This window comes from Rhizobium sp. BK251 (assembly GCF_004345245.1).
GTDB lineage: Bacteria > Pseudomonadota > Alphaproteobacteria > Rhizobiales > Rhizobiaceae > Rhizobium.
The window spans coordinates 1-113121 of record NZ_SLUQ01000012.1; the positions used below are offsets into that span (position 1 = coordinate 1).

The window sequence follows — 113121 nt, forward strand, 5'->3', positions numbered from 1 at the left end:
TCCGGCACCGAAATCAAGATCAACGGCGAAGACCTGCTGATCATGAAGGAAAGCGACGTCTTGGGCATTATCGAAGCTCAGGCCGAGCAGAAGCGCGCCGCGTAATCACGCATTACCGCCCATCAGTCAAAAAGCTGCCTATTGAAGGAGTGAACAAATGGCTGCGAAAGAAGTCAAATTCCACACCGATGCCCGTGAACGCATGCTGCGTGGGGTCGATGTCCTTGCCAACGCCGTGAAGGTCACGCTCGGCCCGAAGGGCCGCAACGTCGTGATCGACAAGTCCTACGGCGCGCCGCGCATTACCAAGGACGGGGTATCGGTTGCCAAGGAAATCGAGCTGGAAGACAAGTTCGAGAACATGGGCGCCCAGATGCTGCGCGAAGTGGCATCGAAAACCAACGATCTCGCCGGCGACGGCACCACCACTGCAACTGTCCTCGCTCAGGCAATCGTCAAGGAGGGGGCCAAGGCCGTCGCCTCCGGCATGAACCCAATGGACCTGAAACGCGGTATCGATATTGCCGTCGACGCGGTCGTCAAGGAACTGAAGACCAACGCCCGCAAGATCACCAGCAATTCCGAGATCGCCCAAGTGGGCACTGTGTCTGCCAACGGCGACGAGGAGATCGGCAAGTATCTCGCCGAGGCGATGGAAAAGGTTGGCAATGAAGGCGTCATCACCGTCGAGGAAGCCAAGACCGCCGAGACCGAGCTCGAAGTTGTCGAAGGCATGCAATTCGACCGCGGCTATCTCTCGCCCTACTTTGTCACCAACCAGGACAAAATGCGCGTCGAGTTCGAGGACCCCTATATCCTCATTCACGAGAAAAAGCTGTCGAACCTTCAATCCTTGCTGCCGGTGCTCGAAGCCGTCGTGCAGTCCTCCAAGCCGTTGCTCATCATCTCCGAAGACGTCGAAGGTGAAGCGCTTGCCACACTCGTCGTCAACAAGCTGCGCGGCGGTTTGAAGATTGCTGCCGTGAAGGCTCCCGGCTTCGGCGACCGCCGCAAGGCGATGCTGGAAGATATCGCCATCCTGACGGGCGGTACCGTCATCTCCGAAGATCTCGGCATCAAGCTTGAGAATGTCACGCTCAACATGCTCGGCCGCGCCAAGAAGGTGGCAATCGAGAAGGAAAACACCACGATCATCGATGGCGTCGGTTCAAAGTCTGAAATTGACGGCCGCGTCGCCCAGATCCGCGCGCAGATCGAAGAGACCACCTCCGACTACGACCGCGAGAAACTGCAAGAGCGTCTTGCCAAGCTCGCCGGTGGCGTTGCCGTTATCCGTGTCGGCGGCTCGACGGAAGTTGAAGTCAAGGAAAAGAAGGATCGCGTTGACGACGCGCTACATGCAACGCGTGCCGCCGTCGAGGAAGGCATCCTGCCGGGCGGTGGCGTCGCCCTGCTTCGGGCCGTAAACGCTCTCGACAATCTCCAGACGGCCAACCAGGACCAGAAGGTCGGCATCGAGATCGTCCGGCGCGCGATCGAAGCACCCGTTCGCCAGATTGCCGAGAATGCTGGCGCCGAAGGCTCCGTCATCGTCGGCAAGCTCCGCGAGAAAACCGACTTCTCCTTCGGCTGGAATGCGCAGACAGGCGAGTATGGCGATCTCTACGCGCAAGGCGTCATCGACCCTGCGAAGGTCGTGCGCACGGCTCTCCAGGATGCCGCTTCGGTAGCCGGCCTGCTCGTCACCACGGAAGCCATGATCGCCGAGAAGCCCAAGAAAGACGCCGCACCTGCCCTGCCCGCCGGCGCCGGCATGGACTTCTAAGCGGTAACCGTTGGGGCTCGCCCGTCGCCGCGGGCGAGCCTTCGACAAGGAGGTGAAAGGATGGTCCATGCAATAACAAAGCCTTCGTTAACTCCCTTCGACAGCCGTGATCTTGCCGTCTGTCAGAGGGTTTTCGATGATATCCGGTCGGGCGCCGGAATTACCAAGGAGTCCGAGGAAGCGGAGCGAATGGCGGCCATAACAGTGGAATTATACAGGCAAGGTGTTCGCGAGCCGAGCCATCTCAGAACAATGGTCGAAGCCGCGCGAGGTCTCTTCGGGCGTCAGGAAATTCCACCGAGCTCAGCCAAGCAACAATGAACGTCAACTTGGCGTCATATGGGGTCAAGCTATGAGAAAGGAACGCTTCGAAAATTCAACACCAGTGAACGCGGCAGCAGCAATCAGCGTCGCCCATCTGCTGCATCCGGGCAAACATTTTGGTCATCCCCGCGACGTCCTTGCGGCCGACGAAATCGGCAGGGACGAAAAACGCGCCATTCTTGCGTCGTGGGCATCCGACATCTTCGCCATCGAATCCGTTCCGGCTCTTCGCCTTTATCCCGGCACGGACAAGGCCGTCTCCTATGACGAGATCATCGAGGCGCTGAAGACGTTGGACCGGTCTGATATGCTGCCTGGAAAGCAGGACGCATCTCGTAATCAAGACAATCAGAGGTGCCGTCGTCGCCGAGTTCAATCACATCGGTTTGGCGGCCTTGGTCTGTGCAGCTATCGGAAAGGAGCCCGTCGCCGACAACCATTCGAGATATAGACGACTTTGCACCTGCCGCGTGCCTCTTTGAGGACGCGAACATGATTTTTACCGTCGACTCTTTGCTCAATAGAGGAGGTTTTGCCGATGAAGATCGCTCAGATCGCACCACTTGCCGAAAGTGTTCCGCCCAAGCTCTATGGTGGAACCGAGCGCATTGTTTCCTATCTCACTGACGCACTCGTCGCCCAAGGTCACGACGTCACACTTTTTGCCAGCGGAGATTCGATCACCGCGGCGAAGCTCGTGTCGTCCTCAGATGTGGCGCTCCGTCTTAATCCTGCCGTCAAAGATCACCTGCCGCATCAGGTTGTGATGCTGGAGGAAATTCGCCGGCGGGCGCACGAATTCGATGTGCTGCACTTCCACATCGATCTATTACATTTCCCGCTGATCCGCGAGTTTGCCGACCGGACGGTGACGACGCTGCACGGCCGCCTTGACCTGCCGGACCTCAAGCCCTTCTACTCGGCTTTTCCCGATATCCCGCTGGTGTCGATCTCGAATGATCAGCGCCGCCCAATGCCGCCGGTCAACTGGTCAGGGACGGTCTATCATGGCCTGCCTCGCGAGCTGCTGCCATTCAGGGAAAAGCCGAAGGGCAACTACCTCGCGTTCCTCGGGCGAATATCGCCGGAGAAACGGCCTGACCGGGCAATCGAAATCGCGGCGAAAGTTGGCATGCCCTTAAAGATGGCCGCAAAGATCGACAATGCGGACAAGGCCTATTGGGAAACGGTGATCGAGCCGATGGTGAGACGCCATCCGAACGTCGAATTCATCGGCGAGATCAACGAGCGTCAGAAGGCCGACTTCCTCGGCAACGCCGGCGCCCTGCTTTTCCCGATCGACTGGCCCGAGCCGTTCGGACTGGTCATGATTGAAGCCATGGCCTGTGGCACACCTGTCATCGCGTTCGGATGCGGGTCCGTGCCGGAGGTCATTGACAACGGTGTCTCCGGAATCCTCGTCGATAGCGTGGCCGACGCGGCCGAGAACGTCGAATGGGCACTCAAGATGGATCGAAAGAAAGTTCGCGCGGCCTTCGAGAAGCGCTTTAGCGCCGAGCGGATGGCACGGGACTATCTGGACATCTACCGCAATCTTCCGGGCGTGCGTACCAAGGCCGCCCCGTTGCGCCGTGCCAACGGCCAGGACCTTGATCTGCAGATCGTGGCATAAGCCGGAGGCCATCAGCATGTCGATCGCTTCTGTACACGACGGTTCCGCGCCTAAAGGCGGCCACGCACCGATGGCGCAATTTTTCATCCCGGCGACCGCGTCGCTGCAGGAGCGGCGGCCACGCACCCTGAAGCACGGCGACACGTTCGCCGTCTTCGACCACAATGGTGACGCACTCTCCGGGCCTGGCAGCCCGGAAGGCATTTTCCATCGGGACACGCGTTACCTCTCCCATCTCCATCTGACGATCAATGGCAAGCGCCCGATGCTTCTGTCGTCAACGCTGCGCGACGACAATGCCACCTTAACCTGCGACTTGACCAATCCCGACCTCTTTGATGGGAAGGGGAAGCTCACCCTTGAGCATGATCTCATCCATATGCGCAGGACACGCTTCCTGTGGAATGCTGGATGTTACGAGCGCCTGGCCGTAAAGAACTACGACGAGCGACGACAGCAAGTGCGCATCGAAATTTCGTTCAGGGCGGACTTTGCCGATCTGTTCGAGGTTCGCGGAACCGTCAGAGCGAAGAAAGGTCAGGAGCTTCCGGCCGTGTTGGAAGAGGATCGCGTCTTCCTCTCCTATATCGGCCTCGACGATCAGAAGCGCATCACGCAGTTGTCCTTCGATCCGCGCCCAAACCAAATTGAGATCGGCCATGTCATTTATGATCTTGATCTGGCGCCACATGAAACGCGGTCGCTGTTCATCCAGATAGGCTGCAACCAAGCCAGAGACGAGCGCCCCGGCTACCAGTCGTTCTTTCTGGGCCTGCGGGATGCCCGCCGTGCTTTGCGTTCTTCTTCCTCCCGTGCCGCATCGATCATCACGTCAAACGAGATATTCAATGAAGTAGCACGTCGCAGCATCTCTGACCTCACCATGCTGATGACCGACAAGCCCGAAGGTCCCTATCCTTATGCCGGCATTCCCTGGTTCAGCACCGTTTTTGGCCGCGACGCACTGATCACCGCGCTCGAAACGCTGTGGCTCGATCCGCACATTGCCCGCGGCGTACTTGGCCATCTTGCCGCAAACCAGGCGACAGAAGTTGATCCGGCAGCAGACGCCGAGCCCGGCAAAATTCTGCATGAAGTACGGTATGGCGAGATGGCTGAACTGGGTGAAGTGCCGTTCCGCCGTTATTACGGCAGCATCGATTCCACGCCATTGTTCGTCCTGCTGGCAGGCGCGTATCTAAAGCGATCAGGCGATCTTGCCACAATCAATCGCCTTCTGCCGAATATCGAGGCAGCGCTCACCTGGATCGATGAACACGGCGATCGCGACGGTGATGGCTTTGTCGAATACGGGCGGCTGACGCAAGAAGGATTGATCAATCAGGCCTGGAAAGACAGCCACGACTCCGTGTTCCATGCTGACGGCACGCTCGCCAAAGGCCCGATCGCCATTGCCGAGGTTCAGGCCTATGTTTATGGCGCCTGGCAGGCAGCTGCCGAGATCTTCCGCCGGCTCGGCAGACCTGAACGCGCGGCAAAGTTCCTGGCACGGGCCGAAGGCCTGCGTCGTGCCTTCGATACGAGCTTCTTCGACGAGGAGCTTGGCACCTTTGTGCTTGCGCTCGATGGGGACAAGCGGCCTTGCAGGGTTCGCTCTTCGAATGCCGGTCATGCCCTGTTCACCGGTATCGCCTACCCAGAGCGAGCCGTCCAAGTTGCCAGGACACTGATGAGCGCCTCGTCCTTCTGCGGTTGGGGCATCCGCACCATCGCGTCTACCGAGGCACGCTACAATCCGATGAGCTATCATAATGGCTCGGTCTGGCCGCATGATAATGCAATGATCGCCAGCGGTCTTGCCCGCTATGGCTACCGGGCTGAAGCGGCACGTATTTTTGAAGGGCTCTTTGCCTCGTCGACATATATTGACCTGCGCCGCCTTCCCGAACTGTTCTGCGGCTTTCCGCGCCAGCGGGCTCAGGGACCGACCTTTTATCCAGTTGCTTGCTCTCCGCAGGCATGGGCGGCAGCAGCACCGCTCCTTCTTCTGCAATCCTGCCTCGGCCTCGACTTCGAACCGAATGCTCAGATCATCAGCTTCACCGAGCCGCAATTGCCCTCTTTCATGGATGAAGTGATCCTGCGACACCTGCAGGTCGCAAACGGCTGGGCCGACATTGCCTTACGCCGCTCGGGACGCAGCGTCGTCGTAGACACCCTCGGTCGACGGGGCGAGGTTCGCGTATTGACCACCGCTTAGGCAAGCCGCTTCCAGACAGGCGTCTTGCCTAGTCCAGTTCGTCGTTGTCTGAGACCAGCAGGTCAATCAACAAGGCGATTTTGCCCGTGGGTGGCGGCCGTCGTTCATTCATCAACGCTTCGTCATTGTTGACCCATGCGAAAGCTTCCGCCAGTTCAGCCTGACTGGCACCAGTGGCCACGACATCAGCTATCAAAGTTTCGTCGACAGGTCCGAGGATGTCGATGACGTCTTCGGAGGTCATTGTCATGCCGATTTCTCCTTTTGTATCACCACACGAATCTGGTGGCCCAAACAAAAAAATCAAATTTTTTACACCAGGCAATTCCACAGCTCTTGAAACCGCAAGCCACTGAATTATATTGATATTGTTCGATCGCCCAATGGGGATCGACAGGTCCAGGAGGCGCCATTGTGCTCTTGGCGCCTCCTTGTATCCATGTTGCTTACAAGGAGGATATGGTTATGAGGACAAACCTCGATTTTTCTCCCCTGTTCCGGTCGAGCATCGGCTTCGACCGAATGCTGAACGCGCTCGAGGCTGCAAGCCGCATCGAGACGATCGACAACTGGCCGCCTTACGACATCGTCAAGACCGGTGAGGATGAGTACCGCATTGCCATGGCAGTGGCGGGCTTCACGCAGGACGAACTGACGATCACGCAAGAGCAGAACATGCTCTTCGTATCGGGTCAGAAGGCGAATGCCGACGATGTGCAGTATCTGCATCGCGGCATCGCCGGCCGCTCGTTCCAGCGCCGGTTCGAACTTGCCGACCACGTCAAGGTCGTCGGCGCCGGTCTCGTCAACGGTCTGCTGACCATCGATCTCAAGCGCGAAATCCCTGAAGCGATGAAGCCGCGCCAGATCGCGATTTCGACCGACACGGCTATGCCGCAGGCCGAGATCAAGCAGATCGAAGCAGAGAAGCACGCGGCTTAAGCTCCAGCAACAGCATAGTCGGGAAAGACGGCGCCGGGTATATCGTCCGGCGCCACCAGAGAAGCTTTGCCAATCGAACCAACGGAAAGGAGAAAACCATGAGTGTTCGTGATCTGATTCCCTGGGGCCGAAACAATGGCAACCAGGCCCCGACTGTCCTGCGCGACGACGACCGGGATCCCTTCCTGTCGCTGCATCGCGAGGTGAACCGCCTGTTCGACGACGTCTTCCGCGGCTTCGGCTCCGGCCTGCCGGCCTTCGGAAGCGCTTCTGCCTTCGGCGCCGGCTGGCCGAACGTCGAGATCGCCGATACCGACAAGGAGATCAAGGTGACCGCCGAGGTGCCCGGCCTTGAAGAAAAGGACATCGAAGTCCTGCTCAACGACGGCGTGCTGACGCTGAGAGGTGAGAAGCGCTCCGAGAACGAAGACAAGGATCGTCAGTTCTCCGAGCGCTACTACGGCCGTTTCGAGCGCCGCATCCCGCTCGGCGTCGAGGTCGATGAAGACAAGGTCGCTGCCAGCTTCAGGAACGGCGTTTTGACCGTGACCCTGCCGAAGACCGAGAAGGCGCAGACGCAGGTCAAGCGGATCGCCATCAAGAGCTAACCGAACCAGCCTGCCCGGCGGCCGGCCTTGTTGGGGGCCGCCGGCATCCTTCGCCAATAGGGAGGGATAAAATGATGGAGATTATTAGAGAGACACACACCAAACCAAGCAAAAGCCTCGCTTCCGTTAGCCAGGCCTCCAATGATAACCGGCGGAAGCGTCTCGCTTTCGGCCGCTCCGTGTTTCCCGAAGACGTCGTCGCCCGCATCTTCAGACCATCACACTCGGTGATGACATCGGGCAAAGCACGAATGAACGGCTGGCTGCTTGTCTTCGAGCGCCGCAGCGCGCCGTTCATTGAGCCTTTGATGGGCTATACGGGCACCACGGATACGCTGACGCAGGTGGAGCTGGAGTTTCCAACGCTGCGATCCGCCATCCGCTATGCCGAGCGGCAAGGCCTGACCTATGTCGTGCAGGGTCCGGCAAGCAAAGCTGCGGCCCTGACAAAGAAAGGAATTCGTCGCCGATTGAACCGGCCATCTCACGCCTTCTCCGATGCGACATTGGAGCGGCTCGGCCTCGCCGCGCTTCAGGAGAGCTACGGTCAGGCAATGGTCGAGGCGGCGGAACGGCACGATGCTTCCGGTCCCGCCACATGGTCATCGCCCATAGATGTCATCCGTGATCCGACGCTGTCTCTCGAAGCAAAGCGCTCGATCCTGATGAACTGGGCATGGACCGAATATCTGATCGACCAGGCGACCAACGAAGGCATGCCGGTGAACAATCGTCCGTCCCGCCTTAATGAGGTCGAGCAGGCGCTGCTTGCGCTCGAAGGAGACGTTGAGCGCAGGCAGGACCGTACCACTGCCGATCGGAAAGCTGCATGAGGTGCACCCATGGACCCGCATGTCGTTTTCGGTTGCCAGGAGATTGTGCCGAACAGGTTTACGCTGACGATGGCCGCAGCTGCCCGTGCCCGTGCCCTCAACCGCGGTGCGGGACCGAGGCTTGATCTGCCGCATGCCAGTGTAAGCGATCTTGCGCTGCATGAGATCGCCCGTGGCGCGTTCAGCCACGACGAGCTCGCGCCGTTCTTGCCCGAATTGGCAGCAACAACGCTTCCTCCGGCTCCTAATCCAACCACAACCGAGCTTCGCGGCGACGGCGCGGCAAGCGCCGCCGCCGCACCCGCCTTCTGTCCGCAGGAGACGGTTCAATGATGATGCAACCAACCGATGAGGAGAAATGAACGATGCTGAAGTCCCTGTCTTCCAACAACCGGACCGCTTTCGATATCGTCAATATCGTTGCCGGTCTTGGTCTTCTTGTCTCACCGTGGCTAATTGGCTTCGCCGCTGAAACCTATGCCGCCTGGAATGCCTGGCTCGTCGGCGCGGCCATCGCCGTGATCGCCGCTGTGGCTCTCTATGCCTTCTATGAGGCGGAGGAATGGGTCAACCTAGTGCTCGGCATTTGGGCGGTAGCTGCTCCATGGGTTCTCGGCTTCGCGGGCGTGACGGCTGCGATGTGGGTCCATGTTGTTGCCGGTCTTGTCGTCGCGGTGCTTGCCGCCGGCAACATCTGGTTCGGCCATAACCGCCCGCTCTCGACCGCCTGATCCTATGGAGGCGGGTCCGGATCTTCGGACCCGCCTCTTTTTCGAGTCCTTCATGCGTCATGCCCGGAGGGATACCAATCATTTCAATTCATGGAGCAACCGATGTTCGATCTCACCCCGAGGCTTCGCACGATTGCCATTTCCGCAGCCGTCGCCGCCGGAGCCATTTTCTTCACCACAAGCCCATTGCCTGCGCAAATGACAGGACAGGCTTCTTCGTCCACCGGCCTGCCGACGCTGGCGCCGATGCTGGAACAGGTCACACCCGCCGTCGTCAATATCGCGGTCGTCTCCCGAGCGCCGGCGCAAGACAACCCGCTCTATAGCGATCCCAACTTCCGAAGGTTCTTCAATCTGCCGGAGCAACAGCAGCAGGCTCGGATGAGCGCCGGCTCCGGTGTCATCGTCGACGCCAACAAAGGATATGTGCTGACCAACCATCACGTCGTCGACGGCGGATCAAAAATCTCGGTCACGCTGAAGGATGGCCGACAGCTCCCGGCAAAACTGATTGGCAGCGACAAGGAGACCGACATTGCCCTGCTCCAGATCAATGCCAAAAACCTGACAGCCATTCAGATCGGGGATTCCGATGCCCTTAAGGTCGGGGACTATGTCGTCGCCATCGGCAATCCCTTCGGACTTGGTCAGACGGTTACCTCTGGCATCGTCAGCGCACTCGGTCGCAGCGGGCTCAATATCGAAGGCTATGAGGACTTCATCCAGACCGATGCCTCGATAAACCCCGGCAATTCCGGTGGGGCGCTCGTGACGCTCGACGGCAAGCTGATCGGGATCAACACTGCGATCCTCAGCCCGGCCGGCGCCAATGTCGGCATCGGCTTCGCAGTCCCGAGCGACATGGTGCTATCGGTGATGAACCAACTGGCGACCCAAGGCGAGGTGCGCCGCGGCAGACTCGGCATCGGCATCCAGGACCTGACGCCCGACGTGGCCGAGGCACTCAAGCTCGGTGAGCTGCGGGGCGCACTGATTGGCAGCGTCGAACCTGGCTCAGCGGCCGCGCGGGCCGGATTGAGGACCGGCGACGTGGTTACCGCGATCGACAATCGCCCCGTCCACAGTGCAACCGATCTCAGGAACCGGATCGGCCTCACCCCGATCGGAACCAGGATCAATGTGACGGTAAAGCGCGGTGATGGCGAGCGGGTGATCGCCGTCACGATCACATCGGAAGACCGGTCGTCCGCCGACCTCTCCGGCACGCCCCTCGATGGCGCCAAAATGCGGGAAGCATCTGCCGAAGAGGCTCGCCAGGCCGGTGCCCCCGGCGTTGTGATCGAGGGTCTCGGCTCAGGTAGCATGGCGGCCCGCAGCGGACTGCAGGCCGGTGACATAATCGTGGCGGCCAATCGCTCGCCGGTCTCTTCCGTCGCGGATTTGCGTAAGGCGCTTGCCGACAAACCGGCAATCCTCGCGCTTGAACTGATCCGAGATGGCGATCCTCTCCTTCTCGTCGTCCGATAGCGGAGCGATGATTAAACGGTCCCGCTCACTTGCGAAGTGGGACCCAATCGACCTTTCGTCTTGCCCTCCAACAGGAAACCGGGCCGCCGCCTATATGAGAGGAGAATTGATCGCAGTGTATGTTACCTGTGACAGGAGATATGCATGAGCCGAGATCCATATGAGCTTCTGGGCGTGAAACGGGATGCGCCGCAAAAGGAAATCCAGAGTGCATTCCGCAAGCTGGCCAAGAAGCTGCATCCCGACTTGAACCCCGGCGATAAAAATGCCGAGGCCAGGTTCAAGGAGATTTCCGCGGCCTACGAGCTTTTGAGCGATGAGCAGAAGCGGGCCCGCTTCGACCGTGGCGAGATCGATATGACGGGGGCCGAACAGGCGCCCCGCAACTTCTATCGCGACTATGCCTCGGCCAGCGGTCCCGGTGAGCCCTACCACAATAGCGGCGGGTTTGCCGATTTTGGCGATTCGGACGATATTTTCGCGAGCTTCTTCTCGCGCCGCGCCGGCCCTGGCGGCGGGTCCCCGTTCCGCGCTCCCGGACGTGACCGCCATTTCTCGATGGAGATCGATTTTCTCGATGCGATGAAGGGTACCAAAACCCAGGTTAAGCTACCCGAGGGTCCGGCTATCGAAGTGCAGGTTCCCCCCGGGACACGTGATGGCCAAACGCTGCGGCTGCGGGGCAAAGGCGAACCCGGGTTCGGGGGCGGTGCCGCCGGCGACGCGCTGATCGTTATCACGGTGCGGCCTCACCGCTTTTTCACGCGCGACGGTGACGACATCCGCCTCGAACTTCCGGTTACGCTCAGCGAGGCCGTGCTTGGCGGCAAGGTGCGCGTGCCCACTCCCTCCGGCCCAATCGACCTAGCCCTCCCCCCCAATTCCAGCAGCGGCAAGGTCTTGCGTATCAAGGGCAAGGGTGTGCCGCGCGGAAATGGCAGCGCCGGTGACGTCTATGTGACTGTGAAGGTCGTGTTGCCCGACCGTCCGGACGAAGATCTGACCAGCTTCATCAAACGCTGGGCTTCTGGAACGACACAAAATCCGAGAAAGGGCATGGAGGGCTGACCATGGACGATCATGAATTCTGTCTTCGCCTCAAAATCGAAGTAACCGAGCTCGAACTGTGGATCCGGGAAGGTTGGCTGGCGCCGCAGATCGCCGAGCACCAACGCCGCTTCCGGGATGCAGATCTAGCTCGCGCCCGGCTGATCCTAGATCTGACGCACGGCATGGGCGTCAACGAAGCCGGAGTTGATATTGTCATGGATCTTGTCGACCAGCTTCAGGGCATGCGCGGCGCGATGCGCGACATCGTAACGGTCGTCAGCGGAGAGGATGTTGCAGTCCAACAACGTTTGGTAGCAGCTCTGGACAAGCTCCACACCATTTGGCGAATGTGAGAGGATTCGCGGCAGGTAAGAAAACAATCTCGTGGCGGATGTTCCTATGACGACATCATTGAGGCGCTGGAGACGTTGGACAAGAACGATGAGCGCGAGGACGAGGTTCGTCCGCCGCGATGAGAGCGAGCCTGCTGTAAAGCCGTAACACTCCCTTTAGGCAGGTCTGCGGCTTCACCACAACCAGCCTGTCATTGATGTTTCGAGAAACCTAAATATAACGAGCAGGCATCTTTCAACGACGATGATGCGCGCGCTCCGGCCCGGATCACGCTAACAGTTTTGAAAGATGAGTTATGCCGAAACGAAAAGCGCCAGCGGTTGTCAGCACAGGCATCACAGGATTGAACGAAATCCTGCGTGGTGGTCTACCAGCGTCCAATCTCTATATGCTGCAAGGCGCTCCGGGCTCCGGTAAGACGACAGCCGCGCTGCAGTTCCTTCGCGCCGGGGTGGAAGTAGGAGAGAGTTGCATCTACGTGACACTGTCGCAGACGGCGGCAGAGCTTGAAGCCATTGCTGTTTCACACGGCTGGACACTCGATGGCATTCGGGTCGAAGAACTGTCGACATCCGGTTCGGTCAGCGAAGCCGATGACCAGAGCATATTTCTGACCGCAGACCTCAGGCTCGACGAGACGCGAAAGGCGATCGAGGCAGCGATCGAAGAACACAAGCCGCGGCGCCTTGTTTACGACTCCCTCCTCGAAATCCGCCTGATCACCGGTGACTCCCCAAGGTTTCGTCGCGAACTGATCGGTTTCAAGTCCTTTCTTGCCAAGCGCAACGTCGTCGCACTTCTTCTTGACACCCAGACAACCGGCTATGACCGCAGTGGCGAGGAAGTAGAGGGGCTTGCTCATGGGGTCATCCGTTTCGACAAGTCACTGGAGGAGTACGGCGCTGTGCGGCGTCGTGTGGAAGTTTCCAAGATGCGCGGTGTCCCCGTTGCCGATGGTTATCACGACATGGTAATCCGGGAAGGTGAAGGGGTCATCGTTTTTCCTCGTATTATGCCCAACACTGCATCTGAGGCCACCAAGCCGGAACTGATCAAATCAGGTGTTGCAGCGCTCGACGACATGTTTGGCGGCGGCCAGGAGGCTGGAACTACGACGCTGGTCATCGGACAGTCGGGCACTGGCAAGTCGACTATGTCGTCACTCTATGCGACCGCTGCACTCGACCGCGGCGAGAACGTTGCGCTGTTCTTGTTCGAAGAGAGGCTGGAAACGTTCTTCCGCCGGTCGGAAGGCCTGGGAATGCAGCTTCGGCAGTTTCATAAGGATGGAAAGCTCATCCTGCGGGATTTCAATCCGAACGAAATCTCACCGGGTGAATTTGGTCAAATCGTCCAGGACGCGGTGACGCAAAACAAAGTCCGCGTCGTCGTCATCGATAGCCTGACCGGCTATCTGAACTCGCTACCGCATCGGGAAAAGGCGGTCCGCGACATCCAATCCCTTCTCAAATTCCTGGCTCGTTCGGGCGTGCTGACGATACTGATTGTCGCTCAGCACGGCCTGATCGGTCAGAATGTCGGCATCGACGTAGATGTCAGCTTTCTGGGCGACACCGTGCTCCTGCTGCGGATCATGGAGCATGAGGGTCGGCTGCGCCGCAACATCACCGTTGTCAAAAAGCGCCACGGTCCACATGACCTCAACATCCAGGAACTGCTGATCGAGAGCGGCAGCGTCAGCGTCGTTTCCTATAACCCTCTTCCTGACCCGAAATGAATGAAACACCTAGTGAACTGGATTGGGTGCTCATAATTGCCCCGTTTCGCAAGGACGCCGAGTACATCGCGGCTTCCTTGGAGGTGCAGAACGTCGCGGTCCGGCACGGTCAGGCTGGCGAGGATTTGGCTGAAAATCTGGCGCTTTCGCCCGGCGTCATCCTCATCACCCATGAGGCGCTAAGCCCACCCGTCGTCGCAACCATTGGCGATCATCTCGCCGGCCAGCCTGACTGGTCCGAAGTGCCAATCGTGGTCCTGCTTGAGCGCGCGGCTCCCATTGCACAGATCCGCACTCAGCTTCAAAGCGCCTGGCCGAGCGCCCGCCTCCTGTTCTATACACGCCCAATCGCGCGACTGGAACTGGCCAATAGCATTCAGACCAACCTGCTCGTCCGATTGCGCCAGAAGCAGGTGCGCGATGCCATTGAGCGCGAAGTCGAGTTGCGGCTGGAGCTCAATCATCGCATTAAGAACATTCTTGCCAGCGTCACCTCAATCTTTCAAATGACGCGACGCGGCGCGTCTACGGTTGATGAGCTTGCGGCAGATTTCACAGGCCGGCTTCGTGCTCTTTCCGACGTCCACACCGCAGTGTTCGAAGCAGGCGGAGACGAAATCTCACTGTTATCCGTGATCGCGGTAACCGTCGCACCCTATAACGGTGAGAGCTTGACTCGGATCAATATTGCCGGCCCGGACCTTCTTGTCGGACGGATCGCCGCGACAACCATCGCCCTTTGCCTCCACGAACTGACGACGAATGCCATCAAGTACGGCGCACTGTCTCAAGGCGACGGCAGCGTCAACATTGCCTGGTCCGTTTCGGAGGAAGATCCACCCATGTTTTCAATGAACTGGATCGAATCGGGCGGCCCCAAAGTCGTTCAACCGACGCGGCAGGGCTACGGCACAAAATATGTTCGCTCGGCTCTCGCCTCGCTCTTGGGGGCAGCGCCGACGATCACGTTCGATCGCAATGGATTTCGATGCCAAGCCGCGGGTCCGCTAGCAAGACTTGTGCGGCAGTCGGCGGAAGCTGTTTGATACAGCATCCGTTATCGGAAGGGTTACACACCTTACTGAAGACATTCCCGAACCTGGCGGATCATATTCGTACGAGAGACGTTATCATACTCTTAGACCATTTCATCCGCCTGTAAATCATGAGGGATCGTAGGGGATGGGCGGCAACGGTATAACGGTCCTTGTCGTGGAGGACGAGGCTCTCGTTCGGATGGATATTGCGCTATTTCTAGAGGACGAAGGTTTCCAGGTGCTGGAAGCATCGAACGCCGACGACGCCATCAGCCTGCTCGACGCACATCCGGAGGTTCGTCTTATGTTCACCGATATCGATATGCCTGGCAGCATGGATGGCTTGAAACTAGCGGCCGCGGTTCGAGATCGATGGCCACCTGTCAAGATCATCGTGACATCGGGTCATCGCCACATGAGCGATGATACCCTTCCGTTCGTCGGCCGCTTTTTCAGTAAGCCCTATGATCCGTCACGTGTGATTCACGCGATACGCGAAATGATCTAACACGATGAGGTTCTAAGCTGAGCGAGACCGTCAAGCCAAGGATGCCGATGCTAGCAACTCTGCAAATCGCAACCGCCACCATGATGCCCGATGAGATCATTACCTTGAAGGCAAGCAAGACAAACTTACTGGGCTTTGGTCGCCGACGGCCAATCGTTTGAGGGCTCGTCGATCTGATGATCTGGGGTCTCGTCCATCCTATCACGAAGCTGGGTAGATTCTTTCTCGATCATGTAGATCACCGCGGATCTCTCGGCACCTTTAGCGACGAGATCATCGATCAACGCGTGCAGCCTCGGTTTGACTTGTTTCAAAATGTTCTGGTTGTCACTCATCACTTCCTCCCATTTTTGCTCCGTGTTGGCCGACGCTCCTCCTTGCGTCTTAGCCAAACCGCCTCCCTGCATTCGCGTCTTCCGCCAGAACCAGACTTGCGGGCGGCGACCCACTCTCGTCGCCTCCGACGATTGCGGAAATGTAAGTCAGGGCATTTTTCATCCCGTTCATCGTGTAGGGCTTTTCGATTGCACCGAGTGCGCCGGCAAACCCTTCCGGGATCTTCTTGATATTGCCGCTCACGAAGACATAGGGGATGCCCGCAGCTGCTAGTTCGCGACCCACGTCGATCCCGGTCGGGCCATCCATGAGGTGGATATCGACGAATGCGAAATCAGGCTTCGAGGTGCAGATCTGCTCATGCGCCTGGCTGCTGCTCATGGCAAGTCCTGTGACCTGATGGCCCGCCATCTCCACCTCACTTTCAAGCTCCATGGCGAGAAGCATTTCGTCTTCGACGATCATAACTTTCAATGTGTATTCTCCTGATGGTCGCCGACAAGCAGCACCACATCGACAACCGTCTTTCGTCCATCCTGTTTACGTTCGATTTCGGCGCCGAGCTGCAAAGCAGACGCCTCGATCAACATGCGTCCGAGCTCGGTGCTTTCAATATCAGGCTCAACTGGTTCGGATGTGTCCTCGACCCGGATCAGAAAATGACCGTTGAGGCGTTTGACCAGCACGTGGATGTCGCCGCCGCCGTCCATGAGGCCCCGTCGAACTGCATCGCCGACCAGCTCATTGACGATCAGCGACAAAGGCGTGGCTTTGACAGCGGGCACGAGCAGCGGCGAAAGATCTAAAGACAGACGGATGTCGTTGCGGCCAGTGGCATCGACAAGATCTGTCACCAATTCCTTTGTGAACTCTGAGATATCGAACTTCGACACGTCGTCGAGCGTGAACAGCTTTCGCTGAACTGTACTGAGGGCCTCTATTCGGTTGAGGACCGACATGAGTGTCTGCCTTTGCCGATAATCGGTGGTGATGCGTGCCTGCATTTTTACGATGGAAGCCATCGTCAGCAGGTTGTTTTTCACCCGATGGTCCACCTCGTGGACCAGCAGCGTGCGCGCCTCCAGTGCCGCCTTAAGGGTGGCGGTGTTTTTTGCCACCTCCGCCTCCGCCTGATGGCGCGCAGCCGCCAGGTCTGCTTCCCGGCTTTTGACAGTTGTGAAATCGAGCTGGGACGCAAAGAAATAGATGATTGTCCCTGCCTCGTCCCGGACGGGGCTGATGAATACCGCATTCCAAAACGTAGTGCCGTCTTTTCGGTAATTAAGAATATCGACAGCAACATCGTGGCCGGCCGCGATGCCCTCCCGAATCCTCGCGATCGTTGCTTTGTCAGTCTCTGGACCCTGCAGAAAACGGCAATTGCGCCCAATTATCTCGTCATCTCTGTAGCCCGTGAGCCTTCGGAAGGCTTCGTTGCAGAAGATGATCGGATTGTCGGACTGGTTCGGATCGGTGACGATCATTGGCATCCGGGTCGCCTTGAACGCGGCCGCAAATGGATCCTCGCTTACATGTCCGGCGACGAGACGGTCGCCGGCGTTGCGGGCATCGGTTCGATATTGATCCTTTTCTTGCATGGGGGTCCTAATCGTGTTGTCCCGCGACAAATGTCGCGGGCTAGGAATTGGTTCCGGTCATTTGTCAGGGCAAAGGAGATAGCGTCGCCTCAATCTCGCAAATCACACCGGACGGATCATAGGCGATTGTCGATTTGCCGTTCAGCTCCGCGGACAACAAGCGTTCGACGAGGCGGGACCCGAAGCCCTTGCGGGTCGGAGGGAGAACCTCCGGTCCGTCCATCTCCCTCCAAACGAGGCGAAGATCTCCGGTTTCTTCAGCGTAGCTCCAGCTGATGGCAATTCTGCCTGTCGCATTGGAGAGTGCACCATATTTGGCAGCGTTTGTGCCGAGTTCATGGAGAGCAAGCGAGAGTGACGCAACGACCTTTTGCGGCAGCAAGACCGGATCGCCAGAAACATCAAACCGCTCTGAAGGATATGGAGCGATAGCCTGCTCTACCACAGCCTTGAGATCGGCACTCTGCCAATGCCCCTCGGCAAGAAGGTCATGGGCATGTGCCATCGCCGAAAGGCGAGCCTCGAAAGCGGTAACCGCACCGCTGGCCTCAGCATCTTTTGCCAGGGTCTGACGGGCAATCGCCATGACCGTCGCAAAGACATTCTTCACCCGGTGGTGCAACTCGCCGATTAGCACTGCCTGAAGCCGATCCGCTTCCTTTTTCGCCGAAATATCGTGAGCGATCTTAGATGCGCCGATAATCCGGCCGGCACTGTCGTAGATTGGCGAGACGCTGAGGAGAACATCGACGAGATGACCATCTTTGTGACGGCGTCTGGTTTCGTAAGGCTCCACAGTCGATCCGGCCCTGACGCGGCTCAACAGCGTCGGTTCCTCGTCGATCCGATCAGCAGGCACAAGGATCAGTACAGACTGACCGATGATCTCGTCCGCCTTATAACCATATAGCCTCTCCGCCGAGGCGTTCCAGGACGTGATAGTCATATCGAGATCGATGCCCAGGATGGCATCATTGGAAGATGCGATGATGGACGCCAGCTGGCGCTCGACCTCCTGCCCTTTTTTGCGTTCGCTTGTATCGATCGAGACGACCGCAACCTGGCGAATCCTGCCGCTATCGTCTCGAAGCGGCGAGACGGTATTGTTCACCCAGACGAGACTGCCATCTTTTCGGACATATCGCTTTTCGAGATCGAAGCTCTCGCCGGTCTGTGCAAGCCGCTGGTACAATCGGGTTTGTTCGGGCATGTCGTCGGCATAGGTGATGTCGCGGATGTTCTTGCCGAGCAGCTCCTGTTCCTCGTAGCCGACAATCTCGCAAAACCGCTTGTTGACGTGCAGGATCTCGCCATTGAGGCTCCCTTGGCCGATCCCGGCCGCCGACTGCGATATTACCGCCCGCAGCCGTTCTTCGCTTGCCTGGAGCGCCCGATCGGCGCGGACGCGATCCGTGGTCTCGTTGACAATGCAGAAGACGCCGCAAACCGTCCCGTTTTCATCGCGGACCGGGGAATAAGAAATGTCAAAATAGACAGTTTCCGGGTAGCCGTGCCGCTCGATATAAAATGGGCGGTCCTTGGCGGCGACCGTCTCGCCTTTGTCCAGGACTTGACGCAGGAGCGGTTCGAGGTCGTCCCATAGCTCGCTCCAGTTTTCTCGTGCCGGTCGACCGAAAGCCTTCGGGTGCCGTTGTCCGATCGACGGCGCATAGGGTGCGTTGTACAGGGCGACGAAGTCCGGCCCCCAGAACAAAACGATCTGCGCCATGGAAGGCAGCATAATGTCGATAGCGGATCTCAGGCACGGAGGCCAAACTGAAGGCGGGCCAAGCATGGACTGGTCCCAGTCTCCCCGCTCAAGCATTCGAGAAATTTCGTCTTGCTCCGAGAAAATTTCCCCCGTTTCGTTCTGCATCGGCGCCCACTCTAAATCGTTGCGACGTCGCAAACGTTCGTCCCAGTGCTCAATGTATAGCGTGGGATGGTCGCAGCAAGGTCTTTTCGCAATGAAATCAGCTTCTAATCCGACAGGCGGCTACCGATTTCAGCTCACCAAAGGAGCAGACTTGACCCTTTCTGGCTGATTTCCCATATGTGCGCCGCTAGAAGGGAACGGGTATGCGCGCATTTTTAGAAACGTCATTCGGTCCGAACCAATTGTCAGTTATCGACCAATCATTCAACGACTGGCTGGAAGCTCACCATGTGACCAAGAACAGCGCAGAGGCTGAGCTTGCCGCTGCGATCATCATAAACCTGTATCGCGAGGGACATGACACCAGGCAGGAATTGGACACTGCCATGTCCCTACATCGCGGTCTTGCCGATCTTAGCGAGTTGGCATCGCGCTCTTGAACCATATAGAACCTCCGGCCCGACAATTAGGAAACTGGTCTTAGAGAAACGTCTATGCAAGCGATAAAGACCAGCCGACGGTCTGAGCGAGGACAGCTTGCCTTTCGATTTCCTGAAGATGGATCGCCCTTTCGAACAAAGGCGTCACTGCCGGGACCAACATCAGGATGATCTTGAACTGAAAATACGAGGGACGTCAGGGCCTTAAGATGACGCGTGAGTTTGCGTCAGGCGCGGTCAAATGTGAAGGATGTCAGCAGCGTCGTGACAAAATTGCTCGCCTTTTCTTTAACGAGCACCTCAGTCCATTCGTCGGTTCCCCGCAGCCGCAGGTCCGTATAAATGCTATCGACCGCTCCCTCTTCAATGCGCTTGATGTGGTCCATAAATGCCTGCTCCCCGCCCGCATGATAAATGTCTCGAATGACCATCCGCAGGATTTCTTGGATAGCAATCTGCCAGGCCGTATTGATAGCCTGTATCTCACCCGTATTTTCTGCCATGGAGACTCCTGTGGGTGAAGGGAACGGTACATGCCATCCGGAAAGACTGGTCGCTCATACGGCAATTCCGCGTCGACCAGTCTCGAGTGTTCGATCAGTCACGTAGCTGAAGTGCGAACCTAAGCCCGTCTTGCTTTGCGATTGGCGTAGCGCCGATCGCGTTCCGCCTTTCGCGCCGCTTCATCCTCGATCACCCGCGCGATAAGGTTTTTCTCGCGTGTCTCGCGTGCTTCAGTCTCAGCTGGGGCTGCCGATGCCACGGCCTTCAGTTGCTCGGCTGCCTCGATCACCAGCCGCTGCGACTCCGCGAGCTTCTGCCGGTCGCGCTCAAGTCGCCGCTCTTCCCTGGCTGCCGCAATGGCGATGCGTTCCGCCTGTCGCGCCTGCCTAGCCGGTTCAGCGGCGATCTTTGCAGCGGAGTAGGCTCTCAGAAGAGCGGTCTTCGCTTCGGCAGCGGCTGCGCGACGGTCGGAAAGCTCATTGTTTCTCACGTTCTTCAAATGTCTGTCCTTGGATCTTATTGGAGAAAGGGTTGTCAGGCCGTATTCGCTCGTTTGGCGAGCAGAGATGCAGTCGTTGTTGCACGGTCCTGCAATTCCTTTGCGAGACGCGCTTCACGAAGGAGGACCGTCTTTTCGTCGCGCGAACAAACGAGGGAGTCGAGCTCTTCGACCGCCCTGTTGCGGGCGAAAAACTGCGATTGCAGATTGCCGAAGGCAATCTCCGCCTGCTGGCGAGATTTGCTGTGTGTTTGTGACATGGTTTTCCGGATCAGGCCGCCAGATACGGCGGCAACAAAAAAGGCCAGGCAAACTGCCTGACCTGGGTTGGTATCATGCTCTCAGCGATGCCAGTACATCCGTGGTCAAAGGAAAGCGGATACCGGGTGTTAGGCAGCCTGGAGATTGCAGGCGGACATCTTCCCCGACTTGTTGTCTCGCTCCAGTTCGAAGCCGATCTTCTGGCCTTCGACGAGTTCGCGCATGCCCGCGCGTTCGACGGCAGAGATATGGACGAACGCATCGGCGCCGCCGTTGTCAGGCTGAATGAAACCGAAGCCTTTGGTGGAATTGAACCATTTAACTGTGCCAGTGGTCATGATCAACCCTTTCATAGCAGTAGAGGAACCACAGCACTTTCGCGCCGCGGATGGTGATAGCGATTTTTGAAAGGAAGGTTCGTTCAGGGCGCGGTGCCAGTCGCGCGGTAACCAAAGCTCAGCAAGCAAATATCGATAACCGGGATATAGGCTGACCGCTGCACAATGTCAACTTTTAGTTTTTATGGCCAGCGAATTCAGCATATGGTTGCGGTCTTGGACTTTACATCCAGCCGAAAATCTCGTGGACCGTTTTGTCTACAAGGTTAAGAATAGCCGGTCCTGAACTTTGCCCGCGCCGGTATATTCCCGGTGGTCGAACTCACTCACAACGCGGAGTGGGCCGCTCAGAAGATGGATGAATGTACGCTACAACGGACGCGCGGATTGCTTCAAACCGCGACAGGGTAGCATGACACTTTGCTGTTCTGGGAGCAACAGGAGGCCCGCCGGCTCTCAATGCCAATATCTGCGTGCTCCGGGGATCACTCGACGCGATGCGTTAGGAATTGACCGCAGTGGCGTCACTCTTCCCCGGCCAGCAGACTTGGTGTCGAGCCGAAGGAACCAAACACGGCAAGATCAATCGACCAACCTCAACAAAAGGATCACGCCATCCCTTTTGCGAACCACCTGCATCACGCCATCAAGACGGTCTATCGCGACAACAAAGACTGGCTGGAGAGTAGAACAAAGCCAACTGACTTGCCCGAGTGGGGGTGCCGTCATGGCACAGGGGCAAATCAGTTAGCGATCCATAAATACCCCGACACGTTTACTTTCCAATCCCCTAGATTTTGGGAGGGCTCAGTCGATTTTGTCGCACTTTCCGACTTCGAGATAGTGGAGTCCGTTGCTGTTTACTTGGCCTTCTTCTTCGCACGTTCAGCCTAATGAGGCTGGCGAAGTCACAGTAACAACAGGCAGTGGTGGTTCCGACTTCTCAGGTCGTCACCGAGTTCGTGAGATATTCACCGCAACTACGGCGTAACCATTGGTGCAACAACAACACCGAGCGCGTGGTGGAAGTGCGCAGTCAGAGACATCATTGTCGCCTGCGCGGAGCCGAATTTCAGTTTGCTCGCGTAATAGGTCGAGACGATACTCGTTGTCTCGATGGCGTGACCCGGCATTTGGGCGCGACTGGCGAAGAACGTGCAGCGATCAGGAGCAACCGGCCGCGCTTTCTCGCTTTTAGTGAAAATTCCTAATTGAAAGCCAGACGTGCACCCCGTTACTTGGGCACGTATTCACCTATGGGGGAGAATTGGCCACTACTATGCAAAAGCCCCCGGCGTTCAGTACACCGAGGGACTTCCCTGCAAAGGCGCGGCGAGCGTTGACACATACCCACTCTGATTGAAGGAAGAGTACCGCGCCGGACACCGAACCACGGCAGACGGAGTTTGTTCCCACTTTTTTAGCTAATGCTCATGGAAACTATTTCAGCAAGCGGGGTTTGATTTCTAATCAGAAGTTGATAATTTCAACCCACGCGGTGGGGACCGAGTAGTGTGCGCCGGAAGGCAAACGCTCATTGACGGGGTTGCTTAGGAAACTAAGCGACCCCGTTTCGATACAAAGAAAAACCCCCGCGAGGGCACGCGAGGGTTTTCATGAGGGCGCTTTGAACCCTATTCGCTCCCACGAGGGCGTGCGGGATTTTTTGTGCGAACACTCCATAACTCAGGCGCTGGTCGTTTGTTCCCTTGGGCGGACAAGAGTCTCGTATCCCGATCTTGCCAATTGGGCGCTTCGAGTCCAATCGGGCTTTTCAAGCCGAAAGCATTCACAACCAGTCCGAACAACAAAAATACCGTCAGCGAAATCAGCGCGAAACGCCCGTCCTGCTCAAAATAAACGCGCATTCCCTGAGCTTCATCCTCACCACGACTGGGCAAAAGAAGTGCTGCGGTGGCGAACAGCATAAGAGTCATCAAAACAAGGAAGATGAACTCGCCGAACTCAAACGTCTGCCGGACCGTCGACAACTGATTGATCGCCCATCAATAGTGCAATTGCATGAGAAAAAGGATTGCGCTCCAGCCGAGTGGCACCCAATCGATAGCGGACGTCCTACGAATGCGGAATAGGTGACGAACCCGGTCAAGCGGCGGGTCACTGACAGACCGAGAACCATGGAGATGACTGTCGCGACGATCGGAAAGTTCATCAATCAGCCATTTTGCGCGTTAACACGCCGCGACGGTACGGCTCGACGAAATTATATCATCCCTTGCCGCTGTCCAGCACTGAACAGATCCGCACGATGGCAGGTTTCCATGCCGGGTTGTTCCAAGGCAGAAACCCTTCAGCCGGCGACTTATACGTTTCCGATCCTAGCGCAGGCGTCAGCCGGAGATGAGGCGGCATATCCTCGATGTCGGCAAGTTTGCCGTTCTGCTCCAGGAACAGCGGGAGGTTTTCTCGCCCGCTTCAATCGGCCAGCGCCCATTCGCCGCCTCTCGGCAGTAGCGCACAAGCGTGTCGTAAGCAAGGTTTCGCTACCCCTGCGGTATCAACTGCGCCAATTCGCTTCCGCCCTACCCACGACCTGGAAACCGGGATCAACCGACCAGGTCGTTGGGGTCGCTTGCGAGCGCTGCAAACGGAATAGCCTCTGCAGATGGCCCATGGACGAAAATTTATCAAATTGGCATTTCGAATGTGAACCTGGTCTCGTCCTGCGACGATCTCACCACTAAGGTGCCGCCATGTGCCTTGGCAATCTCGCTTGCTATGAAGAGGCCAAGGCCAAGCCCCTCTTTATAGCCGTGCGATTCTCCCCGAGCGAAGGGATCGAACAGCTTTGGTATGACCTCCTCCGGGATCGACGGACCACCGTTTGCGATCCATAAGCGGAACAGGCCGCTTTCCGTCGTTTCGGCGTGGAAGTGTATGGGAGTAGCCCTGTCGCCGTGCGTCAAAGCATTTCCGAGCAGGTTCGAAACCAGTTGCCCGATTTTCGAAACATCGCATTTGACCGGCCGCGTGACGTCGTAGGTCGCCACGATTTCGTGCTCGGGATTTGATGCCCGCAATTCCTGCACGACCTGATCGAGCAGCGGCCCAGGGGCCTGCTCTGGATGCAATTCCACACCGATCCCGCCCCCGAGGCGGGCGCGCGCGAAATCCAGCACGTTGTCGATGAGGCCCGACATCCTGAGCGCGCTGCCCTGCATGAGACCGATCACCTGCCGGCCCCGATCGCTCAGTGTTTCCTTACCCAGCATGCGTGCTGCCGCGGATATCGACGCCAGCGGATTTCGAAGGTCGTGGCCGAGAATGGCGATAAACTGTTCTCGCAGGATCCCGTCCGACTGCTGCTGCGCCAGGTCGTTTTCGGCGCTGTCACGCGCACTGACGAGTTGCCGTTCATACAGTCGGCGTTCTCCCGCATGCACGAACACAATGCGGGTCATGTCCGCCAGCCCCGAGCTATTTGGGGCGGAAGAGGCTGCCATGATAACCGGAACCGCGGTGCCATCGGCTCTCCTCAGATCGACTGTGACCTCGCTGATGGCCTGCTGCAGCTTCAGGAGCGGCGCGAGGTTGGTTTCATACAGGATGCGGGCGGCGATGCTGAAAATGTCGCGTAGACGTTTGCCATCGAGACCGCCCGCCGGATACCCCAGCAGAGTCGACATCCAGGCGTTTGCGCCGACGATGAACCCGCCGGTGTCGACCAGCAGGTAGCCGCACGGTGCGTCGTCGAATAGTTGCTTATAGTCCAGATCCGCTATTCGCTCTCTCATCCGGTGTTTCAGACAAAATCCATGATCGCCCTGGTGACCTGCGCCGGCGCGCTGAGGTTGGGGCAATGTCCGGTCGCGTCGAGAAGGACAAGCGTGCTGCCGGCGACGTGATCTCGAACATACGCGCCGACATGTTCGCCCGCGATGATGTCGTCCCGGCATTGCAGGATCAATGTGCGAGCCGTCACTCTTGGCAGATCCGCGCGGTTGTCGGACGTGAACGTCGCGCGTGCAAACTGGAGTGCGATTTGCGGATCGGTCCGGCAGAAGCTCTGGGTCAGCTCCTGGCCGAGTTCGGGCCGATCGGCATTGCCCATGATCGCCGGGGCCATAGCCGCCGACCAGGCGAGCGGATTATCCACGAATGACGCCAGGAGCTCATCGATGTCCGTTGCACCGAAACCGCCGACGTAATCGCCATCGTCTATGTAGCGCGGGGATGGACCGACCATGATCAGCGTCCCGAAAATCTCAGGCGCCTTGATCGAAGCCAGAACGCCGATCATCGCACTGACCGAGTGCCCGACAAATATACCGTTCCGGATGCCGAGCTCGCGGCCGAGATCGATGATGTCGGACGCATAACCGTCAAGCGAGGCGTATTTTTCCGCGTCGTAGGCGCCAAGGTCGGAACCGCCGGCTCCGACATGGTCCATGGTGGCGACCTTGAATGCCTTCTCGAAGTGGGGCGCCACAAAGCGCCACATGGCCTGGTCGCAGCCGAACCCGTGGGCAAACAGAATCGTGCGATCACCCGCACCGGACACTTTTACGTTATTTCTGATGAGGGCTGACAATGCATTTCCAAACGAGGGTTCTCGCCACCACACCTGCGGATGGAAAGGTGTTGTACCTTATTGCACTTCAAGACCGGCGTCTACTTATGGCGATGAGCTTGCCAGGCGACCTCTCGACGCAGCGATCGGGATGCGGTCGTAAAAGATCAAATCCCGTTTTGAGTCCAGCCGGGCCACTATGCTTCCCTATATTCAAAAACGCCGGTCTGAGGTTGAGTGCGGGGACATCGCCATCCGTTTCGGCCTTCGAAAGGCGCCGACACGCTGCGGCAGGGATCAAGCTTCGCCGCGAAGGCTGCTGTGCAGCGAAGCTTGATCCGACCGATTTTCCAGCAAAACTGCCAATTCCAGGTTTTGACCTGCCAGCGAGAGGTCGCCTGGCTACGGTGCTACCTCGCCCGTCCGATCGCCAATGCAAACAGTCTGGCCTGCCTTTCCGCGAAAGCGCGCGGATTGGTAGGCTTGTCCCCGTCGAGAATGCGGGCTTCGTCGAGCAGGAGCCAAGCGGCATCTTCGCGAAACGCCTGATCGTCCATCGCGGCAATGCTTTTCACAAGTTCGTTCTGCGCATTGATTTCCAGGATCGGCTTCGAAGCGGTCTGTAGCCGCCCTGCCCCCTGCAGCAGTTTCTCGAGCTGTCGATCCGGTCCATGTTCGGAGGCGACCAGGCAGACGGCACTTTCGGTCAACCGACCGGAGACCCGCACGTCGGCAACCTCCTCTTTCAAGCTAGCTCGCGCAAAATCGATGAATGCCGCAACGTCGGGAGAGGCTTCCAGGGCCTGCTCATCTGTGCTTCCCTCGCCGGTGATGTCGTTCAGATCGGCAAGACCTTGGGTGACCGACTTGAAGGACTTTCCCTCGAAATCTGGGACATTCGTCGGCCAGAAATTGTCTACGCCATCTGTAAGGAGAAGGACTTCGATACCTTTGGCTCGAAAACCTTCGAGTTGCGGCGACGATTTCAGTTGGTCCAGACTGGAGCCGCTGATGTAATAGATCGCCGACTGCCCCTCTTTCATTGACGCCAGGTAGTCGGCCAGACTGCGGGTTGTTTCACCGGATAGAGTGCTGCGGCAGCGGGCCAGCTTCAGCAACTGCGAGCGCCGCTCGAAGTCTTCATAAATTCCTTCCTTAAGGATAGCGCCAAACAGGTCCCAGAATTTTGAAAACGTCTCGGGCTCACCTTCGGCCATCTTCTCAAGCGCGGTGAGGATCCGGCTGGTTACGCCCTTCTTGATGGCGCTCAGCACCGGGCTTTCCTGAATCATCTCGCGGGAAATGTTGAGCGGCAGATCCGAGGTGTCGACGATGCCGCGCACGAACCGCAGGTAACGCGGCAGCAACTCGGCTTCGTCGGTGATGAAGACGCGCTTCACGTAGAGCTTCATCCGACCCTGTCGATCCGGATCGAACAGGTCGAAAGGTTGCGAACCGGGGATGAAGGCGAGCGTTGTGTATTCGTGGCGACCCTCGGCGCGGAAATGCACATTGGCCAGCGGCTCGTCATACTGACCGGAGACACCGCGATAAAAATCGTCGTAATCCTGCTTGGATATCTCGCTTTTCGGTTTTGTCCAAAGTGCAGCGCCGTCTGAGATCTGCGACGGTTCGGCGCCGTCTTTCTCAGTAAGGCGGATCGAAACAGGCACATGTCCGGACTGATCGCGAATAATCTTTTCGACCGTCCATTTGCCGGTATATTTCTTTGCGTTCTGCATCAGATGCAGCACGACACGCGTGCCCCTCGCTGGCGCCGCGCCAAGATCGACCGCGACGATGTCATAACTTCCCCTGCCGTCGGACGACCATTTCCAGGCTTGGTCCTGACCGGCACGGCGGGAAATCACATCGACCCGTTCGGCGACCATAAACGAGGAATAGAAGCCGACGCCGAACTGGCCGATCAATTCCGCCTTTTCGCCAGCCTTGGCAGCCTCAAGCCGCTCCATGAACGCCTTCGTGCCGGAGCGCGCGATCGTGCCGAGCGCGTCGATCATCTCGTCGCGGCTCATGCCGATGCCGTTGTCCTCGATGACGAGCGTCAACGCCTCTTCATTGAGGCTCACGAGAATTCCCGGCGGGGTCGAATCCGCCGAGAGCTGCGGCTGGGAAATCGACTCGTAACGCAGCTTTTCGCAGGCATCCGCAGCATTCGAGATCAATTCGCGGAGGAACACATCCTTGTCCGAATAAACCGAATGCACCATCATGTGCAGCAGCCGGCTGACATCGGCTTCGAATGCGTGGTGCTCAGGCTGCCGATCTTCTACTGTCGTCATCGATAATCCCCATTGCGCTGAAATTGCCGGTCAGATGGCTTTTTCACCACCGGATTTCAAGCGCCAATGACAATCCACGCTCAAGGATTTCCGGTCAGCGCATTCATCGTCTATGCAGCCGTAGCCACTGACTTGACCGCACACACGTTTTTCTGCTCGGTATGGTAATCAACTCGCTGCACACTTGGAGGCACGGAACGGGCCCAATCGCATCGAGCGTCCCGGCAAAATACTGGCGCTCGCTACAATCGATGACGAAATCGCAGGAATTGGCGGTATCACGCGGGATTTCGTCGATAGCGGTTGGTTGCGGATGAGGCGGTTTTACGCTCGGCCGGCCTACCGCAGGCGTGGCGTTGGGCGACGGATCGCCCTTTGCGTGCTTGAACATGCGAAACCATTTAATCGCCAGATCGCACTCTATGCCGATGGTACTCAGGCGGGAGCTTTCTGGCCAACCCTCGGATTTGAGCCAATGCGCAGGCAGACGACCCATGTCTTCCGTGGCCATACATAAGCCCAGGGAAAAGTTGACCTAGCAGCGTTGGAATTCGCCGGATGGTGGACAAGCGGTGAGACACGCATCAGTTTAGATTTGTGTTGGCAAAACCTTCGGGCCATACCTCTCATCCCGTCTGGTGGAAAATTCGAAATTGTCTGCAGCCTCGTCCGAGGACTTGTGCTCCTATCGCGGGCAGAAGAATACTCAATTTCTTGGTCTGAGGAGACGAAATGACGATCGAAGTCGTTCATCGAGCAGAACTTACCGTCGTCGGCATTTTGGTTGATGGGTATTGGAACGACCTACCCTCAATCGTCCCGGCGGCATGGCGTAGTCTGTTCTCGCGTGTGAGAGAGATCCCCATAGCAGAGGACCCTCCCCGCTATGTGGAGGTCAGCTTCGAACGGTCCTCAAACCTCTTCCATGAAATGGTTGCTGTCGTGGCGCCGCCTGATTCCGTTGCGCCGCATGGAATGCATCGGGTCACCATTCCGCGCAATCGGTATCTGCATGTTTCATACAACGGACCGCTCGTCGGAATTGCCGATCAGTTTCAGGCAATTTACGACCATGCCTCGCGCACGGGTATCGCAGCGACCAACGTCAAGCTCGACTTCGGGTACGACCCACAGTTCTCGCCCGGAGGGCACGAGCTTTTTGTGGGCCTCGCTGATTTTGACCCGCCGCAGATCGCCGATGGGGAACAGATTGTCCAGCTTTGAGCAGGTGCGCCGTGCCGTTGAAGAGTTCGATCGGAGAACGCCTCTGAACGGCGTGATCCGTGTCGTTCATCGCGATGAGGTTACTTTCGAACAGGCTTTCGGTTGGGCCAGTGCTCAATTGCAGGTGCCGAATACGGTCGAGACCAAGTTTCATATCGCCTCGATCACCAAGATGTTCATCGCCGCCGCCGTCATGCGGCTGATTGATGAAGGCCTCGTGAAGCTTGACGATAGCCCGGCGCGCTATCATGCAGATTTCCAGGCGCTCGATGCCGGCGTAACGATCCACCATCTGCTTTCGAATACGTCCGGCCTGGCCGACATCTACGCAGTCCCGGACCTGCGGCTCGTCGTGGAACAGATTGTGCGCGATGGCCGTCCTCTTAGTGCCTATCTTAGTTCGATGAACCAGGCATTCGTTCCGGGAGAGCGCTGGAGCTACTCCAGCACGAATTTTCTCATTTTAAGCTACGTCATCGAAGTCGTTTGCGGCCAGCCATTCGAAGCCGCCCTTCGTGACCTGCTCTTTGAGCCATTGGGAATGCGGGATACCGGAGAGGACGATCCGTTCAAGGTCAATCCGGGCAGAGCTTACGGCCACGTCAGACAAAACGGTATCGTCTATAACGCTGAAAACGACAAACTCGCACGTGTGACGGGGCCACGGGAGCTCTTCTCAACGGTGACCGATCTCACGCTTTGGAGCCACGCCCTTCTGAACGGCCAGATCTTGTCGCCCGATGCGGAGCGTCTAACCTTCAGGTCCTATGGCACGGTCGATTTCGATCCCAATCTAGGCTATGGGTATGGCTGGTTTTTGGGCAGAAACTTCCGCTTGATTGGCGGGGGCACGCCAGGCTTCCGATCCGAATTCTGGCAATTTCCCGACAAGCAACTGACTGTGATCATGCTGTGGAATGAACAGAGCATCGACTCGCATAAGCTTTTTCGAACTCTAAGGCCATTGTTGTTTGCCTAGCCTTCCGTACCAAATTTCGTAAACGGCGGATGCCCGGCGTGAACCGATTTTCTCCTCCGGCCGGACGTCGTTCCCGTGGACAGAATGCGGGCTTTGCTAGGCCTGCAAAGATTGCCGCAGGTCGAAGCTTTTGTTCTCCAATTTCTCTTCGCAGACAAGCGACAGTGCCGAAATCCCGGCCTCGCTGGCCGCGGCCAAGAGTGCTTGCCTGAATTCTTCAGGGCCGATCTCGCCTATAAGGGCATCCGCGCAAGCCTTGACGGCGATGACGTAGTCCTCGCCGTCATCGAGAGGCCAATCATGAATCAGAACGCGCGCGGCGTCCGCCAGATTGCGGATGATGGTTCGTGGCTGATTATTGCGGACGCGAAGTCCGATCGGCGCAAAGGCCGAATATCTATTCGTCGTCATGCCTTCACCCCAGAGCCTTAAGAGTGGATTCATACACGACCAAGAGCTGGTTGTATCTCACATAGTTAAAACAGCGTTAATTTGCGGAACCGTTTCGTGTTGGCAGTCGTGACCGGAAAATCCAGCTTGCGAATTTGCCGTCGTCGGTCGACGCCCTCCAGAATGGCCGATCCCTAGAGATCGAGTGCATAGCCGCTTTGCGAAACGTGCATTTGATTTCGATCGGGAGAGGCGGTAACTGACGCATCATGTTGACGGCCTGCCGTTTGTGCGGCGTTTGCTGTCGGTAGCAACACACGGGTGCTCCCTGATCAGGTCGAGCGCCCGTTGTGTTTTTGCGTCCAGGGATGAGATGCGACCGGGTGCTTGCGGACCTGAAGCTCACCTTCCAATCGATGCGTGGGCAGCGATGTTCGCATCAATCGCCGACAACACTCGCTGGGTCCTCGCTGGTTGTTGCAGAACGCGGTGTGTGCGTCATGGCGCATTCTCGCTTGTCGCGAGCATCCCCCTACGCTGGCGGATAGTCGATGAGGGATCGATGTGACGAACTCCGCAAATAATTCTCTTGAGATCCCATCGCGTTGAGGATTGCGCCGAGCGTCGCTGTCTGGGGAATCATCCAGAGAACGACCGCTGCCAGTAGGATCACGCAGGGCGAGCGGACCTGGTCCTTGTTAAAACCGAAGACCGCCGAAGCTTCGGCTCATTTACGAACGATGGTCCACCGCGAGGTTTGTTAGCCCCTCCCGTGCCAGAAGCCTCTTCGTCCCTCGCAAAGCGCATCGTGTCGACTAAGCCCAATGTCTCGCAACTGGAAATCTTCGAGTTCTCGGAGTTGCCGCCTTTGACTAGATCGGGCCGGCCAGGTGACAAAGACCAGTTGCATCCATCGTCTGCATCGAGCGTACAGCCTCCCTGGCGATGGCGCAGTATTCAGTTCGGAATCCAATTCCTGCGATGCCGCTGTCTCTACAGCCCCAATCATCGTGATAACCTCATGACCGTCATGTCGCTCTTCGATGTCCGCGACGGAAACACACACAGCAGCAATGATGTAATCGCCGATTTTGCTCGCTACAAACGACTAATTCTGGCTTATATGCGTGAGGAGAACTCACACATGACTTATCGCCGCCTTCCGCCATTGAATGCCGTTCGTGCCTTCGTTTCGGCCGCCAGACATGCGAGCTTCACCCTCGCTGCCGCCGAACTGGGCGTAACGCATGGTGCGGTCAGCCGGCAGGTCAAACAGCTTGAGCAGCATTTGGGCGTCAGCCTTTTCACCAGAGGCATTCGCCAGATCGCATTAACGACTTCCGGGCGGGAACTGTTTGCTGGCATGGCACCGGCGATGGAGAGGATCGCAACGACGGCGGAGGCAGTTGCGAGATCGGCGCCTACCGCCGGCTTGCGGATCAACGTGCGCGCAAGCTTCGCCGCACGCTGGCTGATTCCCCAATTGCCGGGTTTCATCAGGGAGTTCCCTCATATCTCACCCCAGGTGACCACGAGCGACGCGCTGCCAGAGCGGGTTGTGCGTGATAGTTTCGACGTCATAATCCGGAGGGCAACGACAGGGTGGCCGGTTGACCTGCAGCCGCAAGCTTTTTTGTCTGATCGCTCCTATCTGGTTGCGTCGCCGTCATTGCTGGATGCAAAGCCTGTTCAACTTGTAGGCGACCTATCCGCCCACATATTCCTGCACAGCGAGACGCGAGGCGACGATTGGCGCGAATGGTTACGCTTCGCCGGAGCCGCCAATCTCGTACCTGTCGGAGAGTTACGATTCGACCATCTTGACTTCGCGTTGCGAGCAGCGGCTGATGGATTGGGAGTAGCAGTTGGCCCCGCAAGCCTGGTGGCTCAGGATCTCGCGAGTGGACGCCTATGCCGGGTGCTTCCCGACATGGTCAAACCAATCGGAGCCTATCAGGTTGCGCTGGCGGACGTAGACAATGTGAGCGCTATGGCTTTCAAGCAATGGCTTCTGGACGTTTCCCAACTCTCATCTCGACGCGATCTTTGAGCTCTATGCCAAGGCTCAATGCCGTTTGAGGTCTGAAAATGGCGCTTCTGCAGTCGGCGACAGTCAGCCCAAGACGGCAGCGCCAGCCTGTGAGGCCGGCGTTTTCGAAGCAAACCCATCGAATGTCTGCATCAGCAACTGCTGGGCATCGCGTAATTCAAGCGGATTATCGGTTTTTACGAAGTACCTACGGAGCGCGAAGGTAGAGCCTGAGTATACCTTGCGAATGTCTTTAGGCTACCTGTCTGATTGCAGCAGTTTATGGCGCACTTTTCTCATCTGCCCGAACGGATCCACGATGAGGCAAATTTTGCATGGGAGCGCCGTCGAGATGCAAATCGCTCTCGAAGACACGCGCTTCACCAAATCGGTGGCAGCACGGGGGACGGGTTGAAAATCCACCAAAACAGGGGCGAGAAATTTCATTTCGCGTCGGCTCGTTGCTATCTTCCTTCTGTTGTATTTGCCGCTATGTTGCGTTCATGTGGCTTGGTGCTGGAATGGATCGTTCGACCATAGCCGTAGGAGGACTAGCGATATTTTACCTGTCAGCCGCAATGCGTCCTTCATTGCCCTCGCTCACAAATCGCCATGATCCAAACCTTGCTCATTGATGTTGAGGGCACGCTGATCGAAAATGGGGGCGCTGTCGCGGGAGCGCCGGAGGCCATCAGCAAGCTCAAGCGTACCGGAAAACAGGTAAGGTTGCTGACAAACATTAGCTCTCGAGCGCCTGAGGTTGTTGCTGATGAGCTTTGCAATCTTGGCTTCGAGGACATTACGGCACGCGACATTCGAACCTCAGCGACCGCAGCAGTACAATTTCTCCAAAGCGAGTGCGCAAGTTTCACCGATATTCTGTTGCCTAGGGGTGTGCAGCACCTGTTTGGTGATCTCAAGCTCGACCGGATCCAACCGGACTACGTCGTTGTCGGCGATGTCGGCGAAGGCTTTAGCTACCAGACGCTTAACGCTGCGCTCGGATTACTGCTGAATGGTGCCCGCCTCCTAGCGCTTCAACGCAACCTACGATGGCAGTCGCCCACTGGGCATGCTCTTGACGCCGGCGCTTACATTGCTGCTTTGGAGGCGGCGTCCGGCCAGTCCGCAATACTATCAGGCAAACCGTCTTCGGTTTTCTTCGCCGGAGCGCTTGCTGAATTTGGCGGCAAAGCCGCAACGACACTCGTCGTGGGGGACGATCAGGCAACAGATATCCAGGGCGCTTGCGCAATCGGAGCGCGCTCCGCAATGGTCCAAACGGGCAAGGGCCGCTTACCTCGTTCACATTTGCCGCAGGCTGACTTCGTAGTTGATAGCATTGCTGAAATACCTGACCTGCTTATCGCTATTGATCAAAGATTACCGTAACGGGCGATTCAAGCTCCGGGCTGAGGCGGTTGGACGTTACGTCGAGGAGGCCCCACAAACGATCTTTCCTATGCGCCTGTGGTAGCACCTCGACGTCAACTGCGCTGCGCGGTGGAGTTTGCGATTCTTGCGCAAGCTCAGGCGAAGTTTCAACGCCGCGAGAAACAACGACCGGATGCGGAGGAGTTCTAGCAAAACACTAAGGTCTTGATGAGAATCGAACCACCGCCCCGCGTGTAATTTCTCGTTCGCAACATCGATACAAGAGCAATGCTTGCATAAGTGGCCACCGCCTTGCGATGACAGTGGCCGCCGTTTCTCCTGAGGCGCAACTTCCCTCGAGGTCACCGGTCGGTCGAGAAGGATGCGTTAAACAGAAAGCTTGCAGGCGGCAAAGAAGTAACCAAACGGAAGCCGGGCTCATCGCCCGGCTTTTCCGCAGCGGTCATCCGCTCTCCGACCTTGCAATATCAGATGAAAGCCATTGATGATGTATCGCGTCTGGAGACGACTTGGGAAATACTCCCTTCTCCTCATCGTTGGAGCGCTCAGCGCGTTGATATGGGCGAATGTATCCCCGACAACCTACCACGCACTCATCGATTATTCTTTTTGGCAGTCTGCGCCGATAGGAGCGGTTGACGTCTCATCCGCAGAACCGCCGTCACACCAGCTTAGCCTTCATTTCCTGATCAATGACGTGCTCATGGCATTGGCCGGCAAGGAGGTGTGGGAGGCTGTTGCTCTCAAGGGCGGAGCGCTTCGCGGCAAGAAGGCGTTGACGCCATTGATCGCCACCGCGGGCGGTATGCTTGGTCCGGCGTTCGTCTATCTTTCAGGTGCCGCAGTCATCGGCAAGATGGCATTGCTGGCGCGTGGCTGGGCCATTCCAACGGCGACGGATATCGCATTTCCTATCTGGTCGGTCGCCTGATATTCGGTGCGCGTCATCCAGCCGTGACCTTCCTGCTTCTTCTGGCGATCGCCGACGACGCCGCGGGGCTCGCCATTCTGGCCATCTTCTACCCTCAGGGCGACCTGGCGCCGGCGTGGCTTCTTTTGTCAACGTCGGCTGCGCTTGCGGTCTATTTCCTTGCCAACCGCCTGCCCCGCATGCTTGACGCGCGGCGTTCAGGCAAAGACGCATCGACCTGGGTGCGAAACCGTCTCTCCTTCTGGCCTTATGCTGTTGCCGGCGCGATCAGCTGGTACGGCTTCCATCAGGCCGGCATTCATCCGGCACTCGGCTTGCTGCCCATCATCCCGGCCATACCGCATTCCGACATCGAGTTCGGGATTTTTGCGGAAGCGGAAGGACAACGGGCAGATTTGCTCAACGTTATCGAACATGCCCTCAAGGGTCCTGTTCAGATCGTCCTGTTTCTGTTCGGGTTGGCAAATGCGGGGGTCGAGTTTTCCGCCTTCGGAGAGGCAACCCTGTTGGTAGCGGCGGGGCTCATCATCGGCAAGCCGCTCGGGATTGCAATCTTCGGCTTTATCGCAGCCCATCTCTTGGGCCTCGGCCTGCCGGCGGGCATGGGTTTCAAGGACCTTATTGTCCTTGGCTGCGTCGCGGCAATCGGTTTCACCGTTTCCCTGTTCGTCGCAAGCGTTGCTTTTCCAGCCGGCGACATTCAGGATGCGGCAAAGATGGGAGCACTTTTTTCGTTTGCCGCGGCTTTCATTTCGGTCGCAGCAGGTCGCCTCTTTGCGATCCGAAGACGTCAATAAGCCCTGACTAAGTCATGCTCTTGATGAGATCCTAATCCTCGACCCCATTACTGCTTGGGGCTGACGAAAGCGGCAGGGCTTTGACTTCGACAAGAATAGCCAGCAGTTCAGCGCTCGAAACGTTCCAGCATCTTCTTTAACTGAGCATTCTGCAGTCGGAGCTTGTTCGCCAACTGGGTCCGGAGTGCGTTGATCTCGTGGTCCAGGTTCGTCATCTCATCAGCATCGGAGGGAACGGTTGGAGAGACTTGTGAAATGACCTCCGCAGTTTCAACCGTTTTTGCGCGAGTCCTTGGTTTGGGGACCGCAGCCTTGGAAGTCTTATCGACCTTCGCAGCAGTAACACCGACATTAGGTAAGACTGGGTCAGCGGCTGGCGCGATCCTGGCACGATCGCTTTCCACACTATCCAGAGCCTCGTCGCGGGTTTCGCCGGATTGTTCAGGCTGTGCCGGAACCGCATCGGATCGATCGACGGCCTGCGGTTGTTCGCCTGGAGGCTGATCGGCAATATGGAAGTTCTCCTCGACTGCGGTCTCGGTCGGACCAGCGATTGCCAGTGCCCCTGGCACTACCTCTTCGTTCGAGCGATCGTCTTGCTTTGGCTGGCGCCGCGGCGACACAAGTCGGGTAAGGAATTTCCAGGGAGACGCCATTCATTCGACCTTGCGTTTAACCGGCATGCCGCCTGCGGGCTGACGCTCTGGTAGCGTCAGTGACCGCTGTCACTTACCCCTCATGATAACCATGGGAATGCGGTCAGCGATTGGCCGCCAGTTGTTTCTCAATCGAGCTTCAGACGTCTACGCAGATCCGCGTTTTCCGCGCGGAGCTTTTCGGCCAGCAGCTTGCGCAGCTTCTGGTTCTCTTCTTCCAGCTGCAGGAGATCCGCCATCTCGTCACCCGCTTCTGCTACCACTGGCGACACGGAAGGTGCCGTTGGTGCGGCTGGGTTCGCCTGGACGGCCTTCGGAGCGCGTTTCACCGATGCGCTCTTTGTGGAGCTGGCGCTGTCGACTGACTTGGTCTTGCGTCCGCGATTCTGCTTTTCGGGCCCGCCGGTCGAATCGACGGCTGGTTCGGCTGCACCATTAGCCGAGGCGGCCTGCGGAGCAGCATTTTTCCCACGAGGTCTGCGCTGCTTCTTCGCTGCGGCTGGCAATTCCACAATGGCCGGCGCATCAGAATTGGTCATCGTATCGATTTCGTCGGCCATGATTGTCTCCTCTGTCACGCTTGTAGTTGTGTGCTACCCAACCGATGGTGTCAACAAGGGCATTTCCGGCGCGGCTTTTGATCGAGACGTGCCGCTATCGGACGTTTTCACCGCGTGGGTATCCGGCGCGAAGGGCATTCCGTCTTCCTCGACATCGCGGGCAAGGGACTTGAGATCCATTACCGTTGGCGCCGGCTTCGGCAGCACGGTCGGATCACTGCTCGGCACCAGCATCGCGCTCGCCGCGATCCTCGGCATGGCCGGGTATTTTGCCGGCGTCGTACAGGCGCCGATGACCGCTTTCGTCATCATCCTGGAAATGACTGGCGACCACCAGGCCGTCATCCCGATCGTGGCAGTCTCGATGATCGGCTACATGATCTCGCGCATTCTCTCCCGCGAACCGCTCTATCATGGCCTCTCGCGCGCCTTCATCGCGGCGTCGATCCGGGCACGGCGGCCTGCGGAGAAGGAACCGGAATCAACTCGAACGTGATACAGACAACCCACGGCCATGCGCGACTATCTCACTGACCGGTATTCTACTCGCCGCGAACATGACGGCTCCTAGACGATCTTCGATCTGTTCACCGGGCTCGCGGCGGACTACCACGGACGTCCGACAACTCAAATGAACGAGGACGGATCGACGTCCCTGTGCATCGTCATGAATGCACTCGACAAGCAAAGGCGGCGACAAACCTCGAAGTAGCTCTCGCAGCGCCTTCGGGAGCGACACAGATCATATGGAGGAGCACACTATGGAGGCAGTGAAGCGAAAAGGCAGTTGTTCCTGCGGCCAGCTTTCGATCAGGGCCGAGGGAGAACCCGTCAAGATCTCCGCCTGCCACTGCCGGGAATGCCAGCGACGCACGGGCAGCGCATTCGGGGTGGCGGTCTTCTTCGACAGGGAGAAGGTGGCGGCTTCCGGAGCCTCGAATAGTTATAAAAGACTGGGCGACAGCGGAAGATCGATCGAGTTCAGGTTCTGCCTGGCCTGCGGGTCGACGGTCTATTGGATGCCGGAGTTCCGGAAAGATCTCGTCGCGGTCGCATTGGGATGCCTTGAAGAGCCGTCTTCCATGGTTCCTACGCAGAGCGTATACGAGGAGAGTCGCCTGAGATGGGTGGGGTTCGACCTGCCCGGCAGAGACTGACATTCCAGCGAGTCCTTGACTGATGCCCGGCTCCGCTTGCCCAAGCAGCGCGACCGCTCGCAGTATTGTCATTTTCCTCACGTCAAAAGTTGAATTAATATCACGGCATGATATTTTCAGCCGCAGCGATAGGCCTGAAGGTCCTTGGGTTCATTACCCCTGCCTTCCTTCGCCGACCGGACGCCCCGAGGACTGACGCGCGTGAGCTCGTGGCTGTGAGCCTTCTGCTTGACGAGTGGTGCAGACGTTCGGCGGTTAACCGAAGCGATCCGACGGCTTATGCCACAATTGCAAGGATCGTCGCGCTCCGAGAGGCCGGAAAAACCATCGAAGAGGTGGGGTCCGAGATAATTTCGGAAACTGCGTCGGAGGCCGAAGACATCGAAAATGGCAAACAGATGCAAAAATTCGACCTGGTCGATAGCCGAACCGCCTCGGCCTATCCGGGGCACGTCATCGTCGTCGCGGGCGACGACGTCAGGACAACCGGCAAACTCGTAATCAAAGGCCAACCTCACCAAAGCGAAGCGGAGCCGCTCGAAACCGCAATCCACCACGCCCTGCTGGTCAGGCAGAGGGACGCGTTGCCGATTGCGGTGCAAGACGATCTGGGACTGTGGCCTTCAAGGCTCGGCCACCTTGCCCTCTGGCCCCCTAACGGCGCTTGCAGGCGGCATCGCGACACATAGGTCTGGCAGATGTGCGTCAGTAAACCGTCGCCGAGGGCAATGCGTTGATCTTGGTCGACGCCACGCCGATGAAGGTGCCGATCAGCAGCGGGGCGGTGGCAACCGCTGCGACGGAGAAAAGCGTCGCTCTGAACCAGATCTGCCGCCGCGCCAGAACCGATATCGACCATGGCGTCCCCTTCTTCGAGACAAGATCAGATAGCTTCGAGGGATAGAAAGGCAACCTCGCAGATGTTTCGGGCCTGGAATTGAGCTAGAGATGGCTCGTTCGACCGCTCAACGTCTTTCGGCGGCACTTGTCCAACGCGTTTACGACGGCGCAAAGGCTATCGGCGACGCCCTCGTCCAGTCCGTCGAGAAACCGTCCGACATAATCCGCCGGCCAGCCGGTGAAGACGTCGAACACCGTCCAGGTGCCATCCCCTTCGACCCGTACGCCGAAACGATTGGTCTCAGATGGCTGCATTCCGGGTCTGCGGTTTCCAAACACGATGTAATTTTCTCGCGACGTCACGAAATAGGCACAGTCTTTTTGCCACCATCAGGAGAATATGGTCCGCGAGTGATAAGTCGATGCCCGGTGCTTTGCACTGTCTTCGGCATCGGTGGCACTCGCGAACCGTTCTCCTGACGTGGTCCGTCATTTATATCACATCATGACATTTTGGAAGGACTAATCAATGCCTCGATCGGGACGCCGGACATCCGGCCTGGCTGACGACGTCTATGATGGCCTCGCAGGCTTCCGGCTCGCCATGCGGCGGTTCCTGTCGTTCAGCGAGGCGGCGCTTGCCGAGGCGGGGGTGACCTCCCATCAATATCAGGTTCTGCTCGTCGTCCGGACGGCGCCCGGCCGACAGATCAAGCTTCGCGATCTCGCAGGACAGATGCTGATGCACCACAACGGCGCGGTCCAGCTCGTTGACCGCATGTGTTCGGCAGGTCTGACAGAGCGGATACCCGCCGAAGACGACAAGCGAAGCGTACTGATCGGTATGACGCCGAGGGGTGAGACAGTTCTTGAAGCTCTGGCGAAGATCCATGTCGACGGTATGCTCGAGAATGAACCACTATTGGCAGAATCCCTTGCGCGACTGCGACAGGTGACCGAACTCGCCTGAACGGCGTCACCATTTTTTGATCGCAGTGTGCTTGACCTCTCATTCTCATTTTGTATCATGTCATGATATAAAAACAGAGGAGAACAGCTATGCAAAATGGCGAAAGTGGCTGGTCCGGATACCGGCCTTCCAAGACTCTCTGGAGTTGGTCGATCGTCGGCGCCTGCGCCCTGACGATGGTGCTCGGCTTCACCTGGGGCGGCTGGACGACGTCAGGCAGGGCTAAGGTCATGACCGAGATTGCCGTCCGCAACGCGAAGGCGGATCTGGTCGCGAGCATCTGCGTCCATAACTTTGTCACCGCGACCGACGCCGAGCATAATCTCAAGGCCCTGCAGGCAAAGTCTTCGTGGCAGCGCGACGACTATATCACCCAAGGCGGCTGGGCGAAGATCGACGGGATCGACGGAACCGTCACGAATGCGGCCGATACCTGCGCCGACCAGCTCCTCAAGATGAAGGAACTACCGCGATCGGGAGGAGATGCGGCAGTGACTGACAGCTAGGCATCGACCGGGCGTGATGAGATCACCTGGTTGGCGCGAGGCCCGTCCGAAATGATTTCGGACGGGCCATTTTCTTTGAAACAGCCCCTACCGTCCGGCGGCCAAGGCCTCTTGCAATGCCAACAGTATCTCCTTGGTCATGAGATGTGCTGCCATCAGGACAGCTGGAGACAACGGCCGTCCATCGCGAGCGTCGCGACAGACCTTGAGGAGGCCGACAAGCTCCACTGGGTTCTCGATGAAACCATCCAGCGCCTCTTCGACGTCCTTGGGGAACTGCGGTCCGACATTGGAGGCCAACTCGCCGTCCTCGTTCAGAACTCCTCGTTCGATCAGAATGATTTCAAGCCGGCCCACCCAGAGACCGAGTTCTGCGCGTCTGTCGATCATGTTATCGCCCCTCGTTTACGCGAAGACGCGCATCCCTTCTGGCGGCGAGCGGCGCCCGCCTTCGCGAATCGTCCTCAGGTACTCAATCACGCTACCGATCAGTTTCGGCTGGGCAGGCTTCGATATCAGACCGATGACTTTTGACAGATCGGTGACGATCATTTCCGCGTTGGCGGTAACCATGACCACCGAGACGCCGAACTCGTTCGCGAGGTACTGCGCAATCCTCGGTCCGGTGGCTCCGTCGCGAAGGTTGACGTCGACCAGGGCGATGGTCGCAAACGGGGCGAGCCGCTGAGCGCTTTCGAAACTATCGGCAATTCCCACGACCTCGTAGCCGGAGCTCGCCACCATATCCTGAACGTCCGCGGCGATCAGCGCGTCGTCCTCCACGACCAGAATCTTTTCCAAAAGCCGCTCGCCTCCCCAATCGTTCATGCTGCATTCAGGATTGACATTATGGGCGAAGGGTTAAAGAATGTCATCACATGATACAAAGGAGCGAACCAATGACCAAGAGCGCCATCCTTTCCGCCGTGTTCGCAAGCTATGTCGCAGTCATGTTCGCCATCGCATCGATCCCCGGTGAGCCTTCGTCCGAAGTGTCTCAAGCTGCGGCTATATTGACCTCGAACTGATCGTGGGATGTGCAAAACACTGGGCGGGAGGCCGCGTTGACGGTTGATCATGTCCCCTGACGTCAAACTCTTCCTGGCGGGTGTCGCTCTGTTCGTCGCCGCAATCTGGGGCGGCGCGATCTACGCCCTCTTTCAGATCTAACCGCAATTTTCATCATCACGTGATATATTCTAAAGAGCTTGGAACCGCACAGGCGCCGGGTCCATTACTCCTTTGAAGGAGTTTTTATCATGCCGCGTTCCCGACAAGAACAGAGCCCTCTCCCATCGGTGATGGAACCCAGATACGATGTTGCAAGCCTGCGGCGACGCTACGACATCGACCGACACGAAGCGGAGCGCCTTTTGCGAAGGTTTGGGAATTCGAAGCACGAACTCGACCTGCTGCTTTCGGGAAAGGGGCGAACCCCGACGCACCGGCTTCGAGAAGTCGCGACGCCCGATAACAAAGCGGCGTTTGGGATCGGTTGAGCCCTGCTTCAGTTGCAGCGAGCGACCCGCTCCAAGGCAGCCGATACTCCTGACAGCGAATAGTCGTAGCTGGTACGCGTTCCTCTCGCCGAGGTCGCCTGCAAGGTCATCTGGCTTCCGGATCGAAGCGCGTTGATGAATTCAGGTTCCCGCGCCGCGTCCGCGACCCAGGCGGTATTGTCCTTTACGAACATCTTGAACTTCTTCCCGCCAACTGAAACCTGCACCGGCGATCCGGCCCGCACTGGGTAGCCGAGGACCGCCTCTGGCTCGTTGCCGCCACCTTTTTCAGCTGGCGCGATAAGGAAATAGTTCTTTCCGTGATCGACGTCGGAGGGTCTGGATTCCTTGGGCACCGACAGCGCGTAGCACACGAGCTTTCCATCTCTTTTGAAGGAGTAGACGCCCCAGTCGCCGGTCTGGGAGACCATTCTGGGCGCAGCCTGGGCGGTGAGGGGAATCGATAAGGCGATGAGGAGACCGACAAGTTTCTTCATTATTTTCCTTTCATCAATTCAGATCAGGGTTCACGACGCACCGTGGAAGGTGAGCTGCCCGCACGCTTTCCGCGCAGGAATCTGACCTGTTCGGAGGTGACGCTCCCATTCACGACAACACCTTCCCAGATCCGGTTACCAAGCTGGCAGGTGACCAAGGATCCGTCGCTCCCGGTCGCGGAAGTCGTCGAAACCGAAACGAGGTTCTGCAGACGGTAGCGTTGGAATTCTTTTCTCGAGAGGCCCAAGCGGTCCGCAAGGACCTCATCAGTCGGCAGACGCCGGGGATTGGTTGGATCTGACACGATGACGTCAAGCTCCGGTCACAACAATATCACATCGTGATATAAATCATCGAGCGACGCCGTTTCAACCCTTTTTGGAAAAGAGAAGCCCTGTCGGTGACGACCGCGGCATATTGGTGAGCGACGGCTACACCGCATGGCGCACATTCCATGGCGCAACCCATGTCGGCGCTTGGCCCATTGCCCCGGCGGCGCGCGTGGTACTGGTGCCCGCGTGAAGCCGTTCGTAGAGGGACTTCTGGTCGATGCCCATCCGCTTGAAGATCGCTTCGAGCTTCCTAACCTCGTCCGCGTGCAGGTCACCGTCGGCCGATGCGAGTGACACGAGTTCGGAGGCGATCGCCTGGCGGGCGCTCTCGGGCACATGTGTGGACGAGTTCCTCCAGGGTAATCAAGTGTTCGGCCAATTGGCCCTCGCTAAAAATTGGCGGGCGCTGCACCTCCTTGCCGAACTGCGTGACGGTTCGGCGACACCGGTCGCCTAGCAGTCTCTGCATCCTTAAGAAAAACTCCTTGGACAGAACCGAAACTGGTGTCGAGCGGGAAACCATCAATGCCATCAACCATCTTCCAGGTCGTAAAGAAACGGCTTCACCGCCCCGGTTCTGTCGGGTTCTGCTGCTAAGGCGTTGATGATCAATTAGAGCTCGGATTTTGAAGTCACGGTTCGACGCCTAGAGCAACTCCATAGGGCCAAGTTCGAGCTCGAATGACCCTTCCTTATCCAACACGTTCCTCTGTACCTCTGCAGGCGAACGGGGTTAAACGCACGCGAACAGAGAAGTCAGCAGCGCCGTCGCAGCAAAACAACGGCGCCCGCGCATCGTCAGGGCTGCGCCTTCACCGGCAGCCGGAAGGGAGCGCCGAGCCGGTTGAAGGCGTTCATGGCCGCGATGGTGATTGTGAGATCCACCAAATCTTTAGGCCCGAAAACTGCCGAAACAGCAGCATAGGCTTCGTCGGATGCATGCGTCTCGCTGACAAGCGTCACCTCCTCGGCCCAGGCCAGCGCTGCGCAGTACACCTCTGAGAAAAGGTGCGGGACCTCTTCCCATACAGGAACCAAAGTAACTTTGTCGGCCGCCATGGTCTTCAGCAGATCGCGGGTGTGGAGGTCGATACAATGGGCGCAGCCGTTGATCTGCGATACGCGCAAGAACACCAGATGGATAAGTTCCTCAGGCAGGTTCGTGTTGTGCGTGACATAGTGATGGATGCCGAACAGGGCCTTGGCTCCAGCGGGTGCTACCTCGTACCAGTTGAGGCGCGTGGTCTCATTCATGATGGTCTCCTTGAATTGGCGCCAACAGGCGGCGCTGCTCGGTTGACGACGCGGCGATAGGAGGCGTGACATCTCCACCTGATTTTATTTTTTGCGGGCGCCATGTCACACTCGCGCGATCTGGCGCGTCCAGACGCGAGGCGGTCGGGTGCGGGAAAGTGGCATGGGGCAACACGGTGCGAACAAGACAGATAGGACTAACAAAGTCGGTGAGGCGGCGATGGCCAATGAAGCGAGCTCTTGTACGTCGCTTGGAGATGAAAGAGTCATAGAATTCGCGCGAGAGAGTAAGCGCCTGCTGCGCCTAGGCCGACGGATGCTGGGATCGATCACTGAAGCGGAAGATGTGCTGCAGGATGCGTGGTTGCGCTGGGAACGCGTTGAAGACGAAGTCCGCACCCCGACCGCCTATCTCACGCGCATCGTCACCCGGTTATGCCTGGATCGGTTGAAGTCCGCGCGAGCGCGCCGCGAAATATACGTCGGCCCATGGTTGCCGGAGCCATTGGTCGAGCCGCTTGATACGCATGAAACCGTTGCTGACGATGTAACTGTGACACTGATGTTGGCGTTGGAGCGACTTTCGCCGCTAGAACGGGCAGCCTTTCTGCTCCACGACGTGTTCGACCTAGCGCTGACCGAGGTTGCCGTCGTACTTGATCGTGAGCCGGCCGCCGTTCGGCAACTTGCTTCGCGCGCACGCAAGAATGTACAGAACGCACGATCACGGTACAGCGTGGGGCCGGAAGAGGCTGACGGAATTGCGCGTGCTTTTTTTGCTGCGTCGCGTGATGGCGATGTCACCGCACTTTCGACGTTGCTTGCGCGCGATGTCGAGATCCATAGCGACGGCGGCGGCAAGGTGCTGGCATTCCGGGAAGTCATTCGCGGCCAGGAGCGCGCACTGCGACTGTTCGTTTCCGCTCAGCGGAAGGCAGCAACTACGCCGACCTTGCTGCGAACCGCGATTATCGACGGCTTACCAGGATTTGTAAGCCTTGATCCCATCGGCGTTTTACAAACGACAGCTCTGGGCATTCGCGACGGAAAGATCTTCGCGATCTATATCGTCAAAAACCCGGATAAGCTGACGCATGTAAACGTTTAGACCCGCCGCCGCAGCGCCATCTGCGAATGGGCGGCCTCGCGCGCAATCGCAATCTCTGCTGCGCGGCCAATTCCGGAGTAGCCGCCCGTCACAGGAGTTTTGCGTCCCGCCAATTTTCCCGATGCTTGGCTGCGGATTGGATCGTGGCGAGAGAACATCACCAACCGATCCATGTTCATGAGCGCGCTGCTAGGGGATGAACCGCCCAAGAACAGGACTCTTGCAGATGCAACGGACAGAACGATCGACTAGACAAAGCTTCTCGCTGGAGAGCAGGCTTCTTAACCAAAGGCAATCAGTCAATGACTTCATGCTCTTGAACGGGAGCGAACTTACGGCCCCATCCATGAGATGGTCAACTGGCTGAATCCACGACAATTTCTTGGAGAGCCGACAATTACCGCGAGTGGTCGAATATATCCTCTTATTTGCGATCAGAGCTGTGAGCGCCAGCCGGTCGTGAAATTCAAAGCCGTCAGCATCTCAAAGCTGTCGCACCAGCGCACTTCGAGATCGTTGCAAACATCCGGTATCCTGCGATTTGCCCGTTTTGTACTCGGTTTGGACGCCTCGACTGTCACGACGATACGGTCGGCGCGATGTGCAAATGCATGGGCAATCAGGAATGGGTCACGGCCAACCTCGATAATCTCGGCGTCGTTGAGGTCGGGCGCATACTTTTCGATAACGGTCTGAACGAGAGCCGGATCGACATCCTGATCCAGCTTAAGGGCGTCATAATTGTCACCCTCATTCAACCATTGCGCCAGTTCCGAACCCTCGGTGATTTCCTCAAGGATTTCGACCGGAATTTTTAGCTCGCCGGTCTCGCCCATATGGACAAGCCAGTCCCAGAATTCGGGAACGCGCTGAATCGGGTAGTAAAGATTATGCGCCGTAATAAGGACGTTCGCGTCGAGAAGATACAAACCGCCCCCTTAAGCCACGCCGTCGGTCAGCGAGAAGACGTTATTCGGCTTCACGCCGAGGATCGCCGCCGCCTTGGAAGGCGACAGGGCTCCGTCTGCAAGCATCCGCTTCGAAAGACTCAGAAGGCGATTGCCGAGCCTGTGGCGACGAACGAGATAGTAGCTCGGCCCACCTTCGTTTTCACGCGCGCGTGCTCTTTGAGCTGCTTTGTTGTTGAGCCACTGCTTCCGGAAGACAGCCGTGACGGACGACCACATGGCTTGGTCGATGATCCCTTCGCGGTAGAGCTTGTAGGCGACCATCGAATGGCTGACCTGTCGTGGCTCCGCGATTTCGGCAATACGCGCAATCACGACGTCCTGGCGCGCTCTGCGCAACGCAACCTCGCCGGCGATCTCGGCAGAAGGCAGCAGAATACGACCCGCCACATCATTGCAGAAGGTTTCAATAGTCGATGTCGGCCGGCCGCCGCTCACACCTGTCTGGCCGAGCCAGATATGGGCGAGTTCGTGCAGCAACGTGAACGACCATGCCTGCTCGCTGTCTTGGTCGTTGATCACAACGAACGGCGCGACTTTGTCGGAAAGCGCGAAACCTCTGAACAGCTCGACATTGAGAGCGCTGTGGTGACTTCCCAGATTGCCGATCAACAGCACGAAAATCCCCGCGGCCTCTGCGTGTTCGCGCAGATAGGCAAACCCTTTGGACGTGCCTCGACCATTACCGGACCGGAAAGACTGGAGGCTGAGACCCAGGCGCTCGCTGATCGCCGTGGCCAAGCCTTCCGCTCCACGGCGAATATCATAAGAGGCCACGAAATCGAGTCGTTCGGCCTCTTCCTCGCTCTCGAGCAATGAGCGCACCATTTCCTGACGAGCGCGAACTTCGCGCAACAGCGTATCTACCAGCGCCACATCGCGCCGCGCATATTCATCGGGAAGGGTCCTGAAATCTTCCCCACGCGCAGCGCGTGCCGGCGGTTCAGCAAGATAGAAGGTGAGCAGCGGGCGCCGGTATTGTGTCGACATCCTGATCAGCTGCGAACGGGTCGGCTCGAGCTGGCCGTCTTCAAGCATGGCAAGCCGATCGCTGCCCGCAATACCGCGTACATCGCCAATACCGAGCTTATCGGCAGCATCTTCTACACTGAGCCCCGCGGTCTCGCGCGCCCAACGCAGGATCAATGGGTTGACCTTTGGCACCTTTCACCTCTGCTCACGCAAACCGTTACTTCGTTCAGTTTGATCATGCAATCGTTACGAAAGATATAGGTGCCGGGCTAGACCGCAGCCACCCCTATCCGAATAGCACTTGGTCTCTGATGTCGCACCGGCGATGGATCGAGCGGAGCGATTCGCGACGACAACGAACAGACACCTTGATCGCAACCTAGTTGGTGAGCGCCCGCTGAACGTACAGGCACATTGGCAGTGCGAGATTTCTGTAGCGCGCTAGGCGGCAGCTTGCGCTAATTCCCGTGCAAGTCCCACGATTTTCTCGGCGTTCAATTCCTTAGCGCATGCCCAGGCCGTCGCGGTAAACTCCGCCCTGTCCGCATAAAGCATTTCGATATCGTGGCAGACTTCCTTCAAGTGATCCACCGCATCCGTGTTGTTCTGGTGCCGTTGTTCCTCGATGATTTTTCGGAGCGCTTTTAGCTTCCGTTCGCACAAACGCCATTTATCACGGCGGCCTGCACACAATTTTTCCCCATCGAGCTCAAAGACTTTAATGGTAGCCGCTACACGCTCCGTAGCGTCTCCGTCGGATGGAGTCGCACTTGTAGGTTCGCCGTTCGCGTTGAACGTCAGAAGATCAGGATCTCCCCACCGAGTCGGATCTAATAGAAGGGGCACCTCCGGCTCGATCGATGGATTGTCAGATGTCGCTTGTACGGAGCCCGCCTTGAGCGGAAAGCTATCTCGCTTGGCAATGTTCGGCACACCACCGGCCAGTCTCATGTTGCGCCATTCGAATGCTAGCCAAGGATACAGGCTTTTGGGCCTGAAGTGATCCACTTGCCAGAACGACGCTTTGTCCTTTGCCTCCGTATACCAACACTTACCGTCGGAAAGCCCTTCAAGCGCAGGTTTGAGCGCAGTCCAAATGGCAGACCGTCCTGTTATGTATGCCGCGCGCTCGTCTTCCGGTTTTGCTGCGGCGTCCTCTGTGGCTTTCGTTGCTCGCTTGATCCATGCATCTTCCACGGCAGTCACAGGAAAGCTGATGTACTTCACTTAAGACCCTCGACGATCTTCTGCATGAATTCATTCTGAGCATCAATTTCTTCTGGTGAAAAAGCGCGGTCGCGGCTTAGATTTTCCTTGTGAAGGGCGCGCAGATAACCGTCGTAATCCGGGTCGTTACTTTGATATGACAGCCCGAATTCATCTAACTCACGGTTCAATTTAACTAGTTCTCGCTCTTGTTCCGGATCCCTAGTTTCCAAAGACAGCAACGTGTTCCGCTTCTCGACGGTCTGCTGTGTCGCGGGGTCGAGCGTGGTCGCCATTCCGAAGATCTGGCGGAGGACTCCCGAAACACCAAGGCCTTTCGGATCCACAACTGGTTGGCTCGCCTTCACCTGCCCTTCGCTGTTCCGATAAAGGACTTGAACCTGGGTCTTTTCTAATCCGGCAATCGTGAGAGGGTCATGGCTGGTTAAGACAACGTGGCAATTCTCGTTGCGCCCGGCAACTTGTTTGATGAATGTGAGGTAGTTCCATTTCCATGCCGGGTTCAGGTGGGTGTCGGGCTCATCTAACAGAAACAAGGATTCATTATGCGCCGCAAAGCGCATCATCCCAAGAACGCTCAATAGCTGCTTTTCTCCGTCGCTAATCTCATGAAACGGAATGGGACCATCAGCACCTTCGCGTTCGACCCAGATTCGTATCTCTCGAATCAAATCCGAGAGATCCAGCGTCTCTAAATAGGCGAAGAACGCTTGCTCATTGCCGAACGGTTCCGCAAGCCTTCTGAGGGTGGGTTCGTCTCGTAGGAAGATGAATATCTGTTCTTCGTTTATGCCCTTCCGTCGGTAATCTTCTCGCACGCTCGACTTAGTTCGAATTGGAACCAGCGCGTGTTCCCATAAGCCGCTCAACAGCTTCCGGACAATTCCACGGGCATACCAGAATCTTGGATCAGACTTTTTAAGAATCTCGCTGGAGGGTTTTCGTTTGCCCCAATCCGTTTGCCTGAGCGTAAGCAAGGCCGAGTCAAATTTTCCTACACCAAGGTTTTTTTTCAAAAATTGCTGGGCACCCGTATCAGGAAACGCGAAATACGTGAGGAGCGCTAAAGCTCCATAGCGCTCTCGGACGTAGAACAGTCTGCGTAGCTCAGATGTTCTGGGGTCGAGTTCTTCGTCCGCTCCAGGTTCGATGGCGGCATCATAATAGCGCTTCTGGGGCGGGTCGAAAATCTTACGGAAGCGATCTGATTCACCCGAATAATACCCAAAAACATGATTGGGCAGGAGACCAGCATCGCGCCTTTTAACCATGGCGAGAGTGCTTGGCTGGCCATCCACTGATACCGAAACGGTATCTGGGGCACTATAGCGGTAATCAATCGAAACTGTCCGACTTTTGCACTGATATTCAATCGCGTAAGGGAATTCTGTTTCTCTACGTGGATCGTCTAGGTCGCGGAATATTGTAGCGAGAGCCTCCAGAACGTTGGACTTTCCAGTGCCATTCTGTCCAATGATGACCGTCTCCAAGCGTGACGTGTCAAAATCAATCGAGATGTCAGCTAGATTCTTAAAGCCTCGAACGGATAGACGATCAATGCGCAACGAGGTGCTCCTTGTCCCCCGATTCACGGACGCGCCCAGCGGCGATCTCGTCGCGCAATAATCGATAGAACTCTTCAATAGGAAGCCCGCTTTGTTGCCACAGAGCGTCCGCGCGCATCTTTCCGCCCGACGAGACAATGGCTGCAACGAGGCCAAGCCCCGATACGATATTCTGCGTACTCCCCATGTTATCCAAGCTTCTAACGTTGCTTTGGTCGCGGACTTTAGGCATTGATTTCAGCGCCTTTGCTTGCATACTTCTATCATCGGCGATTTGAGCAAGAAGCTCCGAAGCGCTCCCTTTCGAGGACGTTGTTCGAAATCCTCCTGCCATAGCGTGAGCGACAGCCCTAGAAACCAAATCGTCTGCTACGCGCGCTGCGCGATCGGCTTCAGTGGCCAGTACATCTGCGTGATGTAACAGCCGCCGGATTCGAGCTACTATCTCATGCTGCTCTTCGATTGGGGGGAGAGCAATATGGAACGCTCTTAGCTCTGGAAAATAGATAGTTGTGTGCGTGGTCCCCCGCCCAAATCGCAGCAAAGCTTTCCCCTCAGCCATAAGCGCGTACATTAGAAATTCAGGAAGAAGCGCGGGCGAACAAGTCCATGTCGCAAAATCCTGACTTGTAGCCATAGGCTGCCCGAGGATCGTTACATAACCGACGGATGCTGTCCGAGAAAGACAGACAGTTTGCGCTGGTAAGATCCGAGCGGAGGACGCCTCCAATCCCGCCGCTGTAATCGTTTGAGCAGTCCGATCTATCACTGCTCCATGGTGTTTCCGCGCATCTCTAATGCCGAGCCAATTGATCCCACCGCCCCAGTATTCACTGTGTTGCCGGCTGGGCGTGTGCCCTGTTTCCTGCCGCGCGAGCCTCAATAGCGAAATCCACGCCCATCCTCTCGGAAGCTCCGAGCCAGGATTATTTACCGCGATTGCGGCTACTCCAGCGATCGTTTTATCAGTGGCCTTGCGCCCACCTCGAGATGGTTCCGGCTCTGCGACTCGACGCACCAGTTCCTGAGCTGACTCGATTGAACGGCTATTAGCTCGCCAGCGTGACGAGAGCTCCCCGGTTACGCCGGCTCGCAACGCGCTCATCCTAAGCGCTTGCGACGCTTTGTACGCGCTGATCGCCTCCGCCTTCGCCGAGCGCGCCCGGCCGACCAGTGCATCTAAGCGTATAGCCAACTCTCTTTGCTCATGCTCTGGCGGCAACGGTAATTGCGCGCTACGCAACGCTGACAGGGTGATGCGAATACGTCCCACACCCTTACCATTGTCGCTGAAATAGCGTCGCAATGCAGGGCTATTGAGCCAATGCATGATCAAACTGGCGCTTACGCGATCGTGCAATCGTGACCGAAAGCAGTCAGCCTTCACTATAGCTGGACCAATTCCGTCAGGTACCTGACATGTTCTTCCCAGCGGATCGCCAAGTGCCGCCGTAATCAGATCTCCGGCACGCGCTTCATGACGTCTCAGCGACTCAAATCGCCGCAAGTCGATAAAGGCTTTATTGTCATCGACAAAAGCTCCCGCACCGATGTTGTTCAATCGAATAACCCGGCATCCGCTCTCCGTGTAGTCTGAAGATTTTAGGGCGCTACCGAATGGGCCGTCCGCTATCGAATTCGGATCTGGCGCAAGCAGATCCTGGAACTTGCAGGTCGTCCAGTTCTTGGGCAAGTTCATGATACGAGGCCCGCAGGGTCGTCAGAATTAAGTTCATCTATTAGAGATCGGATTTCAGTCAAAGCAGTAAGAAGATGCCGCTCGACAACTGCGGCAACGTCGTCGGGCGCAGCGAACTCTAATTCCTCTTCGAATTCATCTTCCTCATTAAGCCATGTAATATACAAATCGTCATCTCGTTCGGCGATGGCTTCGCGCGTAAATCTACGAAACCTGCCGTTGAACTCAGTCTCCGAGCGCGGAGCGTGCCCCCTCGGATCGCTGCCGTAAGCGATGACGAATTGGGCAAGTCCATCAGCGAAAGAATTGCCGCCTTGCTCCGAGGCGCTTGGCGCGCGCAGATCAAAAATCCAGGTGCCGTCCGTGGCTTCAGCTTCCGTGGGTTCTGCTGGGCGGTTAAAGAACAAGACATTGGTTCTTACCCCCTGAGCATAGAAAATACCCGTCGGAAGGCGCAGGATCGTATGGAGATCGAAGTCTCGCATGAGGGTCCGGCGAAGAAGCTGTCCCCTCCCTCCTTCAAAGAGAACGTTATCTGGCACAATAACTGCCGCGCGCCCACCGGGAGCCAACGCTCTCATACAATGCTCAACGAAAGGAAGCTGAAAGGTCGTGGACTTGGCGGTTATCAAAAGGTCCACTCGGGACGAAACTCCTCCAGAAGGACCGAACGGTGGGTTCGAAAGGATTACATCCGCATTGCTCAGCGCGGGATCTGACCCGAGAGACGAAAGAGTATCGCCCACGAAGATGTAGTCCGACTCGATACCGTGCAAATACAGGTTCATGCAAAGCAATCGAAACGTATCGATGACATTTTCGACGCCTCGTAAAGCGCTTTTAGTCTGAAAATGCCGCTCGCCGTCGGATAACTCCCCCTCCATTTTCTTAATCGCGCGATCGGCAGCTATAAGGAAGCCGCCGGTCCCGGCGGCCGGGTCCTGTATTACTTCGCCAGGTTGGGGACGCAGAACGTCTACAATAGCATCAACTAGCGGCCGAGGCGTAAAATACTGACCCGCCCCTCGCTTGGTCTCCTCAGCGTTCTTCTGAAGAAGCCCCTCGTAAGCGTCACCGAATGTATCTCGTTTATCAGAGTCCCACCCCTCTTCGTCGATAGCCTCCACGAGCCGCCTGAGTGTGCTTGGCTCCCGGACGACTGTTTTCGCCTCTGTGAAGATAACCTGCATCACTCGGCTCTGCGCCGATGTGGCCAACAACGACAGCACCTCACGATATCGATCGAGAAGCATTTGATCCGGTGTTGCGATCAAGTCACTCCAGCTACATCCTGTCGGCATACGAACCATGCCATCGCCGCGTTCGGAAGCGAGCTTCAGAAAGATGAGATATGTGAGTTCCGTCACATACTGCGGATAGGTCACCCCATCTTTGCGCAGGAGACTGCAAAGGCGCCAAAGCTTCGTCACCATTGCGGAAGATGAATTAGACAAAAGCGAAGTCCTGTTATGTATTAGCTGTAATAGGGCAGAAAGAGACCCCGGAAGCCGGCCGGCAAAATCCCGAGCCCGCAGATCCGAACGCGCGATCTATTTCTTTCTTAGATCGAGCGAAATTGTCGCCTGCGAGACGCCGAGCATATTCCCGATTTCAGCTTGGGACATACCGTCGGCATAGAGCTGCTTCGTCAGGTTCCTCCGCTCTTTGATGCTTAATGTCGCAGGATCGAACGACGTGAGCTGTTGGAAGCTACCCTTTGCCTTCAACTTAGCCGAGTGAACGGCGCCGTTCGGCTTTTTGATGTGAACTGAGAGTATGTTCGATGATCCGGTAATCTTGAACGTGTCTCGAGGCCCAATCTTCAACCCGGTCAGAACCGCTTCAATAGAAGCTGCCGGCTTTTGTGGAAAAGTTGCTAGCAGTTTCGCCATTCCAACCCCCATTCCTGTGTTAATAAAATCTTATTAATCCCGCAGGATCGTGACGTCAATTGCTGCGACCGCTCGGCCTCTAGAATCCCAAGTCTGGACGCCCCGCTTCAGGCATCGATATTGATGGTTTTTAGCCCGGCGCTCACGGCAAAGCGACTGGAAAGCATAAGCATCACTCGGTAAAGAATTCTTCTTGCGCTTCGCTTTCGTCGTCCATCGAGGCGGCGATTTCATTTTGAACTGCATGTCGGCTCAACAGTCCGGCGTCATCGAGCGCTTCGATGTTCCACAAGTCGCGCAGCGTCTCCATGCCGAAACGCCGAGAGGAAGTGTGGCTTCGTCACATAGGTGTAGGGTGCACCCGGCGTTGGGCTGTGCGGCCCGGGGACGATGCATCCAGCGCCGCGCAGATTGACGCTTTAGTTCAAATCACGCCCCAAGCCCGAAACCTCCCCCTGCCCGTCATCTCGCGCAGGCCAAGCTCCAAAACGATCCGCCGCGCCGCCTGCGGCGTTACGTCCAGCGTTTTGGCCACCATCCCGGCCGACACCAACGGCTTTGCCATGACCAGTTCGACCAGTTCCGGCAATTTTGACGACGTCCGCCGCCCCTCCAGCTTTCGCTCGAACATTTTTCGCGCCAGCACCAGCCGGTCATGTTCTTTCATGCCGATCTCGGCGGCCGCGATGAGACCTTGTGCAATGGCCAGCAGTCGTGTTTCACGATCGCGATGCCGGCGCCGATCGACCGGAATAGTTTTGAGGCCGAGATTGACAGCGGCGAGATGAGCGCCGGTGGTGATGCCGGCTTCCCGCAGGATCGAGGCGGCAAACAGCCGCCCGAGCCAGGGCGCGTGCTGAAGCACAGATAGTTCGTTCCAGGCATCGAGGGCGACGATGGCCTGCAGTATCGCCGGCAGGGTTTCGACCTCGCGCAAGAAGGCGCGCCATTCGTCGAGCCGCACATCTTCGTCCCAATCGAGATCGTAGATCATCGGATCCTTTTCGGGACGGCTGGCCGTCGCGTGGCCGCCGCCGCGGCCGGGCCGTGTGGCGTGCTCGATCGCGGCCGACGACCGCGCCAGCGTCGCATCGATGGCCGCGAGGTCGACGCCGGGCAGATTTTCAACGTCATCCACTTCCTCCCCCTCTCCTTCCGCATCGATCGGGGCCGCGCGCCGAATGACGCCGGCTGTCTCCGCCTCACCCGCGCTGACCGGCGTGATTTCCGATGTCTGTCGGAGCGCCCGGACACCGTCGGCCGACAGTGCCCAATCCGGCGACTGCCCGGAAATGCGCCGGCGGGTTCGCAAAACGTCGCGCGCGATGGTGAGCTCGTGGGTGGGCGTGCGAATGTCGCGGGTGGCGTCATGGAGGACGAGGTCTTCGAGATGGACGAGCTCGCCGTCGATCCACAGCGAGGCGCAGGCATCGGCGAAGTGTTGGCGTTCGAGGAAGCCGGCGTCGACGGTCGAGCGGGCGATGCGCTCATCCAGACGGGTGAGCGCGACACCGGCGTCGAAAGCCGGCCGCATCAGGGCTGTCATGCTGATTTTTGAAACATCGTAAGCCATTGATATCATGGTAAACGATTTCCTAAAGGAACTCTATATGAATATTTTGGTTCGCCACATGGTATGATTGCCGGACGGGGTTATAACCATCGATAACCACCGTTTATCGATGGTAGATTGACAGAGGCCGCGAATCCACCGAATCTGGGCCAAATCCCGCTCCGCAAAGGCCTTTCCATGGAGGATCGCGTCCGGTTCGCTCTCGAAAAGCTCCTCAACGTCGCGCACGGCGACACCGGGCAGAGCCGGCGCGTCGGCAATTTCCTGCTCGCATGGTGGAATGCCGGCGTGCATGGCGGCTTCGACCTGACTGACCTGGCCGATCTCGATCGCGAAATCTGCGAGGACATCATCACCATCTTCACCTTCATTGCCCGCGAGGAGACGTTGTCCTATCCCAATGCCTACAAGCCGGAGATTATTCAGATCATCCGCCGCTGGCGACCGCATGTCGAGATCGACTGATGGCGGCCCCGAAGAAATTGGCTACCCAGTCCGCCGTTGAGCGCCGCGCCGAAGAACTCGATACCATCGCCTCTGTCCTGCCGATGGATCGCCGCGACGAGCTCGCCGAACTGCTCACCGACCAGGATGTCGAGACGCTACGCCATCTCGTCAACCAGGGCATGGGCGACAACACCCTGCGGGCCCTGACGTCTGATCTGGCTTATCTGGAGGCTTGGTGCTTGGCCGCAACCGGACGCTCCCTGCCCTGGCCGGCGCCCGAGGCGCTGCTGTTGAAATTCGTCGCCCATCACCTTTGGGACCCGCAACACCGCGAGACCGATGCGGATCACGGCATGCCGGCCGACGTCGACGAAAAGCTTCGGCACCAGGGGTTTCTAAAATCGGTCGGACCGCACGCGCCGGCAACGGTGCGCCGGCGGCTGGCGAACTGGTCGACGCTGACGAAATGGCGCGGCCTGAGTGGCGCTTTCACCTCCCCTGCCCTGAAATCAGCCATTCGGCTGGCAATCCGAGCCGCGCCAAGACAACGTCTTCGCAAGAGCGCTAAGGCGGTCACATCAGACGTCCTGGCCACACTGCTGGCCACCTGCGCGACCGACAGTCTCCGCGATCTGCGGGACCGGGCGATCCTGATGGTCGCCTTTGCCTCCGGTGGCCGGCGGCGGAGCGAAATCTCGGGGTTGCGCCGTGAACAACTAACCGTCGAGCCGCCGATCCCGCTCGAGAATGGCGCCCCCCTCCCCTCTCTCGCCATCCATCTCGGTCGCACCAAAACCACCTCCGGCGAACAGGACGATGTCGTCTATCTGACCGGTCGGCCGGTCGAGGCGCTCAATGCCTGGATGGCGGCGGCCAAAATCGAGAACGGGAGCGTGTTTCGCGGGATCGGGCGTTGGGGAACCGTGTCGCGGCGGGCGCTCGATCCGCAGTCGGTCAATGCGATTATCAAGCAGCGGGTGGAAATGGCCGGGATGGAGGCTGGGCAGTTTTCCGCACATGGGCTTCGTTCTGGCTACCTCACCGAGGCGGCTAACCGCGGCATTCCCCTTCCCGAAGCCATGGAACAGTCGCGGCATCGCTCTGTGCAGCAGGCCTCGAGCTACTACAACAGTGCAGCCCGGCGCAGCGGACGCGCGGCAAGGCTTCTTTAGTGCGCTGTTCGCGCTTCTTTCGCGGATTGAACCAAAATCGGCCAATTCGGTTAGCGATTTGGAAGCGAATTTTCGGTATCGCGGAGTCGCAACTTCACAGCGAGGACACGTGCCAGAATTTCTATACCGAGTGGATTTTAACGACCATCTTCACTCAATTACAAACGGCATATTTCGTGCCAGAGGCTGGACCACAACAGACTTTCCGCATGCGGTGCTCAAGGCCGCCACACAGCGCGAACCCCAAAGTCGTGTTTATCGAATTTGCTTTTTCGCCACCTCGGCCGAAGCGACAAAATGCCAACAGGAGGATTTCGACACTTCACGCCGTGAACCATCACAATTGTTGCGCTGCAACAAGTCGGAACTGCAGAAGGCCGGCTTTCACGAAAGTTGGGATGACGGTTTCCACGAGGGAATAGCGTATCTTTTCTGGCGCTTCGAGATGCCTACGGCTACGAATGATCGGTTTTCCGACAGCGGAATAGATCTCACTGCATTTGAAAAGAATGCCGATGGCGCGTGGCGACCTTATTGCTGCGAGCCAGCACACGAGATCACTGCGCCTTCGCCAACGGCGAAGCCACTCTTCGTCACTCTCCAGGGGCAGAAGAGACAATGGTGGAAGATCTGGGCCAGATAAGATTTTGCGTGACGCGTTAGTCTCAGTCCCTAAACACCATGGGTATGCCTAATGCGGCTGGAAACACGGGACGTTTACTTTCCTTTTCGCCCGTGATTGGTTCGGCGCGTACACTCTTCTTCGCTGCGGACATTCCAAACAGCTGTCCTTTCCCCGTATGCGAGGGTCAATCCGTCAACCAAATTTGTTGCAGCTGCCCCTCTTCCGCCGCGTCAGAGAACAGGGGAAAGGCGTTGGTCCAGATCGGGTCCCTTCTACAAATCACGTGCTTGCCAGCTCTTGCGCTACTTCTCGGAAATATTCTGGCGACGCCTCTAGTAGCGCTGCGACTATCCCAAGATTGTCTCTGCAAGCTACCTTTGCGCCATAACGATCGTTCACATTTGGAAACGCTTCGGCCAGTAATTGCGCGATCACTCGGTCCGCAAAGCCCGCCTCGTAGAAAGCAAGCGCGGATTCTGTCTGAAGTCCATTTTTCACCTGGCGTTGAAGTAACGTCGTGGCGTCGACCAAGTCTGGCTCAATCGTTTCGAGCAGGTCCACGACGGAGGCCAAAATCATTGCAACATGGTAACCAAAGCCATCCTCACATATGGCGACGAGGTGATCGGCGGTGGCATGATCGCCACTCACACGGATATCATCCTTCACAAGGATCTGCCGTATTTCGGCGAAGGATTTTCCGTCGGTCCATGCCGATAGTATGGTGGGGATGACTGCGGCATCACTCAACGCCGACAGCGATTTTGCTGAAGCCAGCGGGAGCGCTTGCTCTATCAAAAGCGGCAGCAGGGTTCCGCCTTTAACGGCGACAGTCAGCTGCTCGGTGCTCATCTCGACCCACGCGCTGAGCTTGCGAAGTGCGGCTGGCGCCAGTGGGGACTTCTTGATCAGCAAGCGGTAAGCGGCGTCGGTATTGTTTTGGATCGATTTGACCGTCGCTTGAAAGAGCGCAATCACGCGAGGTTGTGTTGTTTCATCAGCGAGATGATAGCCCAGAGTGTTTGCGGCCAATCGTTCGGCGGCTTCAACGGCATCTTCCGCTTCGAAGTCGATATGTTGAGCGAGGTACATTGCTATGCTTTGAATCGCCCTCGCCCTCCCCTGTAGATAATCCTTGAGCTCGGAGGCGCTCACATTTGGGAACTGCTTGAGGACTTCCACTACAATCAACTCAATCGCAGCCTCATCTGCGAACGCTAAATTCTCATCAGCGAGGTCGAAGGTAAGGACGATCGGAGTGCCAGCGGTCTGCTTATAGTCGTCGAAAATTTGGAGGATACTACTCTGGCTGGGTTCAGCACCGTCCTGATCTAAAAGCTTTTTCGCAGCCTCCCATCGCCAGTTCTTATATTCGTCTTCTCGCTCATCGTAGATCGGAGGCGCAGAGAATATGACACTGCTTTCCGTATGCATGCCAGCACGACCTGCTCGACCCATGAGGTTGTGAAAGTCACGGACTTTGATTTTCTCTTTGCCTTGTTGGGTGGCAGTCACCACCAAGTATTTGATCGGAAAATTCACGCCCTGGGCCAGCGTCGATGTACAGGCGACGATCCGCGCGTGTCCTGCCTTCATCGCATGTTCGACACAAAGGCGAATGCCGTGTGGCGTGCTTGCGTGATGAGAAAGAACCCCCAATCGACTTGCGCGGACCACGTCGGCGTCATCACCGAGATTGCTGGCGATTAGGTTAGCAAGGCGGTCTAGCTCTTGTTGATCACACCATGCACTCGGTTTCGCCAATTCGACCTTTCGCGTAAACAGATCAACTACGCGCCAGGAGACCTTTGATACGCTGGCCTTTTGGCCGCAGAACAATGCCACACTCCCGTTGCTGCCGAGGTGGAGCGCGAGGTACAACCCAATGTCAACACTCTCGGAGATTTCCGCGGAGTGATTACGATCCGGAAAGACACGATCCCGTTCCCGTTTACTCTTCTTTTCAAGCGGAAGTTCTTCAATAATTCGGGGAACGAAGTATTCGTCTTCGTCAGGGTCCAACGGGTTCACATACCGAAGCCATCCTCGCTCCTTCTGCCAGCTTGCGAAAGCAATGCTCTTCGCAGTCGGCAGAAGGCCCTTTCCGCTAACAATCGCAGAAGCGTCTCCAATCAACCAATCCGCAATCTGCTCCGCATTGCCAATGACCGCGGAAATTAAAACGATTTGCGCAGCAGGCTTTAGCATCATTCGAAGCGACGAGAGGAGAAGCTCGTAGGTAGGCCCGCGCGTGAAACCCTCGAACTGATGACCCTCGTCGTAAACAATCAGTCCGATTCTGTCAGCCAACTCAGGGGCTCGACGCAGCATGTAGAGCAGCTTCTCCGGTGTGATGACCAGAACGCAATTTTGGACGAGAAGCTGCTCAATTCCAAAGTCCATCAAATAGGAATCCGAAACTTCGCCCAGGAGTATATTCTCGCCCTGAAAGGCTCTCACTAGATCAGAGCGAATATCGTGGCAGAGCGACTTGAATGGCGCGACGATGATCGCGAGGGAAGCCCGTCCAGAAAGGAACGCTGCTCTGATAATAAGTTCTGTAGCTCGCGTTTTCCCGGCACTTGTTGGCATCTGGATAACGGCAGAGCGCCCATTTAACAGATCGGCATCACAGATACGCCGTTGTGCCGGCCAGAGTTCTATCGGGAAGGCCGGCTTCGCAAGCGCCGGTGACCAGGCAGCCAGGGGCAATCCTGAAGCTGGTGGAAGCCTGTTGCGCGACGAGTTCTGGATTTTACCCGCGCATATTGCCGTGACGATGTCGGCGTAAAGGACCTCACGGTCGGTTCCGATTTCATACAGCGTTACGCGAAGCTCACGGCAAAGCGCCGGAATCGCGCGTTCATTCTCGTCCTGCAGCGCATAATGCGCACGGAGCAACTCGAGCAGACGATTTGCAAATGTCGAGTGAAAGATTTCTACCTCAATCGACTGCAGTCGATTCTGCAGGATCCTGCTCGCGAGAAGTGCTAGTCCGCCTCCAAGGTCAGCGGGAGGCTCATCTGAACGCTTCACCACCACCACAGCGTTTCCGATTGCGTCAGAAAGATAATAAGCTGCCGCACATAGCAGCGAAAATTCGACCGAGATGCTGCCGTCTAGCTTTGCCTCGAGATAAGAGTCGAAGAAGGTTGCGGCAAACCGAACGTTCTCATGGATTGATGTATCTTCCGCCCAGGTAGGAGGATGGGCGCTCGACCCCGGTTCGACAAAATGATCGGAGATGGCGCCCGCAGCATCTCCAAGGATTCCGACCGCCAGAGAATAGAGCGAGGCTGGATCGCGCCGCAGCTCGATGAAGTCCTCCGCAGCGACACGGAATTCGTGCATTTTTGCCGTTGCTCGAACGGTCGAGAGGACTTGTCGTGCAGCTGCATCAGGCTTCATCGGCCGCCCTTTCGTAAAGCGCGTGCACGAGATCCATCATCGAAATGCCCTTGATCACGACGAGTTTCAGGTTGTCCTTGTTGGGGTGGTCTGAAACTTGCGTCTTTTCCAGTTCCATTTTTGCTGCGGTTTCTGTATCGAGGACCGCGACCGCCCCACTCCATCGCGTGAAAGGTCGATCGGCCTCGTTCTGAAACCTCTCAACTTTGAGGGCCGATTCCCGGTTCTTGCGAAGCAGCCTCTTTTTCAGGGCGCTGAGCGTCATTGCCTCTCGTAGACGATCTTTTGCAGAATCGTTGACGGCCGTTTGAAGTCGATTCTCCGTGGACGGACGTAGGCCGGATTTAGACTCTACGACAAAAAGCTCGTCCTTCGGGCTCGGCTTTTCACCTGCAAAGCGAAAGCCGACCACGTCCGTGCCGTTATCCGAGACGTTAGCGTTGATGCGATCCTCGTAGCGGTGCTCACGAGGGCACCAGTATCCGAGAATGAACTCGATGTAGTCAGCAACAAGAATTTCTCCAAAGTCACCGGATCGCGTAGCTGGCCCTGACCCGACCTTGGCGCTCGGAAACTTGATCTCGGTGAGGAACTCGGCATTCGATTTTCCTGTTCCTGAAACAAGATCAGCAAGCTCCTCATCGAGGCAGTAATGCTGCCGGAAATGCTTCGCCCAGGCTGACAGAACAGCGGGATCCTCCTCATGGTTGAGCTCCCAGACCTCCACCATTGCACCGTCTGCGGTTTTAAGCACTTCGTCAGTTTTGTGGAGCCATTTTATATGTGTCGGCGTCATGAAGGACTGCTTATTTGTGTTTGTCGGAGGATGGCCCGATTCTCTCACCATTCGCAAACTTCTTTACAACCATACCGTAACTAGAACATTGATTTCATTTCGACCTCTAGTTTCTCACTAATTAAACTGCTCGACGAAACCACGGGTTCGCGTCCTGAGTTCCGACATACTGGCTTTTCCCACTGCGGAGATGGCTCTAGAGATGTTTTCAAACAATCCTTGCGCCACCGCGCTTCTTCGCGCGGATTTTGCACCGCCGGTCAGCGACTCCGAAGGGGTCGCCTATAGTGTCAGTTGATCCCGTAACTTTGTAACGCCCCCCATTGGGGCTTGAAGCCGCAAATCAACACGGAGGAAAGACAGCGGCGAAACAGCAGGTGATCCTGATCACAATATTTTTGACGAGATTGGTGACGACACAGCTCGCGGCGGATAAACGAGATTTCGCCTTGTTTTGTGGAGTTTTTGGGCCTCAGACCGGCTTTGTAGGAAGATGAAAACGCAAGGCTGTTAACCTCTCATTAACCAAAAAACGCTTGCCCACGAAACAGAATCGGAGCCTATTGCCATCGGCGGAAATCTTTCGATTTCTCGCTTCAAACCGCCACTGGCAAGAAACAGGTTACGAGATGGCGAAGAACGCCGCAAAAACAGCGCCGGAAATCGAGGGACTGACCGCTTTGATGGAGCGGCATGCTGAGGCCTTGTCGGGGCAATTGCAAGCGCATCATGTCAAAGTCTTTCCGCCGTCTGCAGAGAAAGGCATCCGCGGTTTTGCGCCGTCGGAGGCCGCCAAGCTGCTCGGCGTCAAAGAGTCCTATCTTCGCCAGATTGCCTCCGACATGCCGGAACTAAACGTCAGCACGGGTGCAGGCGGCCGGCGCATATTTTCGATTGAGGACATCCATCAGATCCGGAAGCACATGGATCAGGTCGGCCGAGGCAATCGACGCTACCTGCCACACCGGCGCGATGGCGAGCAACTGCAAGTCATTTCGGTGATGAACTTTAAGGGCGGATCCGGCAAGACCACCACATCAGCGCATCTGGCGCAATATCTCGCGATGCGCGGATATCGCGTTCTTGCAATCGATCTCGATCCTCAGGCCAGCCTGTCCGCGTTGTTTGGCAACCAGCCGGAAATTCATGTCGGTCCGAATGAAACGCTTTACGGCGCCATTCGCTACGATGAAGAACAGCGCCCGATCGAAGAGGTGGTCCGGGGAACGTACATACCCGATCTCCATCTTATTCCCGGTAATCTTGAGCTTATGGAGTTCGAGCACGACACACCCCGTGCCCTGATGAGCCGGAAGGAAGGCGATACCCTTTTCTACGGGCGGATCAGCCAGGTCATCGAGGACATCGCGGACAACTACGACGTCGTCGTCATCGACTGCCCTCCCCAGCTCGGCTACCTCACACTGTCGGCTCTAACCGCCGCAACTTCGATCCTGGTGACTGTGCATCCGCAGATGCTCGATGTCATGTCGATGAACCAGTTTCTGGCAATGACGTCGAACCTGCTGCGGGAAATCGAAAATGCTGGCGCCAGGTTCAACTTCAACTGGATGCGGTATCTTATCACCCGCTTCGAGCCGAGCGATGGTCCGCAAAACCAGATGGTCGGTTACCTCCGGTCGATCTTCGGCGAAAACGTGCTCAATTTTCCGATGCTGAAGACGACGGCTGTCTCCGATGCAGGGCTGACGAACCAGACTCTCTTCGAAGTCGAGCGTGGCCAATTCACGCGTTCGACCTACGATCGCGCCTTGGAGGCGATGAATGCCGTCAATGACGAGATCGAATCTTTGATCAAAAAAGCGTGGGGTAGAACCACATGAGCCGAAAGGACATTTTGGGCGTTTCCACAACCGTGCCGACTGCGCCCTCCCCGCACGACCCACAAGCGGCAAAGACCCGTACCATGCCGCTTCTCGGCGTGGCTCGCAAAGACCGTGATCCGGCGACCAAGCTGACCGCCAATATCGGCAACGCTTTGCGCGAGCAGAACGATCGGGTGGAGCGAGCCGAAGAAATCGAACGGCGTCTTGCCGAAGGCCACGCGGTGATCGATCTCGATCCGAAGGTCATCGATCCTTCGTTCATGCAGGACCGGATGCCGGGCGATATTGATGGGCTGCTTTCGTCTATCAAGGAGCAGGGCCAGCAGGTGCCGATCCTCGTTCGCCCTCACCCGCAGCAATCGGGCCGCTATGAGGTTGCCTTCGGTCACCGCCGCTTGCGCGCGGTGACCGAACTCGGTCAGGCGGTCAAGGCGGTCGTCCGGGATTTGACGGACGAGCAGCTGGTCGTTGCCCAAGGCCAAGAAAATAACGAGCGACAGGATCTTTCCTTTATCGAGAAAGCGCGATTTGCCGCCCGTCTGAAGGAACGTTTCCCCCGGGACGTGATCATCTCATCGATGTCCGTCGACAAGGGCGATCTCTCCAAGATGCTGTCAATCATCGAGGCGCTTCCCGCGGACCTGATCGATGCCATCGGCCCTGCCCCCGGCATCGGCCTCAGAAGCTGGCAGGAAATGGCCGAGCTGATCGAAAAGGCGCCCTCTGCCGACAACGTCCTCGAACATGTGCGGTCCAGTGAATTGCAGGCGCTTCAGTCCGTCGACCGGTTCAAGGCGCTGTTTGCGCATCTGAAGCCGCGCCGGTTGGAACGCGGTCTCCCTGATGTCATGGCGAGCCCCACAGGCGAACGCCTGGCGCAGGTGAAGCAGAACAAGGCGAAGGTTGAAATCATGATCGACCGGAAGGCGACGCCGGACTTTGCGGCGTTCGTGCTCGAGCAATTGCCGGCGCTTTATGAAGAGCACCGTGCGAAACAGAAACAAAAGAAGGAAGCGTAACGCGCAAAAGAAAAGAGCCCCCTCAACGTTGCCGTCGCGGAAGCCCTTCTGTCTCTTTAGCACGAACAGAATCGCATTTCCTCGAATCCTCGTCAAGAGTCTTTGGCACCGATCTGGTGAGCAAATTTCTGTTGCCTGCTGAAAGGTAAGAGACAATGCAAACGGGAAATGTGACGACGCCCTTTGGGCGGCGGCCGGTTTCGCTTGCCCTGGTCAGACGGCAGCAAGCCGTTGCCGAGATCAAGGCGGGGAAGTCGGCAGAAAAGTGGAAAGTCTTTCGCGACGTTTCTGCGGCAATGGCGGTGCTTGGCATTCAGTCGAACAGCCTGGCGGTGCTGGACGCCTTGCTGAGCTTCTATCCGGAAAATGACTTGCGCCAGGACGCGCCGCTGATCGTTTTTCCGTCGAACGCGCAGCTGTCGTTGCGTGCCCACGGCATGGCGGGTTCCACTCTCCGACGCCATCTTGCGGCGCTTGTAGAGGTCGGGCTGATCGTTCGAAAAGATAGCGCCAATGGCAAGCGCTATGTTCGCAGAGACCACTCGGGCGATATCGAGAACGCCTTTGGTTTTGATCTTTCGCCATTGCTGTCTCGCGCTGAAGAGCTCGCCATGCTGGCGCAGCAGATCGTGGCAGAGCGCGCCGCCTTCAAAAGGATGAAGGAGAACCTGACGATCTGCCGGCGCGACGTGCGCAAGCTGATTTCGGCCGCCATGGAGGAAGGGGCGGATGGCGATTGGCGGGCTATCGAAGGCATTTATGTAGAGCTGATTGCCCGACTGCCACGCACGCCATCGCCCGCTGACGTGAGCGCAATCCTCGAAGAAATGCAGATGCTGAAAGAGGAAGTGCTCAACCTGCTGGAAAATAAGAAAGAAACAGAACATCCAGGCGGCAATGCTGCCCATATCGAGCGGCACATACAGAATTCAAAACCCGAATCCATCACTGAACTTGAACCTAGCTCTGAAAAAGAGCAGGGGGCAACATCGAGCGAGGCGAATGGAATTCGGCGAGAGCCGTTGAAGGCATTCCCGCTTGGCCTGGTGTTGAAGGCCTGCCCCCAGGTTATCGATTATGGGGCCGGCGGGGCGATCGGGACCTGGCGCGAGTTGATGTCCGCAGCCGTCGTCGTCCGGTCGATGCTGGGGATCAGCCCGTCGGCCTATCAGGAGGCGTGTGAGATCATGGGGCCGGAAAATGCGGCGGTCGCGGTTGCCGGCATCCTGGAGCGAGCAAACATGATCAATTCTCCGGGCGGATACCTGCGGAATCTTACGCGGCGGTCTGAGCGCGGTGAATTTTCGCTTGGACCGATGATCATGGCCTTATTGAAGGCGAATGGTCTGGCGCAAACGAAGGCGGGGTAGGGGCAGCGGCATCGTTTCGAAGCGAGCCGCGGGGACGTCTGCCTTTCAAAGCCTCTGCAAAAAAGTTGGTCGCGACCAACTCTGCTAAACCTTTGTAGTCGTTTGCTTTTCGAATTTCGGTATTTTGGAGCGAAATCACCAGTTGGAAGAACGACATTCGAGGAAGACCGGCAGGTGATTTCCGATAGGCCGTAGCGCCGGTGGGAGGAGAGCCGGTTGCCGTATCCTCGATCCCGCAGATCGGCCAAAGGCGCATCGTCATGCGAAGAGGCGCTCGATCTCCTCGCGCTGTTCGGTGTGTTTGACCGGATTGTCGTTCTTTAGTTTTTGCAAGTTGAGTATCTTCCAGCGGACGGCCGGCAAGGCGAGGGCGTGCGGCAAGCCGATAATCTCGAAGTTGGGGTCACCAGCGTGAAGAGAGAGCAGAAACGTGCGGGCCCTATCATCAAGGTGGGCCTGGATGTCCTTCATGAACCGCTCTCGCATATCCAGCAATTCGTCCAGCGAGACGGTCTCGATTGTCATCCCATCGAATTCTTGATTGAAGACATGCGCGATGTCGGCCCTATTGGGCTGTAGCAACTCGTGGGGCGGGCGTCCGGAGCTCGCCACGTAGACGAGAAAGGTGCGAAACAGCAGGTCCGTCAGTCCTTCGTTTTCATAGAGGAGCTTGATGTCGAAGAGATCGCGCGGATGCTGGCGATCGACTGCTGCATGCATCTTGCCGCCGAAAAGGTCTTCGAAGGCGACAACCTGAATTTCCGCAAAACCAAACTGGTCTTCGACCCGCTCGCTGACCCTGCGTCGTTCGACGGGGTGCACCGTGCCGCGAGCGACCGGAGAGGTTTCGATCTTGATTGCGATCTGGCCCTGCCTTACCTCGACGCGAGTATCGCCTCCGCCACCGCCGGATATTCGCTTTGCCCGGACGCCCTTGATCCTTTCAACCTTCGCGGCGACCCGGTCGAGGATCGCGTCGATTTCGGCCAAGCTCTCGTCCCTCGGTTTGAGGGGAAGGTAGGTCAGGTCGATATCGACCGAGAGGCGCGGGAGGTCTCTGTAAAAGAGATTGATGGCGGTTCCACCCTTCAATGCGAAAGCCGGTTCGTCAGCAATCATCGGCAAGATCTGGACGAGGAGCTCGAGCTGGGAAATATACTGGTCACGGGCCATCGTTGGCCTCCGGCTTCCCGGGAAGATACTCTTCGGGAATGGTGATACGGTATGTAGGATGCAGTTTACCGCCCTTGATGAATGAACGGTCGCCGCTTCCAAGATCAACGATCGAACGGTCGACATGCTTGAGCCAGGCGTGCTCGTGGCGGTCGGCAAAGACAAAGAAAAGCCTTTTCACCTGGACTTTGGTGCAGTCGGCCAGAAGCTCGGTGATGCGGCGCGGACGCAGGTTGGTCAGACCCTCGAAGATCGTATCGATGTTGTGAAAGCTTTCGTTATCCGGCAGTTCGTCCAGCGCTTCGAGGATGGCCCGCTCTGGCGTTGAGACGCGTATCGTCCAGTTCTGTAGAAACAGGATGGCGTTGCCGTCCGGTTCAGCTGCCAGGGGCTCGATCCCAAGATCCGCCGTCTTGAAAAGTCGTGTGCTGCGCAGGGCGGGAAGGCCATTGGTGGGGAGGTTCGTGAGCCATCGGGGCGCATCACCATAGATGAAGATTTTTTCGGCGGCCCCTAGTGCCAGGTAATGCACGTGCCCGCGAAGTCCGAGCGCCGTGCGGCCGCCGACATGGAACGGGTAATCCATGATCGTCTGTGCGGACATGACCGCGATGCGCCAGTCGATGCGTTCCTCGGCTGGGTCGTCCCTGCCCGAGGGACGCCGATAGACGCCATGCATGACGGGCTCCAGCCAACCGCGGCGGAGATAATCATGTGTCGAGCTCCGACGGATTTCCATTTTCCGCATCCATGTGGAATCCACGATGAAGCCTGCCGGAACCTCATCCAGCAGTGACTTTAACTTATCGCGTTTTTGATCGCTCATGACGGACAAAAATGGCACTATTTAAAGTGCCCGGCAAGAAGACTTTACAAAATGGAGAGATGTCCGTTTCAAACGGACTTTCGTGGCCGATCGTGCGGCGGTGAAAACCAGCCGTCATCGTTCGTCTTGGAGCCATTTTGCCCAAAGCTGCAGGAATGCGAGCCCCTGCGGCCAGCCCCGCTGGCAATTCGAGAACAGCTCCTACTTCAGCAGGCAGACCCCCTTGCGATAGATCCGGGAGGCCGGTTCCCTTCGGCAGATAGTGGTATCGCCAAACGTGGTGCTTGGGAGACCGGCTGCTCGCCGATGTTTTTTCGCATGGCCTTGGCCAATCGGCTGCTGAGGACGCCGTCATTCAAATGGCCGACGGCGTGACCCGTCTCCGGTTTCCATATCCGTTCGATCGGCAGGTTGTTTATCGGCGTGGAGATCGCCAGCAGGAACGAGGCGTTCAAGGGGAGGGAGCCATCATCGCGCTTTCGGAGATCTGTGGCCAGAGCTCGTCAATCAGCATATGGCAACGCTGCGGGATATCAACGCTAAAATTTTGCGGGTTTCCCATTCTTTCATCTCCTGGCGACCGAACACGCCCACGCGCGTCGTTTCCAATCGGGCCACCTTAACGGGGTCTAGGTTCTCGAACTACACACATAATTTCTGACATTCGCTAGTCCTTTGACTCTTCTACGTCGCTATTGGCTGCAATCCTCTATGTTGGGACGATTTTCCTATTTTGCTTGGCTTGACTCTTCGCCTGGATAGGAAACAAAAGAAGAACATTAGCATTTCTAGGGACATGAGGTCCCGTTCAACGCGAACCTGAGGGAAGGCCGTGAATGATGTCGCTCGCGCGCACCGCCCGGGTGGTGGAAAAACTCAGGGAACGGATCGCGCACCTGGAAGGCAGTACCCGTCGCAGAGCGGTGATCCTGCCTTTCGGTGTTCCAGAAATCGACTCCGCGCTGCCAGCGGGTGGGCTCTCTTTCGGGGCGCTGCACGAGTTTGCGGGCGGCGGCACGGATACCGTCAATGGTGCGGCGGCCGCCCAGATGGTCGCCGGGATCGCAGCGCGAACGCAAGGCAAAGATTTTGTGGTGCCTGACCAGGCCAGATCTTCGAGGCTGCCTGCCGCCACAGTCTCGAAGGCATCATCGCCAAGGATCGAGACAGTCCCTATCGGTCTGGACGCACGGGCGATTGGCGGAAGGTCAAATGTATCGCGAGCGACAGTTTCATGATCGTCGGCTACGAGCGCTCACCTGCCGCGCGCGGCCAGATCGGCAGTCTCATCCTGGCGGCCTACAAGAAGGGCGTGCTCGTCCATGTCGGTTCGGTCGAACGGGGCTCAAGGAAAAGCAGACGTCGAAACTCCGTAGCCTGCTCGACCGGCTAGTCACGAAGAAGCCGCCGGTCTCCATCGTGGGCCGCCGGCCGGACGTCGTCTGGGTCGAGCCGGTTCTGATCGCCGAGATCGAATATCGGGCCTTGACGCATGACGGCAAGCTCCGGCATGCCTCCTACAAGGGGCTGCGGGAGGTACAGGACAATGCCGCCGTCTTCAAGATCGAGGACTGAGGTCGTCGCGTCATTCGCTGTGATGATCTGTCTCTCACTTGAGCCAAGCTAGCCGCTCGTCACCGGACGACGCCGAAACTCCTGGATCTATCGCCGGACATTGAGGCGTTGGCTGAATTCAATCGATCCTGCATTTCCGTGCCTGCCTTGAAGAATGGTACCCACTTTTCTTCGACAAAGACGGACGTGCCGTCTTTTGGATTGCGGCCTGAACGGGATGCGCGGCTGCGAACAGAAAATACTCCGAACCCGCGAAGTTCGACCCGTCCGCCCTGTGCGAGGCTCTCGGCGATTTCCTCGAGGATCGTCTCGACGATCCTTTCCGCGTCGTTGTGATAGAGATGAGGTTCCGATTGGCGATCAGCGAAACGAGCTCGGATTTTATCACGGGGGACCTCTTCGAAATGCATGGGGCGGGGCCTGAACAGGAAGATGGAATAGAGGGTTGGGCGGGGCTGATCAACCGGTAGGGCAGGTTGCTTGCGGCCAGGCCGCAAGCCGGCTGTATAGAGGGAGAGGAGGGACGAGGGATTTGTGGCGGGATAGGAGGCTGGAGAGAGGCTCCGGCCGGCTCGCCACGGAGAAACGACATGGCTCAGGCTATGGAGAAAATCACCCTCAGTGCAGCTCGGGATATTCCCTTCAACAAGCTGGTGCTCAGCCAGCAGAACGTCCGCAAGATCAAGGCGGGCGTCTCGATCGAGGATCTGGCGGAAGACATCGCCCATCGCGGGCTGCTCACTAGCCTCAACGTCCGTCCAGAACTCGACGGCAATGGCAACGAGACGGGCATCTATCGCATCCCGGCCGGCGGTCGTCGCTATCGCGCCCTTGAACGCCTTGTCGCGCAGAAGCGTCTGGCAAAGACTGCGGGTGTCCCCTGCATCGTCAGTAAGGGCGAGACGCTCGAGGTCGAGGATTCGCTCGCCGAAAACGTCCAGCGTGTCAGCTTGCATCCGCTCGATCAGTTCCGCGCCTTTCAGACGTTGCGCGAGCAGGGGCTCGGCGAGGAGGAGATTGCGTCGCGCTTCTTTGTCTCGGTTGCCACCGTCAAGCAGCGCCTACGGCTGGCTTCCGTCTCGACGCGGCTTCTCGATCTCTATGCCGATAACGAGATGACGCTGGAGCAGATCATAGCCTTCTCGATTACCAACGACCATGTTCGCCAGGAGCGGGTCTGGGACACGATCTCGCGTTCGCATAGCCGGGAGCCGTACTACATCCGCCGGCTGCTGACCGAAACCGCGATCCGCGCCAGCGATCGCCGCGCCGTCTATGTCGGCATCGAAGACTATGAAGCGGCTGGTGGCGTAACGATGCGCGATCTGTTCGAGCAGGATCAGGGCGGATGGCTGCAGGATCCGGCGCTGCTGGAGCAGCTCGTGATGGAAAAGCTCAAGGCTGATGCCGAGGCGATCCGGGTAAACGAAGGCTGGAAATGGGTCGAAGCCGCCTTCGATTTTCCCTACGGCCACACGTCCGGTCTGCGCCGCTTCTACGGCGAGCAGGCCGAAATGACGGAAGACGAACTAGCCCGCTTTGACGCAACCCGGGCTGAATACGACAAGCTGGACGCAGAGTACGCGGAGGCGGACGAGTACTCGGAAGCGACCGAACAGAAGCTGGATGAGCTTGGGATCGAACTCGACCGGCTCAACGACCGCCCTTACGTGTTCGATCCGCAGGAGGTCGCCCGCGGCGGTGTCTTCGTTTCGCTTGGCGCCGGTGGTGAGCTCAAGATCGAGCGCGGTTTCGTTCGGCCGGAGGACGAACCGCAGGCCGAGGGTAGTCCAACCGAAGATGTCGGCGGCGATATCACAGATCATGGTAGCGATCCGTCATCTCCCAGCGGCGACGGTGTTCAGGTGGACGACGAGGACGAAACGATTAAGGCGCTTCCCGACCGCCTCGTTCTCGATCTCACGGCAGCTCGGACGATCGCGTTGCGCAATGCCTTGGCGAACGATCCCGTCATCGCCTTTGTCGCCGTTCTGCACGCCTTCGTCCTGAAGACCTTCTACGTCTACGGATCGGATTCGTGCCTGGAGGTGACGCTGCAGAGCGCTCGCTTCAGCCAGACGCCCGGCCTCGGCGATACGGTCTGGGCGAAGGAGATCGATCAGCGACACGAAGGCTGGGGCCAGGATCTTCCCAAGGACCCGAACGATCTCTGGGATTTCCTGATCTGGCTCGACGAGGTCAGCCGGCAGGCGTTGTTTGCCCATTGCGCTGCATCGTCGGTCAATGCGGTGATCGAACCCTGGAACAAGCGGACCCGGGCGATCATACATGCCGAGCAGCTGGCCCGCTCGATCGGTTTCGATATGGTGGAAGCCGGGTGGACGCCGACGGCCGACAGCTATCTCGGCCGTGTCACCAAAGCGCACATCCTGCAGGCAGTTCGAGAAGCCAAAGGTGACCAGGCGGCGGAGCTCATCGGCCATCTCAAAAAGGCCGACATGGCCCGCGAGGCCGAACGGCTGATGACAGGCTGCGGTTGGCTGCCGGAACCGCTTCGCATGACGGACCACGAGGGCATGAGCGTAAGCGACACTGCCGCAGACGATGCCTCCGTCGGTTCCGATGAGAGCGAGACTGCGTCTGAACTCCCCGACTTGCCGGCCTTCCTGCTTGACGAGCCGGAAACGTCGGACGATGACACCGGCGATACGGAAAGTGGGCTCGACGGCGGGCACCTCGCCGCCGCCGAATAGATTCATAAGCATCGCATCCGCTGACCCGATCGCATTTGCGGTCGGGTCTTCTTTGCAACCAGCCCGGCCCCCCGCGCCGGGTTTTTCCGTTTCAGGAGGCACCAATGCCCGACTTCACGATTGAGACCACCTACCACCTGCCGGTCTTCCGGCATCGCACTTACGCGGCTGACACACTGGACGCGGCGTGCCGTGCTGCTATCGAGGATGACAGTTGGGATATCGCAGAGAAGGATTTCGATTCCTCGGGACCAATTCATATCACCGGCATCTGGAACGGCGCACATGCGGCCTATGCGGGTTCGCCGGTCCAGATCCCCCCGCAATTCGACGAGCCTGTCCAGCGCCGGGCGCGTCATTTCGAGATCCTGCTCGGATTGTTGAAGATCCTGCTCGATGACATCCGTGCGGCCCGGCCACCGTCGCTCGATTGGCTTGCGCGATCTGCCTGGGCGATTGCCCGAGGAGAAGCCATTCTCGCCGGAGACCCGGATCCTGAAGAGCCGGTCGACCCGCCAAAGCCGTCCCACGTCCTGGTCCGGCTTCAAGAGGATGGTGTGCGCGACGCGATCACGGCGGCGCTCGAAGTTGACCCGAGTTTCAAAGCTGTAGGGCCGGAGGCCGTGACCGACGACGAGGTCCACGCCGCATGCCTCTCCATCGCCACCACGATGGATTTTTCCGACGTGGTGGGAAGCGCCGAATTTCAGGCGGCGCTCTCGGCGATCCGGTCCGCGCATCGCCGACTGACCTCCGATTAATCCTTCTTCTTTCCCAGACATCCCTCAACCTCGCCCGGCCACCGTGCCTGGGTTTCGTCTTATGGAGACAATCCAAATGAACTCCCTTGCTTCCACTAACCAGCCCGCCTCCTCCGGCTTCAAGGTCGACATCTCCCGCGGTGAACGCATCGGCCGTGTCTCGTCGGAATGGTTCTCGCGACCCGACGACGAGCGGTTCCTGTCGCTGACCGAACTCCACGATACCGTCCGCTCCCGGGCCGACCGTGCACATGCGCGAACCATCGAAAGTGCTGCGATCCGCGTCGAGGCGACATGCGACAATGCCGAACGGCTCGAACTCCTCGTCCCCGGTCAGCGCCAGCCGATTGCACCGACCCATTGGAGTTACGGTCAGCTCTGCAGCCTCGTGGGTGCACCCGCCACCTATATGCGCCAGTTACCGGCGCCACTCGCTGCCATCAACCTGCAGCATGGCCTGCTCAATCACCGCGCCGAACTGGTGAAGACGTTAGAAATGGACGATGGTCGGCTGGAACTGCGGGCCGTCACCGGACCGGAATACGGTCGCATTTGGGACCACGAACTGGTCTCGGCAGTGATGAAGATTGCGGGCAATGGGACCGGCGACACGATGTGGAAAGTGCCGGGTGTGCTCGATTGGGCGACGATGACCCACAATCCGTTCGTCGACATTACCAAGGATACGACGACGCTCTACGCCAGTGACCGCGACGTTTTCCTGTTCCTGGTCGACGACACCCATCCGATCGAAGCCGGGCGATTGCCGAACGGCGAGCCTGATCTCTACTTCCGCGGTTTTTACGCCTGGAACTCCGAGGTCGGATCGAAGACGCTGGGCATCGCTTCTTTCTATCTCCGCGCCGTCTGCGCCAATCGCAACCTGTGGGGCACGGAGAATTTCGAGGAGATCACCATCCGGCATTCGAAGTTCGCCGCGCAGCGCTTCGCGCATGAGGCAGCGCCCGCGCTGACGAGCTTTGCCAATTCGTCGCCTGCGCCATTCATTGCCGGCATCAAGGCGGCACGGGAGCGGATCGTCGCGCGAAAGGATGACGATCGCGAAGCCTTCCTGCGCCGGCGCGGATTTTCGAAAGGCGAGACCGGCAAGGTCATCGACATGGTGCTGTCGGAGGAGGGGCGGCAGCCGGAATCGATCTTCGATTTCGTGCAGGGCATCACGGCATTGGCGCGCACCAAGACCAATCAGGACACGCGTCTCGAACTCGAAGGCAAAGCGAAGAAGCTGCTCGAAAGCGCCGCCTGACATGTTCATGCGCGCCTGGCTCAGACCCGGCCGCGTCTGCGAACCCAATCGTCGTCATCCGAGCCCGGTCAAGCGCCGGGCCTCATTTTGTCTGGAGCACCCCAATGGCTATCCCCAATCATGCCCGTACAAACTTCGACACGCTGCTGCGCGCCGCGTCCGACGGCAATCTTGCTCTCATGGAATGCCTTGATGCCGCTTCACTCGAGCCGCGTTACGTGCTCTGCGCCGTCGGCCGCAGTGACGGCGAATACGTCTTCACGCCATTCGGCCATCTCGCCGACGGCAATCCCTACGACGCCTATCTGCCGCCAGACCCAAAGGATCCCGCTGGCTTCATCGCAGGTCCGACCACCTAGACGCTGACGATCGCCGGCAGACTTCAATCTGCGATCACTTCCCACACCCTCACGCCGCAAGTTCTCCTCCTCCCGAAATTCGGAAGAGAGCATTTGGGCAGACCCATTCCCCCTCTCTTTCGGAGCCTCGACCGATGAACATCATCTCGCATTCTCAGACCGTTTCCACTTTGACACGACCAGACGCCCAGAACCGCGCTGGAGGGCTTCTGCAGGCTGCCGCCCAGATCCTGTCTCTCCTGGAACGGGGTAAAGCCGTCGCCACCGTTGACCTGCGGCAAATCATGGCCGAGGTTTTTGGCGGCAGCGATTCCGCAGGCTTCTGGCTCTGGAAAGACGCCTATGAGGCGACGGAGGCTGCCCAAGTCCTGTTCCTGCGCAAGTTCGGGACGGCCATCGTGGCCCGCGCTCATGCACCGCAGTCGGCGCTCGCGATGCTGAAGAAGGCAGCAGGGCTCGTGCCGACGCATAGCCGGCGCTCCGAAGACAGCCAGGCGCTGCAGCAGCTCTCGACGCCGATGCCCCTTGGCCTTGTGGTCTCCCGCGCCGCCGGCATCATGCCTGACGATATCGTTCTCGAACCATCGGCCGGAACCGGTCTTCTGGCGATCTTCGCCGAGCTCGCAGACGCGCGTCTGGCGCTCAACGAGTATGCGGTCGTGCGCCGCTCATTGCTCGAACAGCTCTTCGCCGGTGTCTTGGCGTCGCAGCACGATGCTGCCCATATCGACGATTATCTTGATCGTGCCGTCCGGCCGACCGTCGTGCTGATGAATCCGCCATTCTCCGCGGGTATTCATGTCGAAGGCCGCGTCGCTGACGCCGCCTGGCGGCATCTGACCTCAGCCTTTGCCCGGCTTGCCCCCGGTGGCCGGCTTGTTGCGATCACCGGTTCAAGCCTCACCCCCGACAATCCTGCGTGGCGCGACGACTTCGTCCGGCTGCAGGGGCATGGCACGGTCCTGTTCACCGCGGCGATCGACGGCAGCATCTATGCCCGCCATGGCACGACGACCGAAACGCGCCTCACCGTCATCGACAAAGTTCCGGCGGACGACCCGAAGAGGCTTGTCGCCTCGAAGGGCGTCGCCCCGGATCTGGAAACGTTGCTTGCCTGGATTGAAGGGCTTTCACCGCGCTTGCCTTTGATGGAGACGAACGACACCGGTGCTCTTCGAACGGTCGCAGTTCGAAAGGGCGCAGGCACTATGCGTCTGCCGGCCGTCTCGGTTCCCTTACATCGCCCGGCCGTCGCCGGTCAGATCCCCCACATTCCGACAGCTCGCTCGTTGCCCGTCGATGACGAGATTGTCGAGCTCACCTACGAATTGCGGGATGCAATGCCGAAGGATGAGGCCGGCGCAGCCGATGGTATCTACGAACCCTATCGGCTGCAGTCGATCCACATTCCCGACGCAAAACCTCATCCTGACACACTGGTGGAATCGGTTGCGATGGCATCTGTGGGTCCGCCGAAGCCGAGCTATCGTCCACATCTGCCGAAGCGCGTTGTCAGCAGCGGCGATCTCTCCGACGCCCAGCTCGAAAGCGTCATCTATGCCGGCGAAGCCCATTCCGGTTACCTCGCCGGCCACTGGAGCGTCGATGCCTCCTTCGACAATCTGAAGGCCGTCTCACCCGACACCGACCATGCCGTCCGCTTCCGCCGAGGCTGGTTTCTCGGTGATGGCACGGGCGCGGGAAAAGGTCGCCAGGCCGCGGGCATCATTCTCGACAACTGGCTGAAGGGCCGCCGTCGCCACGTCTGGATTTCCAAATCAGACAAGCTGATCGAGGACGCGCAGCGCGACTGGAGCGCGATCGGGCAGGAAAAGCTCTTGGTGACGCCGCTGTCCCGCTTCCGGCAGGGCAAGCCGATCAAGCTGGAGGAAGGCATCCTGTTCACGACTTTTTCGACGTTGCGCACCGATGAACGCGAGGGCCGGCGATCGCGCGTGCAGCAGATCGTCGATTGGCTCGGGGACGATTTTGACGGCGTTATCGTCTTCGACGAAGGCCATGCCATGGCCAATGCCGCCGGCGGCAAGACCGAGCGCGGCGACAAGGCGGTGTCGCATCAGGGCAGGGCGGGTCTCCGCCTGCAGCGCGCCCTGCCGAGCGCCCGCGTCGTCTATGTCTCGGCGACCGGCGCATCGGAAGTCGAATCGCTCGCCTATGCCGAACGGCTCGGTCTCTGGGGCAGCAGCGACTTCCCCTTCCCGACGCGCTCCGAGTTCATCGCCGCGATTGAAGACGGGGGAGTCGCCGCCATGGAGGTGCTGGCCCGTGACCTCAAGGCGATGGGTCTCTATGCGTCGCGTTCACTCTCCTTCGAGGGTGTCGAATACGAAATCCTCGAACACGAGCTCCCCGAGGAACAGATTCGCATCTACGATTCCTATGCTGAGGCGTTCCAGGTGATCCACAACCATCTGGACGCTGCCATGGAGGCCTCGGGCATCACTGGTGCGACCAGCGCGGCCGGCAAATCCGTCACGCTGAACAAAAATGCCAAGGCTGCCGCGCGCTCAGCCTTCGAAAGCTCCAAGCAGCGCTTCTTCAATCATCTCCTGACCTCGATGAAGACGCCGGCTCTTCTCAGAACGACTGCAGCAGACCTAGAGGACGGACATGCGGCCATCGTCCAGCTCGTTTCCACCGGGGCAGCGCTGACCGAGCGCCGACTGGCACTGATCCCGACCGAGGAATGGGGCGATCTGCAGGTCGACGTGACGCCGCGGGAATATGTCATCGACTACCTGATGCACTCCTTCCCGGTGCAGCTTTTCGAGGAATTTTCCGACGCTGACGGCAATCTCAGCTCCCGGCCCGTGCACGACGCCGACGGCAACCCTGTGATCTGCCGCGAGGCAGAACGGCGCCGGGACGAGCTCGTCGAAACGTTGGGAAGCCTGCCGGCGATCCCGACCGCCCTCGATCAGATCGTCCAGCACTTCGGAACGAGCCAGGTCGCCGAGATCACCGGCCGCTCCCGCCGCATCGTCCGCCGCGAGGACAGCAGCTCTATTGCCCGCTATGCCGTGCAGAACCGGCCGGGCAGCGCCAATCTCGACGAGGCCCGCGCCTTCATGGATGACGAGAAAGGCATTCTTGTCTTCAGCGACGCCGGCGGGACCGGTAGATCCTACCATGCGGATCTTGCCGCCAAGAACCAGCGCCTGCGTCTTCACAATCTCCTGGAAGCCGGCTGGCGCGCCGACGTGGCGATCCAGGGTCTCGGGCGCAGCCATCGCACCAATCAGAAACAGCCGCCGCGCTTCCGGATGATCGCCACCAACGTCAAGGCAGAGCGGCGCTTCCTGTCGACCATTGCCCGGCGTCTCGACACGCTTGGCGCCATCACCCGGGGCCAGCGCCAGACCGGCGGGCAGGGGATGTTCCGCAGCGAGGACAACCTCGAATCCCAATATGCCCGCGACGCGCTGCGGCAGTTCTATGGGTTGCTGCAGGCCGGCAGGATCGAAGGCTGCTCGCTCGACAGGTTCGAGAGCATCACCGGCCTGTCGCTGACTTCGGAGGAGGGGGGATTGAGGGATGAGCTCCCGCCGATCCAGACTTTCCTCAATCGCATGCTGGCGCTGACCATCGCGATGCAGAACGTGCTGTTCGAGGCCTTCGAGCAGTTGCTAGCCGCGCGCATCGAAGGGGCGATCGCCGCCGGGATCTACGACAAGGGCCTGGAGACGATCGCCGCCGACAGCATGACGGTCACTGAGCGCCGGCTGATCTATACACATCCGGTCACCGGCGCGCAGTCGCACCTGCTGACGATCGAGCGGAGGGATCGCAATGCGCCGATGCTGCTTCATGATGTGCTGACTCTCGTCAGGCAGGATCCACGCGCCAAGCTGATGATCAACGGCAAGTCGGGCAGGCCAGCGGTGATGGCGCCAACCCGTTCGATCATGCTGGACGACGGTTCTATTCAACCGCGCGTCTCACTGATCCGGCCGATGGACGAGCTGCGCTTCGAAGTCCGGCAGCTCGAACGGACGTCCTGGGAGGAAGCTGACGAACGGGTCTTCGCCCTTGCCTGGGAGGCCGAAGTCGCGGCCGTGCCGGAATTCTCGACATCGGTAATGCATATCGTCAGCGGACTGCTCCTGCCGATCTGGAAACTGCTGCCGCAGGATTTCTGCCGCGTGCGGCGCCTGCAGACGGATGACGGTGAGCGCATCGTCGGCCGTGTCATCGCGCCGGATCGTATGGCCGGCCTTTGCCGCAACTTCGGGATCGACCAGACCATGGTGATCGCCCCGGAGCAAGCATGGGCGGCACTGATCGACGGATCCTCGTTCATCGGTCTTGCCGGCGACATGACGCTCCGCCGGGTGCGTGTGATGAACGAATACCGCGTCGAGCTCATCGGCTTCACCGACGGCATGCGTGACTGGTTGCGGTCGGTCGGCCTGTTCTCCGAGATGATCAGTTGGAAGCTGCGTTTCTTCGCGCCGATCACTGACGAGGGTCCGGGCATTCTGTCGAAGCTGATGCAGCGTCACCGCCTCATCGACATTGCGCGCCGGTCGTAACGGAGGCCTGCCATGCTTTCCGCCTCCGATCTGGCGGGCCGTCTCGCGCAAGACGCCGAGGCGGTTTGCCGCCACTATCTCTCCGCCGGCCGCCGGGCCGGCAACTACTGGCTCGTCGGCGACGTCGCCAACAACACGGGCCGATCACTCTACGTGCATCTGATCGGTCCGCGCGCCGGCCGATGGACGGACGCCGCGACCGGCCAGTTCGGTGATCTTCTCGATCTCGTCCGTGAGACCTGTGGTCTCGTCGATTTCCGCGATGTTGCCGAGGAGGCTCGTCACTTTCTCAGCCTGCCGCAACCCGAACCGATGTCGTCCCGCAAAAGCGGCGCCGGTGATGGTCAGCCGGTCGAGCGGCCGGCGGCTGAACGCGCGCGTCGTCTGTTTCGGATGACGCAGCCATTGGCGGGCACGCTCGCCGACGGCTATCTGCGCGAGCGCGGCATTCTGCGGGCATCGACGCATCCGGCGCTCCGTTTCCATCCATCCTGCTACTATCGCGATCTCGTCACCGGTCGGGCGACCAGCTATCCCGCCCTAATCGCGGCCGTGACCGATCCGGAGGGACAGATCACCGGGGTTCACCGCACCTGGCTTGAGCCCGATGGCGCCGGCAAGGCGAAGTTGGACGATCCCCGCCGCGCGCTCGGCGGGCTGCTCGGCAATGGCGTCCGCTTCCGTTTTCCGGTGGATGCGCCTGTACCGGTCCTGGCGGCGGGCGAGGGCCTCGAAACCATGCTGTCGCTCTCGCATGTGATGCCCGGCATGCCGATGGCGGCTGCGCTCACGGCCAATCACCTCGCTGCCTTCCGCTTCCCGCCCGGATGCATGCGCATCTATATCGCGGCCGACGCTGATGCGGCGGGCCGGCATGGGATCGAGGGATTGAGCAGACGGGCTCAGGAGTGCGGGGTCCTGCCGCTGGCGCTGTCGCCCGAGCTTGGCGACTTCAACGAGGATCTGCGCTGGCTGGGTCCCGACCGGCTGACCGCCAGCCTGCGGGCTCAACTCACCCCGGAAGACGCAATGGCTTATCTGCCCGCATAAAGCCGGAAGGGGCAGGCGGGCGGGGCTGGCGGCTTTGGTGAAGCAGGTCCGAGGACGCCTTTTGGGTGGGCGCGCCCGCGGGCCTGCCGAGAGGCGACCCTTACCACGCGGGCCTCCGGGCCTTCAGCGGGTCAGTCGGGTTTCTTCCCCTGCCGGTCCGCAGGCGCGGTCCGTCATTCCTCGCGGACCAAGAAACCCTTCTTCCGCCGCCCGGCGCTTCGCTGGGCCGCTGCGCTTTGCTTGCGGTTCCCGCCTCGGCCCGCGTGACCGGGTTCGCCGTCAGGCCGCGAGAGGCGCGGCTCCAGCGAACGGAGACCATCATGGACCTCATCCTTCCCCCCGACGATACCTTCGAGCCCCACCATGCTTCCTCCCCGACCGACCGCTTCATCTACGAGATGCAGGTCTACGGCTATCGCCCCTTCCAGGACGAGCCCGATCCACGGCCATTGCCGGAGGAGCCGCAAGTCCAGTCGGCCATCACCGCGATCTTCGACGCCTTCACCGAAATGCTCGGCGACACCCGGCTGGAGCCCGATCTCGAAGACCTGTTCTGGTCGATCCCCAACCTCTTCCATCGCGCCGGCGAGCGCATCCACCGCGAACTCGACCGCAACGAGGAGGCGCAGCGCACGGGGCAGCGCGAGCAGGATGGCTCGGAGGTGAAGAGCGTTGAGCTCGAACGCCTGATCGCCGAAGGGGTTACGTTGCTGGAGCGGCGCAATGCCTTCGAGTTCATGCGCGACTATGCGGCCGACCTGTTCGAAGCGCAGAGTGGTTCGTCCTGGCGGCCGCGCACCGGCTCCAAGGTCAACCACGCCAATATGACGGCTGCGATGATCGACAGCCGGGACTTCCTCTCCGCCCGCCGCCGCGCCGAGACCGAGGTGCTGATCCCGGCCGGCACCAAGATCGCGTTTTCCGGTGGCACGGACTATAACGACCATGAACTGATCTGGGCGAAGCTCGACCAGGCACATGCCAAACATCCCGACATGGTGCTGCTGCACGGCGGCTCTCCGAAGGGCGCCGAGCGCATTGCCGCCTGCTGGGCCGAGGCCCGCAAGGTGACGCAGATCACCTTCAAGCCGAACTGGACGAAGCACGCCAAGGCAGCACCCTTCCGGCGCAACGACGACATGCTCTCCGTCATGCCGGCTGGCGTCATCGTCTTTCCCGGCTCGGGTATATCAGGCAACCTTGCCGACAAGGCACGTCGCCTCGGTATCCCGGTCTGGCAGAAGACAGGAGATGGCGCGTGAGCGCCATTTCTTGAAAATATGGGAAACATGGATTATATGGAAACCGAAGCGGAGACCATATCGATGAAGCAGTTCACGACAGGCGATCTCAACAAACAAGTCGGCGACGTCACCGACGCCGCAAGCCGGGAACCCGTCGTCCTCACCCGCCACAACAAGCCGCGTTTTGTGCTGATGAGCTACGAGCATTATGAGCGCATGCGCACCGGCGGCGATCCGCGCCGTGCCTATCATATCTCGGAAATGCCCGACGAGCATGTCGCACTGTTCGACGAGGCGCTCGATCGGTTGGCGCGCGGCGAAGGCTACGACGATGAGCCGTGAATTCCGCCCCGGTGAGGTCATCTCCTATCCCTATCTCTGGGCATGGCAGCAGCAGCGCGGCGAGACCGAGGGGCGCAAGCAGCGCCCGGTCTGCGTCGTCATCGCGATCCGTGGCACTAGCGACGGAAACACGCATCTGGCGCTTCTGGCCATCACCACCCAGCCGCCGCAGGCAGGCCGGAGCGCTCTCGAAATCCCTGATATCGAGCGCAAGCGCGCCGGCCTCGGTGACTTGAAGCAGAGCTGGATCATGGTCGACGAGTACAACTACGATATCGTCGAGCGCTCCTGGTACATCGAGCCCGATCAGGACATCCTCGGCCGCTTCAGCAAGTCCTTCATGGTGAAGATCGCCGGCATGTTCGCTGAGGAGCGGAGCCGCTCCGGCCGAGTCAACCGCCTCGATTGAGGCGTGCCGGCATCCCGGGTGTGTCTTCCGCCGTTGGGTATCGCTGGCGCGCCGTCGATGCTCAATGCCGACCCTGGCAGCGTCGGCTGGCCGGCTGCCGGCCGTTCTCGACCGATCTTGGCACCTCTCCATCACCGGACGCCGGAGCAACGCCCCGAAATCATGCCCGGTCACGCACAAGAGCTTCAGTGCAACTCCAATCCCGCCAGATTGGGCGGCAATTCGAATGCAACGTTGACCGAAGCGGTCTGTGCAGACGGCGATAGGCTAGGTCGGGGCGGATCGGACGCATCTAGTTCAGTCCATTGACAGCGCGAGTGCATTGACCTGAACGCCGGCAATGCCCGACACGAGCGCGGCACGCCTGGCGGGCCGCAAACCGGTCGCCACGACGGGACTCCCGCCGACGTCGCAATCAGAGACCATCCCCGTTCTTCATGTCGCCTTTCTAAGGGACCGGCCGCGACCAGCGTCAACCCGCAAGGGGTTCCCCTGCGCTTCGCTCCGGTGACGCCTGCGGCGCGGCCCCTTCTTCGGGCGCCATCGGGAATGGTCCCGATGCAACGAAGGAGGCACTACCATGGCTACCACGATCGCAACCCTCACCGAAAAGACCGACGGCACACTCGAAGGCATCTTCGCCACCATCCGCGTCAACGCCCCGATCGCCCTCGTCCCGAACGCCAACAAGGCGAGCGAAGAAGCCCCCGATTACCGCATCATCCACCGCAAGACCGGCTTCGAGATCGGCGCAGGCTGGAACCGTATCTCCCGCCAGACCGGCGAGGAATACATCTCCACGAAGCTCGAAGCACCCGAGATCGGCGTGATCTTCGGCAACGTCGCCCCCGCCCCCGGTGGCGAGCCCGGCAAGAAGGTCATCCTCTGGAACAGCCCGGCCTGAACCGGACCGCCGGCCCCGAAATCGGGGCCGGCGTCCCCATTCCAAAGGAGGCCGCCATGAGCCGCTACACGATCACTGTCACCCGAACCGCATCCCGCCACGCTGACCCGGATGCCACTATCGGCTACGACCGCCCGCTTCAGACGTTCTTCCTCCAAGCATTTCCGGGCGCGGATGGCGAGGATCTTGAACTCTGGCTGGGCACGGAGTTCCGGGAGTTCGAAACACTGTCGCAACTGAGGACCGCGGCAATCGCACGCGGTTTCGACTTCATACCCTTGGCGTCCGGCATTCTTCACAAGCTGCTGGACGACCATGCCCGCGAAGCGCATCACGCGGTCAGCGACACGATCATCCAGGATCTCCTTGAGCGGACGTCCGCGCGCTGATGCAAATTCAGAACGGAAATAGCCCGGCACGGCGCCGGGCTATTTTTTTGCTTGTCTGGCAAGATTACTTGTTCAGCGCATCCTTGAGAGCCTTGGCCGGCTGGAAGCTGAGCTTCTTCGCTGCCGCAACTTTGATGGTTGCGCCGGTCGACGGGTTACGCGCTTCGCGCTCCGGCGTTTCCTTCACCTTGAACTTGCCGAAGCCAGGCAGCGAGGTCTCGTTGCCGGCAACCGCAGCTTCGGTAATGGAGGCGATGACCGCCTCGACGATTGCTTTTCCCTGAACCTTGGTCAGGCCGTGCTCGCCTGCAATCTTGTCGGCGATCTCATTGGTCGTGGTCATTTTCTTCTCCGCATCAGGTTAGACGCGGAATCCGTGCCATCCGGCTTAGCGTCTGTCATTGACGCGCTGACGCAAATGCGCGGAAAGCACCAGATCTCCACAGTTATTCACGTGCGACATGTCAGATAACCCGAAGACGGGCATCGAGCCCGCCTTCGGTTTCGAGTGCGATACGGAGAGGAAATGTCTGCTCAGTCCGTCCGAGGGTGTGATGGATGCATGACGGCCTCAAGGACGAGCGGTGCCCCCAATTTTGCCTCCGCTCCGGTTCCCTGCGCTCCAACAAAATCGGCTCCCCCGCTCGCCGGCTCCGCCGGTCGCTGGCGCGATCCTTGACCCCGCCACGCCCCCATGACCGCGCGCGTCGTCTTTCACAAACGTCAAGGAGACGACGATGCTTCTGGAACAACACATTGAAGAGCTTTGCCTCGAACTGCGCGAAGCAATCGACCTGGTGGAGCGCCGCGAGATCGAAATCGAACTGGAACTGGCGCGCGCCGAACTGGCCGTCATCACCGCAGAGCAGGAAGGCGCAATCGACGCCGAGCCACCCTTCTGAGGGTGCCTTTTGCCATGTCGCCTGGCCTGATGCGCCGGGTCGACCGGCGCGTCAGGCCCGAAGCATCGCTTGGCCGTCCCTCCATCCGTCATCGATCAAGCAATCACCTCTCGCGGCAAACGTGATCTCGGGCCGTAGCCGCGCCTGCGCTTCTGCCGCAGGAGTTGGAGGAAGAGCCCAACCGCTTCCTCTTCCGTCTCAAAATGATGGATCAGTCTTTGGCCTCTGGCACCGATGCGGCCCCATCGGCGGATCAGACAGGCTTCGCCGAACAGGTTGGGCTCGATCGACATCGCATAGTAGCGCGCCATGTTCTTCCTGGCGTCTGTGCGTTCGACATAGAGCTGGTAGGGCTGCGCGATCATGGAACACAGAATCGGACACGGAAGTCTTTGCGTCCAACGACATATTTGAATCGGCCGGTGTTGATTGATTCACGGCGATGATGATTGGTGCATGACCCGGGCGAGCCGCTTGCGGCGGACGGTGCTATTCGCTTTCGCTCACGGAGTCCGCAGGCGGTCTCCGCCCATTCGGGTCACGCCCCTCTCGCGGTTGCCGCGCCTCAGCGCGATTGTCGGGCGTCAGGGGAAGCGGAAAGACTGCAGGGCCGGCTGCGCTCGGCAAGCGGTCACGGCGCCTGCCGGCGCCGTGGTCTATCTCTCTCTGACTTCCTATTGTCGCATTCGCCCCGGCGGCCTCAAGGACATCGCGGCCCCTCCAATTTTTCCGCCGCGCCGCTGACGCGACACGACGAAAAAATCGGTTCCTCCGCTCGCCGCCGCTGGCGGTCGCTTTCGCGATCCCTGACCCCTTGGGTCGCCAATGCGGGCTCCTTCTCGTGAGAACGAAAAGGAGGCTTCTTATGTCTGATTTCAACTTTCTCATGTTCTATGCCAAGCTCGCTGGCTTCAAGCTTCTCGTGAGCGCAATCCGTATCGGTTGCGAGGATGAATTCTCAAAGACACTCCACGACCGGCTGCTGGCCGGCCTCGATGCAGCGATCGGCTCGACGCGCCACATCATGGATCTGCAGCGTCAGCTACTCACCGAGGACGATCCCGAGGGGATGATAGCGTGGCAGCTTCAAGGTGAGGCAGAAAACCTTACTAGCCGCACGTTTGTTCTGCTGGATGAGCTGGAGATCGATTTCGACACCAACGAATATCGGGTCGACGGCGGCGAGTGGCACAACGCACTGTCGGCAGACTGCGACGGCATCGAGATCAACTATCCGACGACCGTCTCCGTGAGCGATACGGAGATCGGTCCCCTCGCTACGACCATTCGTGATATTGCGCGCGAGACCGGCATCGCCATCAGCGTTGCGCGCGTCGTCTACGATTGAGTTTGCAGGGCAGGGGCGGCGGAGCCGCCTCTCGCTTTTCGTCTTTTGCGTTGGCTTGACCGCTTGCAGGCATCGAGCCTGCGCGCGGTCTTGAGGAGAAAGACTTGCCGCCTCTCCCCTCACACTCCCCTCTCCCTGTGGTGCGGGTCGAGACCCGCCCGGCCTTTCGGGCCGGTCAAGCGGACGCTGCCGCGACTGCCCCAAACAAGACGGAGAGGACGGGTACCTTGCGCTACGCCCTCATGCTTCGGGCATCCGCTCCAGGTGCTCGTCCTCTCCTGCGGGCCGCTCGCCGTCTCATCGTTCGCATGTCGTTGATACCCGTCACCTCCGGTGCCGGTTCTCTCGACTGCTCACGACGACGGCTCGCTTCAGCATCTCTAACCAATTGGCTTGGCCACCATGCTGTTCCTCCGGCGCAGATCACAGGATCGAGCCTGTGATCGCTGTTGCTTTGTCAAACGACTCGCAACAGCATCGGCGCCTCGGGCACGGTGGCCAAGCCGATTGGTTAGAGATGGCAGGATAGGCTATTGGTATACCAATAGCCGTTTCGCCCGAGGGGCGATCGCCTCAAACGCGAGCGAGAGTTTCCCGGTCTTTCATTCTCAAACGAAACAAGGCCATGAGGGAGAGACGTCGAGCCGGTAGGAGGGGGGAGGCTGGGGAGCCGGCTGTTTGGGGCAAGAGCCTCCGGCCGCCGTGAAATGCAGCAGCATCTAGGAAGTCAGGCGCTTGCGCTAATCAGCGAATGGGCGAACCCGCCGATAGGTGGTTCGCCGATTGGACCGGCTTGCGAATGTGCGAATAGGCGAATCCGCGCGTATGTGAATAGGTGCGTCACCGTTTGGCCGTATCGGTACGTCGGCGAATGAGTGGAGCAGTGATTGGGCCATCGGGTGAAACGGCAGATCGGAGAATTAGCAAATCCGTGAACTGGTGAGACACCGATCCGGCGAATGAGTGTTCAGGCGATCCCGTTAATCAGCGAATCGGTGAATGCGCAGATCGCTCAATGGGTGTTTGCGTGGGCGCGCGATTGGGCGGCTCAGCGAACAGCTCATTCTGCGAAGAGGCATTTGAGCGATCCGGCGCATCGGTGAATGAGGGATTTACCGGTCTGGCGAAACGGTGAAAGCGCGTCCAGGCGGTCTGCGTCCTCGGACAATCCCTCAATTGGTAAATTTATAATCGCAATCGTGGTTGCCGCGGTTATCGCAACAAACAAGACGCCGACAACAGACTTCGGCAACGCCTCTATCGAAACCGTCAGCGTTAGCGGGGCCAACTGAGCAACGTGATCAACCGCGCATCTACATATCTACCACGGACCCCGACATGTCTAAGTCTCAGGCTTTTTCCCGCTTGAGCAAGCCATTTGCTACTGATAAAATTATACCAGAGTATAAGTTATTCATTCGGTCAAAGCTGCGGACCAGGCGGTATTCTGTTTCTTCAAGAATGGGGTTTGACACTGATACATAATCGATCCCTCCTGACGAAAGAATGGTACAAGGTGCCATTCTCAGCGGACTGCCCGGGCTGTGGTGCACAGACGCGGTCCGCCGCTGTCGTGGTTGGCCCTTCGAGTTTGTTGGGTGACGCAGGGTCCGCGCCGGGAAGCGAAATACTGGCGAAGTCCCGCCGGCCAATTGATGCATTCGCATTCGTCGAGGCGCTGGGCGGCCAGACCGAAAATGTTGAGCGATCCGTCGTCAACCGCTTCCATAGCGCCTTCGCTTTTCTGGGCGGCCAATTGACATCGATTTGCGAACACTGCGCAGAAAATCTTCCGCCCGCTGCAATCCGCTCCGCTGTCATGAACGGCTTTGTTCGGCTTGGCCAGAAGCGCCTTCTAGTAAATGAGCGCTTGCTACTCTTTGCCTCTGACGCGGTGCTGACGGAATTTTGTGGGGAGACCTCTATAGAGGAAAGCGCAATGCGCGATCCGGATTATGCACTCTTGCTCGTCTGCGACACGGAAAGCGAAATCGGCGAAACCGGCACGATCGAGCTCTGGCATAGCGTTGCACGTGATGACTACGCCATCGTGGTCAAAGGCCACGAGGGTCGCGAGATGTTGCGGGACGCCTTCAACGATGACCTGAAGGACGTCGTGACAACCATTTTCGACCTCGGATTGGTGCTCACCCAGCTTCACCTGGCCCAGGTATCCTCACCCTATTGCGGACTTGCCCGCGATCTTTTTCTCGAAGCCCTTGAAGATGCCGGTTATCGGCAGGCAAGCTAGAAAGCAACACTATGCGGATTTTCACGAAGCTCTTCGGATCTCTTTCGGCGATGACTGTGCTGGCCGGATGTGCTCATCAGGTTGAGCGGCCGCGACCACTGCCGGCGGCGCCGTTTGCGTATCTTAGCCTCACAGCTTGCAAAGCCTTTCGGGACAACATCGTTGAGTGCCAGCTGGAGTATGGTACCGAATTCGGACGCCAGCGTCTTGGTCCTGTCCAGGAGAGGGGCCTGTTGATTGCCGACGACGGCCAACCCTACCAAGTCGAGTCCTGCTATCAGGTGACGAGGATACAACCGGAATTGCCCAATTTCGTGTGCCGAATCTCTGTCAGGCGCTCAGCGACCGATGCCGGTTCGGTCCTGGTCAAAGGCGGTACCGCCGTGCGCCTAGCACGCATTTTGGGTGACCGCGAACAGATCCAGTATCGCTGGAACCCAGACAGATGGTCACGCCTACGCGATTGATTCTTCTCGGGAAACCGTCGCTCCTACCTTTTGCCACGACGACATAATTACACTCCAGTTAAATTTTTGGGTTGATTTCCGTGGAGGAATGCAGTTCAAATTCTTATACCGCAGTATAATTTTGTACTGGTTCAGCCATGGAACGCGTCCCGCTTTCGCCTGAAAACAGACCGCACAACACATGGTCGCGAAGCGCACTGTGGATCGCCGGAACGTCGGCCTTATTACTCACAGGTTTTTCCTCCGGCCCAGACGACAGCAGCGGTCACATTAGTTCGGGAATATCGCCACCGGTCGATCATCGTTCGAGCGGCATTAAGCCGAAGGCGGACAAGGTCGCGGTCCTACCGCCACCAAATCCGGCGTCGTCTAGCTTTGCTGCTTCGACGCAGGATGTGCCGCTGATCGATTCCACCAACTTCGATGAGCGATTTAACGGACCGATCGCTGAAGATCTGTTCCGATCCAGCGCTGCCCCCTTGGATGTGATCGAAGGGTCGGACAGGGCTGGGCGATCATCCGGAGATGCGGCTGGCAGCACGAATGCACGGCGCGACAGCGCCGTGCATTCGCTTATCAGCGTCTACTCGCACGATCAGTCGTCCGGTCCTCCGATCAACGACCCGGCAACCGACCCTCATATCGATGTCAGCGCGACGCCGACACAGGCTCGTCCCAGTCTTCTATCCGGAGTACCGGAGGGCTATGCCAAGCTCGTACTGACAATCGCCGGAAAGGAGGAGGTTGACCCAGATTGGGTGCTTTCGGTTATGCGAGCCGAGAATGCCAATTTCGATCCACGCCTCGTCAGCTCCGCCGGCGCCGTCGGATTGATGCAGGTTATGCCGCGGATCGGTGATGCTTTCGGTTCGACTGATCTGACCGATCCCGAACAGAACATCCGCGCGGGCACGCGATTTCTTCGCGTTCTGATCGCCAAGTACCGAAATCCTGTGCTGGTCGCTGCTGCCTATAATGCGGGCGAGCCCAACGTGGACCTTCGCCATTCTCTGCCGTTGATCCGCGAAACCGCCGACTACGTCACCCGTGTCGTCGGATATTACACCGGCACAGCGGCCACGCCGATCGTCTCGCCCGCAACCCGGACTTCGGCGACTGTTTCCAGATCGCCGCGCCACAGTGGGCCTGCCGAGCGGGCAAAATCCCCCATGCTTGTTTTCTCAGCCGCAAACCCGATCCCGCCAGACGCTCGTCCTCAGCATGAGGAGGAGCGGAAGAACACCGGTGGGCCGGTCAAAATTGTCAAGGAAGAGGTGTTTAGATGAATCCGATCGCGTTGGCAGTCCAGACGGCCATTCTCTATAGCAGCGTTGCATGGTCCTCCATGGCCAGGCGAAAATGGCTCGGCAACGCCGTTATCGTGGTTGCCGCGAGCTTGATCCTGCTCATCAGTCAATACGAGCCGGCAGCGGCGCAAAACCTCGATCGTCTGCAACAGGCGGCAGATCGCCTGGTGCAGTTCTTCACCGGCCCGTTCGGTCGATCTGTCGGAGCAATCGCTTTCATCGGCATGTTTCTCGCTGCTGCCTTCGGCTACTGGTCCTGGGGCGCCCTCCTGCGCGTCGCTGGTTGCCTTGCCGGCATGTTTGCCGCAGCCGAGCTCGTCGACTTCCTCGCCGGCGGGGGAGCATGACCATGGCGGCAGGAAACGACGCTGACGGTGGTGACGACTATATCGAATCCTATCCTGTCATCCTCGCGCTGACCCGCCCTCCGACGGTCATGGGAATACCCTACACCTATTTCCTCGCTGAGTGCTTCGTCTCGCTGATGGCCTTCATGATCCTTGGATCCATCCTCTGGTTCCCGGTCTCGTTCGTCGTCCTGCACGGCGTTCTCTACGTGCTGACCGTCAAGCTCGACCTCTGGTTCTTCGAGATTGTCGGACGCCTCAGCATGTGCGGCGCCAACCCGCTTGGCCGGAAGCTCGGTGGTGGCGTCAGAACCTATGGGGTGTGAGCGATGAACACGATGGCGAGATCGCTGAAGGGAAGCCTCTCGAAGGGATGGGAAATTTTCGCGGATCGTCGTGTCGCAACGCACGTCCCTTTCTATGTGCCGATCGAAAACGGCATCATTCGCCTGAAGAACGACTGCCTCGTCTCGACCCTGAAGCTCACCGGCTTTTCTTTCGAGACCGCCGATATCGAAACGATCAACATGCTGCAGCGGCAGCGTAACGCCGCCTTCCGTGCGATCTCCTCGATCGGCAGCTTCGCCCTTTATACGCATGTGGTCAGACGTAAGGTCGCTCCGTCGTTGCCGTCCGTCCTCGCCGATCCCTTTATGCAGCGCCTCGATCACGTTTATCAGGCCAGCATCTCGAAGAACGAGATGTTCGTGAACGACACTTATGTTTCCCTCGTCGTGCGCCCAATGTTCCGGAAGGGCTCGGCGCTTTCCCGCCTCATGGGCGCCGGCGGCACGATCGTGCGCAAGGAACAGTTCCGGGCAATGCGCGACAAGCTCATCGAGGCGACGCGGGCACTGGAGAAATCGCTTTCTGTCTATGCCCCGAAGGTTCTGCGCGACGTGCAACGCATACAGGTTGACGTCGGCGGCAACAGGACGATCTTCCGCGACGTCTCAGAAGACATGGTGATTGACGAAGCAGCCCGCAAAGTCTGGTTCTCCGAACAATGTGAGTTCTTTTATACGCTCCTCAATGGCGGACGCGTCCGGCCGATCCGGCTTGGAAACATTCCGATCGACGAGATGTTGCCAGCCCGCAGGACATCGATCGGCAACCGCGTCATTCACCTGCAAGGCGATAGATCGGACGAAGATCGTTACGCGGCGATGGTCTCTCTTAAAGAATATCCGCCAGAGACCGGTGCCGGTATGCTCGACTATGTCCTCAAGCTGCCATTCGAGCTGGTGCTGACCCAGTCGATGTCCTTTGTCGACGATATGACGGCGCGTAGCCGGATCGAACGGCTGGACCGCCAGATGACGAAAGCCGACGAAGGCGGATCGAGCGTTCAGGCCAACCTTGACATCGCTCGGGACGAACTTGCCCGCAAACGGGTCGCCTTCACCGAGCATCATCTCACCGTGATGCCGATCGCGAAAACCACAGCCCAGCTTGACGACGCGGTCGCCCTGATCGGCAACGAACTTGGCGCACTCGGCGCCTCTTATGTCCGCGAGGACCTGAATGCGGAGCCCGCCTACTGGGCGCAACTGCCTGGCAACCAGGCTTACATCGCGCGCCGCGCGCTGATCTCAACACTGAACTGCGCCGGATTAAGCAGCTTTCACGCCTATCCCTACGGCAAACCCGACGGCAACCACTGGGGGCCTGCGATCACGATCTTCGAGACGACGTCAGGCACGCCCTTCTTCTTCAACTTCCACCAGGGTGACGTCGGGCACACGACCGTTTTCGGCCCGACCGGGTCGGGTAAGACCGTCATCATGTCCTTCCTTATCCTGCAGGCCTACCGCGTCAGTCCCCACCTGAAGACGATCGTCTTCGACAAGGATCGCGGCCTCGACATCATGGTGCGGGCGGCGGGCGGAACCTACATGACGCTGGAGCCCGGCCAGCCATCAGGTTGGAACCCGCTGCTGCTCGAGGACACCGAGGAGAACCGTGTTTTTCTTTACGGGCTCCTGAGCTTCATGCTGAAGCCGTCGAAGGACGGCGAAAGCCTGTCGCCGCAGGAAGAATCAATCATCCGCAATGCGATCAAATCCGTCCTCAAGACGAAGGACAGGTCGTACCGCCGTCTTTCGTCGCTGCGAGCACTACTCGCCGGCAGCGAGAGGACCGAAGGCAGCCTGATCGCCCGTCTCGACAAATGGGTCGACAAGGGACCTTACGCCTGGCTCTTCGACAATGCCGAGGACGCTCTCGATATCTCGCGACCGATGATCGGCTTTGACATGACGTCGATCCTCGATGATCCGACGGTGCGCACCGCAGCCCTTCTCTACATGTTCCACCGGCTGGACGAGATCTACGACGGCAAGGCACCCATCATCAACCTGATGGACGAAGCCTGGAAGCTGCTTGACGACGACGAGTTCAAACGCACCATGAAGGACTACTTCAAAACCATCCGAAAGCGGAACGGTCTCGTCATCTTCGGCACGCAGTCGGCCGACGATGTGGTGCGCTCTAGCGTCAGCCGGACGATCATCGAACAGACATCGACGAACATCTTCTTTGCCAATCCGAAGGCCGATGAAGGCTCCTACATGGATCACTTTGGCCTGTCGCGGGCCGAGTTCGAATGGGTGAAGAACGGCGATCCGAGCTCGCGTTTCATGCTGATCAAGCAGGCAAAGAACAGCGTGATCGCCCGCGTGGACATGTCTCACATGCCGGACTTCATCAAGGTGCTGTCTGGTCGCGAGGAGACGGTGCGCGAGGTCCAGATGCTGCTCGACGAATATGGCGACGATCCAAAGAACTGGCTGTCGAAATTCTGCGACTGGGACGGGGTGGCGGTCGATGAGCAACGCAAAGCGTCTTGAGAGAGCCGCGGCCGGCGCTTTCGCCATCGTCGCACTTTTCGCCGGAACCGCGAGCCAGGCGCAGGTACCGGTGATCGACAACGCTCGGCAAAAGATCCAGCAGGAGACCCTGAACTGGTATCAGTCCTATCAGGCCGATACTCGCAAGGTCAAAGGCGCCTCGGGCGGCACGACCGATAGCGTCGCGCCCGGTCAGGGTTCGGGGGCGCCCGCCGATTGCTCGGCCGACGGCATGGGCGGAAACGCTGCACCGGCTGCACCAGCCCAGCGGACGCCGAGCCAGCAGGAAGTCGCCAGCATGGTCGAAGAGGAGGCGATCCGGCAGGGTGTCGATCCGAATTTCGCACTGGCGATCGCCGAGCAGGAGTCCCGCTTCCGCCAATCGGCACGGTCGGCGGTCGGCGCCACCGGTGTCATGCAACTGATGCCGGGTACCGCCGCGCAGCTCGGCGTCAACCCCTATGACACGCGCGACAATATTCGCGGCGGCGTCAAATACATCAAGCAGCTCCAGGGGATGTTCGGCGACCGCTACGACCTGATCGCCGCCGGCTACAATGCCGGCCCCTATCGGCAGTCGCTGCAGAACGGCCAGATTCCCAACATTCCGGAGACGCAGGACTACGTCAAAAAGGTCTCTGCTTATTATGCCCGCAACAAGGCTCAGAATGGCGATCGGACGCCAACGGAGGCCCCAACCGAGACCGAAACCGCCAGCTACGGGAATGGCTGCGGCGAGCAGTTGAAGAAGGCCGTCGACCGCAACACGCAGGCGCAGGTCGAGCGAGATTCGGTGTGGAACGATCTGCTTGGAAAATCCATCGCAGCGAACCAGCAATATCTCCAGCGCCTGCAGGCGGGGCTGCAATCGTCGTCGGCAAGCCTGCGCGGCAGTGGTGGTGGAAATTCCGGAGATCACGACGGCTCGCTTGTCATGGCCGAGATTCGGTGCCCGACCAACATCATCGACACCGGTGGCACGCGCTGTTTTGCCGTGCCGACCTCTGCCACCACCGAACAAATCCAGCGCTGGCTCTCCGACCTGCAGGATGAGGCGCGCAGCAATGGCACGGTTGCTACCTTCACGGCGATGCAGGATCCAGCACTCGGCCTCGTCACGGTCGTCGATTCCCGGCCGACAGCAAACTGAACAACGAAGTGAGGTTAGGCATATGAAGACAGCAGTGATCGCACCGGCATTCGCCATCCTACTCGTCTCACACGCACATGCGCAGGTCCCCGTCAAAGATTCGGAGAACATCTCCATCAGCGAGGACATTAAGCGCCTGTCGTCCGAGATCCAGCAGGACACGTCAGTGGTCAAGGACAACACCACGAAAACGTTGCAGGCAATTACCGGCGACCGGACGCAGGACGCCAGCCAGTTTGCCAAGCTCGCAACCGGCAGTGGCTTCAGCATGGGACAGGCGCCGGATTTCAGCACAGTGCTGTCCAGCAACGCGGCGGTGTTCGGTGGCATTGGCGGTCAGTTTCAGAATACCGCAGCCAAGCTGATCAATGGCCTCAACCTCGTGAAAATGGTGGTCGATACCGTCAAGGGCGGTGAGCTCTCGGGCGCCAATCAGGCCTATTCGCAAGGGATCAACGCTCTGACGACGTTGACTGCCCTTACCGACGCGATGAACAGCGCCACGAAGGACCGGCAGAATTCGTTCATGCAGGCAACGCAGCAGATCGGAACAGCGAAGGATCTGAAAGGGGCGTTGGAGCAGAACACCCAGATGGTGCTTCAGGGCAACCAGACGGCAAACGAAGCCGTCGGCTCCCTCAACAACCAGGTCATGCTCCTGAACGAGCAGTACAAGGCAGCCCTTGCAACGTCATCGCAGAACCTCAAGACCTTCGCCCCGCTTCCTGACAGCGTGCTGCGTGACGGCGGTACGCAGCCGCAAGGCGCATCGGTCCGCGATCAGCTGAAGGCCTTCGAGGAGCAGACCCAGTGAGGGCCATATTCGCACTGATCCTAAGCTGCGCCGCGCTGACTGGTTGCGCCGGAAAGTACGAGCAGTTGGCGAAATGCTCGGCCGACGAAAGCCCTGTGCCGGCACTCGGTTTCGTATCCGAGCCCACGACCACTGTCGTTGAGAATGCGCTGGCAGACGCGGTCAAGAACGATTGCGGACCGATGCGACCAGTCAATCAATTTCAGGGTGAGACATGGATCCTGTCAGCTACGCGATAAATTTCTATGGCGACGCGCTTCGATATTTCGACAAGATCAACGAGGCGTCGCTGGAACGGGCCTGGGGGCTGTTTGCCGAAAACAGCAATCTGGTCTCCGGCATCCTGGCGATCTTCCTGATTCTGTATTTTCTCTGGGGGGCGCTCGGACTTTCGAGTGTATCCCTTCAGGACATGGCGATTACCGCATTCAAGGTCACGCTCGCCTATGCCCTCATCATGTCCTGGGCGCTGTTCTACGACAATATCGGCCAGTTCGTGCTATCGGCGCCCCAGGATCTGGGATCCGCGATATCTTCAGCCATGGGTGGGCAATCGGCCGGAGCGGACATCGCCCAGCAAGTCGCCAGCATGTCGCGAAAAGTCTACGACTTTGCCATGCAGCTCTTCAATTCCTACGAGTCCGGATGGCTGCCGAATGTGACCGGCGCTGTCGTCGTCTTCATCGTCCTGGTCTTCGGCCTCTTGCCGATGCTGCTGATCCTCACAGGCGTCACGCTCTTTGCCAAGATGATCACCGCCGTCATGCTGGCAATCGGACCGATTGCCATCCTCTCATATTTCTTTGGCATTAGCCGCTTCGTCTTCGACGCCTGGGTAAGAGGCGTTGCCTACGGCATGTTCATGCTGCTTTTCACCTATATCATGGCCGGGCTATCGTTCGGTTTTCTGATCGGCATGATGGACACGATCAACGGCGACATGGCCACCAAGGAAAACGCGCTGGCGATCGTGCTCGCCATGGTGCTCTATCTCGCACTGATCTCCTATTTCATCTTCCAGGTACCGGATTTCGCCCGGACCTTCGCCTACGGCGCGGCCTTCTCCAGCGTTCCGGGCGGGGGTGGCGTGGACACGGCCTACAATACCGCGCGCAGTCGCCTCTCCTCCAGTAATTCCCGCGCCGGCCAGGCTGCGGCAATAGCACTTAGCACGCTAGCCGGCCCAAGGGGCGCCGTGACGGCCGCGGCACTTGCGGGTCGCGGCAGTGTCGCGGGCGCCGGCGCTCTCGGCCGTATGCTCACCAATCGCCGTCGCAACAGCGAATAAGGCTGTGGCGACGAGGATCAGAGATTTACTCATTGCGACTTCGAGGTTTAAGATTTGGCATTGTTCAAAAGGCAGTTGAAGCCGGCGCCGGCCGATCGTGTCCCCGGCCCGCAAGACATCTACGATCAACACCTCTCATGGGGGGAGAAGAACCGCTCGCTGCGGACCTTGATCGGTCTCATCCTGCTGGTCTTTGCAGTGGCAGGCTGGATCGTCGCGGGCGTTCTGTCCTTTTCCGTGGCGCAGCTCTTCCCGCTCGTACGCACAGAGGTCGTGCCGCTCATCGTCGACAAGAACACCGGTTACATGGAAACCGTGACGACGCTCGACAAGGACCGCTCGAACGTCTCCGAAATCCAAGCCGTTCGCGCCTCGTTTGTGGGTAACTACGTCATCCGCCGCGAGACCTACGATCCCCGCTATCTCTCCGAAAACTTCGACATGATCGCCCTCTGGTCGGATCCCGATGCGGAAGCCTTCAAGGCTTATTCGGAGTGGATGAACCCTTCCAATCCGAGAGGCCCGGTCAAGACCATGGGAACGACTGGCGAGATCCGGCCGGAAATCCTGTCGGTCAATCCACTCAACGCCTCGACCATGTCAGTGCGCTTCGAGACGAGAGAGCGGCAGCGGGGAGGCGAGGTCGTCAATCGGTGGTCCGCGACGGTTCGCTACAAGCAGATCAACCTGCCGGCCAGCAACCGAGTCCGGCTCTATAACCCGCTTGGCTTCGTCGTCACCGAATATGTGAAGGTTCCTGAAACCATGCCTTCGGGGCTCGTTCAATGAGACGGAGGATGGCTGGAATGATCATGTCACTGCTCCTGGCAACATCATCGGCGCAGGCCGAGCTCATTGCCCGGCCTGGCAGGCTCGATCCTCGGGTGCGGACCTTGCCCTATTCGGCCGAGCAGGTCTTCGTCGTGACCGGCACTTACGGGATGGTGACGACCATCCTGTTCGGTGCCGATGAGGAGATCACCCAGGTCGTCGCCGGTGACACGGTCTCCTGGCAGATACTCACATCGGCTGACAGGCGCTCCCTCACCCTGAAGCCGATGGAAAAAGACGCGCCGACCAACCTCTCGGTCGTGACCACAAAGCGCACCTATTCGTTCGATCTGGAGGTGAACGAGAGCAAGGCCATCCAGAACCAGACCTTCAAGCTGCAGTTCATGTACCCAGAAGATGCCGGACTGAAGGGCACGGCCGAGCTTTGGAAGCAGGCGCAGGACGCCGAGCGCAACCCCAACATCAAGAACATCCGCCGTGACAAGATCAATTACGACTATGGCTTCAAGGGCAGCGATGCCGCCAAGCCACTGTGGGTGTTCGACGACGGCCTGAAGACCTTCATGAAATTCACCGGCGATGTGCCGGCGATCATTATCGTCGATAACAAACGGCGGGAGAGCCTCGTCAATTATCGCCGTGAGGCGGACTACATCGTCATCGACACGGTTTCGCGGCAATGGACGCTGCGCTACGGCACCGAGAACGAGACCTGCCTGTTCAATCTCAGGACCGCCCCAGCCGATGTGCCGGCGCCTATCGAGGGAGCGGTCGCGCCCAAGCGGCTCGGCTCGGCGGGCGTCAGCGCCGCATCAAAATTACGATAGGGAGGCACGATGTCTGATCCGAACTATCATTCGATCGAAAACGACACAGCGATTGGCGGGCAGGTGAGGCGCTCGGGCATCGGGCTGATGCGGCCGGTCGCCGTGGTGGCGGCGATCGCCGGCATCGGCGCCGTTCTCTATTTCCTGTTTTCCGGCGGGGAGCGGGAACCGACAGTCGACAACACCCCACGGGAAGAGTTCCGTCCGGTCCAGGCGCCGAGAAACGAAGGTTTCAATCCGCCGGCGCCGCCGCCCTTGCCGACTGTCCAGGTGCCCGAGGCGCCACCTCCGCCACCACCCCCTCCGCCGGCCCCTGTGATCCCGGCCCCGGTCCAGATCGCGCCGCCGGTCGATGTCGATTGCTCAAGGGGAAACAACCCGGACAATCCAAAATGCATCGAGCTCGCCCGGCAGGCTAAGCTTCTCGAGCGCGTGCGCTCTACAGCCGTTGTCTTCGATCAGTCCGAACAAACGAACGGTGCAGCACGGGCTTCGTCCGATACTTCAGGAGCTGGTCTGTTCGGGGCGAACAGCACGGCCGGAGCATCTACGGCGATTGGGGACACTGGCGGGGCGGTCGATGGTGATCGCGCCTTTCTGAAAGCGATGGGTGGCCAGGGGGTGGAGGTCTCGGTCGCCGCCGAGAACCGCCGTATCGATGCCTGGATCCCGCAGGGCACGATGATCCGCGGCACGCTGGAGACGGCGGTCAATTCCGACCTTGCCGGCATGGTGAAGGCGATCGTCCGAGAGGATGTCTATTCCTTCGACGGCCGGCGGATCCTGATACCCGCCGGCTCCTCGCTGATCGGCGACTACAAGTCTGGTGTGGAACGCGGCCAGGAACGCCTGTTCATCGTCTGGACGCGCATGATCCGCGGCGACGGCGTTTCGGTCCAGCTCGGCTCCTACGGTACGGACCGTCTCGGCCGCTCCGGCATGACAGGTGTCGTCGATCGGAAATATTGGGAGCGGTTCGGACCGCCGGCGCTCCTGACCATGATCGGCGGGGTGACGCAATACATTGCCCAGCTCGGTCAGAAACAGGATCGCAACATCACGATCGTCAATACGGACGGAACCGTGACCAGCATTCCTCAGGACAACGGACCCACGTCGCAGGATCGCGCGCGCGAGATCGCCTCCGAGACCATCGCATCGGGCATCCAGCAATTGGCGACCGAGGCCTTTCAGGATACGCGCAACATCAAGCCGACGATCCATATTGCTCAGGGCTCCGATATTACGGTGTTCGTGACGCGGGACCTTGATTTCTCGGATCTCTATCCGGACCCGGTGCGCGAAGAGTTCGACCGCTTGCGCAGAAAGAAGGCCGGCAAATGAACGCGCGCCTATCGATCTCCGCCGAACAGCATTTTCTCTCCGAGGCGCTCGAACCCATCCGACCTTTTCTCGACGATCCCGTGGTGGTCGAGATTTCTTGCCAGCGCAGCAACGAAATCTGGCTCGAGCGGATCGGCCAGCTCAGCATGATTAGGCAAGAGATCGATGGGCTTGATCAGGAGGCGATCAGCCATATGGCGTCCCGCGCTGCCTCGTTCACCAAGCAGACCGTCAATGCCGAACATCCGCTACTCTCGGCGACGCTCACCGACGGCGAGCGCGTCCAGTTCGTGCTCAATCCCACTTCGGCCACTGGTCACGCCTTTTCCATCCGCAAGCAATTCATCCGGCGCTTCGACCTCGACGACTACGAGAGGGCCGGAGCTTTCCGCTTCACCAAGGTGACGGGAGACGACTACATCGATGATGTCGATATCGAGTTGTCGCGCCTGCTGCGGGCCGGAAGGACGCGCGCGTTTCTGGAGCTCGCGGCGATCAACCATCGCAGCATGTTGATCTCAGGCGGCACGTCCACCGGTAAAACGACATTCCTCAATACGATGCTGACGGCGATCCCGGATCATGAGCGTTTCATCCTCATGCAGGACACGGCCGAGCTGGAACCGCGCCAGGAAAATGTCGTCTCGCTGCTCGTCTCGAAAGGTGGCCAGGGCGAGGCGCGAGTAACGATGACCGACCTTCTGGCCTCTGCACTGCGCCTCAGGCCCGACCGGATCTTCATGGGCGAACTACGCGGCGACGAGGCTTTCGACTTCCTGAATGCGATCAACACCGGCCATCCGGGATCGATGTCGACCATTCACGCAAACTCGCCGCATCACGCTTTCAACCGGCTGTCGACGCTGGTGCTCAACAGCAATGTCCGCATGGAGCGCGACGATATCATCCGCTACATCCGCTCGATCATCCCGATCGTGGTCCAGTTGAAGAAGAGCGATGCTGCCGGCGGCCGCGGTGTCAGCGAGATCTATTTTGCAGACGAGGTGGACGAAGATGGCAAGCGTATCCACGGGCGCAGAGGCTGAACGCCCGAAGTGGACGAAGCTTCAGGAGGTCTCGGCCTTCACATTCCCGGTCGCCGTTCTCGGCGCCGTGCTGATATGGCTGCTGTTCTTCACGCTGATCTACGACCTATACGTCACATCCTTCGGGTCGACCTCCTATTACGACTACATTGCGCAGGCCCGCGTTCTCGACGGTATTGCCTATACATGGTCGGTCATCCGCGCGCGAAACACCGTCGGACTCTCGATCCTGGCTCTAGTCCTGGCCTCGCCGTTTCTGTTTTTCCTTTTGTGCTTGTGGATGCTCAAAGGCGGCAGGGCGCTGTCGCGCAAGATCCTCTACCTCCTGCATATCCGGTCGATGTTCACCTTGATCGCGCATACCGCACTCATCTTCGCGGCCGCTTATGCCGCCGTGATCGTCTACGGCGTTGTCTTCTATCTCGTCGCAAGCAGAGCTGGTGGGTTTGCCGCTATCGCCGATTATTATGGGGCCCATCTCGCGGCGATGTATCAGGTCCCCTTTGGAGCCACCGACGCGGCCGGTACGTTACAGCGGCCGTCACGCCAGATAGTGCTTGCGGCGCTCGCCGGCCTGGCCGCTGCGGGAGCGCTGGTCGGGTTTCCGATTGGGGCGGCGATCCAGAAACGCCAGCGCATGATCATGGGCAAGGCGCGGCTGGCGACCCTGAAAGATGCCGCCGATTTCCGGCTGCGCGATAAGCACGGGATTGTGCTCGGTCTCAAGCAGGGCCTTCTTCTGCGCAACGACGGCGACCAGCATGTTATGGTCATCGGCTCGCCGGGACAGGGAAAGTCGCGCGGCTTCGTCATTCCGACGATGATGAGCTTCAAGGGATCGCAGATGGTCCTCGACATGAGCGGCGAGCTGTTCGAGGAAACGTCGGGCTATCTGGAGGACCAGGGCTACGAGATTTTCCTGCTGGCACCAGGGTCAAAATTTACAGACGGTTACAATCCACTCGACCTGATCAGTGCCGATCCCAACCAGCGGATCACTGACCTGCAGAAACTGACGCAGATGTTGCTGCCGGAGCGTCTCCGCTCTGATTCCTCAGACTTCTGGGAGGAGAGCGCCAGGATCCTGCTCACCGCGATGCTCGGATTTGTGCTCGAATGCCCGGATACCCGCAAGTCGCTGAGCGAGCTCTACCGCATCCTCAATTCGATGTCTGATGAGCGCAAGGCGATCATCCAACTCCTGGAAAATTACGAGGCCGTTCTTTCCGATCAGACCCGCATGCAGCTCACCAAATTCGCCGGCCGTCATGAAAAGCTTGGGGAGGGGATAGCGGCGGAGATCGTTGCCAAGCTCAATTTCTTACAGAACCCTCTCGTGGAGGCGCTGACCTCGATTACCACGATCCCGATCGACACGATCAGAACGCGAAAATTGGTGATCTTCATCCAGGCTGACTGGAACGCGATGCAGATCTACGAGCGGCTGATTTCGATGTTCATTCAGCAAATGGCCGACAAGCTCGTACAGATGGGACCGTTGCGAAATGGCGAGCACGAGGTGCTGATGATGCTCGACGAGTTCGGTAACGGCGGGCGCATTGACACCGTGCTGACGCTTGCGCCACTAATCCGCAAGAACGGTGTTCGCTTCGTCTTCATCCTGCAGGACGGTGCGCAGCTCGAACGATTGTATCAGCGGTCCGGGCAGAAAATTCTGATGGGCGCGTCGACGATCAAGCTGTTCATGAACTTCCAGAACCAGGAGGACGCGGCCGCCGTCTCGGCCGCCGCCGGAAGGACGACGGAGTGGGTAGAGCAGTCCTCCTATTCCCATCGGCATGGTCGCAGGCAACGATCGATCTCGAAGGTGCCGGTGTCGGTCGACCTGCTTCCCGTCAACACGTTGATGATGATGAAGCCGGAGGAGGCAATCCTTCAAGTCACCGGCATGCCGCTCATGCGCATCATGAAGCTCGACTCGGGCGGAGAGCGGATGTTTTCGAAGGTTCGAAAATTCAAACCGGTAATCAGGCCTCGCATGGAGCCCGTCGAGTGGACGATCGCCGATAGCGAGGCCGTCTGGCCCAGCGCGCCAGCGCCAACCCCGTTCGCAAGAACGGCGAGCCAATTGTCGGGGGCCGGGATGGACGTCGATTTGGGCGCCGTCGAGCGACCTCGGGAGCCACAGAGCGTTCGCTTCATCGTCAAGGAGGGCGTACGTCATGTTTATATCTCGTCGCTCGATGAGCTGCGTCAGCGTCTGGATCTCGACGAAACGCGCGAAGCTGGCGTCTCGGAGGACGAGCCTCGGGAGGAAAACAAGCAACCTGCGCTGAACAAGCAACCCGGTACGACGGCCAATCCCCCAGCAAAGCGCCCCGCGCCGCGCGGTTCCGGCCCCATCGAGGTCGAGAACGTCCGTATCGAGATAGATCAGGCGAAGCTGGATCGTAATGTCTATCAGGGATCTCCACGACCGCGACATCGGCTTGATCGCACTTCGGATATCCAAGACGAGGCTGGAACTTCCCCTGGATCGGACCTCCTGCGGCGACAGGAGGTCCGGGGCGCATTCGGAGCGGACATCAAGGCCTTGAACGACGCAATTTTTGAGCAGGCTGACGCGGGCTCGCTCGACCCGATGGAGTTGAACGCCGATGTCGAGCTCTTGATCGGAACCCTCTCCGAACGCCTGGCTGAGGATAGTTCAAAGGCATTTCTGCGCGAATTTGCCAGTCTTGCTCGCGATCCGCTGCGCGAAGACAGCACGCGACCTGACGACGTCGACCGGGTCGAATAGGCGGTAAGGAGGTGCCGAAATGGGGCATACGCTCCCGAGATTGGGATGCGACATTTGCCAGTTTCAATTGGGCTGACGGAAGGAGAAGATGCATGGCCGAAATCAGATACCTCGCAAATCGAGATCTCTATAAAGACGACGGTTTCGAACGGATTGTCGTGGCAGCCAAGGCTAACGCCGGCCTCTGGCTGATGATCAAGGAGCGCGTCGTGGAGAAGCGCGCTATCAAGGCACAACTTTTACGCCGGGGAGCAGGTGTAGATGACATGGACCACCTGTTTCCGGCGGATCTGACGCCGACGATCGCCGAACTCGCGGAAGGGCTTGTGTCCGCCATATTCGGCAGCTGCCCACCGGAGATACGGTCCCGTGCTCAGGTGGCTCTGATCGAGGCAGCGGAATCCGAGCTTGATGGCGACTCGGCGCACCCATCCCGGGGCGCCTGAGAACCGCCCAAGATATCTCCATCACGTGGATCATCGACCCGGCGTTCCGCCGCAAGTTTCAGCGGTCTCCTAACTTGTCGAGGACCCACGCCTGCAGCCGCCGCCCAGTATCTTCGGAATTCGGTCCGGTAAGATCCTCGGGAAAAATGCCGAAGATCGGCCCGAGGTGCTTCATTCGCGGAATGGTTTTTTCCTTGGCCTCCCGATATTCCTCCGTCTCCATCCCAAAAGCCTCAACGAGGAGTCTGCGCGGTGGGTGGTCTCTATATGCAATTTCCAAGACGAAGTCTGGCCTGCAAAGACCTATGGGCGTTTCCGACGCGAAGAGTGGCTTGATAATTGAGATCCGGAGTTCTGGCGCAGCATCGAACAGCGATTGCTGAAGCCAGAACAGCAGATGGGAAACGTCACGCTCAAATCCGGACTCGACGGGGAAAAGCGTATCGCCGTTGTAGACGGGCTGGGCATAGGCCTGCACAGCTCGAGCCGGGCCTTCATCGTCTTCCTGAAAATCCACGTTCAGCAGGGTCAGAAATGGCCCTCGACTTGCCGGATCGCCGCGGAGCGGCTGTCGAACCTTCGCCAGGATGTCCATTGTTCGCGAGGAAGATGCTGGCATGATCGCCTGCGTGGATACGGTGGTTGAGAACAGCAGCATGAACCCGGTGCGGCGAAGGCCTTCAGGCCAGTCGGGGCGAGAGGTCGCAAGCAACCCTTGCCAACGGCTGTCGGGATTCCAATAGTCCGCAGCCCAGGTCGATAGAAGCGCATTCAGTGTCCAGGTCCTGAGCACCCTGAGTTCCCTGGCGGCCAAGCGCAGCCGGGCGAGCTGATTTCCGAGTTTGAGATCGGGCTCGTCCTGTAGCGGCGGGATCACGTTGGTGCCCGCCTTCTCGAGCATTCGCCACAAGATGCCTCCGAGTCTTGATGGCCGGTCGTTTCGTTCTGTCGATCGGGAGGGATCTTGACCTGAGACGTCGGCAAGGCGGACGGGAATGGCGGGAAGTGCATCGATGTAGGTGCGATCGGATCTCGGCAGTGGGCGAAGACGAAAGCCACGATCAAAGAGGGCGGGGTCGGCATCTTTGTCGACGTGGAATGGACAGGATGGCGCGTGATTTGGTCGTTTGTCGTGCCGGCCGGGAACCTCATCCTTCGCGGTTAGCCGTCTCAAGGTAAACGTACGTTCCTGCTGGATCGGGGCAAGCAACGGCTGGTGTCGCCCGTCCAGGCAGTCGCATTCGATCCAGCCATTCATCACCTTGACGCGCCGGATAACCGCAAGCGCAATCGCCTCGTCGTCGTTGGAGGCAGCGTTGCCGTACCATGCCCGTAACGCGACCGCCTCGCGGTCGCTCAGTTCAGTCAACACATGAGTCGAGCTGTTGCGGACCACGATACGCATGGATTGCCGTCAGTATCCGATCGACCAAAGGTTGAAGCCGAGATATCCGACACCCACGGCACCAGCGACAGCGATGGCCGTCTCCGCCCAACCACGAATGTCCCAAAAGCTGCCTTTCCCTGTCCGAGCACCTTCAATCGCGACGGACAGGAAGATGTAGGAGGGGATGACCATCGCATAGCCAAGGGTCAGACTATCTCTAAAGGCCACCCGCGCAGCGATGAATGCGAGTGCCAGGAACAGGGCCGCTATTCCTAACTGCCGCATGTCTAACCGATAGCCAAACCGCTCGAGCCACCCCATCAGTTTTCTCCGTTTGATAGAACCGGCCAAAATTTAACCGCAGTTAAAGTTTGGCGCAATTGGAGATTGGTGTGCAAGCACAGGAAAACGCCGATCACGGCCTTAAGCAAGGCCTGGACGGGAGCATGGTCCCTTGCCCCGGCTATCGGCCGCGGTGTATTAAACGTTATGGCTGAACAGTCGCATGTGAATGATGAACAACAAACCGTTTACGCTTACCTTCGGGGACTCTGAATAACTTCATGCATCGAATTAGCGGCAGAATTTCGGAATATTCAAGCAGCTGTCGGCGCGCGCTCGCGTCCTGTTGTCGGCGCCTACCGTTCGGCGATCACTTCATGGGGCCTCCTGACAAGGATGGCATCCAATGCCGACGTTAAAGGGCGAGGCGCCCGATGAGCCATCAGACGTCACGAACCCGAAGACACTTTCCTTCCAGGAGAGACTTGCTATCGGGCTTGACCGCCTGAAGGCCGAACGAAAACTGACGAACAAGGAATTGGGCGAGCAGCTTGGCGTGTCGGAAGCTTATATGTCGCAAGTGACACGTGGAATGCGGGATGTGAAGCTGACGACGCTCGACAAGATGACGCGCGTCTGGGATGTCTCTATCGAGGATCTGTTCACGGTCACGGAAGACGACCTTACCCGGATAGCGGCGAAAAAAGCGCGCCGCCGAAAAAGGAAGGCCGCCAACCCGTCCTCTTGATCGCGTCGGTAGCTGCATGCTCCGGCCCTAGTGGTTCAGGTTGAACCAGAACCTTTGTTTCACGCCCTGGTCATTCGGGATATCGAAGAAGTAGGGGTCCGCGCGGCGTGGCCTCGGAGTCGCGATCTGCTCGATGCAGCTATCGCCTCGATCGCCAAAGCTCCGGCGTATCACAGTGCCCCTTAGGTCGGCGTCAGAAGCGCGCTGACCGGCAGATCGGCAAATATCGACGGTCTTGATGCATTGATCGGGCTCGCCTCCCCCGCCGTTGTTTCCTTGCGAGCTATAGCCCACCGTCGTTCCTACAGGGCAGTCTTCGTAGGTTTCGTGACCCGGCTTGCCGGCACTGGCCTCATGGCAGATTGGCCACGAAAACCCCGGTTCCTTCATGGCCGCAATGAGCTTTGTCATGGGGGGAACGCAGTAGGGAACCTCGTGCCAGGACGGGTTCTGCGACGCCGCGCAAAGGAGAACCTGGCATCCCCAGGATGCATCCTCGGCATTCGCCGGGGTCACCGATGGCGCAGAGGCCGAACCAACTATGATTGCGGCCAATATCAGCGTCGGTCTCATTGTTCGCTCCTTCAGATTGTTCATTGAATCTGCGTCCAGGCACCGTCAATTTTCGCAAAGGAAAGGACGCCTGGTTGCCTGGCCCCGGCAAATGACCCCGTGGTCGTTGTAATGATGCCAGTGCACGTCACACCCGGCGCGGCCAGACGCGGTTTGCATTCAGAAATCCGCATAGACCGCCCCGACTTGGCAATTGCGGCGTTCGCCTCCTCGTCGTTGGGAGCGTCACCGCTCGTCTTCTGTAGCGCTTCGTCTTTTAGCCGGGTGATCTCCTGTTCGAGATCGATCTCCTGCCCGCTCTTCCTCACTTCGTTGATCGCATAGCCGCCGAATGCGCCTACCAGGAAAGCGATTACCGCTGCTAGGACCGCGCCACCGGAAAACTTGTTCATCGCCAGCTTCAATATCCCTCGATCCCAAGGCGTTTCAGGATGGCGGCCGGATCGGTCTCGCAGTCTCTCTTCCACTCACTATGCTTTGCACAGGCATAGGCGTACTGGCTGAGATCGGCTGATGAGAGATCGGCGAGCCTGTTGCCGACAGCTTTCCACCGTTGCACCTCGGCAGGATCGCAACCCGCCCCTCCGGCCCCGCAAAAGCCGGGATCGCGCTGCTCGATCTGATTCTGTGTGGCGCCGTCCTGCGCGATCGCTACCGAAGCGGATCCGGACAGCAATATGAGCGCTACAGCGGTTCCATTAATGCGGTTCATTCAACCTCCATGTGCTTCATTAGGCGTCAGTGACTTGGCGGGGCCCACGGGCAAGGGCAGGGGCAAGTCGCCGTCAGGTTCCAGTGAAGAGGCCCTCGCTTTGTCCCCGGTCGCCACGGACGCGGTGTAGAGCCAAGGAGGAAGAAGATCCGGCGACGACCAGACGCCGTACCCCAGGCCGCGGGCCTTCCTCTCGATATCGAAATAGGCGGGGACCTGAGGTTCGCCGCGGTAGTTGAACGCGTAGCCAATGCCTTCTGCAATCGCCGTGGCGGCGAGGTTCGTCTCACCAACAAAGCAGTGCGCGAGGATCAGACCGTTCGCGTCGCGAGCAATGGGTGCGCAGTTGACGTCCTGCCCAAGTGTGCGGAGGATCATCCAGGCCCGCGAAACTTGACCTGCTGGCCAGTCGACGCCATCGCTTGTTGCTGTTTGTTCGAGGCCAGGGGCTTCGTATCCTGCAAGCCGCACGGTTTGTCCGCTCTTCCTGAATTCAAAGGTTGTGGCATCCACGACCTGGACTTTTCCGAAGATCTGCCGAGGGATATCGGCCGGTCGGTTTTGCGCCGAAGCGGCGGTCGCCGTCATCATCATCAGCAACATCGACAATGATGCACCACTCATCGCTGCGCTCTCGCTTGGCCGGCCAGGACTGCGACGGGATGAGGCATGTCGGAGTAGGCCCAAAGGCCTGCGCGTGCCGATCTTGCACTTTCTTCAGCCCCCCTGTAGCCGGGAACGATCAAATGGCCGCTGGTGTCGACGGCGGCGAATCCCCACCCCTCGGCAATCATATAGGTCGCCAGATCATAACGCCGCTGGCCTGATGTCGTTTGGCAGGCCACCACAGCATTGTTTTGGTCGAGATCCTTGATCGTCGCGCAGACGGGCTTCGTGTCCTTGATTAATGCCTGTGCCATGATCAGGTTGAGCTCTCCGCAGTCCCTGATGACGCCGGGAGAAATCGTGACAGAGGTTCCGCGGAGACACGTTTGCAGGCCGTAAAGACGATATCGCCGACCGGCGGAAAGCCAGGTGTCGCCGGTTTCGAATTGCGCTTGCACCGGAAACGGGACAAATTGGGTTCGATCGCTTTCCTGGCTGCCTGCGGTGGCCCCTTCGCTCTTAAGCGCCTGAATATGGATGATCGGAGCCTGGAGGCGAGGAGGTTCTGGGTGGTTCGTCCCGGCGAGCATCGGCATCATCGAAATGCGTGCAAAGAGGCCGGAGGCTGCGAGCGTGGACATCAACATCAGGGACCTCATCGCGATCAGTTCATGGAAGGATTGGCGCGATAGCGCTCACCGTAGGGATGCGTGAAGTGGGCGTTCGCCCAGATGCCAGTCTTTGTTCTCTTCGCGCTTTCCTCTGACTGCGCATATTCCGGAAATATCGCGCGGCCGGCACGGTCATGGGCAGCAAACGCCAATCCCTTGGCGATAAGCACCTCCGAGAGCGATTGTGCGTCGCCGTCCTTCACAAAAAAGCACTCGGCAAAGCGCACAGTCGGCGTGCCTGTGTTTTGCCCAAGGAAATGACACGGAAATGCGTTGCCAGCAACCGCCTTGGCTTCGCCGAGCGTGGCGGTCAAACCGGCGAGTGAAACCATCGCGCATGTCGTCCGCTGGCCAGCGAATTCCAGCTGCTCGACCGAAAGACAGCCTTGGACACCCGCCAGTTTGACGATGGTCCCATCGGAGGCAAGAAACGCACTCCCGCTCAGGGCGCCCTCCGGCATGATCGTTTGCAGGTCGAGCCGCTCGGTTATCGATGAGGTATCGAGGATTGTTTCGGGAGGAGGGATCAGATCGCGCCCCTCTGCGTAAGCCTTCTGATAGGAGTTGACGATTCTCGAAGCAGCATCGTCCTCCGCGGCAATCGCCAGGGCGTTCTGCGTGCATGCAATGGTGCAAAAAAGGAGGCGGGTAAGCCGCCGCGCGCCGGGGTTCATGCGTGAATCCGTCATCAGTTGGCTGTCGCGAAGCATGCACAAAATTATACTGCAGTGCAAGTCTGGAAATACCGCGAGGATTGCGATATGTTTGGTCTGACACTCAAATGTGCGCACGGAGAAGGTAGATGTCAGCACATCGAAAGGCCATCAGGATCGTGACTTTTCCCTTCAGGGCAATGTGGTTTCTGGTCTTAGTCGCCAACCTTCTGGTCGTCGTGGCTGCCTGTGTGGTGATCGCCGCCTTCCTGGCCTGCGGCCTTGCGCTGACGCTATCTTACCTCTTGCTACCGACGGAATGGACGCGGGCGCTCTGGCAATGGGCGGCGGACCTTTACGAGCAGTCCCACTGGTTCAAAGGCGTGACAATCACCTTCTTCGTGCTCCTTTTCCTGCCGATCCTGAAGTTTTGGCCGGGGAGCGATCCCAAGGCAGATGCAGCCCGGGAGCGCGAAGCCAACAGGCTCAACGATGATCTGGTCGCGGCCCGCCAGCAGGCGCGGAGCCAAGCGAATCTTCGAGGCTGAGGGCTCCATGACAGGAAAACCACTTTCGCTCGCGATCTCGACCTTCAAGGGTGGCGCCGGCAAATCAACCTTGAACGTCAATCTTGCAGCCGAGTTCGCCCAGCAGGGCCACCGGACACTGCTCATCGATTGCGACGAGCAGGAATCGTCGACGCGGTGGTACAATGTCTCCATGAAACGGGGATTGCTCCCCACCGACGGCACGCTGCTGCATCTGCGGGTCGCGCCGGATGACCGGTTTGCAGATCGCCTCGCGGAGGCCCCTGCGGCGGATATCCGAATCTACGATGTCGGCGGATACGTTCACCAGCGGGCAATCGAGGTCTATCACGAATGCGATGCAGTCCTCATTCCTGTCATACCCGAACCGACGGCCGCGACTTCAGCCATCAAGGTGGCGACGATCCTCAAGGAGATTTCCAGGAAGCGGGTGCAGGGTCCAATTCCATATGCGGCGATCTGGAACTACGTGGACATGATCGCCCTCAAGCACAATCGCTCCCTTCCGGAAGTCCATGCCATCCTGACGAGCGGCCGAATTCCGATGGTCGACACGGTCATCCGCAAGAGCAATCATTTCAGCGACGTCGGCGCCGGCTTCGGGTCGCTTTATTCCAAGCTTGCCAGCATCGAGAGCAATCCGGCGCTGACGCCGTCGGCCAAGCGGCGCGCCTCAGAAAGCGTGCTTGACGCGATAGATCTCGTAAAAAAGATCAATAACGAGTTCATCGGCCTTCTGCAGGCGGAGGCTGCCTGAGCGCGATGTCGAGGGAAAGAACGCCGGCTGGCAATATTCTCGCCCTTGCCCGATCGAGAGAGGATCAGGCGAGGGACGTGGAGGAGGATGCGACCTCCTACATGCCGACAGCCCTCGATCTCGACAAGCTGATGCCGGAGGATCGTCCCCAGGCGCAGGAGCCGAGCGTCAATAGGGAGCCAAGGTCAAAGCTCGGCCGTCCTCCAGCCAGAAGAGAAACTCGAGAAGAGCAGGCGATAGAAGCCGACGAAATTACGGGATCCGTGAAGAGGAAGCGTATTTCCCTCTACCTCGACGATGACGTGCTGACGAAGATTTTCCGCGTATCGCTGGAACGGCATGAGCAGCTCTCATCGGCGACCCACAGACTGATCCTCGAAGCGCTGAAGGCGAGGGGGCTGTGAGGGCGATGCGCGAACCGGCCGTCATGTTCCGTTTACCGGCCCATGTCCTCGGCAATGTGGAGCTGCTTGCCGGCCGGCTCGATATTTCCGTCAATCTTGTCGCAAAGCTCATCGTCACCAGGGAGATTATGCATATACCTGCGATCCTCGAAGAGCACGAACGGCAGCTGGCAAACATGCACCAGTTCCTCCGCGAGCTCGCCTTTCGCAACGAGGAGTTTCTGTCGGAAGAGCGCGACCAAGCCATCCTCGCCGCCGCCATCATGACCAAGCTGGGCGAGGTGATGGCCGCCGTGGATTCGATCCGCGATGCAGCCTTTGTGAGACCATCCACTTTTATCGCCGACCTGATCAGGAAACACGATGAACGACCTCTCCAGAAGTCGCTCGGGGTCTAAGCCTGAAGGCCGCAGACTACCGAGCTATTTCGACCTCATCGAGGATGAGCTTCGACGCCGCGGCGGCGGTGGCGGTGGAACCAAAAAGGCGCCGGTGAGGGCAAAGGTGGGGGTCCCCTCGGTTGGGCGGAACGCCGGCGCGGCGACAGCCTTAAGTCGGGCGAGTGGCAATAACGCCGTCGTCGTCAAGGTGTTGTCGTATGGAGCAGGTGCGGCCTCGGCTCGCAACGTGCTTGCCTATCAAAGCAAGGAGGAAAAGGCACACGATCAGGATGGCCGTGAGGTCACCGATCTTAGCGAAGAAGTCCGATCCTGGGAGCGGGAGTTCGGAAACAGGAAAGGAAGCAAGGACGTTTTACGGTTGACCTATGAGCTGGAGAGTACCGACCGGGAACACGTTGCCCGCGCATTGAGCTCGCTTGCGTCCGACGGGTTCCGCGATGTTGGTGATTCCGATCGGACCTACGCGTTCAGCGTTAGCGAGGGCGTAAAGGGACAAACCCGTCTGAACCTGGCGCTGGTGATCGCGCACGAGAAGAGGGACCGATCCGATCGGGGCAGCCAGAATCGCATAGCCGCCGAAATGGATGACGTGCACGCGATCGATGCGCGTGTGGACAGAGCATTGCGGATGGAAGGAGTGGCGCCAGTCTCGCGCTATCCGGTGGAGTTTTCGAGCGGTCCGAAGGGGCTGGCCGCGACGCTCCATGCGATGCAGCGGCAAGGCGCGGAGGTCACGCTTTCGACGAAGGCCCACATCGAGGAGCGCCCGGGCAGGAGCGGCCGCTATTATCAAGCCACGGACCGGCGCGAGATGACGACAAGCGATCATAAGCAGCTTACGGTCGAGAGTAGGATAGTCGCCGCGCTGATGCAGACCCGTCAGCCGCGCGATTTCATGCATCTGTTGTTGTCGGGCCCAGCCAATGTCGACCGTGACCGATTTGTCCTGGCTGGTCGTGACTTTCTAAAAGAGCAGTTCTCCGGCCACCGATATGCCTATGCTGTCCACAATCGCAACGACCTTGAGAAGCATCCGCATCTGCATGTGATCGTCGCGCTGCGCAATGCCAGCGGCAAGATGCTCAACCCCAATATCCGCGACTTCACCGAGTGGCGCACCCGCTTCGCCGAAAAGGCGCGGGAGCGCGGAATAGCGATTGATCGTCAAAAGCGTGTCGAGCGTGCTGGTCCACCGCCCATCAAACGATGGGAATGGGAGATGTTTCACCGCATGGGCGCGACAGCACCCACGAATGTTGTCGACAAGGTGATATCCAAGCTTCGCGACACGCCCACCGCGCCGAAGCTGGAAGACGCGAGGAAGCGGTTTGATCAGACCCGGCACTCAGTTGGGCGCGTCATCCAAATGCTGGAAGGCATTGCTAAGGACCGAAGTGCACCGAGCACGGCGCGGGAACTGAGCCACGATCTGTCGCTTGGCCTGCAGCGCGAATACCGTCGGTTGGAAGTAGCCGTGCGCGACGGACATGATCCCACCAGAATGAAAGGAGAAGAACACATGCTGCGATCCACACCCATCAGCGCTGCTCAGTCGAAAGCGGCGAAGGAGATGCTGGCGACCACTGCCCTCAGCGTTGCGGCAAAGATTGCCAATCCCGCCGATCGGCTGCTCTTCGAGCAAGCGACCAATGTCATCGGCAAGGTCGTCGGGCTGCAACTCGACTCTCGTGTAACCAAGAATCGAGATCGCGCAGAGGTCGGTAAGGCGAAACGCTCTTCGGATAGCTTGGAAACGAAGTCTGCGACTGGTCGCGACCACGTAGCGGAGCAGGGACTCGATAACAAGACTTCGAGCAACCGTACCGTCGATCAATCCCGCATAGCACGCTCAAATGCCGACCACGATAGCTCTGAGAAAAATCGCACGGAACGCCAAGGTAATCAACGGCGTGACCGCGATCAGTCAAAATCGATCAAACTTCGCCCACCACAGTATAAGGATCGGGATCGAAGCCGGTAGCTGAATGGCCTGCGTGAGCAAGGCCGCTTTTGTAGAACTGGCCCTGATTGCCGAAATGAGACTTACGGCAGTTTCAAAGCGTGCTTGATCGTCGTTTTAAGCCAGACCATTGTGGCCTGCGTATCGATGTCGGAGGAGCCAGCGGCACTTGATCCTGGATAAAGAATTTCCGTGAAAACAGGCGTCTTTTTGCTGAAACGAGAGAAATTTCCTTTGCGCACCACGACCGTCATCGTCGGATCGACTTCA

117 protein-coding genes and 5 pseudogenes (1 of these 122 only partly in view) are annotated in these 113121 nt (G+C 58.7%); 73 read left to right on the plus strand and 49 right to left on the minus strand.

What is annotated here, in order from left to right:
* The 6 genes and pseudogenes from EV286_RS32565 to EV286_RS26725 all read left to right on the plus strand — a co-directional run.
* Positions 1 to 105 (plus strand): annotated as a pseudogene (locus EV286_RS32565) (co-chaperone GroES); the annotation flags it as partial.
* Between the two features lie 52 nt (positions 106 to 157).
* Positions 158 to 1786, plus strand: coding sequence for a chaperonin GroEL (groL, locus tag EV286_RS26705; protein ID WP_132960274.1), 1629 nt, complete (start codon positions 158 to 160; stop codon positions 1784 to 1786).
* 60 nt (positions 1787 to 1846) lie between these two features.
* Positions 1847 to 2107: a hypothetical protein gene (locus EV286_RS32570; protein ID WP_132960276.1), complete on the plus strand. Its 261-nt coding sequence runs from the start codon at positions 1847 to 1849 to the stop codon at positions 2105 to 2107.
* 31 nt (positions 2108 to 2138) lie between these two features.
* Positions 2139 to 2561, plus strand: a complete 423-nt coding sequence (locus tag EV286_RS26715; protein WP_132960278.1) for a hypothetical protein — start codon at positions 2139 to 2141, stop codon at positions 2559 to 2561.
* 87 nt (positions 2562 to 2648) lie between these two features.
* Positions 2649 to 3743, plus strand: coding sequence for a glycosyltransferase family 4 protein (locus EV286_RS26720; protein ID WP_132960280.1), 1095 nt, complete (start codon positions 2649 to 2651; stop codon positions 3741 to 3743).
* A gap of 16 nt (positions 3744 to 3759) precedes the next feature.
* Positions 3760 to 5964, plus strand: coding sequence for an amylo-alpha-1,6-glucosidase (locus EV286_RS26725; RefSeq protein ID WP_132960282.1), 2205 nt, complete (start codon positions 3760 to 3762; stop codon positions 5962 to 5964).
* Positions 5965 to 5992: 28 nt separating this feature from the next.
* Here EV286_RS26725 and EV286_RS26730 read toward each other — a convergent pair whose 3' ends face one another.
* A complete protein-coding gene (locus EV286_RS26730) occupies positions 5993 to 6214 on the minus strand; it encodes a hypothetical protein (RefSeq protein ID WP_112389076.1) in 222 nt (73 codons plus the stop codon).
* Positions 6215 to 6429: 215 nt separating this feature from the next.
* On the opposite strand from EV286_RS26730, the gene EV286_RS26735 reads away from it, so the two are divergent.
* The 11 genes from EV286_RS26735 (at position 6430) to EV286_RS26785 (ending at position 15253) form a co-directional block, all read left to right on the plus strand.
* Complete coding sequence (locus EV286_RS26735; RefSeq protein WP_113297422.1) at positions 6430 to 6906, plus strand: Hsp20 family protein; 477 nt, start codon at positions 6430 to 6432, stop codon at positions 6904 to 6906.
* A 98-nt stretch (positions 6907 to 7004) separates the two neighbouring features.
* The gene (locus EV286_RS26740; protein ID WP_112389074.1) at positions 7005 to 7514 is read left to right on the plus strand and encodes an Hsp20/alpha crystallin family protein; all 510 of its coding nucleotides are present in this window, start codon (positions 7005 to 7007) and stop codon (positions 7512 to 7514) included.
* Between the two features lie 74 nt (positions 7515 to 7588).
* Positions 7589 to 8347, plus strand: a complete 759-nt coding sequence (locus EV286_RS26745) for an NADH dehydrogenase ubiquinone Fe-S protein 4 (RefSeq protein WP_348633587.1) — start codon at positions 7589 to 7591, stop codon at positions 8345 to 8347.
* A gap of 9 nt (positions 8348 to 8356) precedes the next feature.
* Positions 8357 to 8680: a DNA-directed RNA polymerase subunit omega gene (locus EV286_RS26750; protein ID WP_112389072.1), complete on the plus strand. Its 324-nt coding sequence runs from the start codon at positions 8357 to 8359 to the stop codon at positions 8678 to 8680.
* Positions 8681 to 8712: 32 nt separating this feature from the next.
* Positions 8713 to 9078, plus strand: coding sequence for an SPW repeat protein (locus EV286_RS26755; protein WP_132960286.1), 366 nt, complete (start codon positions 8713 to 8715; stop codon positions 9076 to 9078).
* 102 nt (positions 9079 to 9180) lie between these two features.
* Positions 9181 to 10566: a DegQ family serine endoprotease gene (locus tag EV286_RS26760; protein WP_132960288.1), complete on the plus strand. Its 1386-nt coding sequence runs from the start codon at positions 9181 to 9183 to the stop codon at positions 10564 to 10566.
* A gap of 144 nt (positions 10567 to 10710) precedes the next feature.
* On the plus strand, positions 10711 to 11634 hold the full coding sequence (locus tag EV286_RS26765) for a J domain-containing protein (RefSeq protein WP_132960290.1): 924 nt from the start codon (positions 10711 to 10713) through the stop codon (positions 11632 to 11634).
* A 2-nt stretch (positions 11635 to 11636) separates the two neighbouring features.
* Positions 11637 to 11969: a chaperone modulator CbpM gene (locus tag EV286_RS26770; RefSeq protein WP_132960291.1), complete on the plus strand. Its 333-nt coding sequence runs from the start codon at positions 11637 to 11639 to the stop codon at positions 11967 to 11969.
* A 296-nt stretch (positions 11970 to 12265) separates the two neighbouring features.
* Entirely contained in the window at positions 12266 to 13708 is a 1443-nt protein-coding gene (locus EV286_RS26775; protein WP_132960294.1) for an ATPase domain-containing protein, read from the plus strand.
* Complete coding sequence (locus EV286_RS26780; RefSeq protein WP_132960296.1) at positions 13705 to 14754, plus strand: sensor histidine kinase; 1050 nt, start codon at positions 13705 to 13707, stop codon at positions 14752 to 14754. The genes EV286_RS26775 and EV286_RS26780 overlap by 4 nt, the downstream gene beginning before the upstream one ends.
* 136 nt (positions 14755 to 14890) lie before the next feature.
* Complete coding sequence (locus tag EV286_RS26785) at positions 14891 to 15253, plus strand: response regulator (protein WP_132960298.1); 363 nt, start codon at positions 14891 to 14893, stop codon at positions 15251 to 15253.
* A gap of 125 nt (positions 15254 to 15378) precedes the next feature.
* On the opposite strand, the gene EV286_RS26790 is transcribed toward EV286_RS26785, so the two are convergent.
* The 4 genes from EV286_RS26790 to EV286_RS26805 all read right to left on the minus strand — a co-directional run bounded on the left by EV286_RS26790 (position 15379) and on the right by EV286_RS26805 (position 19012).
* On the minus strand, positions 15379 to 15588 hold the full coding sequence (locus EV286_RS26790; protein ID WP_037183668.1) for a hypothetical protein: 210 nt from the start codon (positions 15586 to 15588) through the stop codon (positions 15379 to 15381).
* A 49-nt stretch (positions 15589 to 15637) separates the two neighbouring features.
* Complete coding sequence (locus EV286_RS26795) at positions 15638 to 16063, minus strand: response regulator (RefSeq protein WP_132960300.1); 426 nt, start codon at positions 16061 to 16063, stop codon at positions 15638 to 15640.
* Positions 16060 to 17187, minus strand: a complete 1128-nt coding sequence (locus EV286_RS26800) for a PAS domain-containing protein (RefSeq protein ID WP_132960302.1) — start codon at positions 17185 to 17187, stop codon at positions 16060 to 16062. Before EV286_RS26800 ends, EV286_RS26795 begins: the two co-directional genes overlap by 4 nt.
* A gap of 64 nt (positions 17188 to 17251) precedes the next feature.
* Positions 17252 to 19012 carry a PAS domain S-box protein gene (locus EV286_RS26805; protein ID WP_132960454.1) on the minus strand — a complete coding sequence of 587 codons (1761 nt, stop codon included), beginning with the start codon at positions 19010 to 19012 and terminating at the stop codon, positions 17252 to 17254.
* A 254-nt stretch (positions 19013 to 19266) separates the two neighbouring features.
* On the opposite strand from EV286_RS26805, the gene EV286_RS26810 reads away from it, so the two are divergent.
* The gene (locus tag EV286_RS26810) at positions 19267 to 19503 is read left to right on the plus strand and encodes a hypothetical protein (protein WP_132960303.1); all 237 of its coding nucleotides are present in this window, start codon (positions 19267 to 19269) and stop codon (positions 19501 to 19503) included.
* A 227-nt stretch (positions 19504 to 19730) separates the two neighbouring features.
* On the opposite strand, the gene EV286_RS26815 is transcribed toward EV286_RS26810, so the two are convergent.
* The 8 genes from EV286_RS26815 to htpG form a co-directional block, all read right to left on the minus strand.
* On the minus strand, positions 19731 to 20006 hold the full coding sequence (locus EV286_RS26815) for a hypothetical protein (RefSeq protein ID WP_132960305.1): 276 nt from the start codon (positions 20004 to 20006) through the stop codon (positions 19731 to 19733).
* Positions 20007 to 20125: 119 nt separating this feature from the next.
* On the minus strand, positions 20126 to 20506 hold the full coding sequence (locus tag EV286_RS26820; protein WP_132960307.1) for a DUF6481 family protein: 381 nt from the start codon (positions 20504 to 20506) through the stop codon (positions 20126 to 20128).
* Positions 20507 to 20541: 35 nt separating this feature from the next.
* On the minus strand, positions 20542 to 20766 hold the full coding sequence (locus EV286_RS26825; protein WP_132960309.1) for a hypothetical protein: 225 nt from the start codon (positions 20764 to 20766) through the stop codon (positions 20542 to 20544).
* A 129-nt stretch (positions 20767 to 20895) separates the two neighbouring features.
* Positions 20896 to 21105 carry a cold-shock protein gene (locus EV286_RS26830; protein WP_003504088.1) on the minus strand — a complete coding sequence of 70 codons (210 nt, stop codon included), beginning with the start codon at positions 21103 to 21105 and terminating at the stop codon, positions 20896 to 20898.
* Between the two features lie 1634 nt (positions 21106 to 22739).
* On the minus strand, positions 22740 to 23096 hold the full coding sequence (locus EV286_RS26835; RefSeq protein ID WP_132960311.1) for a hypothetical protein: 357 nt from the start codon (positions 23094 to 23096) through the stop codon (positions 22740 to 22742).
* 657 nt (positions 23097 to 23753) lie between these two features.
* On the minus strand, positions 23754 to 24860 hold the full coding sequence (locus EV286_RS26840; RefSeq protein ID WP_132960313.1) for a PAS domain-containing sensor histidine kinase: 1107 nt from the start codon (positions 24858 to 24860) through the stop codon (positions 23754 to 23756).
* 8 nt (positions 24861 to 24868) lie between these two features.
* Positions 24869 to 25657 carry an alpha/beta hydrolase gene (locus tag EV286_RS26845; protein WP_132960315.1) on the minus strand — a complete coding sequence of 263 codons (789 nt, stop codon included), beginning with the start codon at positions 25655 to 25657 and terminating at the stop codon, positions 24869 to 24871.
* Between the two features lie 389 nt (positions 25658 to 26046).
* Positions 26047 to 27939 carry a molecular chaperone HtpG gene (gene htpG, locus EV286_RS26850; RefSeq protein ID WP_132960318.1) on the minus strand — a complete coding sequence of 631 codons (1893 nt, stop codon included), beginning with the start codon at positions 27937 to 27939 and terminating at the stop codon, positions 26047 to 26049.
* Positions 27940 to 28123: 184 nt separating this feature from the next.
* On the opposite strand from htpG, the gene EV286_RS26855 reads away from it, so the two are divergent.
* From EV286_RS26855 to EV286_RS26865, 3 genes are all read left to right on the plus strand, one after another.
* Complete coding sequence (locus EV286_RS26855; protein WP_132960320.1) at positions 28124 to 28456, plus strand: GNAT family N-acetyltransferase; 333 nt, start codon at positions 28124 to 28126, stop codon at positions 28454 to 28456.
* Positions 28457 to 28671: 215 nt separating this feature from the next.
* Positions 28672 to 29163 carry a GyrI-like domain-containing protein gene (locus EV286_RS26860; protein ID WP_132960322.1) on the plus strand — a complete coding sequence of 164 codons (492 nt, stop codon included), beginning with the start codon at positions 28672 to 28674 and terminating at the stop codon, positions 29161 to 29163.
* Positions 29150 to 30142 carry a serine hydrolase domain-containing protein gene (locus EV286_RS26865; protein WP_207909934.1) on the plus strand — a complete coding sequence of 331 codons (993 nt, stop codon included), beginning with the start codon at positions 29150 to 29152 and terminating at the stop codon, positions 30140 to 30142. Before EV286_RS26860 ends, EV286_RS26865 begins: the two co-directional genes overlap by 14 nt.
* Positions 30143 to 30238: 96 nt before the next feature.
* Here the strand turns inward: EV286_RS26865 and EV286_RS26870 are convergent, their stop codons facing one another.
* Positions 30239 to 30553: a DUF982 domain-containing protein gene (locus tag EV286_RS26870; RefSeq protein WP_132960326.1), complete on the minus strand. Its 315-nt coding sequence runs from the start codon at positions 30551 to 30553 to the stop codon at positions 30239 to 30241.
* A gap of 1000 nt (positions 30554 to 31553) precedes the next feature.
* On the opposite strand from EV286_RS26870, the gene EV286_RS26880 reads away from it, so the two are divergent.
* From EV286_RS26880 to EV286_RS32805, 4 genes are all read left to right on the plus strand, one after another.
* Positions 31554 to 32582: a LysR substrate-binding domain-containing protein gene (locus EV286_RS26880; protein ID WP_132960330.1), complete on the plus strand. Its 1029-nt coding sequence runs from the start codon at positions 31554 to 31556 to the stop codon at positions 32580 to 32582.
* Positions 32583 to 33173: 591 nt separating this feature from the next.
* Positions 33174 to 33953, plus strand: a complete 780-nt coding sequence (locus tag EV286_RS26885) for an HAD hydrolase-like protein (RefSeq protein WP_132960332.1) — start codon at positions 33174 to 33176, stop codon at positions 33951 to 33953.
* A 490-nt stretch (positions 33954 to 34443) separates the two neighbouring features.
* Entirely contained in the window at positions 34444 to 34887 is a 444-nt protein-coding gene (locus EV286_RS32800) for a Na+/H+ antiporter NhaA (RefSeq protein ID WP_281041121.1), read from the plus strand.
* Between the two features lie 23 nt (positions 34888 to 34910).
* Positions 34911 to 35684 (plus strand): Na+/H+ antiporter NhaA, encoded by a 774-nt coding sequence (locus EV286_RS32805; protein ID WP_281041116.1) that lies wholly within the window; start codon positions 34911 to 34913, stop codon positions 35682 to 35684.
* 107 nt (positions 35685 to 35791) lie between these two features.
* Here EV286_RS32805 and EV286_RS26895 read toward each other — a convergent pair whose 3' ends face one another.
* Positions 35792 to 36340, minus strand: coding sequence for a hypothetical protein (locus EV286_RS26895; RefSeq protein WP_132960334.1), 549 nt, complete (start codon positions 36338 to 36340; stop codon positions 35792 to 35794).
* Between the two features lie 128 nt (positions 36341 to 36468).
* On the minus strand, positions 36469 to 36900 hold the full coding sequence (locus EV286_RS26900) for a transcriptional regulator (protein ID WP_132960335.1): 432 nt from the start codon (positions 36898 to 36900) through the stop codon (positions 36469 to 36471).
* Between the two features lie 175 nt (positions 36901 to 37075).
* Here EV286_RS26900 and EV286_RS26905 point away from each other — a divergent pair.
* The 3 genes and pseudogenes from EV286_RS26905 to EV286_RS32325 all read left to right on the plus strand — a co-directional run.
* Positions 37076 to 37396 (plus strand): annotated as a pseudogene (locus tag EV286_RS26905) (chloride channel protein); the annotation flags it as partial.
* A 274-nt stretch (positions 37397 to 37670) separates the two neighbouring features.
* Positions 37671 to 38057 (plus strand): GFA family protein, encoded by a 387-nt coding sequence (locus EV286_RS26915; RefSeq protein WP_132960455.1) that lies wholly within the window; start codon positions 37671 to 37673, stop codon positions 38055 to 38057.
* A gap of 215 nt (positions 38058 to 38272) precedes the next feature.
* Positions 38273 to 38746, plus strand: coding sequence for a hypothetical protein (locus EV286_RS32325; protein ID WP_207909935.1), 474 nt, complete (start codon positions 38273 to 38275; stop codon positions 38744 to 38746).
* A gap of 16 nt (positions 38747 to 38762) precedes the next feature.
* On the opposite strand, the gene EV286_RS26925 is transcribed toward EV286_RS32325, so the two are convergent.
* Complete coding sequence (locus tag EV286_RS26925; RefSeq protein ID WP_132960336.1) at positions 38763 to 38969, minus strand: hypothetical protein; 207 nt, start codon at positions 38967 to 38969, stop codon at positions 38763 to 38765.
* 30 nt (positions 38970 to 38999) lie between these two features.
* Positions 39000 to 39212, minus strand: coding sequence for a hypothetical protein (locus tag EV286_RS26930; RefSeq protein WP_132960337.1), 213 nt, complete (start codon positions 39210 to 39212; stop codon positions 39000 to 39002).
* 214 nt (positions 39213 to 39426) lie between these two features.
* Between EV286_RS26930 and EV286_RS26935 the strand changes: the two genes are divergently transcribed.
* Positions 39427 to 39867: a MarR family transcriptional regulator gene (locus EV286_RS26935; protein ID WP_132960338.1), complete on the plus strand. Its 441-nt coding sequence runs from the start codon at positions 39427 to 39429 to the stop codon at positions 39865 to 39867.
* Between the two features lie 89 nt (positions 39868 to 39956).
* The gene (locus EV286_RS26940) at positions 39957 to 40373 is read left to right on the plus strand and encodes a hypothetical protein (RefSeq protein ID WP_132960339.1); all 417 of its coding nucleotides are present in this window, start codon (positions 39957 to 39959) and stop codon (positions 40371 to 40373) included.
* 87 nt (positions 40374 to 40460) lie between these two features.
* On the opposite strand, the gene EV286_RS26945 is transcribed toward EV286_RS26940, so the two are convergent.
* Positions 40461 to 40763, minus strand: a complete 303-nt coding sequence (locus tag EV286_RS26945) for a hypothetical protein (RefSeq protein ID WP_132960340.1) — start codon at positions 40761 to 40763, stop codon at positions 40461 to 40463.
* Positions 40764 to 40778: 15 nt separating this feature from the next.
* Positions 40779 to 41201 (minus strand): response regulator, encoded by a 423-nt coding sequence (locus EV286_RS26950; protein WP_132960341.1) that lies wholly within the window; start codon positions 41199 to 41201, stop codon positions 40779 to 40781.
* A gap of 71 nt (positions 41202 to 41272) precedes the next feature.
* Between EV286_RS26950 and EV286_RS32810 the strand changes: the two genes are divergently transcribed.
* Positions 41273 to 41401 carry a hypothetical protein gene (locus EV286_RS32810; protein ID WP_281041117.1) on the plus strand — a complete coding sequence of 43 codons (129 nt, stop codon included), beginning with the start codon at positions 41273 to 41275 and terminating at the stop codon, positions 41399 to 41401.
* Between the two features lie 479 nt (positions 41402 to 41880).
* Here EV286_RS32810 and EV286_RS26960 read toward each other — a convergent pair whose 3' ends face one another.
* The 3 genes from EV286_RS26960 to EV286_RS26970 all read right to left on the minus strand — a co-directional run bounded on the left by EV286_RS26960 (position 41881) and on the right by EV286_RS26970 (position 43956).
* The gene (locus EV286_RS26960; protein ID WP_132960342.1) at positions 41881 to 42369 is read right to left on the minus strand and encodes an invasion associated locus B family protein; all 489 of its coding nucleotides are present in this window, start codon (positions 42367 to 42369) and stop codon (positions 41881 to 41883) included.
* Positions 42370 to 42801: 432 nt separating this feature from the next.
* Complete coding sequence (locus EV286_RS32140; RefSeq protein WP_165932958.1) at positions 42802 to 43038, minus strand: hypothetical protein; 237 nt, start codon at positions 43036 to 43038, stop codon at positions 42802 to 42804.
* A gap of 462 nt (positions 43039 to 43500) precedes the next feature.
* Positions 43501 to 43956 (minus strand): carboxymuconolactone decarboxylase family protein, encoded by a 456-nt coding sequence (locus tag EV286_RS26970; protein WP_132960343.1) that lies wholly within the window; start codon positions 43954 to 43956, stop codon positions 43501 to 43503.
* 220 nt (positions 43957 to 44176) lie between these two features.
* Between EV286_RS26970 and sigJ the strand changes: the two genes are divergently transcribed.
* Positions 44177 to 45064, plus strand: a complete 888-nt coding sequence (sigJ, locus tag EV286_RS26975; protein ID WP_132960344.1) for an RNA polymerase sigma factor SigJ — start codon at positions 44177 to 44179, stop codon at positions 45062 to 45064.
* On the opposite strand, the gene EV286_RS32815 is transcribed toward sigJ, so the two are convergent.
* From EV286_RS32815 to EV286_RS27025, 10 genes are all read right to left on the minus strand, one after another.
* Positions 45061 to 45243, minus strand: a complete 183-nt coding sequence (locus EV286_RS32815) for a hypothetical protein (RefSeq protein ID WP_281041122.1) — start codon at positions 45241 to 45243, stop codon at positions 45061 to 45063. The two genes, sigJ and EV286_RS32815, sit on opposite strands and share 4 nt — an antisense overlap.
* 255 nt (positions 45244 to 45498) lie before the next feature.
* A complete protein-coding gene (locus tag EV286_RS26985) occupies positions 45499 to 45993 on the minus strand; it encodes a DUF4411 family protein (protein WP_132960345.1) in 495 nt (164 codons plus the stop codon).
* Between the two features lie 9 nt (positions 45994 to 46002).
* Positions 46003 to 47196 carry an XRE family transcriptional regulator gene (locus tag EV286_RS26990; RefSeq protein WP_132960346.1) on the minus strand — a complete coding sequence of 398 codons (1194 nt, stop codon included), beginning with the start codon at positions 47194 to 47196 and terminating at the stop codon, positions 46003 to 46005.
* Between the two features lie 249 nt (positions 47197 to 47445).
* Complete coding sequence (locus EV286_RS26995) at positions 47446 to 48231, minus strand: hypothetical protein (RefSeq protein WP_132960347.1); 786 nt, start codon at positions 48229 to 48231, stop codon at positions 47446 to 47448.
* Entirely contained in the window at positions 48228 to 49796 is a 1569-nt protein-coding gene (locus tag EV286_RS27000) for an AAA family ATPase (RefSeq protein WP_165932959.1), read from the minus strand. Before EV286_RS27000 ends, EV286_RS26995 begins: the two co-directional genes overlap by 4 nt.
* On the minus strand, positions 49786 to 51495 hold the full coding sequence (locus EV286_RS27005; protein ID WP_132960349.1) for a restriction endonuclease subunit S: 1710 nt from the start codon (positions 51493 to 51495) through the stop codon (positions 49786 to 49788). The genes EV286_RS27000 and EV286_RS27005 overlap by 11 nt, the downstream gene beginning before the upstream one ends.
* Positions 51492 to 52880 (minus strand): N-6 DNA methylase, encoded by a 1389-nt coding sequence (locus tag EV286_RS27010; protein ID WP_245500844.1) that lies wholly within the window; start codon positions 52878 to 52880, stop codon positions 51492 to 51494. The genes EV286_RS27005 and EV286_RS27010 overlap by 4 nt, the downstream gene beginning before the upstream one ends.
* A gap of 165 nt (positions 52881 to 53045) precedes the next feature.
* Positions 53046 to 53387 (minus strand): helix-turn-helix domain-containing protein, encoded by a 342-nt coding sequence (locus tag EV286_RS27015; RefSeq protein ID WP_165932960.1) that lies wholly within the window; start codon positions 53385 to 53387, stop codon positions 53046 to 53048.
* Positions 53388 to 53559: 172 nt separating this feature from the next.
* Positions 53560 to 53697 (minus strand): hypothetical protein, encoded by a 138-nt coding sequence (locus EV286_RS32895; protein ID WP_348633585.1) that lies wholly within the window; start codon positions 53695 to 53697, stop codon positions 53560 to 53562.
* Positions 53698 to 53811: 114 nt separating this feature from the next.
* Positions 53812 to 54969 carry an RHE_PE00001 family protein gene (locus EV286_RS27025; protein WP_132960351.1) on the minus strand — a complete coding sequence of 386 codons (1158 nt, stop codon included), beginning with the start codon at positions 54967 to 54969 and terminating at the stop codon, positions 53812 to 53814.
* A 168-nt stretch (positions 54970 to 55137) separates the two neighbouring features.
* Here EV286_RS27025 and EV286_RS27030 point away from each other — a divergent pair, with 168 nt between their 5' ends.
* The 3 genes from EV286_RS27030 to EV286_RS27040 all read left to right on the plus strand — a co-directional run bounded on the left by EV286_RS27030 (position 55138) and on the right by EV286_RS27040 (position 57222).
* Entirely contained in the window at positions 55138 to 55425 is a 288-nt protein-coding gene (locus tag EV286_RS27030; protein ID WP_132960352.1) for a hypothetical protein, read from the plus strand.
* On the plus strand, positions 55425 to 56579 hold the full coding sequence (locus EV286_RS27035; RefSeq protein WP_132960353.1) for a site-specific integrase: 1155 nt from the start codon (positions 55425 to 55427) through the stop codon (positions 56577 to 56579). Before EV286_RS27030 ends, EV286_RS27035 begins: the two co-directional genes overlap by 1 nt.
* A gap of 109 nt (positions 56580 to 56688) precedes the next feature.
* Entirely contained in the window at positions 56689 to 57222 is a 534-nt protein-coding gene (locus tag EV286_RS27040) for a hypothetical protein (RefSeq protein WP_132960354.1), read from the plus strand.
* 261 nt (positions 57223 to 57483) lie between these two features.
* Here EV286_RS27040 and EV286_RS27045 read toward each other — a convergent pair whose 3' ends face one another.
* Positions 57484 to 60612, minus strand: a complete 3129-nt coding sequence (locus EV286_RS27045; protein ID WP_132960355.1) for a DEAD/DEAH box helicase — start codon at positions 60610 to 60612, stop codon at positions 57484 to 57486.
* Positions 60602 to 61408, minus strand: a complete 807-nt coding sequence (locus tag EV286_RS27050; RefSeq protein ID WP_132960356.1) for a hypothetical protein — start codon at positions 61406 to 61408, stop codon at positions 60602 to 60604. Before EV286_RS27050 ends, EV286_RS27045 begins: the two co-directional genes overlap by 11 nt.
* A 629-nt stretch (positions 61409 to 62037) precedes the next feature.
* On the opposite strand from EV286_RS27050, the gene repA reads away from it, so the two are divergent.
* The 3 genes from repA (at position 62038) to repC (ending at position 65644) form a co-directional block, all read left to right on the plus strand.
* Positions 62038 to 63252: a plasmid partitioning protein RepA gene (gene repA, locus EV286_RS27055; protein ID WP_130759901.1), complete on the plus strand. Its 1215-nt coding sequence runs from the start codon at positions 62038 to 62040 to the stop codon at positions 63250 to 63252.
* On the plus strand, positions 63249 to 64274 hold the full coding sequence (gene repB, locus EV286_RS27060) for a plasmid partitioning protein RepB (protein WP_132960357.1): 1026 nt from the start codon (positions 63249 to 63251) through the stop codon (positions 64272 to 64274). Before repA ends, repB begins: the two co-directional genes overlap by 4 nt.
* Positions 64275 to 64429: 155 nt before the next feature.
* Positions 64430 to 65644, plus strand: coding sequence for a plasmid replication protein RepC (gene repC / locus EV286_RS27065; protein WP_132960358.1), 1215 nt, complete (start codon positions 64430 to 64432; stop codon positions 65642 to 65644).
* 258 nt (positions 65645 to 65902) lie between these two features.
* On the opposite strand, the gene EV286_RS27070 is transcribed toward repC, so the two are convergent.
* Both EV286_RS27070 and EV286_RS27075 read right to left on the minus strand, forming a co-directional pair.
* On the minus strand, positions 65903 to 66817 hold the full coding sequence (locus EV286_RS27070; protein WP_132960359.1) for a nucleotidyl transferase AbiEii/AbiGii toxin family protein: 915 nt from the start codon (positions 66815 to 66817) through the stop codon (positions 65903 to 65905).
* Positions 66807 to 67643 carry a type IV toxin-antitoxin system AbiEi family antitoxin gene (locus EV286_RS27075; RefSeq protein WP_165932963.1) on the minus strand — a complete coding sequence of 279 codons (837 nt, stop codon included), beginning with the start codon at positions 67641 to 67643 and terminating at the stop codon, positions 66807 to 66809. The genes EV286_RS27070 and EV286_RS27075 overlap by 11 nt, the downstream gene beginning before the upstream one ends.
* A gap of 839 nt (positions 67644 to 68482) precedes the next feature.
* Between EV286_RS27075 and EV286_RS27080 the strand changes: the two are divergent.
* Together EV286_RS27080 and EV286_RS27085 are read left to right on the plus strand one after the other, a co-directional pair.
* A pseudogene (locus EV286_RS27080) lies at positions 68483 to 68759 on the plus strand (damage-inducible mutagenesis protein); the annotation flags it as partial.
* Positions 68752 to 69218: pseudogene (locus tag EV286_RS27085) on the plus strand (ATP-dependent DNA ligase); the annotation flags it as partial. The pseudogenes EV286_RS27080 and EV286_RS27085, both read left to right, overlap by 8 nt.
* Before the next feature lie 59 nt (positions 69219 to 69277).
* Here the strand turns inward: EV286_RS27085 and EV286_RS27090 are convergent.
* A pseudogene (locus EV286_RS27090) lies at positions 69278 to 69606 on the minus strand (integration host factor subunit beta).
* 202 nt (positions 69607 to 69808) lie between these two features.
* On the opposite strand from EV286_RS27090, the gene EV286_RS27095 reads away from it, so the two are divergent.
* The 9 genes from EV286_RS27095 (at position 69809) to EV286_RS27135 (ending at position 81917) form a co-directional block, all read left to right on the plus strand.
* A complete protein-coding gene (locus tag EV286_RS27095; protein WP_132960361.1) occupies positions 69809 to 71932 on the plus strand; it encodes a ParB/RepB/Spo0J family partition protein in 2124 nt (707 codons plus the stop codon).
* A 104-nt stretch (positions 71933 to 72036) separates the two neighbouring features.
* Positions 72037 to 72693, plus strand: a complete 657-nt coding sequence (locus tag EV286_RS27100; RefSeq protein WP_132960362.1) for a hypothetical protein — start codon at positions 72037 to 72039, stop codon at positions 72691 to 72693.
* A 76-nt stretch (positions 72694 to 72769) separates the two neighbouring features.
* Entirely contained in the window at positions 72770 to 73960 is a 1191-nt protein-coding gene (locus EV286_RS27105; protein WP_132960363.1) for a DUF932 domain-containing protein, read from the plus strand.
* 104 nt (positions 73961 to 74064) lie between these two features.
* Complete coding sequence (locus EV286_RS27110; protein WP_132960364.1) at positions 74065 to 74319, plus strand: DUF6117 family protein; 255 nt, start codon at positions 74065 to 74067, stop codon at positions 74317 to 74319.
* A gap of 134 nt (positions 74320 to 74453) precedes the next feature.
* Positions 74454 to 78872 carry a strawberry notch family protein gene (locus tag EV286_RS27115; protein ID WP_132960365.1) on the plus strand — a complete coding sequence of 1473 codons (4419 nt, stop codon included), beginning with the start codon at positions 74454 to 74456 and terminating at the stop codon, positions 78870 to 78872.
* Between the two features lie 12 nt (positions 78873 to 78884).
* Positions 78885 to 79922: a toprim domain-containing protein gene (locus EV286_RS27120; RefSeq protein WP_132960366.1), complete on the plus strand. Its 1038-nt coding sequence runs from the start codon at positions 78885 to 78887 to the stop codon at positions 79920 to 79922.
* A 320-nt stretch (positions 79923 to 80242) separates the two neighbouring features.
* The gene (locus EV286_RS27125; RefSeq protein ID WP_132960367.1) at positions 80243 to 81184 is read left to right on the plus strand and encodes a DUF2493 domain-containing protein; all 942 of its coding nucleotides are present in this window, start codon (positions 80243 to 80245) and stop codon (positions 81182 to 81184) included.
* 63 nt (positions 81185 to 81247) lie between these two features.
* Positions 81248 to 81508 carry a type II toxin-antitoxin system prevent-host-death family antitoxin gene (locus EV286_RS27130; protein ID WP_097544812.1) on the plus strand — a complete coding sequence of 87 codons (261 nt, stop codon included), beginning with the start codon at positions 81248 to 81250 and terminating at the stop codon, positions 81506 to 81508.
* The gene (locus EV286_RS27135; protein WP_132960368.1) at positions 81498 to 81917 is read left to right on the plus strand and encodes a hypothetical protein; all 420 of its coding nucleotides are present in this window, start codon (positions 81498 to 81500) and stop codon (positions 81915 to 81917) included. Before EV286_RS27130 ends, EV286_RS27135 begins: the two co-directional genes overlap by 11 nt.
* Positions 81918 to 82214: 297 nt before the next feature.
* On the opposite strand, the gene EV286_RS32820 is transcribed toward EV286_RS27135, so the two are convergent.
* Complete coding sequence (locus EV286_RS32820) at positions 82215 to 82343, minus strand: hypothetical protein (protein ID WP_281041118.1); 129 nt, start codon at positions 82341 to 82343, stop codon at positions 82215 to 82217.
* A 154-nt stretch (positions 82344 to 82497) separates the two neighbouring features.
* Between EV286_RS32820 and EV286_RS27140 the strand changes: the two genes are divergently transcribed.
* Together EV286_RS27140 and EV286_RS27145 are read left to right on the plus strand one after the other, a co-directional pair.
* A complete protein-coding gene (locus EV286_RS27140; protein WP_047636037.1) occupies positions 82498 to 82821 on the plus strand; it encodes a DUF736 family protein in 324 nt (107 codons plus the stop codon).
* Positions 82822 to 82877: 56 nt separating this feature from the next.
* The gene (locus tag EV286_RS27145; RefSeq protein WP_132960369.1) at positions 82878 to 83210 is read left to right on the plus strand and encodes a hypothetical protein; all 333 of its coding nucleotides are present in this window, start codon (positions 82878 to 82880) and stop codon (positions 83208 to 83210) included.
* Positions 83211 to 83274: 64 nt separating this feature from the next.
* On the opposite strand, the gene EV286_RS27150 is transcribed toward EV286_RS27145, so the two are convergent.
* A complete protein-coding gene (locus tag EV286_RS27150) occupies positions 83275 to 83553 on the minus strand; it encodes an HU family DNA-binding protein (protein ID WP_113432599.1) in 279 nt (92 codons plus the stop codon).
* Positions 83554 to 83947: 394 nt separating this feature from the next.
* On the opposite strand from EV286_RS27150, the gene EV286_RS32145 reads away from it, so the two are divergent.
* Positions 83948 to 84112: a hypothetical protein gene (locus EV286_RS32145; RefSeq protein WP_165932961.1), complete on the plus strand. Its 165-nt coding sequence runs from the start codon at positions 83948 to 83950 to the stop codon at positions 84110 to 84112.
* Between the two features lie 95 nt (positions 84113 to 84207).
* Here the strand turns inward: EV286_RS32145 and EV286_RS27160 are convergent, their stop codons facing one another.
* A complete protein-coding gene (locus EV286_RS27160) occupies positions 84208 to 84477 on the minus strand; it encodes a WGR domain-containing protein (RefSeq protein ID WP_132960370.1) in 270 nt (89 codons plus the stop codon).
* Between the two features lie 500 nt (positions 84478 to 84977).
* Here EV286_RS27160 and EV286_RS27165 point away from each other — a divergent pair, with 500 nt between their 5' ends.
* The 15 genes from EV286_RS27165 to EV286_RS27240 all read left to right on the plus strand — a co-directional run bounded on the left by EV286_RS27165 (position 84978) and on the right by EV286_RS27240 (position 103149).
* Complete coding sequence (locus EV286_RS27165; protein ID WP_132960371.1) at positions 84978 to 85460, plus strand: hypothetical protein; 483 nt, start codon at positions 84978 to 84980, stop codon at positions 85458 to 85460.
* 1573 nt (positions 85461 to 87033) lie between these two features.
* On the plus strand, positions 87034 to 87711 hold the full coding sequence (locus EV286_RS27170) for a hypothetical protein (RefSeq protein ID WP_245500845.1): 678 nt from the start codon (positions 87034 to 87036) through the stop codon (positions 87709 to 87711).
* Positions 87712 to 88315: 604 nt separating this feature from the next.
* A complete protein-coding gene (locus EV286_RS27175) occupies positions 88316 to 89464 on the plus strand; it encodes a transglycosylase SLT domain-containing protein (RefSeq protein WP_132960372.1) in 1149 nt (382 codons plus the stop codon).
* Complete coding sequence (locus EV286_RS27180; protein ID WP_132960373.1) at positions 89461 to 89832, plus strand: TrbC/VirB2 family protein; 372 nt, start codon at positions 89461 to 89463, stop codon at positions 89830 to 89832. Before EV286_RS27175 ends, EV286_RS27180 begins: the two co-directional genes overlap by 4 nt.
* A gap of 2 nt (positions 89833 to 89834) precedes the next feature.
* Positions 89835 to 90158 carry a VirB3 family type IV secretion system protein gene (locus EV286_RS27185; RefSeq protein WP_245500846.1) on the plus strand — a complete coding sequence of 108 codons (324 nt, stop codon included), beginning with the start codon at positions 89835 to 89837 and terminating at the stop codon, positions 90156 to 90158.
* A 3-nt stretch (positions 90159 to 90161) separates the two neighbouring features.
* Positions 90162 to 92681 carry a VirB4 family type IV secretion/conjugal transfer ATPase gene (locus tag EV286_RS27190; protein ID WP_132960375.1) on the plus strand — a complete coding sequence of 840 codons (2520 nt, stop codon included), beginning with the start codon at positions 90162 to 90164 and terminating at the stop codon, positions 92679 to 92681.
* Positions 92659 to 93831 carry a transglycosylase SLT domain-containing protein gene (locus tag EV286_RS27195; RefSeq protein ID WP_132960376.1) on the plus strand — a complete coding sequence of 391 codons (1173 nt, stop codon included), beginning with the start codon at positions 92659 to 92661 and terminating at the stop codon, positions 93829 to 93831. The genes EV286_RS27190 and EV286_RS27195 overlap by 23 nt, the downstream gene beginning before the upstream one ends.
* A gap of 22 nt (positions 93832 to 93853) precedes the next feature.
* Entirely contained in the window at positions 93854 to 94645 is a 792-nt protein-coding gene (locus EV286_RS27200) for a conjugal transfer protein (RefSeq protein ID WP_132960377.1), read from the plus strand.
* Positions 94646 to 94859: 214 nt separating this feature from the next.
* A complete protein-coding gene (locus EV286_RS27210; RefSeq protein ID WP_132960379.1) occupies positions 94860 to 95933 on the plus strand; it encodes a type IV secretion system protein in 1074 nt (357 codons plus the stop codon).
* Positions 95934 to 95987: 54 nt separating this feature from the next.
* On the plus strand, positions 95988 to 96722 hold the full coding sequence (locus tag EV286_RS27215) for a type IV secretion system protein (RefSeq protein ID WP_132960380.1): 735 nt from the start codon (positions 95988 to 95990) through the stop codon (positions 96720 to 96722).
* A 17-nt stretch (positions 96723 to 96739) separates the two neighbouring features.
* Positions 96740 to 97552, plus strand: coding sequence for a TrbG/VirB9 family P-type conjugative transfer protein (locus tag EV286_RS27220; protein WP_245500847.1), 813 nt, complete (start codon positions 96740 to 96742; stop codon positions 97550 to 97552).
* 9 nt (positions 97553 to 97561) lie between these two features.
* A complete protein-coding gene (gene virB10, locus EV286_RS27225; protein ID WP_132960382.1) occupies positions 97562 to 98896 on the plus strand; it encodes a type IV secretion system protein VirB10 in 1335 nt (444 codons plus the stop codon).
* Complete coding sequence (gene virB11 / locus EV286_RS27230) at positions 98893 to 99942, plus strand: P-type DNA transfer ATPase VirB11 (RefSeq protein ID WP_132960383.1); 1050 nt, start codon at positions 98893 to 98895, stop codon at positions 99940 to 99942. Before virB10 ends, virB11 begins: the two co-directional genes overlap by 4 nt.
* Positions 99911 to 102703 carry a type IV secretory system conjugative DNA transfer family protein gene (locus EV286_RS27235; protein ID WP_132960384.1) on the plus strand — a complete coding sequence of 931 codons (2793 nt, stop codon included), beginning with the start codon at positions 99911 to 99913 and terminating at the stop codon, positions 102701 to 102703. Before virB11 ends, EV286_RS27235 begins: the two co-directional genes overlap by 32 nt.
* Positions 102704 to 102795: 92 nt before the next feature.
* Positions 102796 to 103149, plus strand: a complete 354-nt coding sequence (locus tag EV286_RS27240) for a hypothetical protein (protein ID WP_132960385.1) — start codon at positions 102796 to 102798, stop codon at positions 103147 to 103149.
* A 58-nt stretch (positions 103150 to 103207) separates the two neighbouring features.
* Here EV286_RS27240 and EV286_RS27245 read toward each other — a convergent pair whose 3' ends face one another.
* Positions 103208 to 104554: a hypothetical protein gene (locus tag EV286_RS27245; RefSeq protein ID WP_132960386.1), complete on the minus strand. Its 1347-nt coding sequence runs from the start codon at positions 104552 to 104554 to the stop codon at positions 103208 to 103210.
* A 9-nt stretch (positions 104555 to 104563) separates the two neighbouring features.
* The gene (locus tag EV286_RS27250) at positions 104564 to 104857 is read right to left on the minus strand and encodes a hypothetical protein (protein ID WP_132960387.1); all 294 of its coding nucleotides are present in this window, start codon (positions 104855 to 104857) and stop codon (positions 104564 to 104566) included.
* Positions 104858 to 105224: 367 nt separating this feature from the next.
* Here EV286_RS27250 and EV286_RS27255 point away from each other — a divergent pair, with 367 nt between their 5' ends.
* Positions 105225 to 105566 carry a helix-turn-helix transcriptional regulator gene (locus EV286_RS27255; protein ID WP_132960388.1) on the plus strand — a complete coding sequence of 114 codons (342 nt, stop codon included), beginning with the start codon at positions 105225 to 105227 and terminating at the stop codon, positions 105564 to 105566.
* Positions 105567 to 106159: 593 nt separating this feature from the next.
* On the opposite strand, the gene EV286_RS27265 is transcribed toward EV286_RS27255, so the two are convergent.
* The 5 genes from EV286_RS27265 to EV286_RS27285 are packed head-to-tail and all read right to left on the minus strand — an operon-like array spanning position 106160 to position 108940.
* A complete protein-coding gene (locus tag EV286_RS27265; RefSeq protein WP_132960390.1) occupies positions 106160 to 106531 on the minus strand; it encodes a hypothetical protein in 372 nt (123 codons plus the stop codon).
* Between the two features lie 8 nt (positions 106532 to 106539).
* Positions 106540 to 106851 carry a hypothetical protein gene (locus EV286_RS27270; RefSeq protein WP_132960391.1) on the minus strand — a complete coding sequence of 104 codons (312 nt, stop codon included), beginning with the start codon at positions 106849 to 106851 and terminating at the stop codon, positions 106540 to 106542.
* The gene (locus EV286_RS27275; RefSeq protein ID WP_132960392.1) at positions 106852 to 107475 is read right to left on the minus strand and encodes a thermonuclease family protein; all 624 of its coding nucleotides are present in this window, start codon (positions 107473 to 107475) and stop codon (positions 106852 to 106854) included. It abuts the gene before it with no gap.
* Positions 107472 to 108104 carry a thermonuclease family protein gene (locus EV286_RS27280; RefSeq protein ID WP_132960393.1) on the minus strand — a complete coding sequence of 211 codons (633 nt, stop codon included), beginning with the start codon at positions 108102 to 108104 and terminating at the stop codon, positions 107472 to 107474. Before EV286_RS27280 ends, EV286_RS27275 begins: the two co-directional genes overlap by 4 nt.
* A gap of 17 nt (positions 108105 to 108121) precedes the next feature.
* On the minus strand, positions 108122 to 108940 hold the full coding sequence (locus tag EV286_RS27285) for a nuclease (protein ID WP_245500848.1): 819 nt from the start codon (positions 108938 to 108940) through the stop codon (positions 108122 to 108124).
* On the opposite strand from EV286_RS27285, the gene EV286_RS27290 reads away from it, so the two are divergent.
* Genes EV286_RS27290 through EV286_RS27310 form a run of 5 tightly spaced genes read left to right on the plus strand, consistent with a single transcriptional unit; the run spans position 108931 to position 112872 of the window.
* Entirely contained in the window at positions 108931 to 109329 is a 399-nt protein-coding gene (locus tag EV286_RS27290; protein WP_132960394.1) for a hypothetical protein, read from the plus strand. The two genes, EV286_RS27285 and EV286_RS27290, sit on opposite strands and share 10 nt — an antisense overlap.
* Before the next feature lie 7 nt (positions 109330 to 109336).
* Positions 109337 to 110086, plus strand: coding sequence for a ParA family protein (locus tag EV286_RS27295; protein WP_092718218.1), 750 nt, complete (start codon positions 109337 to 109339; stop codon positions 110084 to 110086).
* A 5-nt stretch (positions 110087 to 110091) separates the two neighbouring features.
* Positions 110092 to 110490: a hypothetical protein gene (locus EV286_RS27300; RefSeq protein ID WP_132960395.1), complete on the plus strand. Its 399-nt coding sequence runs from the start codon at positions 110092 to 110094 to the stop codon at positions 110488 to 110490.
* Positions 110491 to 110495: 5 nt separating this feature from the next.
* A complete protein-coding gene (locus tag EV286_RS27305) occupies positions 110496 to 110888 on the plus strand; it encodes a hypothetical protein (RefSeq protein ID WP_132960396.1) in 393 nt (130 codons plus the stop codon).
* Positions 110854 to 112872: a hypothetical protein gene (locus EV286_RS27310; RefSeq protein ID WP_132960397.1), complete on the plus strand. Its 2019-nt coding sequence runs from the start codon at positions 110854 to 110856 to the stop codon at positions 112870 to 112872. The genes EV286_RS27305 and EV286_RS27310 overlap by 35 nt, the downstream gene beginning before the upstream one ends.
* Before the next feature lie 62 nt (positions 112873 to 112934).
* Here the strand turns inward: EV286_RS27310 and EV286_RS27315 are convergent, their stop codons facing one another.
* Positions 112935 to 113121, minus strand: the final stretch of a protein-coding gene (locus tag EV286_RS27315; RefSeq protein ID WP_132960398.1) for a hypothetical protein. The gene runs 398 nt beyond the window's last position; the window shows 187 of its 585 coding nt (coding positions 399-585); its start codon lies off the right edge, out of view; it ends in the stop codon at positions 112935 to 112937.

Bases quoted from the DNA above. Each gene is read 5' to 3' on its own strand.
- groL (WP_132960274.1), top strand. From the start codon at position 158: ATGGCTGCGAAAGAAGTCAAATTCCACACCGATGCCCGTGAACGCATG.
- EV286_RS32570 (WP_132960276.1), top strand. From the start codon at position 1,847: ATGGTCCATGCAATAACAAAGCCTTCGTTAACTCCCTTCGACAGCCGT.
- EV286_RS26715 (WP_132960278.1), top strand. From the start codon at position 2,139: ATGAGAAAGGAACGCTTCGAAAATTCAACACCAGTGAACGCGGCAGCA.
- EV286_RS26720 (WP_132960280.1), top strand. From the start codon at position 2,649: ATGAAGATCGCTCAGATCGCACCACTTGCCGAAAGTGTTCCGCCCAAG.
- EV286_RS26725 (WP_132960282.1), top strand. From the start codon at position 3,760: ATGTCGATCGCTTCTGTACACGACGGTTCCGCGCCTAAAGGCGGCCAC.
- EV286_RS26730 (WP_112389076.1), bottom strand. From the start codon at position 6,214: ATGACAATGACCTCCGAAGACGTCATCGACATCCTCGGACCTGTCGAC.
- EV286_RS26735 (WP_113297422.1), top strand. From the start codon at position 6,430: ATGAGGACAAACCTCGATTTTTCTCCCCTGTTCCGGTCGAGCATCGGC.
- EV286_RS26740 (WP_112389074.1), top strand. From the start codon at position 7,005: ATGAGTGTTCGTGATCTGATTCCCTGGGGCCGAAACAATGGCAACCAG.
- EV286_RS26745 (WP_348633587.1), top strand. From the start codon at position 7,589: ATGGAGATTATTAGAGAGACACACACCAAACCAAGCAAAAGCCTCGCT.
- EV286_RS26750 (WP_112389072.1), top strand. From the start codon at position 8,357: ATGGACCCGCATGTCGTTTTCGGTTGCCAGGAGATTGTGCCGAACAGG.
- EV286_RS26755 (WP_132960286.1), top strand. From the start codon at position 8,713: ATGCTGAAGTCCCTGTCTTCCAACAACCGGACCGCTTTCGATATCGTC.
- EV286_RS26760 (WP_132960288.1), top strand. From the start codon at position 9,181: ATGTTCGATCTCACCCCGAGGCTTCGCACGATTGCCATTTCCGCAGCC.
- EV286_RS26765 (WP_132960290.1), top strand. From the start codon at position 10,711: ATGAGCCGAGATCCATATGAGCTTCTGGGCGTGAAACGGGATGCGCCG.
- EV286_RS26770 (WP_132960291.1), top strand. From the start codon at position 11,637: ATGGACGATCATGAATTCTGTCTTCGCCTCAAAATCGAAGTAACCGAG.
- EV286_RS26775 (WP_132960294.1), top strand. From the start codon at position 12,266: ATGCCGAAACGAAAAGCGCCAGCGGTTGTCAGCACAGGCATCACAGGA.
- EV286_RS26780 (WP_132960296.1), top strand. From the start codon at position 13,705: ATGAATGAAACACCTAGTGAACTGGATTGGGTGCTCATAATTGCCCCG.
- EV286_RS26785 (WP_132960298.1), top strand. From the start codon at position 14,891: ATGGGCGGCAACGGTATAACGGTCCTTGTCGTGGAGGACGAGGCTCTC.
- EV286_RS26790 (WP_037183668.1), bottom strand. From the start codon at position 15,588: ATGAGTGACAACCAGAACATTTTGAAACAAGTCAAACCGAGGCTGCAC.
- EV286_RS26800 (WP_132960302.1), bottom strand. From the start codon at position 17,187: ATGCAAGAAAAGGATCAATATCGAACCGATGCCCGCAACGCCGGCGAC.
- EV286_RS26805 (WP_132960454.1), bottom strand. From the start codon at position 19,012: ATGCTTGAGCGGGGAGACTGGGACCAGTCCATGCTTGGCCCGCCTTCA.
- EV286_RS26810 (WP_132960303.1), top strand. From the start codon at position 19,267: ATGCGCGCATTTTTAGAAACGTCATTCGGTCCGAACCAATTGTCAGTT.
- EV286_RS26815 (WP_132960305.1), bottom strand. From the start codon at position 20,006: ATGGCAGAAAATACGGGTGAGATACAGGCTATCAATACGGCCTGGCAG.
- EV286_RS26825 (WP_132960309.1), bottom strand. From the start codon at position 20,766: ATGTCACAAACACACAGCAAATCTCGCCAGCAGGCGGAGATTGCCTTC.
- EV286_RS26830 (WP_003504088.1), bottom strand. From the start codon at position 21,105: ATGACCACTGGCACAGTTAAATGGTTCAATTCCACCAAAGGCTTCGGT.
- EV286_RS26840 (WP_132960313.1), bottom strand. From the start codon at position 24,860: ATGAGAGAGCGAATAGCGGATCTGGACTATAAGCAACTATTCGACGAC.
- htpG (WP_132960318.1), bottom strand. From the start codon at position 27,939: ATGACGACAGTAGAAGATCGGCAGCCTGAGCACCACGCATTCGAAGCC.
- EV286_RS26860 (WP_132960322.1), top strand. From the start codon at position 28,672: ATGACGATCGAAGTCGTTCATCGAGCAGAACTTACCGTCGTCGGCATT.
- EV286_RS26870 (WP_132960326.1), bottom strand. From the start codon at position 30,553: ATGACGACGAATAGATATTCGGCCTTTGCGCCGATCGGACTTCGCGTC.
- EV286_RS26880 (WP_132960330.1), top strand. From the start codon at position 31,554: ATGACCGTCATGTCGCTCTTCGATGTCCGCGACGGAAACACACACAGC.
- EV286_RS26885 (WP_132960332.1), top strand. From the start codon at position 33,174: ATGATCCAAACCTTGCTCATTGATGTTGAGGGCACGCTGATCGAAAAT.
- EV286_RS32800 (WP_281041121.1), top strand. From the start codon at position 34,444: ATGTATCGCGTCTGGAGACGACTTGGGAAATACTCCCTTCTCCTCATC.
- EV286_RS26895 (WP_132960334.1), bottom strand. From the start codon at position 36,340: ATGGCGTCTCCCTGGAAATTCCTTACCCGACTTGTGTCGCCGCGGCGC.
- EV286_RS26900 (WP_132960335.1), bottom strand. From the start codon at position 36,900: ATGGCCGACGAAATCGATACGATGACCAATTCTGATGCGCCGGCCATT.
- EV286_RS26930 (WP_132960337.1), bottom strand. From the start codon at position 39,212: ATGCAGCCATCTGAGACCAATCGTTTCGGCGTACGGGTCGAAGGGGAT.
- EV286_RS26935 (WP_132960338.1), top strand. From the start codon at position 39,427: ATGCCTCGATCGGGACGCCGGACATCCGGCCTGGCTGACGACGTCTAT.
- EV286_RS26940 (WP_132960339.1), top strand. From the start codon at position 39,957: ATGCAAAATGGCGAAAGTGGCTGGTCCGGATACCGGCCTTCCAAGACT.
- EV286_RS26945 (WP_132960340.1), bottom strand. From the start codon at position 40,763: ATGATCGACAGACGCGCAGAACTCGGTCTCTGGGTGGGCCGGCTTGAA.
- EV286_RS26950 (WP_132960341.1), bottom strand. From the start codon at position 41,201: ATGAACGATTGGGGAGGCGAGCGGCTTTTGGAAAAGATTCTGGTCGTG.
- EV286_RS32810 (WP_281041117.1), top strand. From the start codon at position 41,273: ATGACCAAGAGCGCCATCCTTTCCGCCGTGTTCGCAAGCTATGTCGCA.
- EV286_RS26960 (WP_132960342.1), bottom strand. From the start codon at position 42,369: ATGAAGAAACTTGTCGGTCTCCTCATCGCCTTATCGATTCCCCTCACC.
- EV286_RS26970 (WP_132960343.1), bottom strand. From the start codon at position 43,956: ATGAATGAGACCACGCGCCTCAACTGGTACGAGGTAGCACCCGCTGGA.
- sigJ (WP_132960344.1), top strand. From the start codon at position 44,177: ATGGCCAATGAAGCGAGCTCTTGTACGTCGCTTGGAGATGAAAGAGTC.
- EV286_RS32815 (WP_281041122.1), bottom strand. From the start codon at position 45,243: ATGAACATGGATCGGTTGGTGATGTTCTCTCGCCACGATCCAATCCGC.
- EV286_RS27005 (WP_132960349.1), bottom strand. From the start codon at position 51,495: ATGAACTTGCCCAAGAACTGGACGACCTGCAAGTTCCAGGATCTGCTT.
- EV286_RS27015 (WP_165932960.1), bottom strand. From the start codon at position 53,387: ATGGCGAAACTGCTAGCAACTTTTCCACAAAAGCCGGCAGCTTCTATT.
- EV286_RS32895 (WP_348633585.1), bottom strand. From the start codon at position 53,697: ATGGAGACGCTGCGCGACTTGTGGAACATCGAAGCGCTCGATGACGCC.
- EV286_RS27025 (WP_132960351.1), bottom strand. From the start codon at position 54,969: ATGATATCAATGGCTTACGATGTTTCAAAAATCAGCATGACAGCCCTG.
- EV286_RS27030 (WP_132960352.1), top strand. From the start codon at position 55,138: ATGGAGGATCGCGTCCGGTTCGCTCTCGAAAAGCTCCTCAACGTCGCG.
- EV286_RS27035 (WP_132960353.1), top strand. From the start codon at position 55,425: ATGGCGGCCCCGAAGAAATTGGCTACCCAGTCCGCCGTTGAGCGCCGC.
- EV286_RS27045 (WP_132960355.1), bottom strand. From the start codon at position 60,612: ATGAAGCCTGATGCAGCTGCACGACAAGTCCTCTCGACCGTTCGAGCA.
- EV286_RS27050 (WP_132960356.1), bottom strand. From the start codon at position 61,408: ATGACGCCGACACATATAAAATGGCTCCACAAAACTGACGAAGTGCTT.
- repA (WP_130759901.1), top strand. From the start codon at position 62,038: ATGGCGAAGAACGCCGCAAAAACAGCGCCGGAAATCGAGGGACTGACC.
- repB (WP_132960357.1), top strand. From the start codon at position 63,249: ATGAGCCGAAAGGACATTTTGGGCGTTTCCACAACCGTGCCGACTGCG.
- repC (WP_132960358.1), top strand. From the start codon at position 64,430: ATGCAAACGGGAAATGTGACGACGCCCTTTGGGCGGCGGCCGGTTTCG.
- EV286_RS27070 (WP_132960359.1), bottom strand. From the start codon at position 66,817: ATGGCCCGTGACCAGTATATTTCCCAGCTCGAGCTCCTCGTCCAGATC.
- EV286_RS27075 (WP_165932963.1), bottom strand. From the start codon at position 67,643: ATGAGCGATCAAAAACGCGATAAGTTAAAGTCACTGCTGGATGAGGTT.
- EV286_RS27095 (WP_132960361.1), top strand. From the start codon at position 69,809: ATGGCTCAGGCTATGGAGAAAATCACCCTCAGTGCAGCTCGGGATATT.
- EV286_RS27100 (WP_132960362.1), top strand. From the start codon at position 72,037: ATGCCCGACTTCACGATTGAGACCACCTACCACCTGCCGGTCTTCCGG.
- EV286_RS27105 (WP_132960363.1), top strand. From the start codon at position 72,770: ATGAACTCCCTTGCTTCCACTAACCAGCCCGCCTCCTCCGGCTTCAAG.
- EV286_RS27110 (WP_132960364.1), top strand. From the start codon at position 74,065: ATGGCTATCCCCAATCATGCCCGTACAAACTTCGACACGCTGCTGCGC.
- EV286_RS27115 (WP_132960365.1), top strand. From the start codon at position 74,454: ATGAACATCATCTCGCATTCTCAGACCGTTTCCACTTTGACACGACCA.
- EV286_RS27120 (WP_132960366.1), top strand. From the start codon at position 78,885: ATGCTTTCCGCCTCCGATCTGGCGGGCCGTCTCGCGCAAGACGCCGAG.
- EV286_RS27125 (WP_132960367.1), top strand. From the start codon at position 80,243: ATGGACCTCATCCTTCCCCCCGACGATACCTTCGAGCCCCACCATGCT.
- EV286_RS27130 (WP_097544812.1), top strand. From the start codon at position 81,248: ATGAAGCAGTTCACGACAGGCGATCTCAACAAACAAGTCGGCGACGTC.
- EV286_RS27135 (WP_132960368.1), top strand. From the start codon at position 81,498: ATGAGCCGTGAATTCCGCCCCGGTGAGGTCATCTCCTATCCCTATCTC.
- EV286_RS32820 (WP_281041118.1), bottom strand. From the start codon at position 82,343: ATGGTCTCTGATTGCGACGTCGGCGGGAGTCCCGTCGTGGCGACCGGT.
- EV286_RS27140 (WP_047636037.1), top strand. From the start codon at position 82,498: ATGGCTACCACGATCGCAACCCTCACCGAAAAGACCGACGGCACACTC.
- EV286_RS27145 (WP_132960369.1), top strand. From the start codon at position 82,878: ATGAGCCGCTACACGATCACTGTCACCCGAACCGCATCCCGCCACGCT.
- EV286_RS27150 (WP_113432599.1), bottom strand. From the start codon at position 83,553: ATGACCACGACCAATGAGATCGCCGACAAGATTGCAGGCGAGCACGGC.
- EV286_RS32145 (WP_165932961.1), top strand. From the start codon at position 83,948: ATGCTTCTGGAACAACACATTGAAGAGCTTTGCCTCGAACTGCGCGAA.
- EV286_RS27160 (WP_132960370.1), bottom strand. From the start codon at position 84,477: ATGATCGCGCAGCCCTACCAGCTCTATGTCGAACGCACAGACGCCAGG.
- EV286_RS27165 (WP_132960371.1), top strand. From the start codon at position 84,978: ATGTCTGATTTCAACTTTCTCATGTTCTATGCCAAGCTCGCTGGCTTC.
- EV286_RS27175 (WP_132960372.1), top strand. From the start codon at position 88,316: ATGGAACGCGTCCCGCTTTCGCCTGAAAACAGACCGCACAACACATGG.
- EV286_RS27180 (WP_132960373.1), top strand. From the start codon at position 89,461: ATGAATCCGATCGCGTTGGCAGTCCAGACGGCCATTCTCTATAGCAGC.
- EV286_RS27185 (WP_245500846.1), top strand. From the start codon at position 89,835: ATGGCGGCAGGAAACGACGCTGACGGTGGTGACGACTATATCGAATCC.
- EV286_RS27190 (WP_132960375.1), top strand. From the start codon at position 90,162: ATGAACACGATGGCGAGATCGCTGAAGGGAAGCCTCTCGAAGGGATGG.
- EV286_RS27195 (WP_132960376.1), top strand. From the start codon at position 92,659: ATGAGCAACGCAAAGCGTCTTGAGAGAGCCGCGGCCGGCGCTTTCGCC.
- EV286_RS27200 (WP_132960377.1), top strand. From the start codon at position 93,854: ATGAAGACAGCAGTGATCGCACCGGCATTCGCCATCCTACTCGTCTCA.
- EV286_RS27210 (WP_132960379.1), top strand. From the start codon at position 94,860: ATGGATCCTGTCAGCTACGCGATAAATTTCTATGGCGACGCGCTTCGA.
- EV286_RS27220 (WP_245500847.1), top strand. From the start codon at position 96,740: ATGATCATGTCACTGCTCCTGGCAACATCATCGGCGCAGGCCGAGCTC.
- virB10 (WP_132960382.1), top strand. From the start codon at position 97,562: ATGTCTGATCCGAACTATCATTCGATCGAAAACGACACAGCGATTGGC.
- virB11 (WP_132960383.1), top strand. From the start codon at position 98,893: ATGAACGCGCGCCTATCGATCTCCGCCGAACAGCATTTTCTCTCCGAG.
- EV286_RS27235 (WP_132960384.1), top strand. From the start codon at position 99,911: ATGGCAAGCGTATCCACGGGCGCAGAGGCTGAACGCCCGAAGTGGACG.
- EV286_RS27240 (WP_132960385.1), top strand. From the start codon at position 102,796: ATGGCCGAAATCAGATACCTCGCAAATCGAGATCTCTATAAAGACGAC.
- EV286_RS27245 (WP_132960386.1), bottom strand. From the start codon at position 104,554: ATGCGTATCGTGGTCCGCAACAGCTCGACTCATGTGTTGACTGAACTG.
- EV286_RS27250 (WP_132960387.1), bottom strand. From the start codon at position 104,857: ATGGGGTGGCTCGAGCGGTTTGGCTATCGGTTAGACATGCGGCAGTTA.
- EV286_RS27255 (WP_132960388.1), top strand. From the start codon at position 105,225: ATGCCGACGTTAAAGGGCGAGGCGCCCGATGAGCCATCAGACGTCACG.
- EV286_RS27265 (WP_132960390.1), bottom strand. From the start codon at position 106,531: ATGAACAAGTTTTCCGGTGGCGCGGTCCTAGCAGCGGTAATCGCTTTC.
- EV286_RS27270 (WP_132960391.1), bottom strand. From the start codon at position 106,851: ATGAACCGCATTAATGGAACCGCTGTAGCGCTCATATTGCTGTCCGGA.
- EV286_RS27275 (WP_132960392.1), bottom strand. From the start codon at position 107,475: ATGAGTGGTGCATCATTGTCGATGTTGCTGATGATGATGACGGCGACC.
- EV286_RS27280 (WP_132960393.1), bottom strand. From the start codon at position 108,104: ATGTTGATGTCCACGCTCGCAGCCTCCGGCCTCTTTGCACGCATTTCG.
- EV286_RS27290 (WP_132960394.1), top strand. From the start codon at position 108,931: ATGTCAGCACATCGAAAGGCCATCAGGATCGTGACTTTTCCCTTCAGG.
- EV286_RS27295 (WP_092718218.1), top strand. From the start codon at position 109,337: ATGACAGGAAAACCACTTTCGCTCGCGATCTCGACCTTCAAGGGTGGC.
- EV286_RS27300 (WP_132960395.1), top strand. From the start codon at position 110,092: ATGTCGAGGGAAAGAACGCCGGCTGGCAATATTCTCGCCCTTGCCCGA.
- EV286_RS27305 (WP_132960396.1), top strand. From the start codon at position 110,496: ATGCGCGAACCGGCCGTCATGTTCCGTTTACCGGCCCATGTCCTCGGC.
- EV286_RS27310 (WP_132960397.1), top strand. From the start codon at position 110,854: ATGAACGACCTCTCCAGAAGTCGCTCGGGGTCTAAGCCTGAAGGCCGC.